This window comes from Streptomyces cyaneofuscatus, from assembly GCF_042718795.1.
Taxonomy (GTDB): Bacteria; Actinomycetota; Actinomycetes; order Streptomycetales; family Streptomycetaceae; genus Streptomyces; species Streptomyces cyaneofuscatus_A.
Window position 1 is genome coordinate 170,124 of the sequence record NZ_JBHXOX010000010.1, and the last position, 106,472, is coordinate 276,595.

General features: G+C 66.5%; 105 protein-coding genes and 11 pseudogenes (1 of these 116 only partly in view). 37 read left to right on the forward strand and 79 right to left on the reverse strand.

What is annotated here, in order from left to right; genetic code table 11:
- Window positions 1–635, reverse strand: the beginning of a protein-coding gene (locus ACFWRT_RS13930) for a DEAD/DEAH box helicase (protein WP_381121286.1). Its footprint begins 1,816 nt before the window's first position; only the first 635 of its 2,451 coding nucleotides appear in the window; the start codon lies at window positions 633–635; its stop codon lies beyond the left edge, outside the window.
- A 425-nt stretch (window positions 636–1,060) separates the two neighbouring features.
- Between ACFWRT_RS13930 and ACFWRT_RS13935 the strand changes: the two genes are divergently transcribed.
- The 4 genes from ACFWRT_RS13935 (at window position 1,061) to ACFWRT_RS13950 (ending at window position 3,675) form a co-directional block, all read left to right on the forward strand.
- On the forward strand, window positions 1,061–1,477 hold the full coding sequence (locus tag ACFWRT_RS13935; RefSeq protein WP_380949132.1) for a hypothetical protein: 417 nt from the start codon (window positions 1,061–1,063) through the stop codon (window positions 1,475–1,477).
- A gap of 78 nt (window positions 1,478–1,555) precedes the next feature.
- Entirely contained in the window at window positions 1,556–1,693 is a 138-nt protein-coding gene (locus ACFWRT_RS13940) for a hypothetical protein (protein WP_380949131.1), read from the forward strand.
- 402 nt (window positions 1,694–2,095) lie between these two features.
- Window positions 2,096–3,316 (forward strand): DUF6283 family protein, encoded by a 1,221-nt coding sequence (locus ACFWRT_RS13945; RefSeq protein ID WP_380949130.1) that lies wholly within the window; start codon window positions 2,096–2,098, stop codon window positions 3,314–3,316.
- Window positions 3,313–3,675, forward strand: a complete 363-nt coding sequence (locus tag ACFWRT_RS13950) for a hypothetical protein (RefSeq protein WP_380949129.1) — start codon at window positions 3,313–3,315, stop codon at window positions 3,673–3,675. The genes ACFWRT_RS13945 and ACFWRT_RS13950 overlap by 4 nt, the downstream gene beginning before the upstream one ends.
- Window positions 3,676–4,359: 684 nt before the next feature.
- On the opposite strand, the gene ACFWRT_RS13955 is transcribed toward ACFWRT_RS13950, so the two are convergent.
- From ACFWRT_RS13955 to ACFWRT_RS14015, 13 genes are all read right to left on the reverse strand, one after another.
- Window positions 4,360–4,797 carry an SsgA family sporulation/cell division regulator gene (locus ACFWRT_RS13955; RefSeq protein WP_381121288.1) on the reverse strand — a complete coding sequence of 146 codons (438 nt, stop codon included), beginning with the start codon at window positions 4,795–4,797 and terminating at the stop codon, window positions 4,360–4,362.
- A gap of 145 nt (window positions 4,798–4,942) precedes the next feature.
- Entirely contained in the window at window positions 4,943–5,317 is a 375-nt protein-coding gene (locus ACFWRT_RS13960; protein ID WP_380949127.1) for a SufD family Fe-S cluster assembly protein, read from the reverse strand.
- A gap of 18 nt (window positions 5,318–5,335) precedes the next feature.
- Window positions 5,336–5,599, reverse strand: a complete 264-nt coding sequence (locus ACFWRT_RS13965; RefSeq protein ID WP_380949126.1) for a hypothetical protein — start codon at window positions 5,597–5,599, stop codon at window positions 5,336–5,338.
- 625 nt (window positions 5,600–6,224) lie between these two features.
- Window positions 6,225–8,045, reverse strand: a complete 1,821-nt coding sequence (locus ACFWRT_RS13970; RefSeq protein ID WP_380949125.1) for an SNF2-related protein — start codon at window positions 8,043–8,045, stop codon at window positions 6,225–6,227.
- 862 nt (window positions 8,046–8,907) lie between these two features.
- Complete coding sequence (locus ACFWRT_RS13975) at window positions 8,908–9,774, reverse strand: hypothetical protein (RefSeq protein WP_380949124.1); 867 nt, start codon at window positions 9,772–9,774, stop codon at window positions 8,908–8,910.
- Between the two features lie 487 nt (window positions 9,775–10,261).
- The gene (locus ACFWRT_RS13980) at window positions 10,262–11,158 is read right to left on the reverse strand and encodes a hypothetical protein (protein ID WP_380949123.1); all 897 of its coding nucleotides are present in this window, start codon (window positions 11,156–11,158) and stop codon (window positions 10,262–10,264) included.
- Window positions 11,159–11,534: 376 nt separating this feature from the next.
- On the reverse strand, window positions 11,535–11,849 hold the full coding sequence (locus ACFWRT_RS13985) for a VRR-NUC domain-containing protein (RefSeq protein WP_380949122.1): 315 nt from the start codon (window positions 11,847–11,849) through the stop codon (window positions 11,535–11,537).
- Window positions 11,846–12,343 (reverse strand): hypothetical protein, encoded by a 498-nt coding sequence (locus ACFWRT_RS13990; RefSeq protein WP_380949121.1) that lies wholly within the window; start codon window positions 12,341–12,343, stop codon window positions 11,846–11,848. The genes ACFWRT_RS13985 and ACFWRT_RS13990 overlap by 4 nt, the downstream gene beginning before the upstream one ends.
- Before the next feature lie 178 nt (window positions 12,344–12,521).
- Window positions 12,522–15,695, reverse strand: a complete 3,174-nt coding sequence (locus tag ACFWRT_RS13995; protein ID WP_380949120.1) for a hypothetical protein — start codon at window positions 15,693–15,695, stop codon at window positions 12,522–12,524.
- A gap of 287 nt (window positions 15,696–15,982) precedes the next feature.
- The gene (locus ACFWRT_RS14000; RefSeq protein WP_380949119.1) at window positions 15,983–17,824 is read right to left on the reverse strand and encodes a DNA primase family protein; all 1,842 of its coding nucleotides are present in this window, start codon (window positions 17,822–17,824) and stop codon (window positions 15,983–15,985) included.
- A 1,230-nt stretch (window positions 17,825–19,054) separates the two neighbouring features.
- Complete coding sequence (locus ACFWRT_RS14005; RefSeq protein ID WP_380949118.1) at window positions 19,055–19,468, reverse strand: hypothetical protein; 414 nt, start codon at window positions 19,466–19,468, stop codon at window positions 19,055–19,057.
- A 143-nt stretch (window positions 19,469–19,611) separates the two neighbouring features.
- Window positions 19,612–20,409, reverse strand: a complete 798-nt coding sequence (locus tag ACFWRT_RS14010; RefSeq protein ID WP_380949117.1) for a CPBP family intramembrane glutamic endopeptidase — start codon at window positions 20,407–20,409, stop codon at window positions 19,612–19,614.
- A 25-nt stretch (window positions 20,410–20,434) separates the two neighbouring features.
- Window positions 20,435–22,288 (reverse strand): DHH family phosphoesterase, encoded by a 1,854-nt coding sequence (locus ACFWRT_RS14015; protein WP_380949116.1) that lies wholly within the window; start codon window positions 22,286–22,288, stop codon window positions 20,435–20,437.
- A 205-nt stretch (window positions 22,289–22,493) separates the two neighbouring features.
- On the opposite strand from ACFWRT_RS14015, the gene ACFWRT_RS14020 reads away from it, so the two are divergent.
- Entirely contained in the window at window positions 22,494–22,829 is a 336-nt protein-coding gene (locus ACFWRT_RS14020; RefSeq protein ID WP_380949115.1) for a histone-like nucleoid-structuring protein Lsr2, read from the forward strand.
- Window positions 22,830–22,916: 87 nt separating this feature from the next.
- Here the strand turns inward: ACFWRT_RS14020 and ACFWRT_RS14025 are convergent, their stop codons facing one another.
- Both ACFWRT_RS14025 and ACFWRT_RS14030 read right to left on the reverse strand, forming a co-directional pair.
- On the reverse strand, window positions 22,917–23,423 hold the full coding sequence (locus ACFWRT_RS14025) for an SLOG family protein (protein ID WP_380949114.1): 507 nt from the start codon (window positions 23,421–23,423) through the stop codon (window positions 22,917–22,919).
- Window positions 23,424–23,534: 111 nt separating this feature from the next.
- Complete coding sequence (locus tag ACFWRT_RS14030) at window positions 23,535–23,840, reverse strand: hypothetical protein (RefSeq protein ID WP_380949113.1); 306 nt, start codon at window positions 23,838–23,840, stop codon at window positions 23,535–23,537.
- 1,067 nt (window positions 23,841–24,907) lie between these two features.
- On the opposite strand from ACFWRT_RS14030, the gene ACFWRT_RS14035 reads away from it, so the two are divergent.
- The 8 genes and pseudogenes from ACFWRT_RS14035 to ACFWRT_RS14065 all read left to right on the forward strand — a co-directional run bounded on the left by ACFWRT_RS14035 (window position 24,908) and on the right by ACFWRT_RS14065 (window position 34,830).
- Complete coding sequence (locus ACFWRT_RS14035) at window positions 24,908–25,195, forward strand: hypothetical protein (RefSeq protein WP_380949112.1); 288 nt, start codon at window positions 24,908–24,910, stop codon at window positions 25,193–25,195.
- A gap of 798 nt (window positions 25,196–25,993) precedes the next feature.
- Entirely contained in the window at window positions 25,994–26,458 is a 465-nt protein-coding gene (locus ACFWRT_RS14040) for a hypothetical protein (RefSeq protein ID WP_380949111.1), read from the forward strand.
- A 58-nt stretch (window positions 26,459–26,516) separates the two neighbouring features.
- Window positions 26,517–27,815 carry a hypothetical protein gene (locus ACFWRT_RS14045; RefSeq protein ID WP_380949110.1) on the forward strand — a complete coding sequence of 433 codons (1,299 nt, stop codon included), beginning with the start codon at window positions 26,517–26,519 and terminating at the stop codon, window positions 27,813–27,815.
- A 202-nt stretch (window positions 27,816–28,017) separates the two neighbouring features.
- Window positions 28,018–28,455: pseudogene (locus tag ACFWRT_RS37630) on the forward strand (Mom family adenine methylcarbamoylation protein); the annotation flags it as partial.
- Between the two features lie 351 nt (window positions 28,456–28,806).
- Window positions 28,807–29,808: a DUF6884 domain-containing protein gene (locus tag ACFWRT_RS14050; protein ID WP_380949109.1), complete on the forward strand. Its 1,002-nt coding sequence runs from the start codon at window positions 28,807–28,809 to the stop codon at window positions 29,806–29,808.
- Window positions 29,805–30,587 carry an N-6 DNA methylase gene (locus ACFWRT_RS14055; RefSeq protein ID WP_380949108.1) on the forward strand — a complete coding sequence of 261 codons (783 nt, stop codon included), beginning with the start codon at window positions 29,805–29,807 and terminating at the stop codon, window positions 30,585–30,587. Before ACFWRT_RS14050 ends, ACFWRT_RS14055 begins: the two co-directional genes overlap by 4 nt.
- Window positions 30,588–30,769: 182 nt before the next feature.
- Window positions 30,770–32,518, forward strand: a complete 1,749-nt coding sequence (locus tag ACFWRT_RS14060; RefSeq protein WP_380949107.1) for a hypothetical protein — start codon at window positions 30,770–30,772, stop codon at window positions 32,516–32,518.
- An 80-nt stretch (window positions 32,519–32,598) separates the two neighbouring features.
- Window positions 32,599–34,830 carry a hypothetical protein gene (locus ACFWRT_RS14065; RefSeq protein WP_380949106.1) on the forward strand — a complete coding sequence of 744 codons (2,232 nt, stop codon included), beginning with the start codon at window positions 32,599–32,601 and terminating at the stop codon, window positions 34,828–34,830.
- A 354-nt stretch (window positions 34,831–35,184) separates the two neighbouring features.
- On the opposite strand, the gene ACFWRT_RS14070 is transcribed toward ACFWRT_RS14065, so the two are convergent.
- The 51 genes and pseudogenes from ACFWRT_RS14070 to ACFWRT_RS14315 form a co-directional block, all read right to left on the reverse strand.
- Window positions 35,185–35,421, reverse strand: a complete 237-nt coding sequence (locus ACFWRT_RS14070) for a hypothetical protein (RefSeq protein WP_380949105.1) — start codon at window positions 35,419–35,421, stop codon at window positions 35,185–35,187.
- Window positions 35,422–35,707: 286 nt separating this feature from the next.
- Window positions 35,708–35,941, reverse strand: coding sequence for a hypothetical protein (locus tag ACFWRT_RS14075; protein WP_380949104.1), 234 nt, complete (start codon window positions 35,939–35,941; stop codon window positions 35,708–35,710).
- A gap of 25 nt (window positions 35,942–35,966) precedes the next feature.
- On the reverse strand, window positions 35,967–36,191 hold the full coding sequence (locus ACFWRT_RS14080) for a hypothetical protein (protein WP_380949103.1): 225 nt from the start codon (window positions 36,189–36,191) through the stop codon (window positions 35,967–35,969).
- 26 nt (window positions 36,192–36,217) lie between these two features.
- Window positions 36,218–36,430, reverse strand: coding sequence for a hypothetical protein (locus ACFWRT_RS14085; protein ID WP_380949102.1), 213 nt, complete (start codon window positions 36,428–36,430; stop codon window positions 36,218–36,220).
- Window positions 36,430–36,576 (reverse strand): annotated as a pseudogene (locus ACFWRT_RS37635) (zinc finger domain-containing protein); the annotation flags it as partial. The gene ACFWRT_RS14085 and the pseudogene ACFWRT_RS37635, both read right to left, overlap by 1 nt.
- A 118-nt stretch (window positions 36,577–36,694) precedes the next feature.
- Window positions 36,695–36,979, reverse strand: coding sequence for a hypothetical protein (locus ACFWRT_RS14090; protein WP_380949101.1), 285 nt, complete (start codon window positions 36,977–36,979; stop codon window positions 36,695–36,697).
- Window positions 36,976–37,185: a hypothetical protein gene (locus ACFWRT_RS14095; protein WP_380949100.1), complete on the reverse strand. Its 210-nt coding sequence runs from the start codon at window positions 37,183–37,185 to the stop codon at window positions 36,976–36,978. The genes ACFWRT_RS14090 and ACFWRT_RS14095 overlap by 4 nt, the downstream gene beginning before the upstream one ends.
- A complete protein-coding gene (locus tag ACFWRT_RS14100) occupies window positions 37,182–37,625 on the reverse strand; it encodes a hypothetical protein (protein WP_380949099.1) in 444 nt (147 codons plus the stop codon). The genes ACFWRT_RS14095 and ACFWRT_RS14100 overlap by 4 nt, the downstream gene beginning before the upstream one ends.
- Window positions 37,622–38,320 carry a hypothetical protein gene (locus ACFWRT_RS14105; protein ID WP_380949098.1) on the reverse strand — a complete coding sequence of 233 codons (699 nt, stop codon included), beginning with the start codon at window positions 38,318–38,320 and terminating at the stop codon, window positions 37,622–37,624. Before ACFWRT_RS14105 ends, ACFWRT_RS14100 begins: the two co-directional genes overlap by 4 nt.
- A gap of 315 nt (window positions 38,321–38,635) precedes the next feature.
- Window positions 38,636–39,199 carry a hypothetical protein gene (locus tag ACFWRT_RS14110; protein WP_380949097.1) on the reverse strand — a complete coding sequence of 188 codons (564 nt, stop codon included), beginning with the start codon at window positions 39,197–39,199 and terminating at the stop codon, window positions 38,636–38,638.
- Window positions 39,196–39,978, reverse strand: a complete 783-nt coding sequence (locus ACFWRT_RS14115) for a hypothetical protein (protein ID WP_381121290.1) — start codon at window positions 39,976–39,978, stop codon at window positions 39,196–39,198. The genes ACFWRT_RS14110 and ACFWRT_RS14115 overlap by 4 nt, the downstream gene beginning before the upstream one ends.
- Window positions 39,979–40,141: 163 nt before the next feature.
- Window positions 40,142–40,666 carry a hypothetical protein gene (locus tag ACFWRT_RS14120; RefSeq protein WP_380949095.1) on the reverse strand — a complete coding sequence of 175 codons (525 nt, stop codon included), beginning with the start codon at window positions 40,664–40,666 and terminating at the stop codon, window positions 40,142–40,144.
- A 262-nt stretch (window positions 40,667–40,928) separates the two neighbouring features.
- On the reverse strand, window positions 40,929–42,608 hold the full coding sequence (locus tag ACFWRT_RS14125; protein WP_380949094.1) for a PcfJ domain-containing protein: 1,680 nt from the start codon (window positions 42,606–42,608) through the stop codon (window positions 40,929–40,931).
- A 283-nt stretch (window positions 42,609–42,891) separates the two neighbouring features.
- Entirely contained in the window at window positions 42,892–43,422 is a 531-nt protein-coding gene (locus ACFWRT_RS14130) for a hypothetical protein (protein WP_380949093.1), read from the reverse strand.
- A gap of 40 nt (window positions 43,423–43,462) precedes the next feature.
- Entirely contained in the window at window positions 43,463–43,942 is a 480-nt protein-coding gene (locus tag ACFWRT_RS14135; protein ID WP_380949092.1) for a hypothetical protein, read from the reverse strand.
- A 668-nt stretch (window positions 43,943–44,610) separates the two neighbouring features.
- Entirely contained in the window at window positions 44,611–45,306 is a 696-nt protein-coding gene (locus ACFWRT_RS14140) for a hypothetical protein (RefSeq protein ID WP_380949091.1), read from the reverse strand.
- 157 nt (window positions 45,307–45,463) lie between these two features.
- Window positions 45,464–45,721, reverse strand: coding sequence for a hypothetical protein (locus ACFWRT_RS14145; RefSeq protein WP_380949090.1), 258 nt, complete (start codon window positions 45,719–45,721; stop codon window positions 45,464–45,466).
- 251 nt (window positions 45,722–45,972) lie between these two features.
- A complete protein-coding gene (locus ACFWRT_RS14150; RefSeq protein ID WP_380949089.1) occupies window positions 45,973–46,737 on the reverse strand; it encodes a hypothetical protein in 765 nt (254 codons plus the stop codon).
- A gap of 211 nt (window positions 46,738–46,948) precedes the next feature.
- Window positions 46,949–47,176 (reverse strand): hypothetical protein, encoded by a 228-nt coding sequence (locus ACFWRT_RS14155; protein WP_380949088.1) that lies wholly within the window; start codon window positions 47,174–47,176, stop codon window positions 46,949–46,951.
- 106 nt (window positions 47,177–47,282) lie between these two features.
- Entirely contained in the window at window positions 47,283–47,468 is a 186-nt protein-coding gene (locus ACFWRT_RS14160) for a hypothetical protein (RefSeq protein ID WP_380949087.1), read from the reverse strand.
- 11 nt (window positions 47,469–47,479) lie between these two features.
- Window positions 47,480–47,650, reverse strand: a complete 171-nt coding sequence (locus ACFWRT_RS14165; RefSeq protein WP_380949086.1) for a hypothetical protein — start codon at window positions 47,648–47,650, stop codon at window positions 47,480–47,482.
- A complete protein-coding gene (locus tag ACFWRT_RS14170; protein WP_380949085.1) occupies window positions 47,647–48,045 on the reverse strand; it encodes a hypothetical protein in 399 nt (132 codons plus the stop codon). Before ACFWRT_RS14170 ends, ACFWRT_RS14165 begins: the two co-directional genes overlap by 4 nt.
- 134 nt (window positions 48,046–48,179) lie before the next feature.
- On the reverse strand, window positions 48,180–49,451 hold the full coding sequence (locus tag ACFWRT_RS14175; RefSeq protein ID WP_380949084.1) for an MFS transporter: 1,272 nt from the start codon (window positions 49,449–49,451) through the stop codon (window positions 48,180–48,182).
- A gap of 737 nt (window positions 49,452–50,188) precedes the next feature.
- Window positions 50,189–50,395, reverse strand: coding sequence for a hypothetical protein (locus tag ACFWRT_RS14180; RefSeq protein WP_380949083.1), 207 nt, complete (start codon window positions 50,393–50,395; stop codon window positions 50,189–50,191).
- A gap of 186 nt (window positions 50,396–50,581) precedes the next feature.
- A complete protein-coding gene (locus tag ACFWRT_RS14185; protein WP_380949082.1) occupies window positions 50,582–51,073 on the reverse strand; it encodes a single-stranded DNA-binding protein in 492 nt (163 codons plus the stop codon).
- Between the two features lie 687 nt (window positions 51,074–51,760).
- Window positions 51,761–52,078, reverse strand: a complete 318-nt coding sequence (locus ACFWRT_RS14190; RefSeq protein ID WP_380949081.1) for a hypothetical protein — start codon at window positions 52,076–52,078, stop codon at window positions 51,761–51,763.
- 190 nt (window positions 52,079–52,268) lie between these two features.
- On the reverse strand, window positions 52,269–52,526 hold the full coding sequence (locus ACFWRT_RS14195; protein ID WP_380949080.1) for a hypothetical protein: 258 nt from the start codon (window positions 52,524–52,526) through the stop codon (window positions 52,269–52,271).
- A 38-nt stretch (window positions 52,527–52,564) separates the two neighbouring features.
- Complete coding sequence (locus ACFWRT_RS14200) at window positions 52,565–53,185, reverse strand: hypothetical protein (RefSeq protein WP_380949079.1); 621 nt, start codon at window positions 53,183–53,185, stop codon at window positions 52,565–52,567.
- 151 nt (window positions 53,186–53,336) lie between these two features.
- A complete protein-coding gene (locus tag ACFWRT_RS14205; RefSeq protein ID WP_380949078.1) occupies window positions 53,337–53,594 on the reverse strand; it encodes a hypothetical protein in 258 nt (85 codons plus the stop codon).
- 426 nt (window positions 53,595–54,020) lie between these two features.
- The gene (locus tag ACFWRT_RS14210; RefSeq protein WP_380949077.1) at window positions 54,021–54,395 is read right to left on the reverse strand and encodes a hypothetical protein; all 375 of its coding nucleotides are present in this window, start codon (window positions 54,393–54,395) and stop codon (window positions 54,021–54,023) included.
- A gap of 60 nt (window positions 54,396–54,455) precedes the next feature.
- On the reverse strand, window positions 54,456–54,704 hold the full coding sequence (locus tag ACFWRT_RS14215; protein WP_380949076.1) for a hypothetical protein: 249 nt from the start codon (window positions 54,702–54,704) through the stop codon (window positions 54,456–54,458).
- Window positions 54,705–55,007: 303 nt separating this feature from the next.
- A complete protein-coding gene (locus ACFWRT_RS14220) occupies window positions 55,008–55,511 on the reverse strand; it encodes a hypothetical protein (protein WP_380949075.1) in 504 nt (167 codons plus the stop codon).
- Window positions 55,512–55,588: 77 nt separating this feature from the next.
- Entirely contained in the window at window positions 55,589–56,332 is a 744-nt protein-coding gene (locus tag ACFWRT_RS14225; protein WP_380949074.1) for a hypothetical protein, read from the reverse strand.
- On the reverse strand, window positions 56,329–57,039 hold the full coding sequence (locus tag ACFWRT_RS14230; RefSeq protein WP_380949073.1) for a GGDEF domain-containing protein: 711 nt from the start codon (window positions 57,037–57,039) through the stop codon (window positions 56,329–56,331). The genes ACFWRT_RS14225 and ACFWRT_RS14230 overlap by 4 nt, the downstream gene beginning before the upstream one ends.
- A gap of 92 nt (window positions 57,040–57,131) precedes the next feature.
- Entirely contained in the window at window positions 57,132–57,434 is a 303-nt protein-coding gene (locus ACFWRT_RS14235) for a hypothetical protein (RefSeq protein ID WP_380949072.1), read from the reverse strand.
- Window positions 57,435–57,690: 256 nt separating this feature from the next.
- On the reverse strand, window positions 57,691–58,002 hold the full coding sequence (locus ACFWRT_RS14240; protein ID WP_380949071.1) for a hypothetical protein: 312 nt from the start codon (window positions 58,000–58,002) through the stop codon (window positions 57,691–57,693).
- Between the two features lie 135 nt (window positions 58,003–58,137).
- Window positions 58,138–58,323 carry a hypothetical protein gene (locus tag ACFWRT_RS14245; protein WP_380949070.1) on the reverse strand — a complete coding sequence of 62 codons (186 nt, stop codon included), beginning with the start codon at window positions 58,321–58,323 and terminating at the stop codon, window positions 58,138–58,140.
- Between the two features lie 145 nt (window positions 58,324–58,468).
- A complete protein-coding gene (locus ACFWRT_RS14250) occupies window positions 58,469–58,642 on the reverse strand; it encodes a hypothetical protein (RefSeq protein WP_380949069.1) in 174 nt (57 codons plus the stop codon).
- A complete protein-coding gene (locus ACFWRT_RS14255) occupies window positions 58,639–58,998 on the reverse strand; it encodes a hypothetical protein (RefSeq protein ID WP_380949068.1) in 360 nt (119 codons plus the stop codon). The genes ACFWRT_RS14250 and ACFWRT_RS14255 overlap by 4 nt, the downstream gene beginning before the upstream one ends.
- 333 nt (window positions 58,999–59,331) lie before the next feature.
- The gene (locus tag ACFWRT_RS14260; RefSeq protein WP_380949067.1) at window positions 59,332–59,955 is read right to left on the reverse strand and encodes a hypothetical protein; all 624 of its coding nucleotides are present in this window, start codon (window positions 59,953–59,955) and stop codon (window positions 59,332–59,334) included.
- Window positions 59,952–60,383 (reverse strand): hypothetical protein, encoded by a 432-nt coding sequence (locus ACFWRT_RS14265; protein ID WP_380949066.1) that lies wholly within the window; start codon window positions 60,381–60,383, stop codon window positions 59,952–59,954. The genes ACFWRT_RS14260 and ACFWRT_RS14265 overlap by 4 nt, the downstream gene beginning before the upstream one ends.
- Before the next feature lie 3 nt (window positions 60,384–60,386).
- Window positions 60,387–60,620, reverse strand: coding sequence for a hypothetical protein (locus ACFWRT_RS14270; RefSeq protein WP_380949065.1), 234 nt, complete (start codon window positions 60,618–60,620; stop codon window positions 60,387–60,389).
- Between the two features lie 262 nt (window positions 60,621–60,882).
- Window positions 60,883–61,581: a hypothetical protein gene (locus tag ACFWRT_RS14275; protein WP_380949064.1), complete on the reverse strand. Its 699-nt coding sequence runs from the start codon at window positions 61,579–61,581 to the stop codon at window positions 60,883–60,885.
- A 14-nt stretch (window positions 61,582–61,595) separates the two neighbouring features.
- Entirely contained in the window at window positions 61,596–61,937 is a 342-nt protein-coding gene (locus tag ACFWRT_RS14280) for a hypothetical protein (protein WP_381121292.1), read from the reverse strand.
- A 166-nt stretch (window positions 61,938–62,103) separates the two neighbouring features.
- Entirely contained in the window at window positions 62,104–62,607 is a 504-nt protein-coding gene (locus ACFWRT_RS14285) for a hypothetical protein (RefSeq protein ID WP_380949062.1), read from the reverse strand.
- Window positions 62,607–62,870: a hypothetical protein gene (locus ACFWRT_RS14290; RefSeq protein WP_380949061.1), complete on the reverse strand. Its 264-nt coding sequence runs from the start codon at window positions 62,868–62,870 to the stop codon at window positions 62,607–62,609. Before ACFWRT_RS14290 ends, ACFWRT_RS14285 begins: the two co-directional genes overlap by 1 nt.
- A gap of 53 nt (window positions 62,871–62,923) precedes the next feature.
- A complete protein-coding gene (locus ACFWRT_RS14295) occupies window positions 62,924–63,364 on the reverse strand; it encodes a hypothetical protein (RefSeq protein ID WP_380949060.1) in 441 nt (146 codons plus the stop codon).
- Between the two features lie 87 nt (window positions 63,365–63,451).
- A protein-coding gene (locus ACFWRT_RS14300) for an IS5 family transposase (protein WP_380949368.1) occupies window positions 63,452–64,359 on the reverse strand; the annotation gives its coding sequence in 2 pieces (ribosomal slippage) (window positions 63,452–64,008 and window positions 64,008–64,359; 909 coding nt in all).
- A 147-nt stretch (window positions 64,360–64,506) separates the two neighbouring features.
- Window positions 64,507–65,016, reverse strand: coding sequence for a hypothetical protein (locus ACFWRT_RS14305; RefSeq protein WP_380949059.1), 510 nt, complete (start codon window positions 65,014–65,016; stop codon window positions 64,507–64,509).
- Window positions 65,017–65,075: 59 nt separating this feature from the next.
- Window positions 65,076–65,816: a hypothetical protein gene (locus ACFWRT_RS14310; protein WP_380949058.1), complete on the reverse strand. Its 741-nt coding sequence runs from the start codon at window positions 65,814–65,816 to the stop codon at window positions 65,076–65,078.
- Window positions 65,817–66,231: 415 nt separating this feature from the next.
- Entirely contained in the window at window positions 66,232–66,681 is a 450-nt protein-coding gene (locus ACFWRT_RS14315; protein WP_380949057.1) for a homing endonuclease associated repeat-containing protein, read from the reverse strand.
- A 950-nt stretch (window positions 66,682–67,631) separates the two neighbouring features.
- Between ACFWRT_RS14315 and ACFWRT_RS14320 the strand changes: the two genes are divergently transcribed.
- From ACFWRT_RS14320 to ACFWRT_RS14370, 11 genes are all read left to right on the forward strand, one after another.
- On the forward strand, window positions 67,632–68,039 hold the full coding sequence (locus ACFWRT_RS14320) for a hypothetical protein (RefSeq protein ID WP_380949056.1): 408 nt from the start codon (window positions 67,632–67,634) through the stop codon (window positions 68,037–68,039).
- Between the two features lie 50 nt (window positions 68,040–68,089).
- Window positions 68,090–69,196 carry a hypothetical protein gene (locus ACFWRT_RS14325; protein WP_380949055.1) on the forward strand — a complete coding sequence of 369 codons (1,107 nt, stop codon included), beginning with the start codon at window positions 68,090–68,092 and terminating at the stop codon, window positions 69,194–69,196.
- Window positions 69,197–69,309: 113 nt separating this feature from the next.
- The gene (locus ACFWRT_RS14330) at window positions 69,310–69,441 is read left to right on the forward strand and encodes a hypothetical protein (protein WP_380949054.1); all 132 of its coding nucleotides are present in this window, start codon (window positions 69,310–69,312) and stop codon (window positions 69,439–69,441) included.
- A gap of 147 nt (window positions 69,442–69,588) precedes the next feature.
- Window positions 69,589–70,194 carry a hypothetical protein gene (locus ACFWRT_RS14335; protein ID WP_380949053.1) on the forward strand — a complete coding sequence of 202 codons (606 nt, stop codon included), beginning with the start codon at window positions 69,589–69,591 and terminating at the stop codon, window positions 70,192–70,194.
- Window positions 70,195–70,357: 163 nt separating this feature from the next.
- Complete coding sequence (locus ACFWRT_RS14340; protein ID WP_380949052.1) at window positions 70,358–71,290, forward strand: DUF6884 domain-containing protein; 933 nt, start codon at window positions 70,358–70,360, stop codon at window positions 71,288–71,290.
- Window positions 71,244–72,458, forward strand: a complete 1,215-nt coding sequence (locus ACFWRT_RS14345; protein WP_380949051.1) for a recombinase family protein — start codon at window positions 71,244–71,246, stop codon at window positions 72,456–72,458. Before ACFWRT_RS14340 ends, ACFWRT_RS14345 begins: the two co-directional genes overlap by 47 nt.
- Window positions 72,455–72,970: a hypothetical protein gene (locus ACFWRT_RS14350; protein ID WP_380949050.1), complete on the forward strand. Its 516-nt coding sequence runs from the start codon at window positions 72,455–72,457 to the stop codon at window positions 72,968–72,970. Before ACFWRT_RS14345 ends, ACFWRT_RS14350 begins: the two co-directional genes overlap by 4 nt.
- A 510-nt stretch (window positions 72,971–73,480) precedes the next feature.
- Window positions 73,481–75,850 (forward strand): DNA topoisomerase, encoded by a 2,370-nt coding sequence (locus tag ACFWRT_RS14355; protein ID WP_380949049.1) that lies wholly within the window; start codon window positions 73,481–73,483, stop codon window positions 75,848–75,850.
- An 866-nt stretch (window positions 75,851–76,716) separates the two neighbouring features.
- Entirely contained in the window at window positions 76,717–77,616 is a 900-nt protein-coding gene (locus ACFWRT_RS14360) for a hypothetical protein (protein WP_380949048.1), read from the forward strand.
- Between the two features lie 45 nt (window positions 77,617–77,661).
- Complete coding sequence (locus ACFWRT_RS14365) at window positions 77,662–79,953, forward strand: hypothetical protein (RefSeq protein WP_381121294.1); 2,292 nt, start codon at window positions 77,662–77,664, stop codon at window positions 79,951–79,953.
- 44 nt (window positions 79,954–79,997) lie between these two features.
- A complete protein-coding gene (locus tag ACFWRT_RS14370) occupies window positions 79,998–83,408 on the forward strand; it encodes a hypothetical protein (protein ID WP_380949046.1) in 3,411 nt (1,136 codons plus the stop codon).
- 100 nt (window positions 83,409–83,508) lie between these two features.
- Here ACFWRT_RS14370 and ACFWRT_RS14375 read toward each other — a convergent pair whose 3' ends face one another.
- Window positions 83,509–83,955 (reverse strand): hypothetical protein, encoded by a 447-nt coding sequence (locus ACFWRT_RS14375; protein WP_380949045.1) that lies wholly within the window; start codon window positions 83,953–83,955, stop codon window positions 83,509–83,511.
- A gap of 65 nt (window positions 83,956–84,020) precedes the next feature.
- Complete coding sequence (locus tag ACFWRT_RS14380; RefSeq protein ID WP_380949044.1) at window positions 84,021–84,614, reverse strand: DNA-binding protein; 594 nt, start codon at window positions 84,612–84,614, stop codon at window positions 84,021–84,023.
- A gap of 280 nt (window positions 84,615–84,894) precedes the next feature.
- Here ACFWRT_RS14380 and ACFWRT_RS14385 point away from each other — a divergent pair, with 280 nt between their 5' ends.
- Window positions 84,895–85,083, forward strand: coding sequence for a hypothetical protein (locus ACFWRT_RS14385; protein ID WP_380949043.1), 189 nt, complete (start codon window positions 84,895–84,897; stop codon window positions 85,081–85,083).
- 114 nt (window positions 85,084–85,197) lie between these two features.
- On the opposite strand, the pseudogene ACFWRT_RS14390 reads toward ACFWRT_RS14385, so the two are convergent.
- Window positions 85,198–86,200, reverse strand: a pseudogene (locus tag ACFWRT_RS14390) (sensor histidine kinase); the annotation flags it as partial.
- A 586-nt stretch (window positions 86,201–86,786) separates the two neighbouring features.
- On the opposite strand from ACFWRT_RS14390, the gene ACFWRT_RS14395 reads away from it, so the two are divergent.
- Window positions 86,787–87,296: a hypothetical protein gene (locus ACFWRT_RS14395; protein ID WP_380949042.1), complete on the forward strand. Its 510-nt coding sequence runs from the start codon at window positions 86,787–86,789 to the stop codon at window positions 87,294–87,296.
- Window positions 87,297–87,441: 145 nt separating this feature from the next.
- Window positions 87,442–87,840, forward strand: coding sequence for a hypothetical protein (locus ACFWRT_RS14400; RefSeq protein ID WP_380949041.1), 399 nt, complete (start codon window positions 87,442–87,444; stop codon window positions 87,838–87,840).
- A 260-nt stretch (window positions 87,841–88,100) separates the two neighbouring features.
- Here the strand turns inward: ACFWRT_RS14400 and ACFWRT_RS14405 are convergent.
- Window positions 88,101–88,964: pseudogene (locus tag ACFWRT_RS14405) on the reverse strand (SigB/SigF/SigG family RNA polymerase sigma factor).
- 193 nt (window positions 88,965–89,157) lie between these two features.
- On the opposite strand from ACFWRT_RS14405, the pseudogene ACFWRT_RS14410 reads away from it, so the two are divergent.
- Window positions 89,158–89,620 (forward strand): annotated as a pseudogene (locus ACFWRT_RS14410) (ATP-binding protein).
- A gap of 1,121 nt (window positions 89,621–90,741) precedes the next feature.
- Here the strand turns inward: ACFWRT_RS14410 and ACFWRT_RS14415 are convergent.
- The 3 genes and pseudogenes from ACFWRT_RS14415 to ACFWRT_RS14425 form a co-directional block, all read right to left on the reverse strand.
- Window positions 90,742–91,499 (reverse strand): annotated as a pseudogene (locus tag ACFWRT_RS14415) (IS5 family transposase).
- A gap of 137 nt (window positions 91,500–91,636) precedes the next feature.
- Window positions 91,637–92,350 (reverse strand): GAF and ANTAR domain-containing protein, encoded by a 714-nt coding sequence (locus tag ACFWRT_RS14420; protein WP_380949040.1) that lies wholly within the window; start codon window positions 92,348–92,350, stop codon window positions 91,637–91,639.
- A 148-nt stretch (window positions 92,351–92,498) separates the two neighbouring features.
- Window positions 92,499–92,885: pseudogene (locus ACFWRT_RS14425) on the reverse strand (transposase); the annotation flags it as partial.
- Window positions 92,886–93,186: 301 nt separating this feature from the next.
- On the opposite strand from ACFWRT_RS14425, the gene ACFWRT_RS14430 reads away from it, so the two are divergent.
- Window positions 93,187–93,588, forward strand: a complete 402-nt coding sequence (locus ACFWRT_RS14430) for a hypothetical protein (RefSeq protein ID WP_030792961.1) — start codon at window positions 93,187–93,189, stop codon at window positions 93,586–93,588.
- A gap of 10 nt (window positions 93,589–93,598) precedes the next feature.
- On the opposite strand, the gene istB is transcribed toward ACFWRT_RS14430, so the two are convergent.
- Together istB and istA are read right to left on the reverse strand one after the other, a co-directional pair.
- Window positions 93,599–94,369, reverse strand: a complete 771-nt coding sequence (istB, locus tag ACFWRT_RS14435) for an IS21-like element helper ATPase IstB (protein WP_380949039.1) — start codon at window positions 94,367–94,369, stop codon at window positions 93,599–93,601.
- Window positions 94,366–95,790 carry an IS21 family transposase gene (gene istA / locus ACFWRT_RS14440; RefSeq protein WP_463288258.1) on the reverse strand — a complete coding sequence of 475 codons (1,425 nt, stop codon included), beginning with the start codon at window positions 95,788–95,790 and terminating at the stop codon, window positions 94,366–94,368. Before istA ends, istB begins: the two co-directional genes overlap by 4 nt.
- Window positions 95,791–95,992: 202 nt before the next feature.
- Between istA and ACFWRT_RS14445 the strand changes: the two genes are divergently transcribed.
- Together ACFWRT_RS14445 and ACFWRT_RS14450 are read left to right on the forward strand one after the other, a co-directional pair.
- A complete protein-coding gene (locus ACFWRT_RS14445; RefSeq protein ID WP_380949038.1) occupies window positions 95,993–96,415 on the forward strand; it encodes a hypothetical protein in 423 nt (140 codons plus the stop codon).
- 16 nt (window positions 96,416–96,431) lie between these two features.
- Complete coding sequence (locus ACFWRT_RS14450; protein ID WP_380949037.1) at window positions 96,432–97,280, forward strand: IS5 family transposase; 849 nt, start codon at window positions 96,432–96,434, stop codon at window positions 97,278–97,280.
- Window positions 97,281–97,361: 81 nt separating this feature from the next.
- Here ACFWRT_RS14450 and ACFWRT_RS14455 read toward each other — a convergent pair whose 3' ends face one another.
- Window positions 97,362–98,339, reverse strand: a complete 978-nt coding sequence (locus ACFWRT_RS14455) for a phosphotransferase family protein (RefSeq protein ID WP_380949036.1) — start codon at window positions 98,337–98,339, stop codon at window positions 97,362–97,364.
- A 253-nt stretch (window positions 98,340–98,592) separates the two neighbouring features.
- Here ACFWRT_RS14455 and ACFWRT_RS14460 point away from each other — a divergent pair.
- The 5 genes and pseudogenes from ACFWRT_RS14460 to ACFWRT_RS14480 form a co-directional block, all read left to right on the forward strand.
- Window positions 98,593–98,976, forward strand: a pseudogene (locus ACFWRT_RS14460) (transposase); the annotation flags it as partial.
- 590 nt (window positions 98,977–99,566) lie between these two features.
- Window positions 99,567–100,028 carry a RidA family protein gene (locus ACFWRT_RS14465; protein WP_380949035.1) on the forward strand — a complete coding sequence of 154 codons (462 nt, stop codon included), beginning with the start codon at window positions 99,567–99,569 and terminating at the stop codon, window positions 100,026–100,028.
- A 92-nt stretch (window positions 100,029–100,120) separates the two neighbouring features.
- Window positions 100,121–100,660: a hypothetical protein gene (locus ACFWRT_RS14470; protein WP_380949034.1), complete on the forward strand. Its 540-nt coding sequence runs from the start codon at window positions 100,121–100,123 to the stop codon at window positions 100,658–100,660.
- 423 nt (window positions 100,661–101,083) lie between these two features.
- Window positions 101,084–102,333 (forward strand): annotated as a pseudogene (locus tag ACFWRT_RS14475) (IS110 family RNA-guided transposase).
- Between the two features lie 252 nt (window positions 102,334–102,585).
- Window positions 102,586–103,655, forward strand: a pseudogene (locus ACFWRT_RS14480) (IS110 family RNA-guided transposase).
- 123 nt (window positions 103,656–103,778) lie between these two features.
- Here the strand turns inward: ACFWRT_RS14480 and ACFWRT_RS14485 are convergent.
- Together ACFWRT_RS14485 and ACFWRT_RS14490 are read right to left on the reverse strand one after the other, a co-directional pair.
- A complete protein-coding gene (locus tag ACFWRT_RS14485; RefSeq protein WP_380949033.1) occupies window positions 103,779–104,102 on the reverse strand; it encodes a hypothetical protein in 324 nt (107 codons plus the stop codon).
- Window positions 104,103–104,485: 383 nt separating this feature from the next.
- Window positions 104,486–105,135, reverse strand: a pseudogene (locus ACFWRT_RS14490) (IS630 family transposase); the annotation flags it as partial.
- A gap of 1,044 nt (window positions 105,136–106,179) precedes the next feature.
- Here ACFWRT_RS14490 and ACFWRT_RS14495 point away from each other — a divergent pair.
- The coding region (locus tag ACFWRT_RS14495; protein WP_381121301.1) for an alanine--tRNA ligase-related protein at window positions 106,180–106,472 on the forward strand (293 nt) is incomplete at its 3' end.

The window sequence follows — 106,472 nt, forward strand, 5'->3', positions numbered from 1 at the left end:
GTGTGGTGGGCCTCATCCAGCACGACGAGGTCGAGCGGCGGCAACGCGCGCAGTGCATACGCCGCAGCTATTCGCCCCACCGAATGGTAGGTCGAGATCAGAAGGCGCATTCGCGCGGACTGGCGCGGGGCAATGAAGTCGGCGATCCGTCCAGGCTCAACCGTGACCGGGGCAGCGGTGCCGCCTACGGCGGGGTCTGAGCAGACGATGAGGGCATCCAGCCTGTCGGGAAAATACGAGACCCACCCCCGGTAGATCTGTTCGGCAAGAGCGAGGGTGGGCACGGTCACCAGGACCATGCTCGCTGTGCGCGCCTTGGCCGTCTCGCATCCTACAAGGGACTTACCTGTCCCGCAGGCCATAACTACCAGTACCCGACCTTCCGGGATCTCAGAAATCGCCCGCAGAGCTTCTTCCTGATGTGGGTACGGGATCATTCGAGAATCACTCTGGCGGCGATTCACTGGCGCGGTGCGGTCATTCACGGCGGGCTCCGTCGGTGATGGGGATGGGGAAGTTAAGAAGGCCGATGATGTGTGAGGCCGGGCGCAAGGGCTGCACCGCCGCGAATTTCGAAGCAGGTGATCCTTCGGTTCCCGCTGGGGCAGGTTTCGGAGGCCTGTCGTGTCATCCATCGGAGTCCCCCTCGACGGCGCTGCCTTGGGGAAGAGGCTGGAGGCGCTCTGTTCCTACGTATCGATGGCCAGAGCCGTCGTCCGTCGTCGGGGCGCGCTCGCGGGATGCCGTCAGGGGTCTGGTTGGAGGCCGCTGCGCGCCCTGACTGACGCCTTGACGAGTCCCGCCGGTGTCTTGCTCGGGACTTCGGCGATCAGCGTCGATGTCACGTCCGGCCGGCGGCAGCAGGGAGTCTCCTCAGGGACACCACCGGAACCCGAGAATGTCCCCGCCGAGACTCCGGAACAGCAGTGGCGGAACAGGCCGATGCACGAACCCTCTGCATGTTCCGGAGCGCACCCGGGTCGGCTTTGCCGACCCACACCCAGGGGGCCAACGCTCTTAGAACAAACGGAGGATGGGCAGGCCGACACTTGCCTCCGTCGTGATCCTGATTCCGGATACGCTCCCCTTAGCCGGAATCAGACTGGGAACGGTCCTCAGCAGGCATCCGGCGGATGCAACAGCTTGGTCAAAGAGGCCCGGAGGCACAGGGGAGCGGATGAAGGGGAGGACCCAGCCGGAACGGGGACCGACGGAAGGCACGGTCACAGTCCAGAAGATGCTGTTCCCGGTGACGGTGACCGCCGTACGCCGGGAGATCGCCTTCGCCCGGTCGGACGGCGGTCCAACCGGCCGCGGCCTCAACATAGGCACCCTGGGTAGCAGGAAGAGCAGCCACGCCGGTCCGCTCCGGGCTCATCTCACGGCCGAGCGCGCCGTCTTCCGGGAGGAGATCGTCACGCGCGAGAGCCACATGTTCACCGCGTTCCACGGCAAGCGATCGGAGACCGGCCGATGATGCCGCAGCCCACACCCGACGCCCGGTCCTGCCGCCCGCCCGACTTACAGTCCTCTTCAGCGACCATGGAGGTACCGCGTGAACGCCCGCCCTCTGCCGCTCGGCGACGAGACCGCGCCGGCTGGGCCTGGGATGCGCTACCGACCACACCGGCCCGCCACCACCGCCGATCCGCTGTGCGAGGACTGCACGACGGCGTCCTGGGAGAGGTTCTGAGAAGCCCCGCACCGAACGACAGATCATCGCCCGCCGCCGGGAGTCGGACGGACCACAACTCGTTCACGCCCACGTCGGCAGGGTCGCCGAGGCTGCGCCTGCCAAACTACCTGCCACTGCCGTTGGCCAATACGCCCCAGGAGGCTGCGACATGACCCCGACCGTGCTCGCCGCCGCCGGATGCCCCCAAACGGAGTCTGCCCGGCCGTGGCCGTACACGGTGCGCCTGCCGTACGGCCGCCGTGACCACCGCGCCAGGCGGCGCCCTGACGGTGCCTTCGAGACGGTCTGCCTCGAGGGCGGCGTCTTCCCCGCCGGAGCCGGCCACCTCACCCGGGGCCTGTGTTACCGATCCTGCCGGGCCTGCATCCGTACCCTGGCCGCTATGCCCGGACGTGGCCAGTGAGCAAGCATCAGGACGACCACCCGGATGCCGAACCCGGCAGCGCCGCCCCGGCCCCACCCCTCTACAAGAGCGGCTCCGAGCTCGACCAGCAGGTCCGCGCCCGGCTCGCCGAACTCGGTGTGGCCTCGGGCGCCCAGATGGAGGAGGTCCTGCGCCAGCTCGCCGAAGCGAACACCGCCCTGGGCCTGGACCGTCAGGCGCCGCCGGAGGACGACTCCGTCCCCGGCCCCCGGGCCGCGCGGGTCGTACGGGAGCGGCCCGGCGATGACAATTGGCAGGTCGAGGCGCGGGCCTACCAGGGCGCTGCGGCCGCGCAACCCAGGCCGTGCGCGGGGGATAAGGTCTGCCCCTGGCGCCGGGACGCGCCCGCTGGGCAGTTCCCGCCCGCCGTCTTTGAGCACTCCGCGCCTGGTAACCGCACCGCCGGGCCGCGCGGCGGGTTCGGCTGTCACTCCAGCCCGGCCGATCGGTCGCTGCTGTGCGCCGGGTGGCTACTGGCCGGCGCCGACGGCAACAGCGAGATCCTGGAAAGGATGGACTCCGGGGTCCTGTCCCGTCCCAAGCTGCCAGCCGGCGTCAAGCTGTACGCCTCCTACGCCGAGATGGCCATCGCCAACGGCGTCGACCCGGACCTGTCGGCGCTCTACGCGGGGCCGGCCCCAGACGAGGACGGCGCCGACCTCGTCCCGCTGCGGCGCTTCATCGAGGACCACCATGCCCTGGAGGCCGCTGAGTGGGCCGAGGACCTGGAGCACGAGCTGAAGCGGTCGATGCCGCCAGGCGCCCTGCTGCTGCTCCTTGACTGCGACGGCACCGCCCTGGAGCTGAAGCTGCTGGGCGTCGAGGCTGACCACCGCGGCCAAAGCCACGCCACCCGAGTCCTGGCCCGGATCTGCGCCGAGGCCGACGCCCGCGAGCTGGCCGTGGTGTGCACGCCCACCCACAAGTACGGCGCGGCCGAGCACGCCTGGTGCCTGACCGGCGAAGGTCAAGTGGCCGACCCCGCACTGCCCGACGGGCACGCCGCCCTGTACTGGGGCCTGCCGCTGGCCGAAACGTTCCGCGCCGAGCACCGCCGCACCCGGGGCGACGACGCCGTCCTGACCTACGGCACCGACCCCTCCCGGGCCCAGCTGAACGAGGTGCTGCGCGCGGAACTGCCCGCCACCGCTCTATCGCCGCCCCACCCCGCCGCGCAGACCCTCCAGGAGACGTGAAGATGCTCGCGACCGCCGAACGCCACCACCCCGAGGGTGCCCTCGGGGTGGTGGAGATTATCTGGCACCGGCCGGCCGACCCCGAGGCATGCGACGGTGACTGCGACTACCACCTTCTCGTCTGCGGGGACCCGAGTATCAGCGTGCCGGGCGGCATCACCGAGGTACCCGAGAACCTCACCGAACCCGGACAGCGCTGGTGCACCGCCTGCCTGACCAGCCAGGGCCCCGCCGCGGCGACGGCCAGCCGCGTCCGCGCCGGTGCCCGCCCGGCCGCGCCGGGTCAGGTGTCGGTCGTCGTCTGCAAGGAGACGGCCGACGAGCCGCTCGCGGCAGGCGAGGGGAACCCCGCATCATGACCTCGACCGACCTCGGCACCGGGCGTTGTGCGCCGTCCGTACGTCACCATGGCCAGCCGGACATCCTCAGCCCGTCCCGTGCCCGGATCACGGCGTCGGCCGCCCGCAAGCTCATCAAGTCGGGTGATCAGAACTCCCGTGACGCCCGAACGGCTCGCTGGCCCACCTTTCTCAGGCGTCCAACAGCACGCAGACGGGGCACTCCGGGGCTCCGGTCGGCGCGAGTCGCTGCGCTGTGTACCCGCAGAGGCAGCCGTCGTACGTACCATCAGAGACATGCAGGTAATTGTCTCCATGCCCTCGGATTTGGTTCCGTGCTTGGACGACTTCCGGGGGCTCGATGAAATTAACGCTGGTGACTCCTGTCGGGGCGAGGTTTGCCGTGATGAAATCCTTGAGTTCCGCCGCGTTCTGAGCGCCGGCGGTAGCGTCACCCGGACCGGGCACTGTTGTCTTCCGTGTTCGCGGCTCAGGAGGCTTGCGAGACCCTCCGACCGTGAAATCTTCCATGGGATCGTTGCTCCTATTAGTGGTGCTTTGGCGCCTTCAATTTTCGTAGCAGATGCCGAGTTCGGAATATCACCTCGGCTGGAGTTAGCACCCATACAGGTCCGCGCCGACTTTGGGGCCTTCTGCAGTTCGCCTGACTCCATACTTCATTCCGCTCGGATCTGATGGGATTTGTCAGAGCTCGGACGAGAGACGTTCCAGAGCGGCATCTCGTAGATCAACGAAGCCAGGTGCTTGCGACTCGTATCCGTACGGAACAGCTTTGGCTGTCCGCTGAAGGAACTCAGCGACCGGCTGACGCGGCACTGTCATGGTCGAGCTATGTTCGTCTACCCTAAGACGGATGAGAATCGCAGATAAACTGTGATCAGGTCCGATCTGCACATCGCCCTCACCTACTAGGTGGAGAAGCCCGTCGCGCAGCAGATCTCGCCCTATGTACCAGGCAACTGGATCACCAACTGGGTCCAGCCAGAACCGGAAACGCACGGCATAGGGGTCCTGCTGCGAGTAGTGAAGGAACGCCGCAATGGAGACGTAGGCTTGCGACTGCGGCACGTGAAGCCTCATGGAGCATAGCGCCTCAACCGGACCATGCCTCGAATTTTGCATGAAGTGAACTCCTCAATAGTGATCCACATTGCGTTCTGACGCCGGAAAATCGCGCAGATATACACTTCTAGGCATTTAGCGATTAGCGATTAGCGATTAGCGGACTCTCGCTCAGAAGGCCCTGGGCCGCGAAGTGCTTGGGCTCTCAGAGCATGGGTTCCCGAGGGTTGAGTGCCATGTGACGGCGAAGGCTTTGCCCCGCACCGGCCAACGAATCGGTGATCCTCTCGGGAAACGTCACATAGACGTGGTCGAGGGACGTGGTTGCTTCGAACAAGGCCTTCACCGCTTGGTGGCGCGAGATACCCCTGCTCATCAGGTAGAACAGAGCGTCCTCATCGAGGACTGGCCGCCCGTCCAGGCTGTGGAGGGTTGCCTCGATGTCGCCTGCGAGCATCAGGGGGCGGCGCACAACGACGTACTCGTGCGGCCACAGATGCAGGTCGCCCCCGGGCGTCGTGATGACCGCCTGCTCCGGGTAGATCTTGACACCCTTCGAGACGTTGGCACCGGTGTTCACGGTGTGGGGACGGGCCCGTCACATGCTCAGCAGCGGGATCCGAAAGCGTGAGCGCAGCTCGGTGAAGGGTTCTTCCACCACGATGATCCAAGCGCCCTCCTCCGGGACGGCTTTGCCTTCCTGTTCGGGAAAGTACGTCGAGGGCTCGGTCCCACCAGATTCCGCGACGAGACTCTCGACATCGAGGACATCGGTACGGTTCTCCTCCTCACGCTCCCACCGCTCCGGAATGTCGCAGGAACGATCGGCTTCACCGGTGCTATCCGGCTTATGCATTCCCACGGTTGCCTCCGTAGCTGTTGTAAGTGGGTGATGGTTGGGGCCGGCATGTCGCCGCGCACGCGGACCCACCGGCCCGCGATCCCTTGCTCGTGATCACCATGCAAGGTCTGTCAGCGAGGGGGCGCCTCCCCTTCGAAGTCACTTCGCCATCGGGCCCAGATGATGAGCCCTCGTCCGGGAACGACCGGTGTCGCATCGGCCACGCCGTGCCACACCCCAGGGCAGCTGATGCGCCGCCCGCAGGCAGGACGGCCGGTTGCACCCCTGGAAGCACCACCGGACACGCGAAGGTCGCCAACGAGCCTTCTTCCCGCTTCGTCGGCGACCTTCGCGTGCCCCTTGCGGCGCAACCCGGGGTCTCATTGGCGGCCCGCGCAACGCATTGGGCATCCACGCCGCTGTCGTGGCCGGCCAAAGGCAGCGAGAGGCTTCGTCAGAAACTGCTCGCTACCTCGCCAGAGACCCCAGCGGGACATCAACGTGCCGGTAGGGGAAGGCTGGATCAGGATGGGACTGCCCGGTCTGGTACACCATCGGTTCGGCCCCCGGGTCGGCTACGCTGACCCAACCCTGGATGAGGTGTCTTCGCCGACTGAGTGGTCCACGTGCGCGCGGGGTGCATCTTTCAGACCCGCTCGGAGGCCCAGAGGCCGATGAGGTCCTCACGAATCTCTTCCTCCAGGGCACCGAGCAGTGCGTGCTCGGCGTTGAATTCCCCCGAGACGGCCTGGATAAGATCGTCCTGGACCTGCTGCTTGATAGCGAGCACCGAGGGCATCCGCTCATCCTGTGTGCTCTTGGCAATCAGCCGGTGGATGGTCACCGGCCTCGTCTGGCCCGTGCGGAAAAGTCGGCCGTTGGTCTGCAGGTAGTGCTCGAGCGAGAACGGCAGCGTGTACCAGATCATCGTCGAGCCGCCGTGCTGCAGGTTCAGGCCGTGCCCGGCGGCTGCAGGATGGAGCAGCATCACCGGGATCTGCTTGGCGTTCCATCTGCGGACCATGTCGCGCGAGCCGTCGAAGGCCTGCGCGTCGATGCCGGCCCTCCGGAGCCGCAAGAGCAGCTGCTCCTTGTCGGACTTGAAGTGATAGGCGATGAGCACGGGCTCGCCGCCGTTGTTCCGCACCAGGTACTCGGTCATCTCGATCTTCTTGTCGTGGATGACCTCGTAGCGACCCTTCGTGGTCGGGTCGTCAGGATCCGCGGTGTAGAGCGTGCCCGAGGCGAACTGCATCAGCTTGCTCGTCAGCACCGCCTGGTTCACAGCAACGATCGATTCGGTGCTCTGCGTCAGTTTCCCGTCGTCGTCAGTGCAGGTCTGCACGATGTCCAGGACCAGGTCGCGCTTGAAGTCCTTGTAGGCCTGGAGCAGGTCCGGTGGGAGGGTGACATTGACGTCCTGGATGCTGAGCGCCGGAAGTTGCAGGCTCGTGTTCTGGGCGCTCATTACCAGGTGGGAGATGGCCTGATGGATCTCGGCATCGGCGTTCGGCGTGGGGATCCACTTCGCAGGCGTCGTGGTGCCGGGCACCATCTTCGGCGTGAACCAGCGGTTGCGGAACGCGGTGATGTTCTCACCCAGCGTCCGGCCTTCGTCGAGTAGGTAGACCTGGCTCCACAAGTCGTGGAGACCGTTAGGGCTGGGCGTTCCTGTCAGCTCGATAAGCCGGTCTATGGCCGGCCGCACCGTCGCCAGGGCCAGGAAGCGCTGTGAGTCGTGCGACTTGAATCCCTGGGACTCGTCGATGATGACCGTCTGGAAGGGCCAGATGACGGTGCACTGACCGTTGATGTTCTGGACCGGCAGCTGGTCGACCAGACCGAAGCGGCACTGAGCGCAGCCTGCACCGGAACAGCTTCGGCAGTCATAGCCTTCCCACGTCGCCAGGGCCGACCTGAGCAACTCCTGAATCCAGGCACGGATCTTGGCCTTCGCGGGGCCCGAGTTGTTGGTGTTGCCAGCGACCAGAACACGGTACTCGTCGATCAGCTCGTCCCCGCCCAGTGGCCCCCGGGCCTGGAGCAGACCCAGGATCGCCGTCGCCTCCGGTGAGACGGTCGGGGCAGGCACTGCTCCCGGCACCGGCGTGATCAGCTTCGTCTCCTGGGACGGCTGAGTCAGCAACTCCTGGTTGATGAAGTACATCGTCGGCGGATCGGTGGCGACTTCCTGGAAGCGCTTCAGCCGCTTGGTCTTGGAGAGCTTCTTGTCGTTCTTGTCGACGATGAGCGACTTCGTCCGTATGGGGAACCCCCACTTCTCGATCTCGTCGATCCAGGTGGAGCGGGCGATCGCCACGGGCGCAATGACGAGGATGTGACCTACCGGGCGGATCGTCTGCAAGACGCTGAGGGTCGTGAGCGTCTTGCCGGCTCCGATGTCAAGCCACGCGCCGGCGAAGGGATGGTCAACGAGGAAGTCGTGGATCTGCTGCTGATGCGGCAACAGTGAGATCGGGGGTGCCGCGGTAGACGTATTCATGCTGCTTGTCCTCACTGTTCTTCCAATGGTGGTTGGCTCGTTCGCGTCGCGGAGCAGCTTCGACGGCGGCTCGGGAGGCGGCTCCCGCCCTGGATGCTCACGACCTCGGGCGGCACCTCGGCGGTGGCCGATGGCCGACCATCAACAGCCCGCCTGGAGTCCAGCGCGGGAGCGCTGACTTCGGGGGTAAGTGACAGCCGGGATTCAGCCACAGCTGTAGATCACACGAGACGCCCGGCACTCAGCATCTGAGAACGGACATCTCGTCGATATGAAGACCCATCCGTCGGTGCTCAAGGCGGACGAGCGCGACGCTGTACGGGTCGCGACCCAACGCGACGATCAGGTCGGCCGCCGTCGATCTCGGGATCATCCCCGAGACGCTGCAGAGCCGGGTGAGGACTGTCGGAGCCAGCCGTTCCTGGGGACGCCGGACACAAGCCGGCCCGACCGTCTGCCCGCTGGAGGCGGCGGACGCGGCTCTGCGGAAGAAGTCCGCGAGCAGGAGGAGAAACGCTAGAACCCGCGGACGGCGGCGAAATATCTCGTCGGGGAACCGCTGCCAGTGCGTCGCCGACCTCAGAGCCGCTGCGGCGTGATACGGCCGTGCCGCATCCTGGGAGTCAGCCGGTCGAGCTTCCGCTACCAGCACTGGACGGCCTCGGACCGGGCCGCCACACAGCCCCGACACGGGCGGAGCACCAGGACGCGGACGGCACTCATGGAGCTATGACGATCACCGCGGCTCGACGGGCTCAGCCTGTGGCGCCGGCGTCGCACCACCATTCCCGACCCGCCGGGAGAGCGGGGGCATGCGGCGTGCCGCTCACCCGTCGTACGTGAGATAGGCGTCCCAGGTTAGGCGGTCGCCCTCTCCTGAACCAGGCCTCGCGGCGAAGGCCGGGCTCCCCGCCAGGGTGAGGTTGCGTGCCACCACGGAAAGTTCTGACAGCACCATGGTGTGGTGGATGTCGCGTAGCGCTGCCGCGAGGACATCCTCACCGTCGCGGGGAGCCGTCCATTGGTTGCTCGTGGTGACCGCGCTCGCCGGCGGGGTGACCTGGATTGCTGTGGCTCCCATGCACAGAGCTTGGCGGGGCATGATCGCCACGTCTTCCCTGTGCACAGGGCTGTGCGCCGGCATCAGGGGGACATCCGGGACCTGACCGGCCTCGGCGTGGGCCGGACCGGTATAGGCGAGCCACAGGACGACCGCTCCGTTCCCGTCGGGCCCCCGGTCTTCATCGCGCGGCCAGTGCTGGTCTCGCCGGTGCGGGGGGTACACCTGGACCGAGCGATAGGTGTACCACTCATCAAGTTCGTGGATGGCCAGCGTGGCGAGGGCGTAGTGAGCCATGGCCAGGGCGAGGGACAAGATCTCATCGTCGCTGGCTCCTCTGGCGCAGGCGGCGATGAGCTGGTCGTCTTCCCAGTAGGTAAAGCCGCGGAACAGCTGTGGCGGGCCCTGAGGGTCGTACACATCCGGCATCAGGAAGCTGACCCGGGGGGTGAAGGCAGAGGCGTGGCTGCTGGCCTCGGTCCAGGTCAGGGTGACGCCGCGGTGCTCGTAGCGGATCGCGCTGAGGAGCCGTGCAAGGTGCTGGCCGTGGACAACTACCGCGTCTTTGCGGCAGGACCTGCACATCGACTCCTCGCAGGTGAGCCCGGACTGGCCGCACAGGCAGCGTTCCATTTCCCGGATCATGGGCGGGAGGTAGGGGACGAGGATCGGCAGGGTCGGGCCCGCGAGTGGTATGGCACCGCGTGTGGCTGTTCTGAGCTGGGGCATCGGCTTCTTCCTGCGTCTGATTCAGCTCCAGCGCGCGGGCCGTACGGCGGCCCGTCGACAGCTTGCGCCGCGCGAAGGCATGAACGTTAGGTCCGGCTTGAGTGCACTGTGGTGGGCGGCAGGGCCAGCTCTGCAACCGGGCTGTCGGTGAAGGTTGTCTGGTCAGTGTGCTGCGCCAGAAATCCTAAGGGTTGGTTCTGCTCTGCCTTCTGGACGGTGGTTCCGACCTTGGTGAGGTAGTCGGTACCTGTCGTATCGAAGAGTCCCCAGTCATCTATGGGAACCGCCGCTAAAAGGAGGGGCCCAGTGACGATCCGCTCAGCCGGGTCAAGGGATCCGTCGGCGGTGGCGAGGAGCCGCGGTGCAGGGGCTAGCGGGCGCGCTGCGGCGGCTACTTTCCCTCCGTGACGACGTAGTCGCCCTCGATCTGCTGGGCGACCCTGATGGCGTTGGCGATCCACCAGCGGTGCTGGCTGACCTGCATGGTCTGGTCGGTGGGGATGTTGTGCTGGTCGGCGATGGTCCACAGGGTCTGGTCGCCCGCACAGTCGATGTCGTTGTGGACGTGATCGGGGTCGGCGTTCTCGCAGTTCCAGCCGACAAGGACGGCCCAGAGGAAGGCGTCCAACTTGCCGGCGGCCCAGTCACGGGAGTCAACGGTGATACGGCTGCGAAGGTTTTCGAGGGCGGTCTTCGCTCCGAGGAGGGCCGGCACCGTGAGGCTGTAACCCACGGAGCAGGCGCGGGCCAGGCTGCGGAGCTCGGGCACGTCGGCTTCGGCGTCCCAGAGGCGGTCGTACAGCTCTGCGAGGGACTCCTCGGTGTGCTCGCCCAGGGGGAGTCGGTGTTCGGGGTCGGTGACAGGCGGGGCGGCCGGCAGCGCACCGTTTTCGGTGAGAAGGTGCTGCTCCCATAGGGCCGCGACGAGACGGTGCCAGCGTTGCGGAACCGGCGACCAGCCACACGGGCAGGCCACGGACCAGCGGCCGGAGGGCAGTTCGAGGCGACGTGGCCAGTGGTCGGTGACAAGATCCTTGTGGTCGGGGCAGATGTGGCCGCCGGCAGGAAAGATGCTGCCCGAGCCGAGCGTGCACCAGCCTTCCCCTGACCACTCAGCGCGAATGCGCGAGCCAGCCATCGTCGCCATGGCGTCGAATTGGCGCAGACACCCAGGCACCAGACAGGTGCGCAACACGGGGGCGTTCGTGAGGGAGTCGATGTGGACGTACAGGGCTTCGAGCTGGTCTTCGGTCAGCTCGGCGAGCGGGATGTGCTCTTCACGGATCACGTCAGATCTCCTCCGTGGTGAGGTAAAGGTGGCCGGTGCTGGCCGGACAGAATCGGTCGAGGCGGATGCGGGTCAGCCGTGCAGCCGGCCGATCGACCGTGATCAGGGCGAACGGATTCTCAAGAGACCGGACGCACGGTGGCGTACGTGGTATCCATCTCGGGTCCTGCCGGATCTGCCCGGAGGTCGAAGCGGGGTTGGCGTCAATCATCTGGTTCCTCCGGAGCGCGTGGCCTGGGCGTTAGGGTTTCGGGCACGGTGGCAGCAGGCATCGGAGCAGTAGCGCGCGGGGCGTCCGGGGCCGGCGCGGCCGTGGGAAAGGAACATCGACGCGGCGGGGCATTGCTGCTATGGGCCTCGATCAGCCACCTCTGGATCATGGTGCTGATACCTGCTCATAGGATGGGGGCTCGATGAGGTGCGCGATGAACGTATCGACGCTCGGTTTGTCGTCGACGACGTGAACCTCGGCGCCGTGGCGACGCAGCTTGGCGTGCGTCCGCTGTTGCAGCTTCCGCAACTGACCGCCAGGCCGTTTGACTTCGACGAATACGGTGCCGCGGGGGGCGACGACGATCCGGTCGGGCACTCCCCCGCGGGCCGGTGAGACGAACTTCAGACAGAGAAAACCGTGTGCGCGGCATTGGGCCAGGAGGTAGCCCTCAATGTCCCGTTCGCGCGAGGACGTCATCGGCTCTCACTCCTCTCGTCCGAAGAGGCCGTGGGCGCGCCGTACTTCAGCTCGCCTTGCTCGACGAGTCGCCAGCCCGTGGAGTTTCTGTGCATTCGGGAGACACTGAGGGTGGAGTGTTTCGTGCCGTAGTAGTCACGGACTTGGGCCTCCCCGTCCGCAATGGACTCGATGACGACGTGGCAGTTGCTCTGCCGGGTGTCGAGGTAGATCTGGCTTTGGCGGACCGGGATGCCTTCGCAGGTCGTGTTCTTCTCCTGCCCGGCCTGGGCGGCGTCGTCCTGGACGGAGGTGTTAGTCGGCACGGCGTCGGACACGATCTCGTACTTCTTCAGGAATGAGCCGTATTCGGTGATCGTTCGGCGTTGTGCTTGATGATGGACGGAACGCCGGAATTGGGAGGGCGAATCTACGTAAAGGATCCTGGTCAGAACTCCGTCACTTCTGCGCCGCCAGCGCTGATGGGGCTGTACTGATCCGGTCGCGGCACTCACAATTCGTCGCCACCTTCAGCGGTGAGGACGGGGCCTGTGGTCTGGAACATGGTGTCTCTCGATTCTGTTGCCATGGCGAGCCAGACTCGCCGGCATCTCGCATGCGGCTCGGACACCGAGCGGCGTCGTGTCGGCACGACCCGGCACCCTGCGCTCCGATGGCGGTGCGGGGAGCCGATCAGACGGCGTTCTTCCAGTTCTTGGTGAACGTCTCGTTGAGCATCTGGGTATAGGTGTCGAGGTCGATCGCCCCGATGAGCTGCTCGACCCGGGAGACCGGCAGCGTACGGAGGTCGTCGTTGACGACGACCACCGACCAGCACGGGTCGATGCCGTTGATCCGGCGGATCACGACGTCCTGGTCATCGGGCAGCAGCATGAGGCCGTCGGACGTGCTAGCCTCGCTGCGGTTCTTCGCCCACCCGTGGTGGCGCAGGATCCCCAGCGCGATCGGATCACGCCGCACCCCGGCGCTGCCGGACTCGCGGCGATTGTTCTGGCTGGCCGGGCTCACCTTCCACGCACCGGCGTTGTGCAGGCTCACGGCACCATCGGTGCCGTCGTGGACGATGAAGACCCGATTGACCATCTGCAGGGCCCGCGGGTTCACCAGATGCGCATCGACGTCCTCGTTGTCGTCGCGATCGGGCCCGCCGCCGACCGGGTCGGCGGCGAACGGATAGGTGATTGATCCACGCGAAGCGGCGAGGACGTTCTGGAACAGCAGCAGCGTCCGCACGGGATCGACCGGATCGATCGCCTCCTCGATCATTTTCCGGCCCAGCGCGGGGTCGAACGGCTCGGCGAGAGCCTCCTCTCCCCTGCTGGCGACGGTCTGCAGGTAGCGGGCCAGGGCGAAGTCGATCACGGCCGGGTGAGCCAGCGACTTCGTCGGGGTGGGACCGGCGTGGCAGGCCAACGTCCCGCCGGAGGCGGTGATGATGGGGCTGTCGGCGACGTTCCGGTCCTCACTGGGCGGCTCCAGCTCGAGTCGGTTGTTCGAGTCCTTGCTGATAAGGAACATCAGCTCCGGTTCGATGTCGATGCCGATGGCGGCCTGCTGCTCGGCGAGCACCCGATTGTTGGTGGCCTCGTCGAAGCCGTTCTCGCCGCCGACGACGGAGTAGAGGCCGTCGGTGTTGGTCGAGATGATCCGTGCGCCGGACAATGTCTGGGCCTGCCCGATCCGCCAGCTGAACAGCTGGCCGATGATCCGCATCGAGACGGTGCGGTTGTTCATCCTGATCGGGGTCCGGTGCGCGGCGTCAGCGGCCCCCGAGGCCGAATTGAGGATCAACTTCGTGCCGTTGCGCAAGGTCGCAAGCCGGGCCCTCTCCTCGGCGGGGATCCCCGGCTTCTTCATCTCGAAGCCCAGGCGCTCCTTCTCGAAGAAGATCGTCGTGTAACGGTCCTCGCCCAGCTCGGGATTGTAGAACGCCCGCATGTTGCGCAGCAGGTTCGGGTAGTAGCTCGTGAAGTCCTCGTGGATGACGAGACCCGCCGAGGTCCGTGCGAACTTCGGGTGCAGTTTGGTGGACCTGTCGCTCTTCTCAGTGAACAGCTCGGGCGCCCTCCTCGCCGGCTCATCGCGGTATTCAGCCTTGACCGCCGAGGTGACGGCCAGGACGACCTTGCCGTCGAGCACTGTCCCGTCGGCCAGGCGTACGTGCATCGCCTCGGTGCCCGGGCGCTGAGTGGCCAGCAGCCGGGCCGGATCCTGTACTTGGGCCTGCGCACGCACGAGCTGCTCAGCCTGGTCCGGGCGCTCCTTCTTCGGCTTGCGGTACTTCACCTTCTCCGGGTCCGAGCCCAGCAGCACGAGCCTCTTGTCGACGATCGTGCCGTCGGGCAGCGCGAGCAGGTTGTGCTGGCGCTTGGCCTCGACGACGAAATCCTTCGCGTCCGGGTAGAAGAGCTTGGCGAGGCCGATCATGGCTGCCTGTTCTCGGTGCTCGAAGCTGTCGGCGTCGAAAACTGTCATGTCCGCTTCCGCGCCGTGTATACCTCCGGTGCTGAACGTCGCGAAGCACGACGACGGCGAGGCGTCACGGTGGAAGTAGGCCACGTTGTTCGGCGTCTTCGGCAGCTCGCGCAGGGATGTGGCCGGGAGGTCGAACAGGTCGCGGTACTCCTCGGAGTCGTTGAAGTTCTGACCCTCGATCGAGCGGTAGTAGTTAACGACCTGCATGAACTGGCGATGCGCCTTCGTCTGTGCCGGCGTCGCGGCCGGGTCCTTGGCAGGGTCAGGCGCCACGTTCTCCTCGAAGAAGCGCACGCACTCGTCGAGCACGTTGACCTGGGAGACGCCTCGCTCGTCGGCAACCTCCTTGGCCGGGTAGAGGAAGGACACCGTCTCGATGTCGTTCAGTGAGGTGTACGGCGCGAGGATGCGGCCGACGAACTTCGCGGAAGACGAGTCGATGGTGAGGCGGTCCCGGCGCACCGAGCCGTTCTTGGTGTAGACGGTCTCGGAGTACTGCGCCAGGAGGCCGGCCTTGAGGTCGAAGTTGCTGGCGTAGGCCGGGTGCTGGAAGAGCTGGGCCAGTCCCAGGCAGTCGGAGACGTTGTAGGCCAGCAGCTCGTAGAGATCCTCGACCGAGGTGATCGAGGTGTCGTGGCTGAGCTTTTCGGACTCCTTGATCTGCCGGCCGAGCATCCCGAGCAGGCGCTTGAGGCTCACCTTGGTCTGCAGTTCGTTAAGCCGGGCGACGTCCAGGTGCCGGCCAGAGTGCATCATGGCGCGGCGGATCTTGGCGGCCGGGCCGTCCCAGCCGAGGTAGCCGGGCATGTAGGCGATGTGTTCGTTGAACAGTTCGTCGTTGTGCTCGCGCATCTCGCGCGCGGTGGTCGGCTGGACAAGACGACCGGAGTGCGGAGCGGGGAAGGACTCCATCAAGTACAGCGCGAGCATGGTCATGTCGTAGTTGAGTGAGTTGTACCCGGCCAGGAACGGATGCTTCAGCGGGTCGTACTCGGGATCCGTGTCGCAGATCGGGCGAAGGTTCGCCGGATAGGACGAGACGTCGCTCCGGTCGTTGACCTGGTCGGCGTTCGAGAGGCCCATCAGCTCGGCGAGACGGAGGTTGCCCCGCTCGCCGCGCAGGTTCCACAGCTGGACGCTCACCGCGGGCAGGCCCGGGTTGGAGCGCACCACGGCCTCATAGAGCGCCTGCGGGTCCACGGCGTCGGAGACCGCCTGGACGTCGGTGAGGAAGAAGATCTCCAGGTCGTCGACAGCTCTGTCGGGCTGCGGAGTGTAGGCGCACAGGGTGAAGACGTCCGACAGGGACTCGATGTCGTAGAAGGTGAAGCGTGCCTTCGAGACCGTGACGGGTGTTCGCTGTCTCGTCATGGTGGAGATCTCCTTTCGTCGGTCCGACCATCACGGCCGGTGTCTGGGGAGGAGTCGCGCGGCCTCAGAGGAAGTCGTGAGAAGCGCGTCGGAACGGTGCACCCATGCGCCAGGGCCTTCTCTACGAGGTCTGTCGTGATCCGCGAGCGGGACGGTGAGATTGGTGATCCGCTGATCGCGCGCGACATCGGCCATCGCCGTAATTCAGTGGCCCCGACCGGAAGTGAGTTCGGGTACAGCCTGGGGGAGTTCGCCGAGTGCACCACCGATCCTGCCCATGGGGTGCATCAGTCCTGTTCCTCAGCGGTGTCGTCGGACGGGGCGGATGGGCCCGTCTGCCGGAGCAGTCCGCGGTAGTTGACCTTCAGCATCGTCTGGGACTTCTTCTTCGGGTCGCTGCCGGTGTAGCTCGGGTGCATCCACTTCTTCAGCTCGTACTCGGCGATGAGTACCTCGGGGGTGTGCATCATCTGGCCGGGCCGGATCTTTCGGTTCTTGTCCGGGCAGTGCCACAGCGCGTCCGGCCGGACGATGGCCACGAGGTCGGTGATGAACTGCTTGTTGCTCACCGGTGAGCCCGACGGTGAGACGTCGGCGAACCACGCCTTGTACAGGTCGTAGAGGAACGTGAACGGTGCCAGGTCCCAGACCAGCCGATCGCGGAACTCTTTCCAGAAGTCGCGCACGGGGTCGTTGGCTTCCTTGTATTCGGCCAGGACCGCCTTGGTCCCCACTGGTTCGGAGAGCTCGTAGTAGTTCCCCGGGGAGGACGCGCCGGCCCTGTTGATCACGTACCAGAAGATGTACTCCAGAACCTCAGGGCGCTGAAGGTAGTCGTCCCTGATGTACGTCTTCTCGGCCCCGGTGAAGCTCTTGGTGAAGGGGACGAAGAGCTGCCGACGGTAGAACGAATCGGACTTGTCCTTCACACGCGGGAACTCGTTGAGGCATTGGATCATGAACCCGAAGAACTGAAAGGCGATCGGTACCCGGTGCTTGCGGTTGATCATGATGACGTCGTTGGTCACGATCGCCTTGAGGTTGGCCGCCTTGTCGACGAAGGTGCCGACGTCGTTCTCGTCGACGATGATCGCGTTGGCGCGCACCAGCGGTTCGAGCGCGAAGTCCTTGCCGAAGTCCGAGAGCGGGATCGAGGCATGCGCGCCGCCTCCGAGGAGGTTGCGCATGAGCGCGCAGAGCGTGCCCTTACCATTGTTGCCCTCCACCGAGTAGAACCAGGCGGTCTTGCGCCAGCGCACATGGGGTCGGATGATCGCGCCGATTACCTCCCAGATCAGGTCAGCGAGGCCTTCGTCACCGGGCTGGTCGAAGAGTTCCTCGATCCAGGCGACGACTTCCCAATCCCCCTCTTCGGGGTGCGTGATGACCTGCTGTGGAGCGTCCCTCACGTAGTCGACGTCGTTCTTTGTCAGCAGAACGATGCAGGGGTCGAAGGGGTGTACCTGCTTGGGCTCGAAGTGGAAGTTCTTGCCGAAGATCGTGACGTCCACCGGCTCGGTGCCGTAGAAGACGATGCCGTTGCGCGCAGCGATGAAGTCGCGGTTCGTGCTCTGGTGCCGACGCGGGCTGTCTTCGCGCAGGACGGCCAGGACCTCGTCGAACTCCTTGAGGCGCAGCTGGGTGTTGTACATGCGCGCCGTGGTGCGGATGTCGTCCTCACTGGTGGTGTACGTCCCACGTGCGCCCCCCGTGGGCTGGTACATCGCCAGCAGGTCGTACTCACGGTCGGTGTTCTTGGCGTTGGGTGCGATGCGGATGACATGGTGCAGACGGACGAGGATCTGCGCGATCTGCCAGTACGTCAGGTATCCAGGCAGGCGGTATTTCTCGGCGGCCACGGCCGCTTTGGAGTTCTCGGCCTTGATGACGCTGCCCATGATTGCCAGCAGCTCCTTCTCCAGCACGCGAGGCGTTGGAGGATCGGTCGGGTCGATCTGGTCGAGGTAGGCGGCGGTGGCGTAGGTGACGATCTCGTTCTGTGGAGCCATGTCGTCGCGGTTCGAGAAGTACCTCATGACGCTGGCCAGGACGTCGGCGACAGGGTTGGTGCGCGGTCCGGCGTTGGAACCGGCAGCAAGTACGGAAGTAGCGGCGTCAGGAGGCGTCATGTTGCTGCTTTCTCGATCATGATCGAGTTCCTGCCGGCGATGCGTGGGAAGCCGATTGGACTCGCAATCGAATGGAACGTGATCTTGACACTACGTCATCCATCCATCCTTTCACAACGATTGAGGCTTTAGTCGATAGGACAGTCAACTGTCTCTCCGGATAGTGCTCAATGGGTGAAGGAAGAGCCACCGCCGGCCACGTCGTGGGGCATGCGCCCGGCGCAGTCGCTGGCTTCTTGCACTCGACCGGGAACCCGCGGGCGGCGTAAGACGCCCGGCCTGCGGTCGGGTTCGGGGGAGTTCTTCTGACCGGCCGAGCTGGCTGCCGCCAGAGCATCAACTGCGCGCTCCCCAGGGGATCCGGGGACTCGCATACCGCAGCAGGTAACGGAGCCGGCGTACCACTTCACGTGGTACGCCGGCTTCCCCAGGTCAGAGCAGTAACTCGGGGAGCTTAAGAGCAGGGTGTACCACATGGCATTTTCTACGTGGTACAGGTGTTTGCCCAGGTCAGGTAGTGTTTATGCACCCCTAGTACCACCTGTACCAGGAAATTGAGACCAGATACACGCACAGGGGGATCGAGAGCAGACTGGTGCGCTGGGACTGGAGTCGTCCGGATCACTTCTTGGCTCGGCCCTTATGTAAACGGCAAAAAAACGTGGTACGCGTGGTACACAGGCGAGGAAACGTGGACTGACCAGGCAAAACGTCGTACCACGGTGGTGCTCTCACGTGGTGCACCCAATCTCAAATGAGCCTCGCGGTACAGGTGTTTGCCGAGGTCGGACGCGACCCTCGGGGCTGTACCACGCCTCGTGGTACAGCTGGCAGCTCGATGGCCCTTCCTGCGACCAGATCGAGGCGCACGTTCGCACCAAACCGCCGTGCGGTCCTTGGGCTGCGTGGCCGATCCTCGGTGGGGCCGGAAGCCGCATGGAACTTCCTCGACGTCCCGAGGTCCGCTGAAGGCTCCTGACGGACCCTCCGGTCGCGAGTCAGAAATGTGTCCGGGGCGTTGGTTCACGAGGCTCCACTCGACGCAGAATGGCGTTCGACTGGCATTCACTGCTCATTGCGAGTAAGCCAAGACAGCTGCTATCGTCGACGCCAGGTGATCGATGTTGCACTGGAACGCCAGAACAGAGAGGCCGGCGAGCATCCCCGTGGGAAGGGAGCTCGCCGGCCTCTTTGCATGTGCTGATACGTGCGGGACGTGGATGGCGCGCATCACCTAGGCGTGACCGTGCTCCAGCCTTGCCGGCATCCCGCACTGGGGGACTCAAAACCGCGGCTACGGCATCGCTCGTCGGACTCGACGACGTAGAGGATCTCGTAGGAGATGGTGGTGTTGAGGTTGAGCAGGTTTTTGCTCTGGCACCTCTGCATCGTGATCTTGTAGAAGCCACGAACGGCCTCGGCCCGATCGAAGAACCGGCGGAGCCTCGCGCACACGCGCTCATGGGCCAGATCGGGCGTGATGCCCATGTCGGAGACGACGAAGACGTGGGTGTGACCGCGTTCGAAGGTGGGATTCTCACCGGTGTCAAGGTCCAGACGGATCTTGGCACGGCTGATGTCGAGCATGTCGGGACGGACGAGCTGTCCTCGCGAGTCGTACGCGCAGGTGCTGACGATAGCCATGATGCGATCCTCTCCTCTCCCGATGAGTATGGCTGAATAGCTACTTTCGTCACACCCCCGGTGGCCGGATCACCCCGGTCACCCCAAGCATCCCCTCGTCCGGAGGGCTACATCGCCTTCCAGGCGGGTCCTGAGTACCCCGCTCACGGCATCGCAGACTCACCGACCGCGCTGTGGACTGCGCCTGGCCGAGTCCTATCGGCGACCCGCCGGTAGAGCCTCCGGACACAACCGGCGAAGGCCAGAGACAGGAGCACTGCGGAGGCGGGGTTCGCTAGAGCATGTAGTGCCTCTGCCGGAACAAGGGCGACAGCGAGGTTGAAGCTCAAATGCAGCAGCACGCAGGGCCACAGCGTACGTGTGCGCTCGTAGAGCAGGGCCAAAAGCACCGCCAGTGGGAGGGTCGAGGCGAACTGCACGGCGTTGCCATGCAGCAGGCCGAACACCACGGCGGTGACCAGCGTGGAGGCGAGGATGTTCACCCGCCTGCGCAGCAACGGGTAGATCAGCCCTCGGAACAGGGCCTCCTCGCCTGCGGGGGCGGCGACCAGGGTGAGCAGCAGTGTCGCGAGGGCTCCAGCCGCGCGCCTGGTCTGGGCCGAGGCGTCGAAACCGTCAGACCCGGTCGCGACGTGGATCCACAATGCCAGCGACTGACCGGCGAGGAAGGCCAGGGCCGCGCAGCCGAGGACGGTCCACCCGAAGCGTGGGATCTCCGACCTCGGCCGCGGGGCCGGCGCATGCGCGAGCCACCGTGGCCGCCGGATCCTCACCGAGCCGACCAGGACAACAACGAGCATGCCCAGGACAGAGGTCGCGACGACCGGCTCTCCGATGAGGAGGACTGCGAGGGTGCCGAGACCGAGGTAGACCGCGACGACAGCCAAGGGCACAACGGCGCACCATCCGACGCCGAGCAGACGCGCAGGGATCGCTGGCATCGTCACGGTCTCCTCTTCTACGGGTTCAAGCAGCCGTGGTGATCTGCTCGTTGATGACGGCCTGGACGCGAGTGTCGCCTCGGAAGGTGTTCAGCTGCAGCGTCGCCGTGAAACGCAGCGTGCCGAGTTCTGTGCGGCTGGCGCGCTGTACGAAGCTTCGGATCACGTCGAACTTTTCCTCGGCTGCGTTCCACCACAGGCAGGACAGGCCGGACCGGGTGACCAGGCGCAGGTGCTGTGCTTCGGATCCGATCCGGTCCACGCGTAGGCCCAGGGGCTCGATCGCGATCTCGACGACCGGCGCGGTGAAGCCGTGCCCGAAGGGCTTGAGTCCTTCGGTCCGGCGCACCAGCTCGAACAACGGCTGCAGGTCATCGAGGCCGATGTCGCAGTCGGCATCCGGGCCGAGCACGAGATCGCCGTTCGGACCATCGGTACTGACGGCGAGCCGCGCGTCCTGAGTGGCCTCCTGCAGCACGGCGACAAGATCATTCAGCTTGTCGGCTTTCGCTACGCGTACGCCGCAGGCCTGCTGGTGTCCGATGGCACTGAGTCCCTCGTGCGGCTCCAGGCTGGTGATGATGTCGAACCATCCCGGCGCGCGGCCGGAGCCGCTGACGAAGTCGTCGGGGCCGGCGGGCCGGTTGAGAACCACGACCGGGGAGCCGTTGAGCTTCATCATCCGGTTGGCCAGCAATCCGTACATGCCCGGATGGGCGTCCGAGAAGTACACCCACGGGGCCAAGGGCTGGTCCCCGGTGGAGAGTTCTTCCATGTGCTTGGTCACCAGCTGCTTGCGCAGCTCGTTGCTCTCGATTATCCGGCGGGCGGCCTTGAACTTGACGTCGACGTCGGCAGCCGTGAACACCGCGAAACACGGCTCGAGCGAGTCACCCGTGCGCCGGGGGCTGTTCATCGCCGGGGCGAGGTAGAAGCCGAAGAAGCCCTCGTCGAGATCGTCGACGTCGCGGATCTTGCCGGCCTGAGCGAAAACCTTGAGCATGACCGCGAAGCCCTCGAAGGCCCGGAGGTAGACCGGGTGGTGCGGGTCGGCGCGCAGCAGCTGCATCAGGATCGACTGTTCGACGTCGATGGCATCGGGGTCGGCGTCGAACCCACCCCAGGGATTGGGGATTGTCTTCGGAGCGGCGACACGCAGCAGGCGGGCAATCGAGATCGCATCGCGCACCAGCTGGCGGTTCTCGTACAGCATGGGCATGACGTCGGAGACGGTGCCGAGGCCGGCGAACAGACGCAGCAGATGGATCTCCCAGAGCTTCTGGGGTCGATGCACGCGGGCGTAGGCCTCGATCACCTGGTAGAGCACATGGGCACCGCAGATCCCGGTGTGGGCGTAGGTCTCGTCGATCCGGCAGGGGTCGACGGTGACATCCGCGGTCGAGCCCGGCGCGAGCTCCTCGTGGTGATCGGTCACCAGCGTCGTCCAGCCCAGGGCGCGCGCGGCGGCGATGCCGCTGTGGGAGTTCACTCCCCCGTCGCAGGTGAGCAAGACCCGGGTGCGGGGCCACTTCGCCTGAATCTCGGCGATGTCCTCGGGTGTGAGCTCGTGGCCGCGGCGATAGTCGGGCAGGTGCAGCTCGACATCGAAGCCGAGCTCGGACAGGCCTGCGTAGCCGAGGACGCCGGAGGAGATTCCGTCCATGTCGAAGTCGGGGGCGATGGTGATCTTCTTGCCCGTGGTCCCGGCGTCATGAAGAGCCTCGACCATCTCGGCCAGGTCCAGGAGCTCGTCGTGCTCGGTGGACTCGATCTTCTTCAGGTACTGATCTGACCACCCCCTGCGCTGGCGCAGCAGCTCGAAGAGGTCGGTGTCCTCGTCGGTGAGCGAATGGTCGTCGACGGTTTCGAGCACGGACATGGCGGACCTTTCGATCTGAGTTGATGGTCGGCGGGGAACGGAGTGCACGCCACCGCTGACGATGCTGTGATTTTAGCAGTAATAAGAGCCATTCATGCTCGTTTAGCAGTATCTTAGAGGCTCATCCGGGCCCAGACCGCCTCCTTATCCCGAATAGCCGCGACAGACTTTTCAAGGACCTTACGAGTCAGCTACTCTCACCGCTATGGCCATTCGAAGCATTGTCGAGTCAGATATCAGTGGTAAGCCAGATGCGGCTACGGCGACATTCGGCTTCGGTGACACTTGGTACGAAATCGATCTCACCCCTGAGGAGCGGAAGAAGCTCGAGGAGGCGCTGAAGCCGTACCTGAAGGCCGGCCGGAAGGCCGGGAAAGCGGCGCCGGTGACGAAGGTCGTGCCCGAGACGACGCCTGAGGAGCGCGACGAGATCCGTGCGTGGGGCAAGAAGAACGGCTACGAGTTCGCGGAGCGGGGACGCATCCCCAAGAAGATCATGAAGGCCTTCGACGAGGCACATGGCATCGATCGGAGCAAGTAGCGCTGCGCTGCTGTTCACCTCCTGGCCAACTCCTCCTATCCCTCCTTGAAGGGCCCAGCAGCACCACTGCAGGGCCCTTCGTGTGTCTCAGGCCGGAGGCAGCGACGGATGGAACACGTCGGCTGTCTCGATCCCTGCGGCTCGCGCGCGAGACCTGCAATGGATGGTTCCGTGCGAAAAGTGCCCCGGCCTATGCGGCATGAGCTGCTCGTGGCGCCGCTTCGGGCACCCGGGCTTCCGGCAGAGGTCGAGAAAGGCCGTGCACAGCACCTGCGCACCGGCGTCGCGGTACACCTGAGCTGTGTCGACCATCTCCTGGTTGCGCTGGAAGCCGGCCCCCCTGTTCTGAGCCGTCCAGGCGGCGGGGAAGGTGCGGATCTGGAGGCCGGCGGCTCGCCACAGGCGCTCGGCCATGGCGTCGGCACCCTCGTGGCAATGCCCCGAGATGAGTAGTGGCCGGGTGACGTTCTTCGCTCCCCAGTCGAGCCAGGCATCGTTGAACGTCTTACGCATGCTCTTCTCGTCGCTCCAACTGCGGGAACCCGTGACGAGGATGACGTGCGAGAACGATGCCGGAATCAATTCAGCAATCATTTCGAGTCTCCTCTCCCTGCGACTCGGCGGTCTCCGCTGCTGGAGTCGAGAGCCAGCTGCCCGGCCCCTGACCGCTTGCCGGACGTTCGCGTCCCGGCGAGTGCCGCCGTTTCACACCTGCCTTCCGGCGTCGGCCTCGATGGTGACCGTGCCCTTCGCGGCGTGGAGTTCGACCCGAATCTGATTGTCCCCGGACGCCGGCATGAGGTGGACGGTGAATACTCCGTTGTCTGCGCGGGACACGTGCACGGTGACGGCGGTGCGGTCCTCGTCGTCGGTGAAGTCGACGTTGCCGATGCTCTCGGCATCGCCGGAGCGCATCGCCTCGGCTACCGCATCACTGTTCGGCTGCCACAACTTCGGCTCGCACCGGGCTCCGGTGTCGTAGGGCGAGAGTTCAGGCTCAGACTGCGTCATGGTGATGCCTCCTGGTGGACTCGGGTGCGGGTGACACTCATCGAGTGCGGACCCCAGTGGGATCCATGCGATCTCGTGTTCCGTCCAGCTCCCGTGCCAGCTCTGCTGGCTGACGATCCAGAAGGCTTCGCTGCGTGGTCTGCTCCCGGATGGATCACATGGCGAGGCGTCGCGCAGGGCGTCATTTCTCGCCCGAGCCAGGGACGTGGCACCTGATCCACCCCCGCTGCTGTCCGCATCCGCGCACCTGCAGTTGGGCAGGGGCGGGCTTCTCCCTTAAGCCGCGCGCTGGGCATCGCCGACGGGAGTGTTAGCGAGGAATGGGCCAGCGGTGAAGCGAGCGGTAGAACCCGTCGGCTATGCCGGCTAACACGTCCCCGGAGCGCAGAGGAGAGGCCGCGCGAAGCGCGGGTCCGCAGGACACGCGTTATCAGGTTCTCTTATGCCCTTTCACTCCCTCGTCGTCGTCATCGCTGCTCCACGGCTGGAGCGTTGGCGGAAGCCTGGAACATCAGGGGAAACGGTCCGTACCCTCTTGACCCGTACCCCTCCTCCTTTCTCGCGCAGCAGGGTACGGGTCCGGCTGTTTCGCCTGTTCATCGCACTTTCTGGGTGTACTGCTCTTTCGACGTCCGTGATTCGGCCGTACCCCATGCCCACCCGTCGTTGTGAGGCACGAGCGAGGCGGGGGTACGGGTCTGGTGCCGACGGGGCGCAGCACCGGTTCATCGCCCTGCTGCCGCAGGCAGCACAGCCCTCGCCGCGCAGCAGATCTGATTCTGAACCCGGGACGTGCCCCGACCTGAGCGGGACGGCCTGGCCGTACGCCAGGTGGCCTGAGTGCTCGCCCTGTTCCTGCGCGCCGCGGAACGCTCGCCAGATCGGGCGGGAGCGCGGTCGCGATGTGCGCCACTTTTTCAAGATCCATTGCCGGTGCGGGTCCACGCCGAGCCTGAAGAGTGAAGGTGTCGCTCAACTTGCCACTGGAGGACTTGATGATCCCGCCGAAGACGCTTCTGCCTACGCTCACGCAGGAGGAGGAGGAGGAGGAGACGTACGGGTAGCTCGTGGAGCTGATCACGGCCGTTTCGGAGCTCGACGATCAGGCTGCAGAAGGGCTTGCGAACAGTCTGCTGTTCCGGTTGGGGCTCTACGGCCCGACCCCTGAACGCGTGGATGATCGGTGTCCGGCGCTGTTCTTCGACGCCGACCCGGAAGATGGCGGCTGGGTGCAGTGCGACAAGACGCCGGGGCACATCCGGCGTGGCGACCCACTGCACGAGGGCCCGTGGAGCGGCCTCTGCTGGAGCGACGACCACCATCAGGCCGTGGCAGCTGACAACGAGGAGAGCTGACGTGGCGGCGGCCGGAACAGGCGGCTCCGGCCGCCGCACCAGCATCGCGCCCGACGGTTCACCGGCGGCTGTGCCGACCTCGCTCGGCCATCGTTTCGCGGCTGTGGAAACGGTCCGCCGACGGGCTTCAACAAGGGTCCCGGTCGGGCCTCTCGGCCTCTGAGTTGTTAGTGAAAAGGCGTCTCTCTTGCGCCTCGGAGGTGACTCATCGGTACACGCCGGGGACGCGACTGGGACACGCATAGGACATCGACTCGTGCCGCTGGGCCTCCTGGAGTCCCGTGCGCGTCCCTGCCACGTCTCGCGCGCGCTCCAACAGCGTCTCCTGGCATCGCACACAGTGCCCTGGGAGGACACATCTGCGCAGGGGCACTGGGTGGCGCCTTCGAGAAGGCAAGGCCGGGACACTGAAGGGACTTTACGCGTACTCCCATACGGCTCCCCCAGGACGGGGCAATGGCCCCAGGTGTCTCACAGGCGTCCCCTAGGAGCCGTCCTTGCGTCGCGCATGGAGCCCACAGAGGCATGGCGTTGGCGGCTTGAGCGCGACCGTTCCAAGTGAGGCACTTCGGTGTCCCGGAGGCGTCCTCGCGAGTACCCAATAGGGGCACCAATGACGCTTCACTCATGTATCGAATGAGACTTGCATGGGACTCGATAGGGACACTAGAGTGAGCTCGCATCGATTCGCATCCGAGTGGAGGCGTGAACGGCGGTGAGTCCCTATGGCAGATCAAGAGTCATCCAGCGAGCCACGGCTTGGAGCGCAGAAGCAAGTGACAGGGCGAGGTGAGTGTGATGGCCAGTCAGCCGGGTGAAGCTCGCAAGGTCCGCTGGACCGTGCCCGCTGCCGATACCTCGGTGATCGAGTGGCTCGATCAGCAGGAGAGCATCTCGCAATCGCTGCGACTGCTCATTCGGGAGTCCATTCAACGCGACGGGTACATCGACGTCTTCTACAAGCCCGTCGATCAGCTGCCCCGTCGCGGCCGGCCACCGCTGGAGACCACCGAGCAGCGCGAGGACGACGAAGCAGCAGGGGAGCTTCATCCGGCCGCCCGCCCGATTCAGCCTCAACCGCAGCCCGTGGTCACCGACCGCGCCGACTCCGTCGTCAGGAAGACAGCACCAGAGGCTCAGCCCGAGCCTGTTTCCTCGCCGGATGAGACGGCCGAGAAGCCTGCGGCCAACGTCCCCAATCCAGCGCCGGGGCCACCGGCGCAGGCATCCATCGACGAAATCATGGCGGCCACTCGGCGCTGAGTGACGCGGTGAATCTCACACTCCAGACAGACAACGCAGACACCGAGGGACCGAATTCATGAGCGCGAACACTACCGATGTCGTCACTCTCACCGGCGGCATCGATGTCGGCAACGGATACGTCAAGGGCGTTATTCAGAACACGAAGCTGGGCACCTTCGACGAGATCGACCTACCCAGCGCGGTCGTCTCGACCTCTCGCACCTCGCCGAAGGTGCCGCTCCCCGACGCGGATGCAGTATCCGTGCTGGCCAGCGACTTCTACAACCAGATCGACTGCTCGCTCACCACTCCCCTGGTGGCGGCGTCCGACCGCCGGATCTTCGGCCGCGCAGCACTATCTGTGCGTGGCTCGAAGTTCACCGAGTTCGAGGTGCTGGGCAAGCACTCCAAGGCCGATCAGGAGCTGAGCAAGGTCCTGGTGCTGGGTGTCTTCGCCGCGAAGGCCCTGCGCGATTACGTCCGCGAGAACGGCGCTCTGCCCGATCACGAGCTGCGCGTGCAGGTGCGCGCCGGCCTGGCGCTGCCGATCTCCGAGTTCGTCGCGCGCCGCCACGCCTACGCCGCCGAGTTCATCGGCCTGCTGGGCAGCGCCGACCCCGCGGTGCACCTGGTGACGATCAAGAACTTCAGCACCCCGGTCTCGGTGCGCCTGCAGTTTGTCGACGTCCAGGTGATGGCGGAGGGTGCCTCCGCGCAGTTCGCCATCACCGACAAGGGCGAGGAGCTGGCCCAGGCGCTCCTCGATGACCTGCGCACTCGCGACGCCTCCCTCGTGGAGGGTGTCTCCGCCTCCGATCTGGTGGCGGTCCAGCACACCATCGGTGTCGACGTCGGCGAAGGCACCGTGAACTTCCCGGTCTTCACCGACGGTCGGTTCAACCCCGAGGCGGCCGCCACGCTCGAAGAGGGCTACGGCACCGCGCTGATGAACGCCATGGAGCGCATGAACGAGTCCGACCCCACGCTGCAGTTCTCCTCCCGCAAGCAGCTGGCGGACTTTCTCCACGCGGAACCGTCCGTGCTGGTGAGGAACCGTCGCCAGCGGGCCGCCGGCTTCGTCGAGGACGAGGCCAGCTACCTGGTCGACGAGATCGTCTCCTCCTTCGGCGACGTCCTCTCGCAGGCCGGCGCAACGACGGAAGTCGTCTACGTCTACGGCGGCGGCTCGGGTCCGATCAAGCACCTGCTGCACCCGGCGCTGCTCAAGGCCGCGGGCGACGTGCCCGTCCTCTACCTCGACTCGAGCTATTCGCGGCACCTGAACCGCGAGGGCCTGTACATCGCGGCCCGCCACGTCGAGCAGCAGGGCCTCGCTGCGAAGACCGGGGGCAAGCGCACCAAGGAAGCGGTGTGATGAGCGGTGCACCGGAGACACCTCGAAGGACGCGCGGCCGGGATGCCCGTACGGGGGGTGGGGTGGTTTTGTCCTCGCCAAGCGAATCGAACTGCAGCAGCCAGGGGCCGATGCCTGGTGCCAGCGCTGGAACCACCGGCTGCCGACGTGGCGACGTACCCGGGACGGCGGATTCGATCCGGAGGCGCACCGTGTCGTCCGGATCCCGGAGGCTCCGGCGAAGCGCTTCACTGTCGCACATCACTACAGCGCGAGCTGGCCGGTCGTACGGCTCGCGTACGGTCTCCAGCGCGTCGACCAGCCTCCTGCGCCCGGTGAGCCCGAAGGCGGTCGGCTGGTCGGGGTGCTCGCCCTCGGGGTTCCGATGAACACCGCCGTCCTCAATGTGTTCCTGGACCTGGTCCCTCTCCAGGAATCGCTTGAGCTCTCGCGTATGTGTCTTCTTGACTCAGTGGCTTCGAACGGTGAATCGTGGGCCTGCGCGAGAGCATTTCAGGACGCTGCCGCCAGGGGAATCCGAGGGATCGTTGCGCACGCCGATCCCGTCCCGCGAGTGAAGATCTCGGCCGACGGCCCGTCGTACGTGATGCCGGGGCACATCGGCCATGTCTACGGCCACGGCCAGGGTTTCGCCTATCTCGGCCGCACCCGCGCCCGGCGCCTGGTTGTACTTCCTGACGCCACCGTGCTGAGCGACCGCGCAGCAGCCGAGGTCCGCCGAGACGAGACTGGCCACGCGGCAGTCGAACGGCGGCTCACCGCACTCGGAGCCACCGCCCGCCGAGCTGAGGAAGACGGCGCGCGATCGCTCGCTCGGGCACTCAAAGATGTCGGGGCATCGACGGCGTACCACGACGGCTGCCACAAGTACGCGCGGACCATCGGCCCGCGGCGCACGCGGGTTCTGCTGGCTGGGCCCCCTCTTCCAGCTCCGCGTCATGGGCCCCGTTGCCCCTCACCGTCTACCTCCGAAATACGAGGAAGTCACCAGATGAGTCACGGTCTCAGCCCTACCGGCGCGAAGATCCTCGACGCCAACGACGACGGCCTCGTGGCCGGACACCCCGCAGCACTCGCCAAGCTGATGTCCGACGGCTTGCTCGTCCCGTACACCGCTGACCGCGGTACCCACCGGATGACCAAGGACGGATGGGCGGCCCTCGACGCCTGGCGGAAAGAGAACATGGGCCGCAGTGCGCTGGCAGACGCTCCAAGCATCCTGCCGAAGCTCCCTGGCCGGCAGCACGAGGCGGTCCTGACCGCCGCGCGGCGCCCCGACCAGAGGGTCCCCGGCCAGGATGACCCGGCCCACCGCGCCGGGGAGGCGTGGTTCCGGGGCTCCACCCTGCGGAAGATCGCCGCGAGCGGCTACGCCACCATCCGGCCCGAGCCGCACGACAAGCGCGAGGTCACGTGGGAGGAGGCAGGCCGCCCTCTCTATCTCACGGAAGCCGGGCGACTCTACGCCCGGCAGCGCGGGAACATCGCTGTCCACCGACGGCGCGTCGTAGTCACCGTCTGCGAGGAGAAGAAGCTGCCCGCTCCAGGCCTCGACGAGTACGGCAATCCGCTTCCTGACCACCAGGCTGGAGACCTCTACATCGGCGACTACCACCAGTCCCTGCGCGCTGCCGCGGACGCCCTGACCGACTCCGCACTGATCTTCATCGCCTCTGTGCTTCACGGCCTCGTTCCGCTCGACCGGCCCCTGCGCCCCTACGAGGTCACACTCAAGGACGAGGAGGCCGTCGGGCCGGAGACAATCCTCTGGCAAGCGGCGGGCCTCGGCCTGGACGACGCAGATGTCATCTTCCTCGGCGGCCAGGACTATGCCGCACTGCTGCTGCCGGCCGTCCCGCACCTGCACGCGCCGTTGGCCGGCGGCATGGGCGAGCAGCACGGCCAGTGCGCGCGAGCACGCGACAACGCCGGTATACGCGAGGGCTGGTGGAAGAAGGCTGCCACCCTGCACGACGAGCACGCCGGTCGATGAACGTCTCCCAGGCCCAGAGCATGAGGGGCTACCGCGAGATCGTGAAGTTGCTGGCGGCGAATACCGGCGCGAAGCGAATGAGCGTTGTCTTCGACGACTTCGTCGAGATGGCGGCACTGGCTCCGCGCAATGCCGTGGACGTCCCCGGGAGCGAGTCCTGGGAAGCGCGCGAAAGGCACTACCTCCAGATCGCTGGCGGCTACACCAGAACAGAGCTGAACCGCTTCGCGCACGCCCTGGCGCTGGTGACCACAGAGATGCAGCGTGCGCCCTGCGACGTACTTGGCCGCCTCTACGAGGAGCTGGAGCTCGGCAACGAAAGGTTGGGGCAGTTCTACACGCCCTATGGCATCGCCCAGTTGGTGGCTCAGATGCAGATCGACATGGTGGTCGAGCAAGTCGAACGTAGGGGTTTCGCCGAAGTATATGAGCCCGCCTGCGGCGCCGGCGCGATCATGATCGCCCTGTCGCAGACGATGCTGGAGAGCGGCCTGAATCCGCAGACGCAGCTGCACGTGACGGCGGAGGACATAGCTCCTCAGGCGATGCACATGATCTACGTCCACCTCACGCTGCTGCACATACCCGCGGTCGTACGCCATTGCGATGTCCTGACGCTGGAGACCTTCGAGACATGGCCCACCCTTGCTCACCTCCTGGGCAATTGGAGTCAGAAGCGCAGGGTGGCCCGGGCAATCGAGGGATCACATCGACTGATCATCGCGTCGCCTCAGGAGACCACCGGAAAACCCGCTGACCTTGTGGAGGTAAAGCGATGACGATCACGCAAGGACAAGCCGATTCTTCTGACGCCGAGAGCGACGATGCTTCGGTGTGGCCCGGGAACGAGCCGGCAGCCGAGTTGTGCCCGGCGTGCCTGCGCAGGGAGGTCCGTTCTGGACGCTGCGGCGGATGTGCGGCAGCCATCGGTGCCGAAGCGGCGGCGGCCGCGCTGGAAGGTATGCCCAAGAACGCGGGCACCCTGGTACACGAAGCCGAACAGGTGGGCTGGGACGTCCGTACAGAACGCCGCTGGACCGGCCGCCTGTGGGTACGCGCCGCAGTGCTCTCCGGGCTCGTGATGGTGCGCGCGGGGGTGGAGGAGACCGAGCACGTGTGCGCATGGAACGAAGCGACGGGCAAGCTCGTGGCATCCGCTTCGACCGGCGGGTTCAAGGCCGTGCGCGAGGCCGTCAGGGACGTACGCGTCGTCTCGCGTGAGCAAGAGGCCACGGGCCGGACGGTGTGGGGGCGCGACGCCGCGGAGTGGGTCCGCCAGATGGACGAGGCCGCGGCGAAGGTGAGTGCTGCCCTGAGTGACGCTCGGGACGCGTTCAACGCCCTCGACGGCTCCACGCCGACGGGCGCGCGGGCGGTGAAGCTGGGCTCCGCCGCCTACGCGGAGGCCAAGACGGCGGAGCGGTCGGCCACCGACGCCGTGGAGGCGGCGCGGGCGTGGCTGGCCGAGACGAACGGCGAGGACGCGCGGGGGTGTGCGTCGTGGCGTCGGGCGATCGTGCTGGCCGGGCAGCACGCCAAGGAGGCCGGGGAGGCGATCGCGGACGCCGGGGCACGGGCGGAGCGGGAGGCGCTTGCCGCTCTCATCATCGAGGAGGCGCAGGAGCGGCTGAACGTCCAGGAGGTCCGTTGGCGCGGGCGGCTGGCCGAGTCGGGCGGCGAGGCGTCGGCGGCGGGGTACGGCGGACTCATCGGGATGTTCGAGGGCTCCTCGCGCGCCTGGTGTGCGTGGTTCGACGGCCACACCGACTACGACGGTGTCGCGCACGCCGGGCACGGCGATCCCTCGCTGTCGTTCGTGGCGCAGTACGACGCCTGGGCACACTCCAAGCGCTCCAGCCAGTCGGTGTATTACCCGGCGCGGTACACCTCCGCGGCACTGATCGCCGGTGACCGGGCCGATGCCGCCGCCGTGGCGTTCACGCTGGCCGTGGTCGACCGGATCGAGGGAAGCGGCGCTGAGAGGCTGCGGCAGGCGGCGGCCACTGTACGGAAGAACCCTGAAGGGTTCGGGACGAGCAACGAGCGCAAGCACCTGGCCAGCTGGGCGAGGTACCCGCACAGCAGCTTCGGGGAGCCGACCCGCGTGGCCGAACACGCGCACGCGGAGTGGGCCGCGCTGCAGAACGCGGTGGCTGCGTACAAGGGCGTCCAAGACTTCGAGCACGCTCTGCACTGGGACATGCACTACGCCGTCGAGCGCGACAACGCCCGGACGGATGCGGCTCGTTCCGGGCAGGCCGGGCTCGATGAGGCATGTGCGGACCGGGAGAAGTCCGGCCAGACAGCAGAGGCATGGGCGACGGCAGTGGAACGGCTGGCGGCGGCCCGCGTCCGTGTGCACGATGCGGTGGTCCTGGCCTCGGGTGACGTAGAACGGGCGCAGGAGTGCGGAGGCCGGGTCCGGGAAGGGGACGCACTGGCTGGGGACGTGTGGTCGGCCGTCCGCTCGTGCGTGGAGGCGTACGACGCTGTCGCTCGGGCGAAGCGGGACGCCGCCCACTACACCGAGTCAGCGCAGACGTACCGCGATGCGGGTGTGCTGGCTGACTATGTGGCCGAGTGCGCGCGTCTGGAGGATGCCGCCGTCCGCGCCGAGGCCGGCCGTGAGGAAACGTTGAACCTGTACGGCTGCGCGTTCGCGGACGCTGCGACAGCAGTGGAGAACCGGCATGAAGGCGGGCTCCGGTAGTGGCCACGTCAGGTTTGACGGGGCCAATCTCACAGCCCGCAAAGCTGTCACCATGCTCGCCGCACCCCGGCGGCACAGAGGTGGAGAACAGCGGCGCGGATCGGTGGCTCGATGTGAGCAACGCCCGAACCGAACTGCCGCGTATGGGCTGGTGTACAGGGTTGGCCGACGTGCTGGCTGCCACGTACTCGGGTGACCTGCACGCGGACACGTCCGGGATCGTCCGCCGCCGTGAGGGCCAGGGTCGCCGCGTTCGGGCCAACGTGGTCGAGCTCCTGGCATCCGGTGGCTACATTGCGGTACCCCGCGCCGGTCGACGTGGCCCGGTCACGATCACCCCGGACGGCGTCACCGCGCACCGTTGGTGCTCCGCCGCACCCGATCTGTTGCACGCGGATCATCGGGCCGCCTACTGGGCGCGGGTGCGTGCTCATCACTCCGGTCGGACCAGCAAGCAGTCGGCACGGGACCAGGCCCGGCACCTTGCTCCGCTGCCGTACGGGGAGGAGGAGAAGCGCCGGCGCGCCGCGCAGATGCGACAGATCGAGCAGTGGGCCAAGGAACTGCAGGCCACACGGGAGCGGCTTGCGGCGGATCAGGCGAAGGATGATGCGCAGGCCGAGCAGGACCGGGCGGCTGCGTGGGCGCGGATCCAGCAGGAGGCCGAGGAGCGGCAGGCGGAGGAGGATGAGCGCCGCGATGAAGGTCTCGTCATGTCTGAGCACGGCCCCCAGGAGATCGTCATGGGAGCGGGCCTGCGGCGGGTCACGGTGACGCGAGTCGGCTCGGGCCTCTGGAACGCGGTGGTCCGGGGAGCTGTCTACGAGGTGTCGAAGGAAGGAGGCGAGGCCTGGCCCTGGCTGGTCATCGCGCCGAACGACACGCGCATCGGCGTCTGTTCGGTGATCAATGACGCGCCGTACGCGGCCAGCGTCCGGGACATCGTCCGTACCCACGCCGACACCTTGGAGCGCGGCGAGACGTTTCCCGAGTGGCCGCCGTCCTGCGCCGCCGCTGAGCCCGAGGGAACCGGACCGGGTAGGTCGGCGGCGACCGGTGGCACATCTGGCGTAGGGCAACCCGCTAAGGAGCCGGAGCCGAACGGCCCCGAGGGCGCCGACCGCGCGGTGACCGCTGTTGGCCTTTCATCGCCCGTCGGCCCGCCCGCAGTCGGAAAGGCGTACAGCAGCGCCGCCCGCGCGCGGGCGGTCGCCCTGAACCTGGCCGGATCCAGGTGGGTGGCCGAGTGCGACCGGCATGGCCCCGTCTCCATGGGGCTGAGCAAGTTGGGTGACGCAGTGGCAGACATCGCCGCCGCCTACGTCTACGACATCGAGCAGGATGCGGCCGACGCCGCCCGCGCCCATCTGGACGCGCACGCCCGGGAAGACGCCGACGTGATGACCCCGGAGGACATCGACGCCGCCGAGGCCCTGAGCTTCTCCCGCGACCAGTGGCGGACGCTGGGGTGGATACGTGACGGCAAGGTGCGCGAGACCGCCGACGGTTTCAGTGTCTATGACATCAGCCCCGACCGCGCCGACGTCTCCAAGAGGATCAGGAAGACCCTGGTACCGCGCCTGTGGGCGGCCGGGTTTGTGAAGGTGTTCGCCGTCGCCCCTGGCGTCCGCGAGTTCGGTCTCACCGACGAGGGAGCACGAGCATTGCGTCTGTGGTCCACCGCACTGCGCATAAGCGCCGTTTCGGAACCGGAGAAGGACACTCGGCACGCGGCCGTGAAGAGCTCCCGTTATCGGTGGCTGTCCGCTGGGGAAACCTGGACCGGCGAGCAGGAGAAGGCGCAGGCCGCAGCGGATGCGGAGCAGGCCGCCAACGAGCAGGCCGCCGCGCTGCGGGCAGCAGGGGAGAAGGCGGCAGCCGAGCGCGCAGCCACCCCCACCGTCGACGAGCTGACCGTGTTGGAGGCGCTGAACGCTGACGGTTTGGACGCGGGGGCGGCCGCGGTGCTCTCGGCCGCCTACATCGGCCACGTGGTCATCCGTCACCGTCCCGGAGCCACCTCGGCACGTCTTGATGAGCCCACGGGCCGGGGCGACCGGCGTGTGACGCGCACCTACAACGTCAACGAAGTCGAGAAGCCGATCACGTCGGCAGCTGACGAAGCCGTGGGGGCGGTCGTCGCGAACCTCACCGACGCCGCGGCCGAGAAGTGGCATGCGCTGTGCACTTGGGTTGATACGCGCCGCAGGGTGCACCGGCTCGACCTGGCCGCCGCTATCGACGCCGGCGCGACGGTGCTCGTAGCGCTCGCCGAGCAGGAGACGGCCGAGGCAGCGCGTGTCGCGGAATGAGAGCTGATCGCTCCTGCCGCGGCGCCCTGATGCTTACGGGCCCCGGTGAGGGTGCCGAGCCGTGGGGTCTGTCCGGCTTGGATCATCGCGGGGCCCCTGGGTGGTGGTGGGCTTCTGCCGGTGGAGGCCAAGGCAGTCTGTGCACCACGCCTCGTGTTCCTTCTCCAGTCGGATCGGTACGTCCTGCATCGGGCCAGGCGCAACGATCCCCTCCTCCTCGCTGCATGCGATGGTGTGAAAGTTGCAGCCCCCGTCGCATCGGTGGCCGGCTGCGGGCTTGTGCCAGATGGTCTGGTCGGGGGTGCGGCCGTAGCCGGGGACACGTTCAGAGACGGCGAGCATGATGCTCCTCGGTCAGGCGGAAAGGTCGGCGCAGACGGCGCAGAACCGGAACTTGTCGGCGGCCCAATGGCCTTCGATCTGGGCGCGGGTCCGCAGAGTCATATACGGCTCGCAAGACTCGTCGCGCTCTGTGATCCGGCTGTGGGTGCGGATCCTGGGGTGGCAGCCGGCCTGCCTGTTCTCGTTAAAGCGGTGGAGGTCGTACGTGTCCTCCGTAGTTCCGGCCCACGCACGGGCATCGGCGGTCATCGTGGGGGCTCCTGGCGGTAGGCGGGTCGAGGAGGTCGGCGGCCTCGCGAACCACAGAAGCAACCGCTTGCTGTGCGGGAGTCGCGCCGAATGAGTCCGCCCAGGTTCGCTGCTGCCCCGCCAGTTGGTGGGTGTGCTCTTGGAGGAGGAGGTTGATGCGGTCGTTGGCGTGCGGTGTGCTGAGTCCGGCTTGGGTGAGGTAGGCGAGGATCGCGGCGCGGTGGCTCGCGGGGGTTCTCCTTCGGGTTGTGGGCCGCCGTACCGTACACAGCGGCCCCAGGGGCGGTCAGGTGGTGGGGGCGTTCATGAGGCTGTGCGCCTCACGCCAGGCTGCGATCTTGGCGGCACGTCGGTGGAGTTCAGCGGTCTGCTGGATCAGGCGGCTGATATCGCCGCCAACCACCGCAGAGTTCGGGTCGTCAGCAATACGGTTCATGAGATCGGCGGCGCTTCGTGTGTCGCTGGCGAAGATCTCCTCTTCCTGGGCGATCTGCCGGGCAAAGAAGTCTGAGGTCCGCATGGTCTACTCCTCGTCGTTGGGATGGTCAGGTGGTGGGGTAGGCGGTCGCGGCGTCCTGCCAGCTCCCGGCCTCCGTGTCCCATTTCTCGATGCGAATGCGGACCACCCGGCTCGAACCGTCAGCGATCCTGGCAATCTCGACGGCGGCCGCACGGTCCGCCTCGGGGCGGGAGCGGTGCTTGGTGTCCGTGACGGAGCCGTTTGTGGTGTACAGCAGTCGCCACGGGCGCGAGGGCTTCTTGGCGGGCATCGATGTACTCCTCGGCGTTGATGCGGTCAGAGGATTTCGTCGGCGGTGACGGTCTCGAACCACCGCCACTCGCCGTTCTCCCAGTACTCGATACGGGCTTGTTCGGCGGGGCTGTCACCGCCGAACACGGTGCGGACCAGGGTGTAGGCGTTGGCCTCGCCGGTGTGGTCGGAGGTGGCGTTCACGTCCGGCCCGGTGACGATGACCCGCCACGGCTTCCGAGGCTTCTTGGTGGGCATCAGCTCTCCTCGCTGGCCTTCTGGTCGATGGCGGCGAACAGGCGGGTGGAGTGGGCGAAGGTGACCGGCCGTACGGACGGTGCGACGCACCGTTGCCCGGCGGGCTGTTCACAGATGGGGCACTTGATGGTGGCGATGGCGCGGTGGCAACGGGGCCGTGGGAGGCGGCGGGGTCACGGCGTGGCCTCGCCGAACTGGATCAGCCGGGCCGGGCAGGGCCCGTTGCGGTCGGGGTCCACGCGCTCGATCGCGTCACCCCAGCCATCACGCCAGTCCAGCCTCTTCGAGGGCGTGGGCACCGATGGCCTGCTGGAAGCTCAAGTAGGTGTCCTCGGCCAAGTGCTGACGCAGGAACGCGTCGACCTCTGCGGGGGTGGCGCTGAACCGGGAGGGACGTGCGGCCACCAGCTCGGCGCGCGCCTCGGCCAGTGCAAGGTCAACGACCCGCTGGGCGATGGCCGCGTCACGGGCCCCGCCGTGGAGCAGCATGAACAGCAGCTCCTCACGGCGAGACGGGTCACGTTCCGGGGTCATCGGGGTGTCGGTCATCGGGTTACTCCCTTGTCGAGGTGGTTGAAGAACTTCCAGGTCACGTCCGCCCCGTCGGCGTCGAGGACGGCGATGTCCCAGGCGTCCCCGGTGACACCCATGCGCTGAACGGTGGGGGCCCGCAGGTACATGTCCACACAGGTGCCGTCGACCACGTGCTCACCGGACTCGTCGTCCCAACGCAGCGTGTACGGGTGTGAGGTCATCGGGGTCCTTCCGGAGACAGGGCGGGGGTGGGGCCGTCCCACCCGAGGTCGAAGCCGTCGTCGTAGTCGGCGAGGAGCGGCAGGTCTCGGTTCACGTAGGCCCGGCGGCGCTCGGCGGCACGCTGCTCGTCGATCTCGTGCTGGATCTCAGCGGACATCGGGGGCTCCTTCAGGGTGAGGCGGCGTGCAGGGCGCTTCCCTGCATTACGTTCGCTGTTCTTGACCTTCCAGCGGGCCACGCCGTGCTCCATGATCTTCTTGACCAGGTCCGTGGGACGCGCGAAGGCGGTGTCCACCGGGTCGGCGACGCAGGACAGGTGCCGGTTCTCCGCCGTCGCCTCGGCCCAGCGCTTGGCGGCATGCGCGACGGTGTAAGCGTCAGCGCGGGCGACCAGCTCGTCGAGCGGGACGGCCAAGCATTCTATGTCGGCGGCAGTCACGACGTCGCCTCGGCTGGGCACGGGTCGACGTGCGTGAGATTGATGGCCGCGCTGTGCCCGTCGACCCACACCACAGCGGTGTGGCCACCGAGGACTTCGGCCTTGCTGCGGGTGCGGGTGACGAGCCGCTCGGCCTTCGGGTCGTCCTCAGGGCGGCACCCGGGGTACGCGACAACTGGGGCGCCCACCGCGTACAAGGAGTTCCATCCGGCCGCGACCATGGCGAGCAGTTCCGGGCTGGAGGCCGGGCGGGGGCCGCTGTCCGCGTACGGGACCGACAGGTAACGGGGAACGGGCGCCTCATAGGAGTCGTCGCCCACGGCGAGGGCGGTCTGGTCTTCTGCGGGCCATGCCACCGGCAGACCCAGCGACTGCGCCAGTTGACGCCGCGCCTCCGCGTGACCCGTCCACCGGTAATAGTCGTGTTCGCCGCCCTCGACGAACGACCGCAGGTTGCTGACGTACCCTGCGCGCTCTGCGCAGAACTGGGCGGCCTTCTCGGCCAGCGACTCCAGCTCGGCGACGTTCGGCAGTACGAACTCGATCGCTCGGGCCTGCCACACGTGGACCGGCTCCCGGTAGTCATCACCGCGCGGGGTAATCGCGCCCGGGTCCGAGATCGCGAACGCGATCCGGCGGTTCAGCGGCAGGCTCATCAGCGGGTCGCCGAAGAGGACCACCTTGCGGGCAGCCATTCGGGCTCGGAGATCAGCGAGACGCTTCGTGCGCTCTTCTTGCGCCGAGTTCGTCTGGGGCACGGAGTCCGCCTTTCATCAGAAACAAATGGGGGTGCATCTCACGGGCGGTTTCCGGCACGACCCTTTCGAGCCCTCCGTCGACGACCAGGCCGAGCGACGCCGCGATCTGCCAGGCGAAGTACCGGCGAGCGTTGTGTGGATCGGTTCAGTGCACGGCGTGATCCGACGTGCAGACGTCGACCCGCGTCGTGTTCCGGTAGTCGTTCGTCTCGACCAGGTCCCCACAGGTCGCAGAGGCCACCAACTCGTAGCTCATTCCTTCGCCTCCTTACTGACCGACTGACCGGTCTTGGAGATTGCCACCGAGTTCGCGCGGACGGTGACCACCAACTCGTCCACGGGCAGCCGACGGGGATGGCACCGCCCTCCCGGCGGACTGTCGGTGCGACGGCAGAACGCGAAGCCGGTGTAATAGCCGACCGGTCCGTGTTCGCGGTCGATGTCTTCCAGCTCCTCGACCAGGTACTCACGACCTCGCCAGCGTATGAAGTCGCCGGCCGTCACGAAGTTCACGGTCCACATGTCGACGGCCAGACGCCGCAGGCCCGGGTCGCAGATGTGCTCGGGGTGGAGGTAGGTGCCTATGGCGGAGGGTGGACCGATCCGATTGACCAGTGAGTCGATCAACTTGGGGATCGCTTTCGCGCTGTCTTTCTGCAGAAGTTGGACCTCGACCATGACGACCCTGCCCGCCTTGATGTCGGCTTGGTCCTCCTCGACGAGGTCCGACGCCCTGTCGCGCTCGTCGTCCGGTCCCTCCGGCTCGCGCTGTTTGACAATGCGAAGGCTCAACACGGGCCAGCGGTGACGGGTCACCTCGTCACCCCCTGCTGCTCACGCCACTGTGCGTACAGCTCCGCGGCCGCGGCCGGAACCAGCCACGGGAAGCAATCGGCCCACTCCCGGTAGGTCTCGCCGTCGGACTTCGCGTACGGGGAGTCGCCGGCCGACCCGGTGATCAGCTCGGGGTTCTCGGTCAGCTCGGCGACGGTCTGCTGACCGATGCGCCCGTGGAACATGACCTGGTGTCCGAGGGCAGCTACTTCGTCGTCGTTGAAGCACGCCGGGCACAGCCGTACCCGCTGGCCGCTGACCTTGTGGACCATCATGACTTCAGCGCTCTTGTAGGAACCCGCCCCGCAGCGCAGGCATGTGAACCAGTCTCCGTTCGGGGCGTCCCGGTGAATTTCTCCCCACTCTCGGACTATCTCGAAATCGTCGAGAGCCAGGGTGACCTGGGTGAGGGGGCCCAGCCACCCGCTTTTGTGATGGTGGCCCAGTTCGACGTAGGCGGAGTGCGGCTTGACCGGTCGCCCTCGGTAGAAGCCACCGTTGGCCTTCCGGAACTGGGTGATCCTGCCGTAGTGATGCTCGGCTGTCTCACTTTTCGTCGTGACGACGACGCGCACCAGGTCGCCCACTCCGAACGGGCGCCGGTGTGCTTCCACGGCCTGGTGCCACTTCTCCTCGCTTTCGGCTATGTACCCGTATCCGGGGCCGAGGTCGCAGAAGGCGTCCCGCATGATCCCGGCGACATTGTAGGAGTTCGGGTTGCGACCCTCCCTTTCCAATGTCGCGATGATCGCTTCGCGCACGGTACGCCTGCTTCCGTATCTGCTCACAGGCAGCTCTCCTAAATCAGTTCGCACTTTCTCGCCGCATTTTTTGCATATGAGGCAAGAGCCTAGATACCGTCCGGAATGATGTTGGGCAGCACCAAATGGCCGCCGGATAACTCGGGAATTCCCTTTCTCTTGGTCACCACCAATGCCGGAACAGGTAGTTGCCGCGCGGCAGCTCGCCGCGGCGGATGAGGTCGCCGAGAACCAGTCTCAATGACGGAGAGAAGGCGCGATCGGCGAAGAACCGGTTCTCGAACACGGCGTTCTCGAGGTCTTGGGTCGGCGGCGGGTTGGCCTCGACGGTGGCTGGTGTGTTCTCGTCGGCGACGCGGATGCTCAGCCAGTAGTCCAGCTCAGTCATGCCGGTCTTGAGGACGCTCTCGCCGGTGCGGGAGTCCCGACCCAGATACATCTCGGCGTCGTCGAGGTCTCCGAGTGCCTGCCGGTAGTCTTCGCCGGATGCGAGCTCGTAGAGCTTCACGCTGTCATTGCCAATGTGCTCGTCGTCCTGCTGGCATCCGCGCAGCGAGCTGTACGGTTTACCGTAGACGCGCTCGGCGATGGCTTCGATTGGGATGTATCCGTTTTCGATGGTCGCATGATCGGCATGTGGCTCCAGCATGTAAATGCTACGGGGCGTGTACTCGAATGCATCGGGCATGACGGGAGCCTCCTATGGGCGGTTCAGTGGTGGTTGCAGGAAGGAGCGCATAGGACTCACCTGACCGACCGCAGGCGCAGGTTCGGCGGCAAATTGCTCACGACAGCACCGTCACGCCGGATAGCCCAGCGATCCATCTCATTGACAACCGATCGCTCCCACGTATGACAATTCGACGTACGCCCCCGGCATTTCCGGGCAGCAAGAGAAGGACCTCGGCCTGATGCGGGAACACCAGGCCGAGGTTTTGTAGAGAATGGGCTCAGTGATTCTTATGAGGCAGTCGCAGCCCGCCCATACCCAGAGCATCCGAGTGGAAGCTGACTTCCATGGCCCCTAGCCCGTCGACGACCTGCTGAGCGGCTTCGCCGAGCTCACGCACGGCGTCGCGGTTGTACTTCCCGAGAATCTGCTCCACGCCGTGCGACTGCGAGATCTGCAGGTTCAGACGCACGCGGCCGTCGGCTTCGCAGACCGCAGCGAACACATCCAGTTCCAGCTCGCCGGCGTATCCGCCGATGCAGTTGTTGAGCATCGCACCCCAGCGGGAGAGCGTCTCGGCATCTCGGGCGACGACGAGCTTCAGACCGGGGGCTGCTTCCCGACCATCCAACAGTGCGGCCGTCTGCAGTGCCCACGCATGGCGCTGGGTCTGCCTCGCGATCCGCTCGAGGCGTCGGGCTTCGTCGCGTTCGTAGCGCTCACGATCGTGGGCAGCCATCAGCTCGCGCCGACGGTCTTCGATCAGACGCACCGCCTGCGTGCGGAACGTCTCGTCCTTCCAGAGTTCCCAGTCGGCGACCTGTGCCGTTCCATCGGGAAGCAGCCGGACCTCCCGGTTGTAGTCCTCCATCTCGCGAAGGGCGCGGATCTCCTCGACCGTGACGCGCTGGGCCGCACGGCCCCGGGGGTTCTGCCAGCGCTCGATTGCGGGCAGGTCCCGGACCAGGTGTTCGAGGTCACGGGAGCCGCGGACCCGGCGCTGCCCGCGGGCAGCGATGATTCCTGGAAGGAGGTCGAGGTCACGGGTGACGGCCAGAGGGTGAGCCGTGCAATCTGCTGCATCGGCCAGCGTGCGGCGCGCCTGGTGCACGGGCTCCTTGAGAATCCGTCGCAGCACCTGCTGCGGAGTCCGGCGCAGGATCGAGCGAATGCCTCGCTGCTGCAGGTATGTGAGCGACCGTTGACGCATCTCCCTTCGGCCGTCGGTTGCTTTCGCGGTGCGCATGGCGTCGATAAGCCAGTCCACGGGCACCAGCCCGCGAAAGAGGGCGAACCAGTTCAGCGTGCTGATGTCCAGACGTTCCACCTCGCGGGCCAGCGGTCGGCGGTAGGCGCGCACGCCGAAGAGGTTCTTCGCGACCTGCGCAGGGTCGTGGGCATCGAGATAGGGCAGGTAGGCGGAGGCCGGCCGATCCGGCCGGCCGTCCTTGAGCAGCGGGAAGCGGTCGTTCCAGTTCGGCAGCTCGCCGATGTGCTCGCGGATCTCGCCGATCGCCCCGTCCACAGCGTCACCGACTCCCTCGGGCTCCGGCCCTTCCAGCCTGCGGGCCTGCGGGCTGCTGCGCATCCAGCTCCGCAGTGTCCAGGACAGTCCGCGGATCCAGGACTCGACCACGATTCCGGAGAATACGTGGCGGGTGGCGGACTTCCCGGTGCGGCGGTCGATGCCGCGAAGGACGACGAGGTCCTTCTTCGTACGGGCGATCGACGTGAGCTCCTCTGGGGTCCAGTAGTGGAATGCCTTGCCCGAGGCGCGCATCCGGTGCACACGCCTGTAGAGCGAGGCGGCGACGGACGTCCGGCCGTCAGGCAGAGCCCGCGCCAGGATCCTCAAGCTCATCCCGGAGATCGTGCCTTCGACTGCGGCGGCACCCTGCTCAGCAAGGGCGTCGTCGACATACTTGATGTAGAGCAGGGTGCGTTCGGTACGCTCGGGCATGGCAGTCTCCCCCAGGACGATGTGATGGCTTCGGCAGTGAGACTCCCGGCGCTGCCTTGCAGCGCACTGCCCGCGTCCTGTCCGGCTTTCTCCCTCAACTCGCATCCCCTGTGGCGCCGTTCAGGATCCCCTGCCAGTTCGAGGCCGTGCCGTTCGAAGGGTGGCCATGCTGGGGTCTACTTCCGGGATTGCTGCTGAGGTCGGAGCCACTGTGCCGGTCGGCGAGGGGCCGGCCCGCGCCCTGCCTCGTGTTGCTCGGGGCGCCGGTCGGGAGCTGTGGGTTCTAGAACGGAGGGCCGCTGTAGGGACGGACGACGTACAGGCGGCCGTCGTTGTGCACCGTCAGCCGCTCGCCGTCCTCCAGCGTGAATGCGTCGTGTCCGGCTGTGTGGCCGCAGCCGCGCGCCGTGCACACGTAGAGCTGCTGACCGTGGCTGGGCAGCCCGGGTGCGGCGATGTAGCCGCCGAAGCCGCACTGTGCACACACCTGAGGGACGAACTCCTCATCGCCGATGACCGTTTCGCCGGTGTGCCGCTCGGCCACCCGAGCGGCCCGCTCCTCACCACGTGCCACGCACTCCGGGTTCTCGCATGGCCGGTGTCCTATCAGGCCGTCTGTAGACGGGTGGAAGATCTCGATCAGGCCGTAGTCCTCGCACCATCCGCAGAAGGGCCCGGGGGCGTGCGGGGTTTCGCCGTCGGGACATCCGGTTTGGTTGGACAGGCCGTACCAGGCACCTGACCCGTCGACCTCGATCCACTCGATCTGTCGGGCACAGTGCAGACACGTGCCGGTATCTGTCCTGGCGCTCATACACGTACCTCTTCCGGAGGTTGGGCCGCGCGCTGGTCGGTTACCCCTCCGGGGCGTCCGATCGCGGGGTCAGCGGAGTTCGGCCGCGAGGTTGGTTGGTCACACGCCGCTGGTAGGTGTCCCACACGTGGTCGGTGTCCAGGCTGGGACCTTTGGTGTAGCCGGTGGGTGAGGAGATGTGTGCCCACGTGCCGTGGACGGTGGCGGCTTCCCGGTACTCAGTGTGGGTGGCCGGGTGAGAGGCCTTGGTGACCCACCGAGCGCCGGTCAGGGACGGATAGGCGCGCAGGTGGGCGGCGACGTCGGTTGCCATGGCGTCCGCCGCGGTGTGCGGGTCGGTGATCTCGGTCGGCGCCTCGGTGATGTTGCAGTGAACGTGGCGCGTGTTGAAGTTGTCGGTGATGACGGCGCTGATCCCGAACAGTCCGGCGATCGGCACGTCGTAGCTGGACGCCCAGCACCGGTCGGAGTAGGAGTGGGCGTCGATCCACACGCCCGGCTGACCGGGGGCGGTGGTCATCAGGGAAACGTTGGGCAGGGAACGCCACGGCTTGACCACCCGGAATGCGACGCCGTGCACCGCAAGCGCGGCCTCGAGGAGAGCGCCAGTCCTCTCCGCGTCGGCAGGGGCTGTCTTAGTCAGGTCGTGGGGCCAGGGGGTCATGGTGTGCCTCTCCAATTCGATGGGGCGGGAGTACCGAGTGCTTCCGGCCCGGCTCGTACGGGGCTACCGGTCTGCCGCCGGTGTGGTCGAGCCTGAGGTATCCGCGCTTGGACGCTCGCGTCGCGCGGCTGCGTGGCCGGGGTGAGCGCAGATCGCGATGTCGCGGCGTCAAGGGTGCTCTCCGTGCACATCTGCTCAGCCGTCTCGACCGTGCGAGCTCGGCATGGTCAGGTGATCCCGAGCCGTTGATGAAGGCTCCCGGGCGGGGGTGAAGCTCTCGCCGGTGTGACCAGGTGCGGAACGCAGGTGCAGCACATGTGCCGCGCCCGGCGGGTATCAGCGGATTCGAGAGACTGGCTCATGGCCGTACTTCTGGCGTGGAGGTGATCTTTCGAAGACGGGACCGGATCAGCTCCGCTGATCAGGCAGAAAGAGAGAGCCTCCTGTCGGCTGAGCATCATGCTCAGCCGACAGGAGGCTCTGCGGAATTCACTGGTCGGCGACCCGAAGGGAGCCCCGGCTGCCTACGGCTGGATGCCGCCGTCCGGCACGAGAATCGTGATCCGGTCTTGGCACAGCTGCTGGCCACCGTCGGAGAAGAGACCACTCAGGATGACTACGTCCGTGTCAGCCTGGGCAGGTCCGATCCGCAGCCGACCTCTAGCATGGGGGTCGCCGGTGTAGCTCGGCCTCGACGCATCGATGGGCTTGACCGTGCAGCGTTCCCGCTCGAGGCGTGGCGTCCGGTCTGCCTCATGTGGATCGATGGTCCGGACCGTGATGTCGTTGATGATCGTCGAGTGGTGCCAGAGGAACGACGGCTGAGCTCTGCGCTCCTCTGCCGATACGCTTCGGGGCACGACGATGAGGTCTTCGATGGTCGTGTAGTAGTAGGTGCCGTGCGAGGGAGTCGCCTTGTAGTAGGAACCGTCCGTGCGTTGGACGAGCTTCTGCACCGGATCCGCGACGTAGACGATCTTCGTGTTTGCCATCTCGGAGCGTTCCTGGTTCAACTGAGTGTGGTGGCTCCAGAGGACCAGGCCCGTGACCAGGGCGGTGACTACCGCGACGGCGATCGTCCAGTCACGCAGGCATGTGGGTCGACGTAAGGGAGTGTTGACCATGATGTTGGCCCTCTTTCGTTCGTGGCATGGGCAGCTGATCTCGACATCGCCGCGCACGCGCAGCCGTTTGGTGAAGGCGCCGACCCGGATGGTCAAGTGGCCCTGGTGCGGCTCGTAGAGCTCAGGGAGACGCGCACGCGCCCGGAGGCCCAGGTATGGAGCTCTTTCGGGGACAGGGACGCTGTTGGTCCAGACGAGGTGCCAGCTCAGCTCAACAGGAGCAACGTGGTCGCGGCTGCGCTCTTCGCGGCAATCAGGACTCTCCCCGCAGGAGCTCGGCCAGGGCCTGGGCGTAGTTGTTCTTCGCCTGCTCGACGACGGCCTGCTCCTGGAGCGAGTGGATCTTCTCTCCCGCCTGGATGCGTTCCTCGACCGCGTCCATGGTGACGATCGCCGCAGCGAGTTCGAGCCGGGCGTTTGCCAGGCGGCTTCTCAGCTTGGGGTGCTGGGAGGTCATCACGCCGAGTCGGTACGCGGCGGTGACCTTCTGATCATCGCTGATGATGGTCATGGTCGGACTCCTCCTCTGCTGTGAGGTGTTGAGGATCAGGAGCTGCGGAGTCGGTGGCGGCCTACGTACCGATCGAGGCAGCCCGTGCCTTAGTTCACTTCCTCGGCGTCGATGCCGGGCAGGCGCACTCTGAGCCGGGTCGCGTTGCGATGGCGACCCCGACTCCGCAGTCCTGAGGATTCAGGACGCCCGCCTCTTCGTCCTTCCCCAAAGGTCTCGAACACCATCTCCTACCCGTGAGCATCCAGGGATCAGGTTGCGGTCGCAGTGTCCGTCGTTCCACCGATGGCGGGGGCCTCGATCTCAAGTGCGCCGAGGACGGCGCTCAGGATCGTTCCCGTGTCGGCGCCCGGCTCGCCGGTGGCGCCTTCGATGGCGTTCCAAGCTCGATCTTGTTCGCCGGGCGTGAGAACGCGCAGCACGGGCCTGTTCCCGGGGAGCCCGGCAAGGGCGTCCCGTAGAGCAACTGTTCGCTCCGGCTCCAGTTCCAGCCAGTACGGACGCCGCTGGTCGTCGGACAGCAGCATGGTTGTCTTGTCGTCGTCACCGAACAAGACATCGTCCAGGCCCCACCGGAGCATCGTCGGATCGGTGGTGGCCGGCTCGGCGCTTCGGGCGTGCTCAGCGAACTTGGTGAACGCCTTGCGCAACTCGTGCAGCCGCCCCGTGAGGACGACGACCCGCACAGCAGCGGACTCCTCGTCGCCGCTCGCCTGCCGGACCACCTCGAACGTGGTCCAGGGGCTGCCCGGCAACACGGTCAGGGTGCTTCCGGTGTGGTTGGTGACGCGGAATTCTCGGCGGGCGCAGAGCGCGGCGTCCAGGTCGGCGGCCTGTTCGAGCGTGAGCCACATGCTGACGACGGCGCCGCCAAAGGCAAGGTTATCGGCCTCAACCCATACGTAAGGGCGCTGTTGGGCCGCGTCGGTCGTAGCGCGCAGGACCAGCCGGTGGTTCTGGCCGTCGGTGTAGAAGTAGGGGTACTCGGGCTGCTCGGGCATGCTGTGGTCAGGCATGGAAAGGGGTCTCCGTCAACTGCCACGGGATTGGAAAGCCTCGCGGCGGGGGAAGAGGTGGCTGCGACTAGGCGTCCTTGCACAGAAGACGACCACGGCGGCGGACGGGCTGGGACGTCGCCCACGTGCCGACCACCGCTGGCTCGTAGTACAGGCAGGCATCTTGACGACGGACACCTCATGGCCTGGCCGGGGCGTCGCGCTGGGCGGATTACTGCCTGGCAGTCTCCGCCGCAGCCGCGCGGGCGACGAGCAACGCATCCTTCACCGTGCTGGGTTCATCGCCGATCACCCGCGCGTAGTTCGCCGAGGACCGCAGCAGCTTCGCTACTGCCTGGACGAGTTCCGGGGTGATCTTCTGCGGGTCGAGTCGGAGAATGGCGTTGGCGCCATCGATCAACTCCTGCGCGACCTGCTCCTTTGGGGGCTTTCGCTCCATGGTCGAGGTCCTCTCTGCTCGGCGGTGGGATCGGGGTCGACGTAGACAAAGTTGCGCTGGTCGGGTGGCGTCGCAGGGGGCGCTACGGTCGTCCTCCGTGCGTGGGCTACGGCCCCTCGGTCTCGGTGGTCGGCGTCCAGAAGTTGCCGGTGCGCTGAACGAGGTAGACGTCCGGCCGTGCGACGCGGCTGTCTGTGATGCGGGCCTCGGCGGCCTGGCGGTTCAGCCTGCCGAGGGGCTCGATGTCATCGGGGCGGGACGGCGACGCGATGCCGTACTCGATGCGCTCCATCGTCGCGGTCCTTACTGCTCGGCACGGTCGTTGTCGATGACTTGCTGGGCTTCGGTCAGGGTCATGGCCAGTTCGTCGCCGGGCTGGGCGATCACGATCTGCGGATTCCTCTCGTTGGTCCAGTCGACGTCATAGCGACGGGGCTCGAAGGCGCCGTTCGGCTCGGTAGGTCCGTTGCTCATGGGGTAACCGTAGCGAGATCGATCTGGCGGCCTCGGGAGATCTGGGCGTCCGGGACTTCGATGCGGAAGCCACCGACCGGGTAGTCCGGGTGGTTGGAGAACACCACGGCACACAGCCAGGCGCCGGAATGGAGTTTGCGCGGCAGCGGCTCCTCGTCGACGCCTTCGGGCAGCGCGTCCTTCCGGAACTCGATCGGCACTACGACGACGCGGTAAGGCTGCTCAATGCGCTGCTGCTGCCAGGGCAGTTCGACGAGCAGGTCCTTGGGCCACTCGTCGATGGTTACGGGCAGAGTCGACAGGTAGTGGTTCAGTGAGCCTTCGGGGGCCTGGGCCAGACGGGCGCGCTCCTGCTCCTCGGTCTCGATGAAGCCTATGCGGCTGAGGAAACTCATGGTGGTCAATTCTCCTTGGTCAGAGCTTGGTCGGGACAGCCGAAGCGGACAAGAAATAGGCGAGCTCCCCAGTTCACGGCGCACGCTGTAGATGCGGGCGGCCTTGCATCGGCGGCCAAGGCAAGGCTTCGTCCCTAGCTGGCTGTGCTGGCAGTCCTGCTCGACTGCCGCGGACTGGGTGCGGTCGGTGTACGGAGGCTGGAGTGCAGGGGCCAGCACAAGACAGCCCCGAGCGCTCCGGTACCGCAGATGACCCACGTCGCGGTGATGCCCCCGCCGTGGCTGAGGGACCATGCAGCGAGGAGAGGCGCGGCGATGACGGCCAGCGCGAGGTTGCTGCCCCACAGGCCGGCGTACCGTCCGTGTGCTCCGGGCGGGGCAAGACGGCTGACGAGATCCCCTGCCGCGATGAAGAGGATGATCTCACCGGGTACCGCTGCGGCGGCGGCAAGGCAGTAGCCGTATGTGGAGTCGGCCAGACCTGCGAGGCCCATGCCGATGCCGAGGAGGAGGGAGCTGGCGGCGAGCAACCCGGTCATGGGGCCGCCTTGCGCAGCGCGTCCGCTGAGCCAAGGGGTCAAGAAGGGGGAGAGAAGGAGTACGGCGGCTGCGTTCGCCACCTGTGTCCACCCGTACGCGGTCGCGTCGAGGCCGTCCGAGCTCATCAGCATCGGCAGTGCCGTGAAGACACTGCCCGCGCAGGTGAGAGCGCAGAGGCTGGCCAGAGAGAGCAACCACAGGCGGCTGTCACGCAGGGCCTGGGAGTAGCTTGGACGGCTGCGGTCCGCGCCCTGGCCGGTCCTTCGGGGCGGGAGCAGAAACACTGCGGCAAACCCGAACAATGCGCAGGCGCAGGCATTGATCCAGAACAGCGTCGGCAGTCCGGCTGTGGCGGCGAGGTACCCACCCAGTGATCCAGTGAGCGCGGCTCCGATGTTGACGCAGAAGTGACGCCACCCGTTCACGAGTATCTGCTGCGCCTTGGTGGGAAAGGTGTCGTCGATGAGTGCCGTGATCACCGGTCGCGCTGCGTCATATACCACTCCGGTGAGGAATGTCGATACGAGCAGGGTCACTGGAGAGCGCACTTCAGCAAGCACCGGCAGGGCCACGGTAGCTGCTCCCATGGCGTAGCCGAGCGTCGCGCGTGGGCCGAACCGGTCGGACAGCCATCCGCATCCGACCTGACCTACGAGCCAACCGGCGCCGAAGCTGGCCACGATCCAGCCAGTCATATGGGCAGAGAAGCCGAGGTCGTTGGCGTGATAGGGCAGGAAAGGGTAGGCGAAACCGAAAGCGCGGATGGTGAAGGTTCCGATGAGTGCCGCCCAGATAATGGGCGGCCAGCGGTGGGCCTTCGTATCGGAGTCGGGGGCAATCTGCGGCGTAGCAACGAGAGAAGGCACTGGTGCTCCGTCTGTGGTCAGGTTCCCTCTGAGGGCGTGGTCGTGCCGAGGCTGAGATCAGGTCCGCGGCAGGCGGATGGGTTGCGTGAAGGCGTCGTCGTCGGCGGCTGTCGCGACACCGGTCTTGTCGGGCGCAAGCACCGGACTATGGGTGTGCCGACGACGCGCCGGCCGCGAAAGAGGCGATCCGAAGCGGCGCGATCGGTATGCAGGTCCCGCACGGGGACCGAGCCGCCGGGGCGCAGTGAGTGAAAGGCCTTCGGTGGATGTGCCGTCTCGACGAAGAGCACGGTTGCTTTTGAGATTGCCGTCGGAGGGAGGAACCCACCGGTCAGCGCACCTCGCTGTAGCCGCACTCGGAACACGTATGCATGACGTTCTTGGTCTTCTTGCTGACGCGATCACCGTGGGCGTTCGACTCCATGTCGATGGCGCAGTTCGGGCAGTTCACGGCTCGGCTCCTGACGACGAGGATGTCCTTCAACGCCAGATCCGGATCAGCTCCGCTGATTCCTTGTGCTTACTGCCTCACGGGAAGAGTGAAGCGGACCACGAACAAGAAAAGAACAGCACCCCGGTGCAGCTGCTGCCGGAGGCAGAGCGAGCACTGGGGTGCTGTTGAAGCCGGATCCGCGGAGATCTCCAGGGACATGCCGCAGGGATCAGCTGCGGCGCTGTGGAATCGAACCTGTTCCGCGGTCGGTCTGCACGGTGTGCCTACTGGCGCGCGGCGAGGATCAGTCGGCGCGCTGCGGATTCGAACCGCTCTGTGCAGAAGATTGCGGTGGGCCCATCGCGTCAACCGCCCGGCGGCTGTCCGGGCGGCACCTCAGGTAGCGCTGGTACAGCTTCTGATCAGCCAGGCGGCTTTCCTCGCTGTCGACCAGTGTGTTGCCCGCGAAGTCGAACAGCAGGGCTTCCTGGAGGACGTCGACGGCGCGCACGACTGGCCTCCAGACATGACGAAAATGTTGTTCAGCACCAGATCCGGATCAGCTCTGCTGATCCTCTTCGTGATGATATGAGACTCACCGAAACGAAGCTCCCCGGTGTCGGAGCCTGCTTCGCTCCGCCACCGGGGTCGCTGTGTTCGGCTTCTCGGCGCTCAACCGTGGGTGTGATGGCCCGGCTCAGCCGAACGGCAGCTGCTCGCGCACGGCGCTGGCGTGCACGACGGCCGGAGCGGCAGCGCCGACCGGGGTGGGGCCCTGGGCCTGTGCCTGCAGGGTGTGGTTCTGGGCTTCGGCGCTCTGTACGCGCTCGTGCAGGCGGGCCTGGGTCACAGAGCGCGGCTCGAGGAAGGAGATGTCCTCGGAGATCACCTTCAGGTCGAAGACCGGCTCGCCGTTCTTGGAGTAGCGGTCCATCCGGAGCGTGTAGCCGATGGCGACGAGGTCACCTCGGTGGATGTTCGCGTAGGGGCCCAGACCCTGGGCCTGTGCGCGGACGAACGCCTCGACGGGTACGGCGTCCGAGTCACGCTGGTTCTGAGCGTTGGTGAAGTTGCGGTCGACGTAGAGCGTGAAGAGGACCTTCTTGGATCCGTCCTTGTTCTCGAAGACCTTGGGGTCGTTCGCGAGGCGGCCGACGATGGTTCCGTTGTTGCGGGGGTTCGACGACATGAGTCCTTCTCTCGAATAGCAGTACTACGCCCGGTCGACGACGATCCGCGCGCAATTCGGGTGGGCTGAGATGTTCACTTATCTGTCATGCCACCATCCGGATCAGCTTCGCTGATCAGGTGATGTTCTCTTTCAACGCTTCTTCCGAATCAGCTGCGCTGATCGAATGCTTTGTCATTCCGAGTCCTGAATCGACTTCGCCGATCAGGCTCGTTTCTCGCTGCTTACTGGCCACTTCCCCGACCAGACCCCCGACGTGACGGCGGACGGCACTGTGTACCCGCCCGCTGCCACGTCTTGGGCGAAGGTCCGGAGTACAGGGATCAACGACTGCGTGCTCGGTCTCACCGGAACCAGAGCCGCACCTGCAGGGCAGCTCACGAGTTGGGGCGCACCTTGGTCTGACTCACAGACGACCTTCACGTGAACGGACTCGTGGCAAGGGTGGAGTCGGGCGCGTATACCCGGGGCAACTCGTCACCCGCACCCCGGAGCCCGGACGGCTCGTGTCGTCAGCATCATGGCGGGCGAGTGCACCGTGTAGCCGGTGCTGATTCGCAGGCGCGAGGGCCAGCGACGGCGGGCGAGGTAGCTTCTGGAGCACGAGACCTACTGCGGCGGCCAGTCCGAGGATGCCGGAACCGAGGAAGCACAAGTTCAGGAGCCCGAGGCACTCACCGTTGGGCCCTACAGCGTCACCTGCACTTCGTAGGCCGCTGAGCTGTAGGGCCCAACGGTGAGTGCGCGCACGGGCGTCACCAGACCTGCCTGTGCCAGGCGAGCCGTCAAGCCCGAATGTTCAGACCAGTCCTTGATGAAGATGTTCCCCGGCTCGGGCGTGAGTCCGTAGCCCTGCAGGCTGATCGAGATGGGCTCGGCGGGGCCCTTGGCGTTTTCGAGTTCCAGCACGCGGTTCTCGTCGTCGTGCACGAGCGCTCCGGTCAGCTCGATGCCGCCGAAGTCGACGGTGACGTCGTGCTTCACGGTGGTCGTGGACTCAGCCATGGTGGTCTCGCTCTTCTCGTGATGTGGATGGTGGACGCGTTGCTCGGCCGTCAGGCGCCAGAGACGCTCGGACTCACCACGGTCGTGCAGCTCCTGGATCGTGGTGTTGAGCTGCCGGTTGGTACGGGTTCAGATAATGCGGAACATGACGTGCTCCTGGTTTAGAAGGTGAACCGGCGCATCGGGGCGATCAGCGGAGCAGCGGGGCCGCGTCGTCGTCCTGGCCCTGGTCGTCGGGGCCGTCATGGGAGGCCAGTTCGGAGGTTGCCTCGAAGTCGATGCCATCGGCGCCGTGGTAGATGATCACGGCCCCGTTCTCGTCTGTCTCGCTGTGGGAGGGCAGGTCGAAGTCGTCGTTCTCGTCGCCGGTGCCGTAGGTGCGGCGGGCACAGTCGGGGGCAGTGCAGCGCCAGACCTCCTCACTCTCGACCTCGATCTGCTCCGTCACGGTCGAACAGTCCGGGCACAGCGGTGCAGTGGCGGACGTCACGGTTTTCCTGGGCGGCTCCCGTCGTCGGCGGGCAGTTCGTCGCCCAGGGCGGCGCCGCCGGTTCCGCCCGCGAGCCCGGTGCCCCGGCAGTGCCCGCAGTAGCCGGTGCCGTCGGAGTGGGCATTGCGGAAGGTGTCAGGCTCGCGGCGCGCGAGGGCGGTCACCCAGTCGAGCTGTCCGGGTTCGATGGGGACCCTGTGCTGCTCGCCGGTCGCCGGGTTGCTAACCGTGACGAGCACGGAGGCGGTGCCCTCGGGATCGGTCGGGTATCCGTCGGCCAGATCGGCGAGCGCCTGGGCGAAGTCTGCCGAGGCCGCGGCGGCCCTGGCACTCACTGCTTCGGTTTCTGTTCGCTGGGCGATCTCTTCATCGAGCAGGTATGCCTCGCCCCACGGGTTCGGCTCCACGACGGGGCGGCCGTGCTTGATATCGCGCAGCCGTTCGCGTCGGCGGTCCTGGACGTAGCCGCGGCAGTGCAGGGCGTCGTGCTCGGAGGTGGGCCAGTTGGAGGCGGTTGCACACCACCCGCAGTGCGACCTGCGGGACAGCCTGCGCCGGACGGCAAGAACGAGCAGAGTGGCGGCGCAGCCGAGCAGCGCGCCGATCGCGAGCATCACGTGGTGTCTCCGTTCGTCGTGGTGGTGTAGGCGGCAGAGCCCTCGGCCCTTGACCTGTCGCAGGCATCACGAAGCGATCGCGCCCATAGGCGAGAGGGAGATGCCGATGTCCCCTGCAGATCTACTTCCGGATCGACTGCGTCGATCCAGATCAATCACCGGCCAGTGCCCCCTCGCGATAGCGTTCGCTGATCCGGGCAACGGCTCCAGTTGGAGGTTCGTAGACCAGCGGCAGCTCGCTGATCGCAATGTCGAGGTCTTTGGCATCTGGCAACAGCGCAGGCCGCGGCGTCGCTGCTCTGTCGGCGGTGCTCAGGTAGAGCTCGATCGCGCGCTCGATGAGCCTGTTTCGGATCAGCACTCTGCTGATGCTGCGGTTGACCTCGTCGAGTCCCAGGTTGAGGACCACCGCACACTGGTCGGCTGTCTCGGGGCCCGACGCCGAACAGCTCCAGCGGCGTGGGGGCAGCCTGTTTGACCGGCAGAACGATCTGGGTATCCAGCTCGGCGATCTCGGCTTTCAGGGTCAGGTGGCGGCGAGGCGGCCCGCCGCACCTGCGCCGCCTCGCCCGCGCAGAGCCGACTCCTCGGTGGGCCAGTCGCCCGGCCGGACAGCACAATCGTCGCGGCGGCGTAGGCGTCGGTCGGGTCGGACTTGTCCAGCAACTGCTGCGTTCCGCGGTTCAGGCAGATCTGGCCCACGAGGGTGACACCAGCGGCAGCCAGCGCCCGGGCGAGCTGGGCACCGGTGCTCCCGACGACACCGGGCCGAGCCGGAGAAGCAGGCGGGATCAGCTCACCTTGCTGATCTGGATCAGGTGGGTGCGGATCGGGCTCATCGGCCGGCTCCCTTCATGGCGGCGCGGTACGTGGCGAGGGCCTTGGTGTGGCGCATCAGCTCCGCGACGATGCTTTCGACGATGTCGCGGACCTGATCGGTGCCGCCGAACGTGCTCCAAGGCTTCCATCTCTCGCGCTCGGTCGGAGTGGAGAGGTCGATGGTGTCGGAGGAGAAGACGTCCTTGCGGGCACCGGCGGCCTTCGCCTCGGGCCAGCGGTCGATGATGTAGTAGGCGTGCGAGCCCAGCAGAATGTGCCAGGCAACGATGTGGTGATACCCGTGGTTGACGGCCGGGTCCGCGAGGTGCTGCGTACCGTCGCGCCACTGGATCGAACCGCCGTAGCGGCTACGGAAGACGGGAACATTCATGTTCAGCTCTCCTGGGTGACTGGGTCGGGAGTGGTGAGCGGGATGTAGAGGCGGCGGCCGTCACGAGCACGCGATGGAGAATCCGGTCAGGTGCGCGGTGCGGTTCGGGTAGACCGGCTCGGCGCCCAGTGCCCGGACGCAGGCCCACTCATTGATCTCGTCCGCGGCGGTGTCGGCCTTCACGTAGACGTCGAAAATCACACCCAAGTGCTGCTTGGGCTTGGTCTCCCGCTTCGGGGCGGCACGGGCCGCGACGACAGAGTTCGGGTGCATCTCGTGCTCGACGACGGTGTGACGGGTCCTGCTCACTCCTCGGTGGTGTCGGCCGGGCTCTGAAAGGGCAACAGCCGTAGGAAACCGAGTGGGCAGACGCGCTCCCCGTCTGTCCGGTTCCGTCGGTGCCCAGGAGGGTCAGCAGGGTGTGAAGCGCTGGGCCGTGGGAGTGCTTGCTGTGCCCCTCGGCGTCGGGGCAGTTCGAGGAGAACTCGAACTCGCCCTCCTCCAGCCAGACCTCGGTGACGTGATCTCCACGCGTCCGGTGTGGAGATCACGTCGTTCTCGACGAGGTCGCCGGCGCGGACCGGACGGTGGTCCGAAGCTGTCGGGCTGCGGTCAGTTCTCCGGTCGTTGGGCGTGAGAGGCGAAGTAGCGGGTGAGCCAGTCCTCGACAGTCGAGCGCAGGTGCGTGTGCTCGGGCTGGTAGTAGTCCTTGAAGTCGCGGATCTTGGCGGCGAGCAGGCGGGAGACGTGGTGGTCACCGGCCACGACGGGAACGTTGTTCCAGTCGATCGCGGCGAGCTGAGCGAAGGCGGCGGTGCGGTCGTCGATCTGCTGTACGGCGGCGTAGTCGTTGCCGTCCGCGACTTCGAGGCGGGCGACGAGGTCCCGCGGATTGCCGTCCCCGTACGCGGCCCACCACTGGGAATTGTCGGCGGTGTAGCGATACGCGGCCCACTTCGTCTCTCTCTGGTTGCAGTCGACCATGTAGCCGAGCCCGCTGGTGGTCTCCTCGGGCTTAAGCATCCCGACGTTGTACTTGTAGCGACCGAGCAGCTCGGAGGCGCACTTGCGCCAGTTCACGCCGTCGATCGCGGGTGCCTGGGTCTTGCTGGTCACGGATATCCTCTCGTCGCTCATTGGCCGGGCGGCCGCCGCCACGCCCCCGAAGGAGTGGACGGAAGCAGTCCGGATGTTCACGTGGTGTCCTTCTCGACAGGTACGCGGGCGTCGTTGAAGCAGTAGGTGACGGCCGGTTCGCCGGGGTGGTAGTCGATCGTCTCGATCCGCCATGCGGCCGGGTCTTCCTCGATGCCCTCGATGAAGGCCCAGTTCGAGGTGGCTATGGCCTCGTTGTCGTTGGCAAGGTAGGAGTACTTGCCGCGGCTCGGGTCGTCGTTGATGTATGTGAACATCCACGATCCGCCGTCGGGGTACCGGTCGATGTCGAAGTTCGGGCCCTCGGTCACCAGGATGTCGAGGCCGTCACCCGTGTGTTCCATGAACATCGGCTGGTTCATGATCTCGTGGTACTCGACGGTGCCGTAGAGGTAGTGCCGCTGGATCAGGTAGAGCGCTCGCAGGAGTGATGCGGCGCGGGCGATGCATCGGTCGACCAGCATGATGCGGCAGTCTGCGCTGTCATAGATGCCCTTCGGCATCTCGATGACGGTGTACGTGCTCGGGTGCGCGCCTTCGATGCGGACCTCGCGCTTCGTCGCTTCCACGGACTTGCCGACGCGAACCCACTCGGTGACGGTGCCCACGACCCGGTCGGTCGTGCCCCTTCGGTTGAAGCGGTACTCGGTTATGAAGTCGTCGCCGGAGCGGTGGTGCATGTTCTCGTACTCGGTCTCGGATACCGGGTCGAGACCGAGCAGTGCCAGGCGCTTGTTCTGCTCGGCACGGATGTCGGCGACGGGGGACAGAGGATCGTTCACTCGGATGCCTCCTCGGTGGTGTGGGCGGCGGTGGTCACGGGGCACGTCTCGCCCCGACCGCCGGCGCCCGAACGACCGGCCCGACGCCCGTTGATGGACGGCGTGGTCGCGTGCGTGGCCGTGGCGAGGACCGCGCGACCCGAGTGCTTGCCCGCGTACAGCGCGGCGTCGGCCGCCCTCTGCAACGTGGTCAGGTCGCGGGTGCCAAGCAGGTCCGAGGCGGCGGCGCCGATCGACGCTGCGACATCGACCGCGCGGCCGTCGTCCAGGACGACCGGCGTGTGCAGCATCCGGACCAGCTGCTCCAAGCGTTGCTCGCGGTGGCCGGAGGTGAGCTCCAGGACGACGGCGAACTCGTCGCCTCCGAGGCGACCGACGGACGCGCGCGGGCCTGCCCACGTGGTGAGCCGGGCGCCGAACGAGGCGAGGACCGCATCACCCGCCGCGTGGCCCAGGGTGTCGTTCACGGCCTTGAAGTGGTCTGCGTCGACCATGACGACGGCTGCGGTGTCGCCGTGGCGGGCCAGGATGCGACGGGCACGGGCGGTGTAGGCGTCGCGACGCAGGAGCCCGGTGAGTGGGTCGTGCTTGAGTCGCTTGTGCAGGACGCCGGCGTGGACGGCCCATCCGGTCAGCGGCACGGCGGCGGCGGTGATCAGGAGGGTGTGCGGGCCGAAACGGCCCCGGGTGCGCAGGGCGGAGTGCATACTGAGGATCTCCCTCTCGTCTCGTACGGGTTGGGTGGGCCCGGGGCGGTCGACGTGGTTACCAGGCCGATGGCGGCCGTCCCGGGGCAGAGCTACAGTTCGAAGGGGTGGGGCTTGGTCCAGCGGTAGGGGTTCATCCAGGGGTAGGCAGTCGCGGCGGGCCAGTCGAGGTCCCAGCCGGGCCGGTATCCGCAGGCACCCCAGCCATCCGGCCGCCCGTGCGGGATCTCCAGTCCGGCCTCCGACGCGGCGCGTGCCGCGTCGTACACCTCATGCGCGATCCGTACGGCGGCACTAGGGGTGTCGGCCCGACCGGTGAAAATGTGTAGACCGCGTGTTTTCGGCGCCTCGGTGTTGCGCATCGGGACTTCCACCTCGAAATACGGCAGCTGCATGGCGAGCGTCTCCTCTTCTGTGTTGAGGGGCGACTGCGACCGCCCCGGCCCTGCGGGTGCAGGGGGTCCGAGCGGCACGGAGTGCGCTCAACTCAGGTGGGGTTCAGCCGGCCCTGTCGACGCGGCGAGGACAGCGCGGACGTCTACGACCAGGTCGATGAACTGGCGCCACCCCAACCGAAACGGCAAGGCTGGGGACAACAAAGGCGGCACACCAGAATTGGTGTGCCGCCAAGTCGTTGTCGTGTGCTTGGCTCTACCGCTCGTCTTCGTGGCAGAGCCCGTTGTCGATCAGGTACGTCTTGTCGGCCGTGAGCTGCCGGGCCCTCTCGACATAGCTGGAGCTGGCCCTAACCCGCGCCGCGGCTGCGTCCGTGATAATCCGCATTGCGGACTGCCACTCTTGCGCGCTGCCTTCTGCCTTCTTCGACTGCTGCAGTCGTTTGAGCAGGCGGTAGGACCGCACGAGATCCCGGGCCAAATCGCTTGGTGCGGGAAGCGGCATGTGGTGGAGGCTGCTCCACGGCGTGATGAGCAGCGCAGACGAGCGGACTGCGGCGATCTTCATCGGTCAGGGAGTCCTCTTGAAACATAAGACGTGCCCGTTCTGCTGGGCGAAGGCCTCGCCCGCCCTGGGCACGTACCCCTTGAAGAACTTCTCGTCGCCAGCACACATGCTTGATCGAGAAGCCTGTCGTATATCTCATGCAGGTGCTGCTCGATGCGCTTCCTCCAGGTTGTCCTCCGCCAGGTTCTCGTCCGAGGCGAGCAGTTCTTCGAACTGCTCGGGGTCCCAGCTCGCCGCCGCGCTGCCCCCCGGCGTCGACGCCTCTTTCTCTTGCGGTCCAGCGGCGTCTGACCCGTCCGTCTCGTCGTGCACCTCGTTCATCGTGGCCCTTTCACTTGAAGCGAGTGAAGGCCGCGTGCGACTTCTGGGCCTCGACCCGAACCTTGTGGGCGAGCTGCCTGTCGAACTGTACGTCCGTCAGTTTCCTCGTGGCGTCGACCGCAGACACGCCGACGTTCTCGTGGACTTACGCCAACATTGTGAACTGCTCGACGTCGGCCTCAACGTCCCAGCGGGCGCACTCGACGGCGACCTCCCACATCCGGATGCGGACCCACACCTTCTCTGTGTTCCGCGTGGATATCTTCTCGATGCCGACGATCCGCAGCATCTTCGCCAGGTACTCCTTCACGTCGCTCATCGGTGCCCCTCCTGCTCGACGATCGCGGCCAGCGTCAGGTCGGCCCACTGCTTCATGACGTTCTCCACTCCGAGCTTGGAGTTCGGGTAGCCCTCGCGCGGGTTCGGCATGTTCTCGCGGATCGTCATGCTGCCGATACGCGAGCCGTCGCTGAGTGTGAACCGGTGACCGTCGAACTCGGCGTACTCGCAGGCCTCGGTCGACTCGCAGTTGCAGACGCTCGTAATGCCGTCGGCGAAGATGTTGTTGGCCGCGAGGCTGCTCTCGTAGTACTTCGTGGCGAGTTTGATTCGGATCTCGCCGAACACCCATAGTGAGGCGTTGTGGTGATCGGCATACTCCTCGAGCAGGACCACGTCCGTCCTCCGTTCCGCGGTCTCACCCTGACCCAGTCCGCCTCGGGGCTTGCGGTACCACCAGATCACTTCGATCGTTCGAGACAAATTCATTCGGACTCCCACTTGTTCTTGATCCACTTGTCGGCCCGCTGGTCGAGCCACTCGATCACCCTGGTCCGTGGCCTGCTCCTGGTGCCGGAGAACCCGGGGGTACTCCTTGTCCTCAAGCGGCTTGCCGAGAAAGCGGGCTGTGGACGATGCACACCTTGCCGACCGTTGGCCGATGATTCCGCGCCCAGTCGTTACACGCGAGCAGTCGGTCAACGAGCTTCGCGAGTCCGGGCAGCACGCTTACACAGCCGGGGCAGGAAAGATGCGGTGTCGGCGGATACGCCGTCCGACAGGCCCCCAGGCCCCGGCCAGTTCCTGTACCGAATCCGAGGAGACCAGTCGGCGCGGCCGCCATGCCAGCACGTCGCGGAACGCGGCCTCCGGGGTCCACAGCTGCACGAAGTGCTCGCCGCGCGTCCACGTGGCGAAGGACAGGCTGCCCGAGGCGGTCACCAGGTTGTGGAAGTGCCACGTGACCGTGCGCTCGACCCTCCCCTCGGTGTTGTCGATCTCCTCGATCTGCGGCAGGTCCGGCTGCTGCTGTCGCCAGTACCTGCCACGGGCACGGGCCTGCTCCCGGATTTCGTCAGCCAGCTCGTGGCCGGCCGACGTCATCATGTACGTGCACGGCTTGACCTCCGGGTCGTCGGGCTCGGGCGAGACCTCGATCAGACCCCGCCGCGCAAGGTCCCACGCCGTGTCGTAGACCGGTTCCCAGGCGTTGCGGTGGGTTCGCTCCAGCGGCTTGCCGAGCCGCTGCGCCTCCAGGCCACCGTCGTGCGCGGCCACGAGGTGCAGGACCTGACGCTCCAGCCTCCGCTCGGGTGTCAGCTTCTCGAACCAGTCGAAGTGCGGTTCCGTCACTTGGGGTTCTCCTTGCCCTTGTCCGTTGGGGGGTGCCACTCGAACACACCGGGCTTGATGTACGTCTCGACCAGGGCACCGACCTTGATCTGCTCGATCTCGGCCCGCTCCTCGTCGGTGAACTCGCGATACCGCCAGTGCTCGTCCGAGAGCGGCAGCCGAGTCAGGTCGAAGTCCTGGACCTGGAGGCGCGAACCGCGCTCGCGGGCCGCGTCGACCTCCGCCGCGGGAGCGATGCGCCGCTCCGGGCAGTTCTCGCAGTACGCGCCCCACCGCTCCGTGTTGCCCTCGCGGGGGACGAACTCCAGGATGTGCGTGGCCTCGTTGTCGCAGAACGCGGCGCTGCACGTGACGAGGCTTCCGCGGCTGTTGAATCGCGGGCCCGACCCGGTCGACAGGCCACAGGGAAGCTTTACTCGGTTCTGCATGGCTCACCTGTTCCAGTTCTCGCCGTTGGTCAGGGCCTCGACGAACGTCGCGGTGGTGCGCTGCTGCATCACGGGCGCCTCCTCGTCTTCCTCCTCGGGCCCGGGCTCGGCGGGCCTCTGGAGCGCCAGCTCTTGCAGGAATCCGTGGCACGCCTTCGGCAGGTCGGCAATCCCCGCCTGCGCCTGCTGGTGCACGACTGGGCGCACTGCGGCGATGTAGGTGTTGTCCCTCTGCATTCTGTTCCTTCCAGTCGCGAGAAGGTCCCCGCACTCATGCACGGGGGCGCTGATAGTCCGGGGTGGATCCCGCGCCTTGGGCTCGACCGAAATCAGGTCCGCAGAGATGCGGCGCCGCTCGTCGATTGCGGCGGTCAGGTCTTCTAGCCGGTAGTCGCGACACGCGCACGGAAGCTGCCGCCGGAGACGCGGTACATCACACTTCCAGTGGAAAGCGAGAAGGGCCCGACGGAGAATCGTCGGGCCCTACCTGCCTGTGCTGCTACTCGCCGAACGGCTTCCACAGCGGCTTGTGGAACGGGGTGCGGTCGGCCTCCGTGCGGTACAGCTCCGCCTCACACGACTCGCACTTCGTCGTGTTGCTGTCAATGTACTTGGAGGACACCTTGCCATCGCACACCGGGCACACGTTGCCGGCGGCGCTGCGCCTACGGTCCTCCTCCAACATCGCCCGCGCCGCGTCCGCCTTCGGGTTCGTGATCGCCTCGCGGCACCCCAGGAGCCATGTCGCGGCCTCCTGCTTGGTGTACGCGCTGTGCGTGGCCTTCCGGTCCCATGTTTCGGTGTCGGCCTCGACCGCGAGGGCCGCCACCCAGAGCAGCGGCGAGTTCGGGAACCGCTTCTTCGCCCGGGCGTTGGTTGCGTTCCGGATGACCCCGAGGAAGTCCTTCCCCCACGACACCGACTGCCACACGCGGAACGTCGGGAACTTCTCGTCGGTCGTGATGTCCTCGAACTCGAACATCATGTCGTCTTCTCCGAGAAGCACGCGCTTGATCTTCTCGAACTGCTCCGGCGTGAGCAGAAGGTCGTCCGTCTGCTTGTGGTCGATCCGGAGCGACAGATGGCACCTCGCCTGCTGCCCCGATGGCTGGCGGGATACCAGCCGATCGTGCTCCAGCCTTTCAAGCTGGGCACGGTGGTAATTTCTGTTACTCATGCTGTCCTCTCGCCCTAACACCAGAAGCGGGTTGTCTACGCGCCCGGCTCGGGAGTCGAATCCGCGCCGACGCCATATCGGGCTGTTCGGACCGTGGCCGTCGTCCGCTCGAAGACCCTGCCGGCGGGCGTGATGACCTTGTCGAAGTCCTCGTAGGTCTCGAAGAGGGAGCGGATCGCATCGCTGAGGTTCGCGGTCTCGAAGGTGCCGCACCAGGACCGGTGACCCGGCTGATCCCTGAGGTACTGCTTGATCTCGACCTCGGGCGTGTCCGCGGTCGCCAGGTCGAGCCTGAGCAAGTCACAGTCTCCGATGTCGATCTCGCCGCCGAGCGTCCAGTTACTCGCCATCTCGTACCTTTCGTTGCCTATCTCCACGCCGTACACGTCATCCGACGCTGCGGGACCGGCCCGCTCCGCGGCCCACTCGTCGACCCAGCAAGGCCGTTCACCGCTGGACCAGCAACCGCAAGGGTTAGACGCTTCGTCCGCGAGGCCGCCGCGCCGAAAACCCAGCTCTCGGCCGTCATAGCGGCGCCCTTGCTCACGCCTGCACCTCCAGGTCGAGCCCGTTGCTCAGCCTGCATCCGGGGCAGGTGATCCGGTCGCTGTGTCGGCCGTACGCCGGGTAGGTCATGTGCCCCGCGCACCAGTTCCGGTCGCCCGTGGTCTCCAGCAGCTCGCCGCAGACCGTGGACTGCCACGTCTGTCCCGTGTCCCTGTCCTCGAAGCCCGTCGCCGAGACGATGTGCTTCGCGCCCTCGACCGGTTGCCAGAGCCTGGCTTCCTTGCGCACCCACTGGCTCGGGTCGGTCAGGTGGCAGGCCGCGAGCTGGTCGACGTATCCGGTGTGCTGCCAGACCCGCAGGCTCACCGACGCGTGCCCGTGCCGGCACCGGCGGTGGGCGGGGAGGTTGATCGCCGGGTCCTCGACCACCCAGTAGTTCGTCCACTGGCCCCGGTAGTTCATCGCGCCGGGGTCCTTCACCGCGACCCGGTCCCCGACCGTGAGCCCCGTGAGCAGCTCCGTCGCCAGCTCCAGCGTCATCAGAACTCTCCGATCATGTAGCGGCCGGCGAGGATCTGGACGTCGTCGGCCTTCGGGATCATGTAGGTGTCGCGAACCGCCCGCTCATAGCCGTAGTGGTGTGCTGGGGACCGCCCGGCCGCGAGCGCCCTCTGCTCGGTTCCGTACGACTGGAGCTGGGGTGGGAGTAGTCGGGGGCGGATCGCGGCTGCTAACGCCGATGGGGCGTAGGGGTCGATAGGGCGTCGCACTGCGACGGGCAGCACCGTCGTCGTTCGTGTCACGCGTGTGGGCAGCGTGATGCGGCTGCGATCCAGATATGCGCGGGGAGACGCCATTACGAGGTGCTCGTCGGCCGTCCGAACTCGCCGGCCAGGACCGCCATGACGAGGCCGAGCATCTCCACGACCTCTTCGGCGTGCCGACCGGCGGCCGCGTCGCGGGCCTTGGACTCGTTGCCGGACGGTGCTCCGTCGGTGTCCTTGTACGGTGCGAGCTCGGCTTCGTGACGGGCCAGCATGGCGGCATGCGAGTGGATCAGAGCGTGGATCACGGCCTGGCCGTCCCCTTCGGGGATGTCAGCGGCCTCGGTAAGGTTTTGGGCCTGCCACATGGCGGCGCAGTGCAGCCATCCGGTCAGGTTCTGGATACGCGCGCTGTACGCGCGGTCCCACCGGTCGAAGGGGACGGCCTGGGACTCGGTGAGCCGGGTGAGGACTTCGGCGACATCGGTGGGGGCCGCGTCGCGCGGGAGCAGAGCCAGGGGAGTTTTGAACACGGCGTTCCTTGTCATGGTGGGTACTGGCGGGTAAGACACCGCCGGAAGGGACAGGCAGCGTGGGGTGCCGGATGTCGGGGGGAGGGGCTAGGGCCTGTCTGACAAATGATCTTGTCCGGGTTCGCGGAGCCAGAGGATGAGTGCTGCGAGGTGGAGTCCGGCCCGGTAGCGGGCGGCGAGTTTGTCGAAGCGGGTCGCTACGGCCCGGAACTGCTTGAGCCGGTTGAAGCAGCGTTCGACGACGTTGCGGGCCTTGTAGAGCTCGCGGTCGAAGGCCGGTGGTCTGCCGCCGGCCCGGCCGCGTCGCATCCGGTTGGCCTTCTGGTCAGCTCTTTCCGGGATCACCGCCCGGATGCCCCGGCGCCGCAGCGTCTGACGGATCGCCCGTGACGAATACGCTTTGTCGGCGATGACCGCGTCGGGTCTGCGACGCGGCCGCCCGACGCCGGCCCGGGGCACTCGCACAATGTCCAGGACCGCGCCGAGAACGGTGGAGTCGTTGACGTTGCCGGGTGTGACGAGGACGGCCAGGGGCAGGCCCCTGCCGTCGCAGGCGAGATGGACCTTGGTGGTCAGCCCGCCGCGGGACCGGCCGAGCGCCTGACCAGCCGCTGGGCGTTCCGGATCTTCCAGTTCGTCCCCCGGTGCTGCCCCTTTTTGCGGGCGCCGGCGGCGTGCTGGTGGGCCCGGTTGATCGTGGAGTCGACCGAGACCGTCCATTCCACGGCCCCGACGGAGTCGTCGCGGACCTGGACCTCCTCGAGCAGGCGAGCCCAGGTTCCGTCCGCCTCCCAGCGGGCGAACCGTTCGTAGACCGTCTGCCATGGCCCGTAGCGTTCCGGCAGGTCACGCCACGGAGCCCCTGTCCGCAACCGCCACAACACCCCGTTGATCACCTGCCGATGATCCCGCCACGGACGACCCCGCCCGTCGACACCCGGCAACAGCGGCGCTATCCGCTCCCACGCCGCATCCGTCAGCTCACCACGACCCATCACAAGATCAATTATCAGACAGGTCCTAGCCCGGGAGGCCGGTCACGCACAGGTTGGAGACACTGGGCAGCTCGGACAAGTCCACTGGAACTGCGGGATCTTGGGGAGGCGGCGGATGACGACGCTCCCTTGCTGGCTGAGTTCGTGTTACGCCCAGTCGTTCGCTCTCAGTTCGGTGCCGATCTTGACCGTGTAGGACGACCAACGCACCACCGTGTCCTGGTCGCCGACGATGTTGTAGAGGATCTGCTTGTGGCGGTCGCCGTCGGGATACTCGTGGTACTCCTCGGCGTACTCGCGGGCCAGGTCGATGGTCGGGAACGCGATCTCGACCGGCTCCCCGTGCCAGAAATGCGTGGTCAGGGTGCCCTTGATCGGCATGATCCGGAATCGCTCACCCTCCGGCGGCATCTCCCCCTCGTACATCCATCCATCCGTTGTCCCCCCTCCGCGCGCCTTGCCCTGGTCATCGGCGTTGGCTTCCTCACGCGTCTTGTATGTGGTGATCGTCGCCTTACGCCGCTCGCTACGGAGGTGGTTGCACGAGTCCGACCAGCCCGGGGTGCGGATGTGGTGCGGCTTCGGTCTCGGCGTGTAACCCGGCTCCGTCTTTTCGCAGCACGGCTCCAGAATGCAGACGGTGAATACGCCCGCCATGAATACCCTTCCCTGAAACAGGGCGCGGACCGAATGCCCGCGCGCAAGGATTGCGGAAGTCAGTCGTCCAGCTTCGTGCGCGTGTCCCGCATCACGAAGTCACCCGCAATGGCATCTTCGATTCGCTCCCAGACCGGCCCCCACAACTCCACGATTTCCGGCCGGCTGTCCTTGGCGGGCTCCTTGCGGTGGTAGTCCCGCGACCAGACCGTGTTGTCGAGCACGAACCCGCCGGCCTCCGGACGGACAAACTCGAACCACCAGCGCGGGGAGAACCCGTTGTGGAGCTGCACCCCGTTGCGCATCCACACCTTCGTCACGACGGCGGCGCCGAGCCCGTCCTCATAGAGCGCACTGATCCGGTCCCCGGCCGCCGCAGGCGGCTTCTGCCCCTTCTTCGCGTCCCGGACCATCATGTACGCCACGTCCACGTCCATGTCGTGCAAACTCGAGCGGCGCGGCCGAAACCCGTGTCTCTTCAGCCACAACATCAACCGCGCCTCGCTGGAGCCGAACTCGTTCGTGGGCCGCACCGCCATCCGCCATCCGATCGCGTCGGCGTACTGCGTCAGCGTCAACAGCGCGTGATCCCCGAACCGCTCCCCACGCCGGCCCTCCTGTACCTGCAGCACGTCCAGGGCCAGGATCTTCGACAGGTGCTGGACAGTGCCACGTATCTCGATGCTCACGCCGTAGAAGTTCGAGAACTCCTTGACCAGCTGCTGGAATCCCTGCAGCACGCCGTAGAAGTTCGAGAACTCCTTGGCCAGCTGCTGGAATCCCTGCTCGGTGTAGTCCATGCTTACCCTCCGATTTCAATGCCTCTTGCGTAGGCGCCTCTTGAGAGATGCCGTCACGAATCCGGCACGACGGCCGTAGGCGTTACTCTTTCGTGTTCGGTCAGGGCCGCCCCAGTGCGTCACTTGCCGATGAACAGGTCTTTGCCTCTCACCTTGTTCCGAGCGGGGCATCGATCATCTATTCATCGAGCTGACGCACGCATGCTGCGTAGATCCCAGAACGCGCCTGCAACCGGTCGGCCACTGGGTTTCCCCGTCCGGCGTGAGACGGTTGTCAACCCGAGGCGGATCTCTCTCTTCTACGATTCGAGGTAGTGATATCGGTCGAAGAAACCCCGGAGCCGGCTCCGCCGGCTCGGGCTTACTCACGGTGTGCCGCGGGCGGCGTGAACGGCATCGCAGATCCCTATGGGCTTCAGTTGCAGGCCAGTTCCGTGGCTCGTGACCAACTGCCCATCCGGAAGCGGATGGTGGTGGCCGGAGGAACACCAAACTCCGGATTCGCCGGATCCGTGCGCCACGCCTCGTAGGCAACCAGCGTCGTGGATCCCGTCACCAGCTGACACCGACGGATCGCGGCGATGAGCTGCTCCTGGGTCCACTTCGTCGTCGCATCCTGCAACTGTTCGGGCTGTGTGACCGTGTCGAGGCCGGCAAGCTCCAGCGAGCGGTTCCAGCTGCCGAAGCGCCGCTCATAGAGCGACGCAGACGGGTCTGCGTCCCTGCGGCGCTGCTCGAACATGCGACGTCCCAGAGTGCTTTCCCCTTGCGCCAAGCGGATGAGTGCGCGGAGAAGCTGCTGGTCGGTGTAGATGACCGGACCTGGCTTCATGGGCGCAGGGACGTACGCAGCATGCATGGTCATGGTCGTTGCTCTCCTTCTGGAAGCAGGCGCGTGTCAGAGCGTGTGCACCTGCACGAGCTGCTGGTCGCGGGTCGTGGACACGGGCATCGGGCTGAAGGCCCGCGGGAACCCGTGGCCGACACGCGCGAGGTGTCACAGAGCCCCCGGATCAACTCCGTTGATCCCCGGGCACCGAACAGACCCGCAGGTCGGCGCCCGAGTGCCGCCCTGCACGTCCTCTATCCCGTGGCATTCTGACTCATCACGGACTGTCATTCAATAGGCACTCGAATAAGATGCTCTCGAAAATCAGCCGATCCAGCCGGAATGGTCGGCAACAGGAGGGCGAGGTGACCATCAATGAAGGTCCGGAGGACGAGGAAGGGCGGGCTCCCCACCGCGGCGTTGACTGCGGCTGCGGGCGTCGTGCTCGGTGGGTGTTCCGGTAGCAACGGCGGAACAGCGCAAGAGACACAGCCGTCGCCTGTGTTGAGTCCGACCACGAGTACTGCCAAGGTCACCGACAGGGCCCTCGGCGGCGCCATGGACGGGCTCGCCTTCTTCCAGGGCGCCGGGAGTTCCAGCAAGGACGGGGAGGGCCCGTCCGGCCGGCGAGTACGGAAGGAGGGGCTGGCTTACATCGTCAAGGCCGACAGCAACGACACGGGCCCGGCTCCCGAGCGAGAGCCCGTCAAACAGAGGAAGGACCCCGTGCGACATGTCGCACGGGGTCCTTCCTCTTCACGCCATCACGCGAAGGCGAATGTGGACCACAGCAGGTGACACTGCCCGCGGGAAGAGAATCGGGCAGGGCCACCTGCTGCGGCGATGCGCCGCCAGGGGGGGTTGGCTGAGCGCGAGTGCGACTCTACTCATGTTCAAGAGGGAACGCAAAGGGTTCTGGCATCTTGTTGAGTAGTGACGATAAGATGCCTCAAAGATCAGTCAAGCAAGGCAAGGAGAAGCCGCGCATGACCTCCCCACCGGATCTGAAGAAGACAGCGCCGCCCGTGCCCGAAACGAAGCGGAAGCCGCCGGGCGGGACGCGGAGCAGCGGCGGCGGCCGTCAGGGCATGTTCGTCCGGCTGGGCTCGGACGACAAGCAACGAGCGGCGTACTGGGCCGACAAGCGTGGGTTCTCCTCGGTGAACGAGTACGTGGTCGAGGCGGTGGTCGAGAAGATCCGGCGCGAGAACCTCGACTATGACCTGCCGACCCTGGAGATCGCGCGGCTCAACGAGCTCGTCGACCAAGTCGCGGCGCTGGCGAAGAACTCGGCGAACCTCGAACGCGTCGTCACCACGGGCTTCGACTCACTGATCGGGCTCACCCGTGGCGACAACTACCTCTTGGACGACGAGGACGGCGAGCTCGTGTGAGCCGGGATTTTACAGAGATCCTGGGGGCGACCACTCCTACCGACGAGGTGATGGAGGTGGACACGTCCTTCCTTGAGGCCTACAGGCGTGGCGGGAGCGAGGAACTCCAACGTGTCCAGGCCCAGGCAGCACAGCCTGAGGCGGAACCGCCGGATCCGACGATGCCGCTCGACACGGCTGGCGATGTCGAGTCTCGACTCGATGTTGCAGGTCCGCAGGCCGCTCTCGACGTGGAAGCCGAAGCGGATCGCCCGGACCTGGAGCCGGGCAACGAGTCCAACGCCGGCGACTCGGAACAGGTCGGTGGGTCCAGTCAGCGCGGCGGTGCCGGCGGCGGACAGGACGCCGATGGCGGAGTGCTCCCAGGCGGTACGTCGGCGGGCCTTGCGGCTGATGCCGTCCGGCCTTCTGGGGCACAGCCGGACATCGAGGAAGCGGCTACAGCCGGCGCCGCTGCTCACTACGTTGCCGCACCGGATGCCCCCGGACAGGAAACGCCCGGATCGCTGCAGCTGACCGACCACCAGGACGCCGTGCAGAGCGCGACCTCGAGGGGAGGATCGGGCAGTTCAGCCGAGACCGCCACTCTCCCCCAGTCGGGCTTCCGGCTCGCCGGCGTGCAAAGGCAGCCGCACATCAAAGCGCTGCCCGACCGCATCGTGAACGCGCTGCGGGAGCACCTGCGAGCAGCCGCAGTCCGTGAGCTGGGCGTGAGCGACAGCGCTGCTCGGGAGTTCAACCGGCGGCTGAGCCAGGGCACGCTGGTGACGGCGTTCCTGCTGGCGCAGCTCGACCTGCACCTTGATGCCGATCCCGCCACCGAGCGGGCCATCGAGCTGTTCCGTTCCCGAGATCCGCTGCTGGGCAGCCTGGTGACACGGCTGATGAGCATCGAGGCGGCAGAACGTGAGCGGGACAGGTTGCTGCGCAAGCTGCGCGACGAACTGGACGAGGTGCGCCAGACCAGCGCGGTGGTTGAGCAGGCGCTGGCGTACTCCATCGCCGACCGCACGGAGAACTTCCTGCGGGGCTCGCACAACCTCCACGACGCACCGATCACGCACAAGGAGGCGATCTACCTCCGGGACAAGCTCCGGGAAGAGACCAGCAAGCAATCGAAGCTCGAACGTGAGCGTGAGGGGCGGCCGATTCGATGACCGCGACGAGCAAGGCAACGCTCCTCACCGTCCGGCTCATGCGTGAGTCCGCCGAGCTTGACCCACGGGCTGCCCGACGTCATCGCCCGGGGCTTGTCCCGCCGCCCGCGACCTTGACCCGCGCGCCGGAGGACTTCGCCGCGCACATCGCCCGCGAGCTCATCGGCCTCCCCTCGGTGTGCGAGACGGACGTCGTGGTGACCGCGAGGTACGTCGCAGGCCACGGCCCCGTCCGCCGCACCTGAACGTGGGAGGACCGGCACCCCGGCCACCGCACGATCTGCCCCGGTTCACCGCCCGGCCGATAACCCGGCCGGGCTCCGACAGAGGACTTACCAGCGCTTCGATCGCCACGCATCGCTTGGCCTTCCAGACCTCGAAGGAAGACGTTCATGACACACCTCTCACCGACCGGCGCGCGAATCCTCGACGCCAACAACAACGGCATGGTCCACGGGCACCCGGCGGCGCTCGCCAAGCTCGAAGGCGACTGCCTGGTCGTCCCGCACAGCGACGAAGGCGGTGCCCACTGGATGACCGAGGCGGGATGGGCCGCCCTGGAGGCATGGCGCCAGGCGCACCCCGTGCGCAGCACGGGCCCGGAGCAGGTCCGTGAGGACGCCGCCCAGTGGGCGCCGGTCGGGCGCGCCACCGTACGGGCGACCCGGGCGGTGGGGCACGGAACGGTCCAGGCGACGCGGGCAGTGGGCAGCGGAACCGTGCAGGCGTCGCAGCGGGCCGCGACCGCGTGGAAGGTCCACAACCCGCCGGCCGCCGTACGCAACGCGACGCGCAACGCCGCGGCTTCCGCGCTCATCGTCGCCTCGCCGCCCCCGCGGGCGACCGCGCCGCGTCGCGGTCCGGGCGGCGGGAGCGTCGCGGTGACCCGGCAGGCGGACCCCGCCGACGACGCGCGGCGCCGGGTGTTCGACGCCCTGATGCAGGCGCAGCGGACGTCCTGGCAGAACCAGCCGACGTGGGGCGGTGATCCGGAGTGAACGCGTGGCGGAAGGCGGGCTGCGCGGTGGTGGTGCTGCTCTTCCTCGCATCGTGCGCGGTGCCGGTCCTCGCGGTGAAGAACGCCGCCTCGGTGCTCGGAGCGTCCGCCGACAGCGGCGGGGGCGAGGACCTGGGGGAGCGGCGGCCGGGATTCCCGACCGGATGCTGGCCGCGTACAAGGGTGTGCCGACGATCCCGCCGAAACTCCCCGTCAAGCAGCACGAGGCGATCATCACGGCCGCGCAGCGTCCCGACCAGCTCGTCGCCGGGCGGGACGACAAGCCGTACTGGAGGGGCGAGCCGTGGTTCAACGGCCGCACCCTCAACGGCTTCCGCCAGGCCGGGCACGCCGCCCCGTACCCGCAACCGTGGCACGCCGGGCTCATCGAGCGGGGCGAGAGCGTCGGCGGCCCGCTGCACCTGACGCCGGCCGGGCGTACCTACGCCCGGGTACGCGGCAACGTCACCGTGAACCGCCGCAAGGTGGTGATCATCTCGTCTGGCGACGAGAAGAAGCCGATCCCCGAAGGGCAGCGGCACGGTTGGCCCGCCGGAGAGCTGTACATCAGCAAGTACCACCGATCTCTCCGGCGCGCGGCCGACGCCCTGACTCATCACGACCTGATCTTCATACTGTCCGCGTTCCACGGGCTTGTTCCGCTCGACCGCGACCTGCACCCCTACGACGTGACACTCAACGATGAGAGGGCCGTCACCGAGAAGACGATGGCCGGGCACACGGGCGCCGCCGGACTCTTCGACCCGGACGTGATCTTTCTCGGCGGCAAGGACTACGCCGACCTGATCTGCCCGTCCGTTCCCCACCTGCTCGCTCCGCTGAGCGGCGGCATGGGAGCACCGCGGGCAGTGCAGGCAGGCCCGAGAGGACTCCGCCGTACGCAACACGTGGTGGAGGGAGGCAGCCGCCCTCCACGGCGAGCACGCCGCCCGCTGACCGATTGCCCTGGGGTTTCGGCCCCGGGGCACCCGTGGCAACCAACTCACCAGCCTGGTGCACCCCAGCACCGGGCCCCAGACCGGGAAGATCATGAATTCGCTGTTCGGCCCCCCCATCGACCTCACCGACATGTCTAACTTCGCCCGAGCGGAGACGCGCCTGCGCCGGGCGGTCTTCTGCGGCCGGGTCTCCACCAAGGACCAGCAGAACCCGTCCTCGTCCATACCCCGGCAGGTGTCCTTGGCCTCCCAGCGCCTGGAGGACGGCGAGGAGTTCGCTGGGCACTTCTGGGATGTGGAGTCCGGGATGCTTCCCCCGGAAGCCCGCGGCCTCGGCCCGCAGGCGATGTACGACGCGCTTCACGTCAAGACTCCGAGGGACGGCGGTCTCCAAGACCTCCTTGACCATGCCGAACGGCTGGGCGTCACCCACGTCCTGGCGGAGCGCTCCGACCGGGTCGCGCGGGCCATGCTGACCAGCCTGACCGTAGAGCACGAACTCCAGAAGATCGGGGTGGAGGTGGTGTACGCCAACGAGCCGGTGGGCGGTACCGAGTCCGGTCGGCTGCGCACCCGCCGCTACAGCCAGGTCGAGGCGGAGGTCTACCGGACGGTCATGTTGGAGATGTCCATGGGCGGACAGGTCCAGCACGCCATCAACGGGTGGAACCATGGCATCCCGCCTTACCCCTACATTGCGATCATCGACGAGGATGCGCCACCGCCGGCTCGCGGCCGGTTTGGCGAAGGGCGCCTGAAGAAGAAGCTGACCGCACACCCGGACAAGCGGCGCTTCGAGGCGTCCGGGGAGCTGTGCCGACTGCGGCGGGAAGAGCACCTGAAGGCGGCGGACATCATCGCGATCCTGTCGGCGGACCCGGATAGGTACCCGATCGAGGGCCGGTGGACGCACAACCGTGTTGAGGGGCTGATCGCGAACCCCAAGCTCACCGGCTACCAGGTGTACAACAGGAAGGCGTCGAGGACCGGCCGGCCAGGCGTCTCCCGGTGGAACCCGATCTCGCAGTGGGTATGGTCGCCGCGCCCCGTACACGAAGCCGTGGTGAGCCTGGAGCAATGGAAAGCCGCCCAGGAGGTAACCGCCGCACTCCGCGCAGACACGGCAGCGGGGCCGCTGATGCGCCTCCAGGCCGCAGCCAGCCGGCGGGGGCTCGCGTTCTCCGTGGTCGAGGAGACCGGGAGCTACACCCGATACCAGATCGGCGGTCAGTCGATCGTCCTTCCCGACCCCGTCCCCGACGCGATTGCGCAGCAGGTCATCGAAGACCTGGAGAACGCGTCATGAGCGAGGTCATCAAGTGCCGTACCACCAGGCGGGGCCGGACCTGGGTGGCGCACGCCGCCGAGCACGGCGTATACGGCAGCGGAACTTCGCTGCGGCTGGCTCGCGCCAGCGTCGAGGAAGGTCTCGCGCTCGCTGGCCTGACCGGCGAGGTGGAGCTCGTCCCGGTGACGCCGGAGCTGGAGAGGCTGCGCGCTGCCGATAACGCCCGCACGGCCGCCTTGATCGAGGCGGTGAAGGCCCTGGCCCTTCGGAGGGCAACTCTGCGGGACATCGCTGAGGCCACCAGCGAGCCGATGGCGTACGTGAAGCGGCTGCTCGCCGGAGGCGCGACCGCTCCCGGCGCACAAGCGGCAGCGGCGTCGGAGGAATGCAGCTGTGTCCTTACCTGCGCTGAGGACCCCAAGACGTCCTGCTCCCTGTCCGGGCAGCGCCACGTTCACCCGGCCATCTCGGATCGACCTGGCGCATATGGTCCGTGCCCTGAGCACCGCGACGCCCCAGGCGACCACTGAGCGGTTCGATCACGCCGGGGGGCTCACTGCCGCCCGGCACGCTGGTGCGGCTGCGGCGCCGAGCGGGCTCGCCGGGTGTGGCTGCACCGAGACACTTAGATCAGCCACGGTTCCTCCGCCGACAGCTCCGCCACCGCCTGGCTCGCACTTGCCGCCACCTCGACGGGGACGCGGAGCTGGTCAATTCGCGCTGGCCGGCAACGTCCCGCTCGACGCCGCTCGGGGTGAACGCCGTGCCGTCGTAGTCGCCGATGCCGACATGGCCAACGCCCGCGACTGCACGCATGTGGTCGAGATGGTCCGCGACGGTGGCCTGGGGGCGGATGGGCGGGCTCGAAGTCCCCAAGGATGCGCAACGCCACCGGGGTGATGTCGAGATGGGGCAGGCCGCGCTCGATGCATCGCCTAGCCCCATCAGGTTCACTTTTCCCCACCTATCAGTCTCAGTCGAATGCTCTTTTCGAGTAGAATCGCACTCGATTGCGAGTCGATAGCGAGAAGGAGTCAAACATGGCCGTGATCCTGGTCGCGGAAAAGCCGAGCGCAGCGAGGAACATGGCCAGCGCCCTCGGCGGGACGACGGGCAGCTACAGGGGCACGATCTACGAGGTGGCGAGCCTGCGGGGCCATCTCTACGAGTTCACCCAGCCGCACGCGATGGTGGACTCCTCACTCGCGGACGCCTATCAGAAGTGGGACCTGAGCAATCTGCCGTGGGATCTCGATGACCTGACGTGGAAGCGCGAGCCGCAGAAGAACGTCGCGGACGTCATCAAGACGCTGCGCAGCGCGCTCGTCCGCGGCGACGAAATCGTCATCGCCACGGACCTGGATCCGTCCGGCGAGGGCGACCTGCTCTTCTGGGAGGCGATCGACGAACTCGGCTTCCACGGCAAGAAGTACAGCCGCATGGAGTTCACCGATGAGTCGAAGGCATCCATTCAGAAGGCCTTCGAGCAGCGCCGGCCCGTAAAGTCCATGCGGGACGAGGGCGACTACCGCAAGGCGATGTACCGCTCGCAGTGGGACTTCCTCTCCATGCAGTTCACCCGCATCGCCACGGCGATGGGCCGCCAGTCCGGCCAGGACCTCGTGCTGCGCCAGGGCCGGTTGAAGTCGGCGATGGTCTCTCTCGTCGGCGATCAGCAGAAGGCCTACGACGCGTACGTCAAGAGGCCGTTCTTCCAAAACCGCTTCCGCGACGAGAACGACGTCATGTACACGAACCCGGACGAGCCGCGGTGCGACCAGAAGGGCCAGGTGCCGCAGCAGTACAGACCTTCTGCTGTCGTCCTGGACAGCAAGGCGGACAAGAAGACCGCGCCGCCGAAGCTGCTCGACCTGGCCTCCCTGTCTTCGATGCTCGTTGGCAAGGGTGTCAAGGCAAACCTGACGCTCTCGACCTACCAGAAGATGTACGAGAACCAAGTTGTGTCGTACCCGCGGACCGAGGACAAGACGGTCACGCCTGAGCAGTTCAAGGACCTCGCGCCCTTGGTCGACAAGATCGCCGCGGTGGTCGGAGTCGACGCCGGGCTTCTGACGCGCCGCCAGCCTCGTTCCACGCATGTGAAGCCACAGGGTGCACACGGCGCGAACCGTCCTGGTCCGAAGGTGCCCTCGTCGCTGGACGAGGTCGAGCGCAAGTACGGCAAGGCCGGGCGGCTCATCTACGAGATGCTCGCGAAGAACTACCTGGCCGTGCTCGCTGAGGACTACCTCTACGAGCAGCAGAGGGGCCATGTGGCGAAGTACCCGGACTTCGTCGGTATCGCCAATGTGCCCAGGAGCCCCGGCTGGAGGGCGGTGTTCGATCCGGACGCGGGAGATGACTCCACCGACGACAAGCACGTGTCCAGCAGGGGCCTGGGCCAGAACGCGGAGCCGTTCATCTTCGAGGGCGCGAACAAGCGTCCGGAGCACCCGACGATGAGGTGGCTCATGAAGCAGTTGGGGAAGCGTGACGTGGGCACGGGCGCGACCCGCACTTCGACGTACTCGGAGGTCACCAACGACAAGGCGAAGTATCCGCTGCTGACCGAGAAGGGCCGGAAGCTCAGGCTGGCGCGGGCCGGCGAGATGAGTTGGAGGCTGCTGCCTGGTACGCACATCGGCGATCTCGGGCTCACCGAGAAGGTATACGCCGACATGCGCGACATCGCCGCCGGGACGGCGACCGCCGAGGAGCGCCTGGCCGTCGTTGCCGACTGGGTGCGCGAGGACATGGCCACAATGGCGAAGAACGCTACGTCCATGCGCGCCGAGCTGGGCCTGAAGAAGCAGGTCGGCCCCGCCCGCGCCGAGGGCGTGTGGCAGGCAGCTCCGGGTGGCCCGAAGAAGGTCACCTTCAAGAAGATCTGGTCGGGTCACGAGTTCGGTGATGACGAGGTGGCGAAGCTGCTCGCGGGTGAGACGATCTCGTTCGTGGCGACGTCGAAGGCGAACAAGTCCTTCACGGCCACTGGTGCGCTCGGCGTCGGCGACTTCAGGGGCCGCAAGTTTGTCGGCTTCCAGTTGGAGGTGCTGGACAAGCCGACGAGGTGGTCTGGCCGGACGTTCACGCCGGCGGAGGTCACCGTCCTTCTGGCGGGCCAGTCGCTGGAGATCGACGACTTCGTCAGCGCGCAGACGGGCAAGACCTTTGGATGCAAAGTCAGCTGGGACGCGAAGGCGAAGAAGATCACCCCTGATTTCGGCGGGGACGAGCCGCCTCGGTCCTGGTGCCAGGTGACCTTCACCGATACGCAGCGCAAGGACCTGGCGGCCGGCAAGACCATCCAGGGAACGGGCTTCGTCTCGGCCAGGGGAAGGACCTTCGACGCCCTCATCTCCTGGAAGAACGAGGGCGGCAAGAAGAAGATCGTCCCGTCGTTCGGTTGATGCCGGACGGACACTGCCGAGTAGCAGCGGGCCCCGGACCTCGGGACCCGCTGCTGCCCTTTCACGACAGCGGCGTCGAGCGACCGTTCTTGCGCGACACAGTGGTGGCACTGGCATCGAGAGGCTGCACCTCGTCGGTGCAACTGGGCGACTTCGGGGTGGTCTGGCGCAGCACACGCAGCGCGTTCCGGGCTCTGGAAGCGTTGAACAAGTAGCTCCCTTTGCCCGGCGAGCTCGTGCACGTCGACACGTAGCGCAACGGCTACGGGGCCTCTGGAGTGGACTTCACTGACGCTCCTCCGCCGCTCCGGCCTCATGCGCGCCGAGCCACCCCGTCGGAGGCCTGGCAGAGCCCGCGAGTATCGACTGGTGCCTACGGACGACGACGAGGACGGCGCCCGCCTCTCCCTCTCTGGGACGGCATCACATCAACACGTTCGGTTCTCTTGCTACGCCCATGAGCCCCATCGCCCACTGCACCTCCTTCCCAGCGAGACGCACTCTTCCCGGAACGCCTGCGAGCACTCAGCCCGCACACGATGCCGACCCGTCACAAGATCCTCGACCGCGCCAGCTCAACCGAGGCGCTGGCCGTACTCGATCTGGGCAAGGACCGCGCTGGGAGGTGGTAGCGATGGGCTGAGCGCCCCTGCTCCCGTGGCGCGACTGATCCGCTAGAGACTCAGACGGCATCCGATGACTCGCACCCACTAGTCCGAGTCGCCACGTACCATCACTCAAGAGCCTTTAACTATCCATTCGAATGACCTATCTTGGATAGGATCCAATTCACACACCTCACATATGAGGGCTTTTGGATAGACCGATCAATGACTGTGATGGCTGCAGGGGGAGACGAGAGACTCATGGCGAAACCGTCCTACAAGGTTCCGAGCTCACTGAACAGGAGCTTCCTCGACCACGAGATCACGCTGAGCAAGGGAGGTTGGGCGGCGAAGCCCTCCCCGATCAAGCAGTTGCTCTTCTTCGGCGGTGGCATCCTCGCCCTGCTGTGGTGCAGCACGTCGACATTCGTCGCGAGCTCGGGCCCAGTCGCCATCACGTTCTTCGTCCTCTGGGGACTGACGGCGATTGCCTATTTCGGTGGACTGATGAGGACGAAGGACCTGCGCATCATGCGGGTGCCGGCCTTCCTGGCGTATCTGCCCCGCAGGGCCCGCCACGTCCTCACCCGTCGTAGCTCGAACCCCACAGACTTCTACTCGATCGTGGGCATAGACGGGATCGACGAGGACGGGCTGATCCACTTTCCCGACGGCGGTGAAGGTCGGGTCTACCTGGTCGTCGGCTCGGCGAGCTATCTGCTCTTCGACGAGGACCGCATCGGGATCCTCGACCGGGTCGACTCCTTCTGGCGCAAGGTCGAGACGACCTGCGAGCACACCTTCATCACGACGAAGGAGCCGCAGCGGATCTACCACCAGGTGGCGAACCTGGAGCGGCGTAACCAGGCCCTGCAGGTCCGTGACCCCGATCTGATCGAGCTGCAGAACGAGCAGTACGACATCCTCACGCAGCACGTGGGAGGGAGATTTCCCTCGATCCACCAGTACCTGCTGCTAAAGGGCAAGAACAACGACGCACTGCGCAAGGGGCACCAAGTCCTCCAGGCCGAGGTCGCCGGCTCCTCTTTCATGATCAAGGAAGCCGTGATGCTCAACCGCGAGGAGGCCGAGCCGATGCTGCGGGTCTTCTACCAAGGCATCGACGACGACCTGCTCACTCTCAAGGCGTCGCTGAACTGATCATCGCCAGGCCGACCGACACGACCAGGAGCGAACGAGGACACCATGGCGCTGATGACGAAAGTCCGGGCACAGCTCGGCATCCCGGGGAAGAAGCCTGACGACACGAATGAGACCGCGGCGCTTGGCGGCGATGATCCGCGCGCGAACAGCACTGCTCGGGCTGAGGACATACAGGACACAGCGGCAGCTGACGGCGCGGCCCACGAGGCCACCGCGCCGAAGAAGAACTGGTGGCAGCGCCGCCGGGAAGTGAGGCACCTCCACGGCACGTTCGACGCCTATGCGCATCTGCTCGCGCTGAAGCCGAAGGAGCGGTACCTCTTTCGCTCCGACTACTTCGAGGTCGACGGCTCGGTGGCTTGCATCCTGGCGTACTTCCACGACGACGCCGCGCACGACAACTTCGCCGCCTTCTGGGGCATCGATCGGATCCCGGATGGCCTGGACGATCGGGTCACCGCGGTCGTGCTTGAGCAGGTCAAGCGGATGGACAACAAGTGGATCGACGCGTTCACGAAGCAGTCGGAGAAGCTGGAACGGCTCGATGCCAACGAGCAGGAGGAGACGGGCACGACATCCTCCAAGCGCAAGGCCGCGAAGATCTCCGGTGACCTCGGTGTCACGATCGGAGAGCTCCAGGACGGCGCGAGCTACCTCTCCGTGCACAACCGGCTCTTTCTCAAAGCCCCCGACCTGGCGACGTTGGACGACACGATCGACCGCGTCACGCGCTTGTACATCGACCGCTTCGGCACGCTGAAGGCTGCGCCCTACGCCGGCGAGCAGCGCCAGGAGCTCTCGGGCCTGTGGAAGAGCAACGAGAAGAAGAGGGGTAAGGGATTCCACTTCACCTCGACCGAGCTGGCCGGCTCGTACTCGCTGGTGACCAACGGGCTCAACGACTGGGGCGGTGAGTACGTCGGCTACATGGTCGGCGACGTCAACAACAGCGCCGTGCTCATGGATGTCAACGCCTACGACCAGCACGTGGTCGTCGCCGACGCCACGCTCAGCGAGTACCTCGATCGCCAGCGGGTGGCCAACATGTGGTGCTCGAAGATCTCGCAGGCCGCGCTGCTGAACAACGGCCAAGTCGTCCACCTCGTTCTTGACGGAGCGAACCTCGACAAGCTCGGTCCGGTGTTCGAGCACATCACCTCACGCGTGGACCTGAACCAGGGCGATGTGAACATGTTCGAGATGTTCGGCGAGGAGGAGGACGAACTGGCGGTCTTCTCCGCCCAGATGGAGAAGCTGAAGCTGATGTTCGAGCAGCTCTACGAGACCACCGATGGCGCCGTCGGCTCGATCATCCGCAGTGCCCTCGAAGACACCGCCACGGACTTCTACATCGAGCAGGGTATGTGGCGGCACAACGCCAAGGAGCAGCGGCACCGTCTGCGTGTGGTGAACATCCCGCACACCCAGGTGCCACGTCTTCAGATGTTCGTCTCCTACCTGGCAACCGCGCACAAGGCGCTGCTGAACTCCGCCAAGACCGACGCGGATCAGCTGCGGGCGTACAACGTGCTCAGGGGCATCGCCAACGCGATGCTGAGCACGAACGGCGACCTTTTCAACAACCACACGGCCTCGGCGGTGGACGGGGTCCGGGACTCCCGGCGCGTGATCTACGACTTCTCACGGCTCATGCGCCGTGGCAAGGGCGTGGCCATGGCGCAGCTGGTAAACATCGTCGGCTTCGCCGTCGGCAAGCTGGGGCTCGGCGGCACGGTGATCATCCACGGTGCCGAACACATCGACGGCCGGGTGAAGAAGTACGTCAAGGACCAGTTCGACCACTTGCACGAGCGTGGCGGCCGAGTGGTCTACAGCTACAACGACGTCGACAGGATGCTGGCCGACAGCAGCTTCAACAGATTCGACGCTGCGGATTACACGCTCTTCGGCCCGATGCGCGACGCAACGGTGACGGAGTACCAGAAGCAGCTGCACCAGCGGATCCCGCCGGACCTCGCCCAGCTCATCACGACCAAGGGCGAGAACCTCACGTACTTGCGCCGGGGCGTCTCCAACGTGGTCTTCCACCTGGATCTGGCACTGGGGATCAACCCCTACCGCGAGGCCCAGCGCAGGCAGGTCCGTCGGGAGGCGGCCAGGGCCGAAGAAGCAGTGCGGATGGACGCGATCATGCGCGACAAACCGGCACCGGGCGCGAACCTCACCAGCATCCGGAAGCGCAGCGACGGTGAGGCTGACGCAGGCCGGGGCGACGCGAGCCAGCGCAACGACGGCAAGAGCCTGCGGCCGCCCGAACGCAACGCAGGGCCACCAGCGAAACGGCCCGGGCCGAAGAAGCTGGAGAAGGCATGAGCGAGGCCAGCTCTGATACGAGGGCGAGGAGCAGAGGAGAGACGATGAACGGGATTACCGCGGTGGCGAGGCAGCCCGCCTGCGCCGGCCACGGCGGTCGTGCAGTCCGCCCGGGGCAGCTCGCACGCGGACTCGCCCGGGCGCTCCTGGCGGCGCTTCTCGTGCCGATCTTCTTGATGACGGCCTCTTCGTCGGCGTCCGCCGACGAGAAGGAACGCGACAACTACAGCCTCTACCAGCTGGCCTCGAACGCGAGCTCGTACTTCAGCGAGAAGAACTCTCCGCAGAACGACCAGGGCATGCACGAAAACTGGAAGCCGGTCACGTCCAGCCCGGCCGCGGGCGGTTCCATACTCGGCTACGCCGACCCGGACTTCAGCCTGGGCAACATCGTGGGCTGGTTCTTCGCCGAGGTGTCGGGCTCCTCGCAGACCGTCACCTACGAGACCCTGGCTGCGAAGGACGACAAGGGCGACACGAAGTACTCGGGCATGCTCGATTACGCGCACTTCGGGGCGGCCAACAACGACCTTGGCCTGGACACAATGTCGTCGGGCATCGGCGGCCAGATCGTGAGTGTGATCGGGGGGTCGATCATCTGGATCCTCTACGCCCTGGCCCTGGCGGTTGGCACGCTGTTCTACGTCATCATCCAGTTCCTGAAGCTCATCAACCCCTTCATGTGGTTCTACAGCGCGGTCGCGGCGGTCAATCCGACTCTTGCCGAGGGTATGACCGGAGGTGATACCACAGGCGGCGCGCTCTCGGGTCTGCAGCACTGGATCAGCGGCTGGTACGGCCTGCTCGTCGACATCTCGTGGCAGGCGCTCGTGCCGATCTTCATCAGCTTCCTGCTCATCGGCCTGGTCCTGTTCAAGAAGATGGACCGGGGCTCCGCCATCAAGAAGCTCGTCGTACGCGTCGTCTTCATCGGTGTCGGCCTGCCGCTCGTCGGGTCGATGTACTCCAGTGTGCTCGGAAAGTTCGACGACTCCGTTCTTGGTCAGCACGCCGGCCCGACGCGCGTCGTGCTGAGCACCTATGTCGACTTCGAGGCGTGGATGATGAACGACCGTCTGGGGATCCCGGACCAAGCCACCATCTCCTGGAAGGGCGACCAGGCGAGCCCGAACGCGATGATGTCGGTGCGCACGAGTGCACTGGCGATCAACAAGCAGGCGCATGGGGCGACGTTCAACGGCATCAGCATCGGAACAAAGGCCAACGATGCCGAGTCGGCGTGGAAGGACGGTACGGTGTCCGTCACCGGCGGCAGTTCCGCGGACGACTTCAAGGCCGTGTTCTCGACCTTCGGGATCATCGGCAAGTACATCGCCAGCAGCGAGATGGCCGCCTCCGACTTCGAGTCGGGGATTAAGAGCTCGATCACGCAGCTGGACGAGAGCTCGGATGCCAAGAAGAGCTGGTTTGTCGACAAAAGCAGCTACGGCGACGTAGAGGAATTTGGTGAGGAGAAGGGGCCGAAGCCGGTCGACCACCCGGTGATCTCGACCGACGGCACGGGCCTGACCTCCTCCAGTCCAGGAAGGGGCTCGACGGTCTTCACGACGACGGGCACGAAGGGCGGCTGCGGCTTCACGGTGAGCAAGACGCCCTCCTCATGCAACCTGTCCCCGCTGACGGCGTACAACTACCTCAACACCGGGTTCAGCCCCAGTTCGCTGACCATGTACTCGTCGAACAACGCCACCAGCGGGTTCACGCGCGAGAACCACATGGCCGTCAGCCAGGTAGGTACGGGGCCGGCGAAGTTCATGTACTGGAGCAACGCGGTCACGGTCCTGGGCTCCATCGTCCTGCTGGGCTTCTGGTACGCCATAGGCATACTGGCCGGCTCGGTCAAGCGGATCTTCGGCTTGGTGGCCGCCGTACCATTCGCAACGCTGGGCGCCCTGCAGGCGATCGCCAAAGTGATCATCTACTCCACCGCGCTGATCCTGGAAGTCCTTGTCACGCTGTTCATCTACCAGTTCGCCTCGGAGTTCCTGATCTCGGTTCCGGGCATCATAGCTGGACCCGTGTCGAGCTTTATGAGCCCGGACGGATTGTTGGGTAGCCCTGCGCTCGGCGGGATCATCGTGGTGATTCTGACTCTCATCTCTTCGCTACTGATCACGGGCATCACCTTCGCCCTGCTACGGGCGCGCAAAACCGTGCTGCAGGCGTTGGACGAGGTGGTCACCAAGCTCGTCGACAAGTTCCTTGAGACAAACAACACGCCGAAGCCGGACAAGGGTGGACTGGTACCAGCACTGGCCACGGGGGCAGGAGCCGGGGCGGGTATGGCCATGGGGAACAAGCTCGCCAACGGGTTCAACAGCAAGACCAGCGGCCCAGCCGCCCCGAACACAGGCAAACCAGCAGGCAAGACGGCATCGACGAACGCCGGCGGCACGAACGGTGGCACCACGGCGCTGACTGCCGGTCCGCAACACCTGGCACTCGGGGGCGGCGGCCAGCACAGCCCTGCGCTGGGTGGTGGTCCCGCTGGTGGTGCCCCCAATGTCGGCGCCGGCGTCAAGGCTCTGCCGGGCGGCAGTGGTTCTACCGGTGCTCAGGACGACGGCACCGACGACAAAGGTGGTCCGCTGCAGCTGTCGAGTAGTCGAGCGGGCAGCTCGCGGACGGACAAGAAGACGGCGCTGGGTCTGAGCCACCAGGGCGGCCTGTCGAACCTCGGGTACACGTCGAGCGGCAACAAGGCCATTCCCAGTGAGGTTCTGGCCCCGTCCAGGGGTCCGTCGAGCCCTCGCGGTGGCGCCCAGGGCCAGACCGGTGCCGATAGCATCGGCCCTGCTCCGGCCAACGAAAATCGTAAGGTTGTCACCGGTCAGATGGGCGCGACGCAGTTCGGCACGGGTTCCCAAGGTGCGCAAAGCCAGCAGGTCAGCGGCCAGCCAGCTGCACCGAAGCGCTTCAGCGGCAACGCTGTGCCCGCCCCGGCTCCTGCCTCAGGGCAGCTGACAGCGCCGAGCACGCGTCCGGCGCACATCGCTCAGAGCACCCCTGCCCCGAGGCAGCCGGGAGCTGGCACGTCGGCTCCCCGTCCCGTGGCCGCTCCTTCGCCACGGCAGACGCCGCCTCCGCCTCCGCGAGCAGAGGCCAGCCCGGCCCCAAACAAAACTCCGGTTACGCGTGGTGAACGGAGTCCGGCTCAGACACCGGCATCACGACCGGCGGGCTCGACCGGCGTGTGGATCCCGACATCGGACGGGACCGGAGTGTGGAGACCAACGCCGCACACGCCGCCCCCTTCGGCGAAGGCACAGGAGCCCACGGTTCCAGCACCGGCTCCGGCGACGCAACAAGCTCCGGCTCCCCGCCCCCGTCCTCGCCCGGAGACCGATCCGGCCCCTCGAAGCGTGGAGACACCGGAACGGCAGCACCCGGCCGGTGGAATTCGCCGGCGCCGACGCGAGGAGCCGCAGGACTGATCGCCCGGATGAGGGCGAACGTGGAGAACTGACAGAACCCGCGGACGTGACGTCCGCGGGTTCTGTGCTGCTTGGCCCACCGAGCGAGGCGCCGACAACCCTACTTCCCGCACGTGGCCTTGAAGCCGTCCAACAGAGCCTTGCCAGCATCAGAGCTGTCACGTACGTACGCACTACCGCTGATGCTGATCGAGGTGTCGCTGGTTGAGACGGGCTCGCTGCCGGTCCGCTCGTTGCGGCTGTCCTCTCCGGCGACCGTCCACGCGATCTGGGACCGATCCGCGTTGAACTCGCCGGTGCTGGTCACGTCCGGCTTCTCGTAGACACCCTCGCAGGTGTACTCATGATGCGAGACGGTGTTGCCCTTGACGACCAGCTGGCCGAGATCCGATGTGCCGTTGACGTCCTTGACGAAGTAGGCACCGTCGAGATTGCTGGCGCTGTCATTGCTCCCGCTGCAGGCGGTGAGTATGAGCGAGCCGGCCAGGGCCGCGATGGATACGGCAATCCTGGTGCGCGCCCCGCGTGCTGTCCTGGTGGTGTTCATGGTCTTCCCCCTTCGTTCGTTCTGCGTAGTCGCTTGGGGTCAGTTTCGCGGCGCCTGGCCGGTTGTCAGACGTCATCTCGAAGGCTGTCGAGGCGATGCTCTGTCAGCGCCAACGCGACCTCGACCTGGTTGAGCGCGTGTTCGCCGTCCTGAATCCGCCACTCCAGACGCTGCACGGGAGGGGCATCCACTTCTTGGACTGCCAGGTCGCCGAGCCCGCGCAGTTCTGCGTACGCACCCTGCAGCTGCTCTTCGTGGTGTGCTGCTCGGACCCGGAGACAGGCAAGTCGCTCTTTCCACCAGCTCACCCGTGACTGCCGGTCGAGCGTGGTCCTCCCCTCGAGCCAGGCACGTAGCTCAGTCTGGTCGACGTCACTGAGGATCCCCGTAGCGAGAGGCCCCTCCGGTTCCGGCATGTCGATGGGGATGTGCGACAGCAGCACCACGGGGGTTGTGTCGAGCACAAAGGCAATCGCGACAAGGTCGTCGACGGTCACAGGGCGAGCGCATCGCTCCATCTCCGCGAGGGCGTCGGCCGGGATCGGGTGACCGAGCATCGAGAGCACGTAGGCGAGTTCGTCGATGGTCAACTCGCGCAACTGACGATAGTGGGTGATTGCGTCGGACACAGCGAGGGATGTGGGAAACGGCGACGGCATGCACCGATCGTAAATGAGCACGAAATGCCCAAGGACCGACGTCGACAGCAGCCACCGCGACAACGAGGAACACCGGGCAAGCTTCGCCCGGATAATGGCCGACGCCGCGCCGAACGGGGAGGCTGGCCACCGCTGCCCGCGCCCGGCCTCCCCGCCTGGCGCGGCGTCGGCCCCGCCTCTGGCGCCGGCGGTGGGCATCCGCCCACCGCCACCGAACCGCACCGGCCCGGCCCGGCCCGGCCGCTGAGAGGACCCGTACGATGCCCGCAATGATCGAATCATGAATGAGACAGCACAGATGACCGGCGGCCCTGTGGAGGGGCAGCACATCGAGCTTCACCCCGTCCAGGACCAGAGCCGTGAGTGCGGCGTCCTGGTCGGTAGGAGCACCCGCCCCGACACCTCCGCCTACCTACGCGACGAGCTCGGCCAGTGGATCTGGCAGGGCAAGCCCTGGCCCACCGACTGAAACGCGCCTGGTCCGCTCTCTCCTGCTGCCGTTTGACCAGGTCAGAAGTGAAACGCGGGGTGGGAGCTCCGGGCCCACCGCCCCCGTGCCGCCCGTCAGAGCCCGCCACCGCCCGGCGGGCCCTCCGGGCCGAACGTCAGCCGGAACAGCGCCCCGCCGCCGGGCCATCGCCAGGCCGAGGCCCGAGCCGGGCAGGGCGCGCGCCGCCTCGGCCCGGTAGAAGCGGTCGAAGACGTACGGGAGGTCCTTGGCGGGGATCCCCGGGCCGTAGTCCCGGACGGTCAGCTCCAGCTCGCCGCCGCTCCCCGGTCCGCCGCTGCCCTCGCCCCCACTTCCGTACGCGCTCAGCGCCACCTCCACCGGGGTGCCCGGCGGGCTGAACTTGGCCGCGTTGTCCAGCAGGCGCGCCAGCCGCGCTGGAACCCCCGGCCGGACCGCCCGCGCCGTACCCGGCCCCACCTCCAGCAGAAAGGGGGTCCGCGGCCAGTGCATCCGGGCAGTGGCGACCGCGTGCTCCGCCACCGCCGCGATCCGCACCTCCTCCAGTAGCGGCAGCGGCTCCTCGTCCCGGGCCAGCTCGATCAGGTCGTTCACCAGCCCGGTCACCTCCCGCCTCCCCCCGCCCCAGCGCCCCCGACGCCCGCTTACGCTGCTCGGGCGTTAGCCGGTCGCCGCGGGTCAGCAGCTCCGCGTTGGTACGCAGCGCGGTCAGCGGGGTCCGCAGCTCGTGCGAGGCGTCCGCGACCAGCCGGCGCTGGGAGCTCACCGACTGCTCCAGCTCCCCGAGCACCGTGTTGAAGCTGGCCGCCAGCCGGGTCACCTCGTCCTGCCGGCCGGGCGGCCCCGGCGGCCGCTCGATGCGGTGGCGCGGGTCCCACGTCGCCGCGATACGCTCGGCGGTCGAGGTCAGCCGGGCCATCGGGGCCAGGCCCGTGCGCGAGACGGCGTACCCGAGCAGCCCCGCCAGCAGCACCCCCGCCCCGCCGACCGCCGCGAGCAGCACGGCCGCCTGCCGCACACCTTTCTCCACCGGGTCCGCCCGCAGCGCCACCTGGAGCGCCCGCTCGTCCCCGAACGGGGTCGTCAGCATCCGCAGCGGCTGCCCGAAGCGGCTAACGACCTCTGAAGCTCTCTCAGGGTGGTACTGGTTGCGTGAGTGGTCCCCAGTCCGGGCTTTTTCGGGATGTTTCGGATGCGATCGAGCCCTCCTCCCAGGGGCGGGCGGCGGGGCTAAGCCCCAGGCAGGACGGTGCGCGCACATGCGTGCCGATGTGGTGGGGCTGGCAGTGATCGCCACCCGCTGCCCCATGGTCTACGGCAACCCTTAAACACGGAGGTTCGCAGTTGGCGCGGACTGCGGCCCCTCCGCCACCGGGGTGGTCCCCGCCCGATGGCCGCTCTCCAGCGAGGCCCGTAGTAAGGATCCGGGCGCACATGCCCGCCTCTTGCCGCCGGTGAGGGGCAGACGTGAACCGGAAGGCGATCATGCCGATTCCTCACGAAGCCACTCCCAGCCCGGCCCCGCACGTCGGGCAGGAAAGGACGAGCCTGGGGCGATACCAGCGGTCGACCCGCCGGGTGACTCCGTCGAAACCCTCGACGCATGGGTCAGAGCCCAGGCTCATTCCGAGGCCCGAACACAGGCCGAAGACACGGAACAGACCCAGTCCGAAACCCACGCCGAGGCGGAGCGCCACACCGGCGTGACCCCGAAGTCCGTCGACCCCGTCGATGGGCTTGTGCATACCGCGGCCACCGCCCGGTCCCTGGACGAGGTCCTCGAACTGGTCAAGCTTCTGGAGCAGGCCCCTGAGGGCGACGAGGCTGCCGGTGAGACCGTACGCACCGCCGCCGTCGAACGCCCTGTGGACGACGTCGCCGAACTCGTGGCTCGGCTCTCCGAGCCCCCGCAGCCCGCCGACCGCGCCGACCAGGCCATCCACGCCGCGGCCGCACTCCGCCCGATCAGCGACATCAGCCACCTGATGGCCCTGCTCCACCGCCCACCCCACGACCAGCACGCCGGAGAAGAAGCCGTACACGCCGCCGCCACCGGCCTGACGGTCGAGGAACTGGCCGAACTTATCAGCCGGCTGCAAGCCGACCGAACGCTCACGGCACCCGCAACGCAGCACGAGCACCCGCACGTGCCCCCAGCGGAGAGCATGGCGTCGGGGGCCGACAGCAGAACGCCGGGGGGGCACCGTGCATGAGTCTGAGCCGCAACACACCGCACATCAGTGGGCTGCGGCGCCCGGACACGGCCCCGTGCATTCCTCCCGCCCGGCCCGCAGCCCCTCCCCGCCGCCGCAGACCCCGGACATTCGGCCCAGCCGAATGCCTTCCCCCTGGCTCCGTATGGTGACCGCGGCCTCGCTGATCCTCTGCGGCGCGGCCCACTTCCCGCTCCACCCCTCCGAGCTCACGACGACCGGCCTGGCCCTGTCCGCCGGCACGGCCACCCTCTGTCTCCTCCTGGCGCTGGGCATGCTGCTGCGCAACGCGGTGCCCGCGATGGCCCTGGGGATCCTGTTCACGGGGCTGCTGGCCGCAGTACACGTGATCATCCCCGAAACCTCCTCAGCCACCCTGGCCCCCGCCCTCCACACCGGCGGAGTCCTCGCCACCCTCTCCGCTGTACTGGCCGCACTGGTCTGCCTGCTCGCCCTCTGCGTCACCCTCACCCTCGCCCGCAACCGAACATCGGACCAAGTGATCGCGCGCATGAACACCCGCGCGCAACGCGACAGAGTGTGACCCTCGCCCGTGTGTGAAGAGCACAACACTTGCCGCCGCCGGCCCGGACGGTCGGCGGCGGTAACCGTATCCGTCGCTCCACCTCCCCGCCCTGGGTACCTGTCCTGGAACGGGCAGCCACCTATCGGACAACGGGCCTGTGTCGCGGCTGGGGTGAACGGCCAACTTAAAGGGACTGCGCGGTACTTCAAACCGCAGTGGTGTCATAGCTCAACGAGAGGGAGGGCGGGTGCGCATAGCTCTGGGGCTCTGTCTCGTTGTCAGTGCTGGGTGAGCATGTCCTTGCGGAGCTGGGTGAGGATGCGGTTCAGAAGCCGGGAGACATGCATCTGGGAGACCCCGAGGCGGTCGCCGATCTGCGGCTGGGTCATGTCCTGCCCGAAGCGCATCGCCACAATCTCGCGGTCCCGGTCTACCGAGTTCTTCCAGGAGCAGGGCCAGGGCGTGGAGGTCCTCGACCAGCTCCATACCGGGGTCGACGTCGCCCTTGATATCCCCGTAGGTGATGGTTTCGGCGCTGTTCTGTTCGGTGCCGATGGGCAGGTCGAGGGAGCCGGCGGTGTAGCCGTTGGAGGCGATGAGCCCGTCGATGACCTCTTCCTCGGTGAGGTCCAGATGCGTTGCGAGTTCGGCGACGGTGGGGTCACGGCCGAGCCGGCCGGAGAGCTCTTCCATGGTCTTGGCCAGGGAAACCCGGAGCTCCTGGAGGCGGCGCGGGACGTGGACGGCCCAGGTCGAGTCACGGAAGAACTGTTTGATCTCGCCAGCGATGTAAGGGATCGCGAAGGAGGTGAACTCAACTTCGCGGCTGAGCTCGAACCTGTCGATCGCCTTGATCAGGCCGATCGTGCCGACCTGGACGATGTCCTCCATCTCGCCGTTGCCGCGCTTGTGGAACCGCTTCGCCGCGAAATGCACGAGGGACAGGTTCATCTCGATCAGGGTGTTGTGAGCGTGCTGGTACTCGCGCGTGCCCGAACCTGCAACTACCCAAAGAACAGGGCCCCCAGAGCACGGGATTCCTTCGGAGCCACCTTCCTCGGATCCTCGATCCACGGAAGGTCCGCAGCGTCGGCGTCGAGGGCGATGGCGGAGAAAATCGGGGCTTCCGTGGGTATCGACATGACGCTGTCCTCTCCGAATGCCGTCAGCCCCCCGGTGCACGGGAGCGCCTACCCTGCCGGTGGCTCACCACACGTCTGGAGCAACGGCATCAGCCCCACAGCCTTGGGTCCCTGTCTGAGAACGGGTATGGACGGGTAAGCGAATGAACCTCAGGTTCGTATTAACGGGGGAACTTTCATGGAGCGGATCACTATGACCGCGCAGGAGCGGCCAGAATCAGCCGCGGACAAGCACGCGGTGCGGGGCAGTGCCGCCTACGACATGACATCCCAGTGAAATCTCCCGCGCGCGGGCGTTCGCCAGAGACTTCCCGGAAGACCGCCCAGTCACAGCGCGGTCTGACCGTTTCCGCCCGGGCCGTGGAGATCGCGCAACTGTACGTGAGCGAACTGGCCACCAACGTCTGCAAGTACGCGCCCGGCCCGTGCCTGCTGGACGTCGAAGCCAGCGGCACCCTGCTGAACATCGCCATGTGGGACTCCGGCCCTGTCCTGCCTGCCGCTTCTCCCGCGATCCCACCCGGATCGGCCAGCACGGCCTCGAACTCGTCCTCATGGTCTGCCACAGCTTCACCGTCCACCGCGAACCCGTCGGCAAACGCGTCCATGTCCAGATCCCCCTCCACGACCACCCCACCGATCCGAACACTTGGTAGAACACCGACGCGCCTTACTCAATCCGCCGGAACACCGGAAAGTCGGTCGCTGCGGGCAGCTCGTCGGCCACCTGGACCTGAGCCAGGACCGGGAGCTCTGGCGCGGGCGGGGCGCCCGGCACGCCGATCCGCTGGCGGGAGGTGAAGCCCGGTCGCTTCACGTTTGGGTAAAGGTGGTGGAGCAGCTCTGGCAGGTGAAGGTGCGCGAGCGATCCGTGAACGGCACGGGGACATGGCGGGCGCAGCGTGGTGTGCGGGCTGAGCCGCAGGCGGGGCAGATCCGTGGTGTGAAGGTGTTGCCGCATCCCAGGCAGCCCCAGTTGGTGCATCCGTCCACGGGCAGGTTCTCGGGGCTTCCGCACCACGTGCAGAACGTGTCCAAGGGCCCCGGGAGACAGCACCATCACAACAGACTATGCGTCCCCAGCAGCCCGGCGGCCTCCTGGCCGAGTGGGCCGGGGGACGGCGGGTGCGCCAGAGGACCACGGCCTTGGCGGCCGCCGCGCGCCCCTCTCCGCGACCGCGTGCAGAAGCCCGCCGGCCCACGCGGGCCGGTCGTATCGGTGGGATGCCCGCGGTCTTGTTACTCGCGACTGCGGGGGGCTAAAAGATTCCCGGGCCGTGCGCCTTCGGCTGCTGCCTATACTTCCGGGAGTCGGGTACAGGGTGGCGAGGTCCCGGGGCGGCCACCCTGATGCGCTCCAGTTGGGTATCCCATCCCCAGCAGGACGCCCGCCCCGGGACCCTCGACCCCACGCCAAAGCGGTGACCGGCCACAGGGAAACCCAGTGTTCACGATCACTGGCCCAGCGCTTTGGCTCAGAACGGGCGGGAAGCCGTGGATGGGGGTAGAACCGGAGGCAGGGTCGGGGCGGGCCGCGGCGAAGCCCGCAGGGTCACCTCCGGCGGTAGGACCGCCGCGGCCCCCTCCAGCCCGCCCGTCACACACGGGCAGAAGGGGCACCGATTCCCCGCCCCGTTCCATGCGAGGTGTCCGCGGCGGGGAATCGGTGGCCATAGGACCTGGTGCGACGGCGTACGAAGGTGACGCGCTGGTTGCGCATGTGTCGTTCGTGCAGTGCGGGGAGCCCCACTCTGCAGGCCGGGGCGGCGACGTTTCCCTAGGGGGTGACTTGCCGATCATGTGTCGAGCCAGATGAGTGTGCTGGCGAGGTGAGGTCGGCGAGGTAGCGGTCGGGGCGTTTGTCATAGCGGGTGGCGATGCCGCGCCACTGTTTGATGCAGTGGAAGCAGCGTTCGACGACGTTGCGCCGCCGGTAGATGGCCCGGTCGAATCCGCAGGGCCGTTCTCGGCGTCGTCTGCGGCCGGCGAGCTGGTTGGTGCGATCGGGGATCGTGGCTTGATCCCGCGCTGTCGCAGATAGGCCCGGAAGGTGCGGTCGGAGTAGCCCTTGTCCGCGACGACGTGATCGGGCCGGGTCCGGGGTCGTCCCGGCCCTGGTCCGGTCACGCGGATGCGGCCGATGACGGCTTTGGCCTGGGTGCAGTCGTTGCGGTTGCCGCCGGTGAGCAGGAAGGCCAGCGGTCTGCCCGCGCCGTCGCAGGCCAGGTGGACTTTGCTGGTCAGCCCGCCGCGGGAGCTTCCCAGTCCGCGTTCTTCGAGCCCCGTTTGGCGGCAGTTTGCTGGTGGGCCCGCACGGTTGTGGAGTCAATCGCGACCAGCCAGTCCACCTCCGCCCGGCCCTGAGCAGCGGCCAGGAGACGGTCGAAGGTGACGTCGGCCGCCCAGCGGGCGAACCGTCCGTGCACGGTCTGCCAGGGACCGAACCGCTCAGGCAGGTCCCTCCAGGGCAGCCCGGTACGAAACTTGAACACGATGCCCTCAAGCACCTGGCGGTGATCCCGCCAATGGCCCCATCACCGCCCAGGCACCGTCAGAAATCTCCCCATCCCTCACGGCCAGACCAACGATCCGATAATCGGAAAGACACCCCCTAGGGGGCTGGTCCGGCCGAGGCTCCCCCGGTTCGGCGACGTGCCGGAGGAGCCCTCACGTCACTGACGGCTCGGTTGCTCCGGGCGGGGCAGGGCACCAAGTTCGACGACCTCGCGGGCGACTTCCCGCAGCTTGACGTTGCGGTCCTGCGAGTGCCTGCGCAGCATGTTGAAGGCGGTGTCCTCGGCGATGTGGTGGCCCGCCATGAGGATGCCCATGGCCTCACCGATCACATGCCGGGTCGCGACGGACTCGGTCATCTGCGCATGGCTGCGGGCGCTCGACAAGGCCACCGCCGCGTGTGAGGCCAGGACCCACGCGGCGGTCTCGCTGGTCTCGGTGAAGCGCCCGGGGAGGCGCGAGTAGAGGTTGAGTGCGCCGAGGTTCTCGTTCTCGGTGAAAAGCAGGAAGCCCATCATGCTGCCGATCCCGAGCTCACGCGCCGAGGGCGCGTAGGCGGGCCAGCGCTGCTGCAGGACCGTCATGTTCTCGATCCGGTAGACCCGCTCCCCGTCCCGGAGGCGGGCCGCGTCGAAACATGGACCCTCCTGCAGCCGCTCCTGGAGCCGGTCGCTCGCATCGACCATCGGCTCGGTCGCCGCGAGCGTCCGCACCCGGCCACCGTCCATGAGGAGAATTCCCGCCGCGTCGCAACCGTGGACCAGCTCGGTCGCCGACCGCACGATCCGCTCCAACGTCCCTACCACGGAGTCCTGCTCCAGCAAGTCGTGCGCCATCGTCGCCATCTGCCGGGCAAAACGCTCCCAGTCCATACCCTCTCCCAGTCCCCCGCCCCGGTGAACAACGTCCGGCGCTCGCCACCATTCGACCAGTCGGTCATATGCCCCCGCCCGCCAACACTAAAGGTCGTCCCGCAAGTGATCTCGGACGTGCTCCTCATCGGTCGCTGGCATAGATCCGCTATCCGGTCAGGGTGAGGTTGTGGAGGCGGGCGATGCCGAGCATGGCGTGGTGGACGCCGTCGCCTTTGAGGCGGCAGTCGCGGAGGATCCTCCAGGTCTTCATGCGGGCAAAGGTGTGCTCGACTCGGGCGCGGACTTTGCGGTGGTAGGTGTTGTGGGCTTCCTTTCAGGCCGGTAGCTCGGTCTGGCCGGGTTCTCGGCGGTGCGGGATGATCAGACCGGTTACGCGGGAGCCACCGTCGGCGATGACGTTGGTGTTGCCGACCAGGTTCTTGGCTCCGGACAGTTCCCATGCCTTGCAGTCGTTGCGGTTGCCGGGCAGGGGTCGGCCGACGGAGACGACAAAGGGTGAGTCGGCGTTTATGACGACCTGGTGGTTGGTCGCGAGACACCCGACGCCGTCGCCACCACCACCAAGGCCCTCGCGGCCAACGCCACCCACTTGACCCGCCTTCTCACCAGCAGCCACTACCCGGCAGCCTGATGGCCAGCCCGTGATATCAGCGCGCAGCGAAGCACCTCTTCATCTGGCGGGAAGCCCAGGACTCCCCTGCTGAGAAGCGGAATTCTTGTTCTGGGTCTCTCTCTGTCGGCGTACTCGCCTATGTGCAGAGCCGCGTACGGATGAACGTGCAGAGCAAGGAGACCTGTGACGCGCGGGCATCGTGGTTCGAGATGATGGAGCGGTGTCTCTTCGCTATTTCAATCAGACTGGCTGGACTGCGATCTTCAATGGCACCGACACCGAGGTCGGCCGCATGGTGCGTGTGGAGGGCTGGGACCAGGCGACCGGGACGGCCCTGGTCGTCGATCCCAAGCGTGGTGCCCTGCGTGCGGTGACTGACTACGAGGACTTCTCCCACTTGGAGCGAGCCGACCAAGTCGTGGCCGCGGTGCCTGGCGGAGGGTGGCGGGTGCACTGGAAGGACGAGGGCCCGGGTGGAACGCCGCTGACGGAACAGGTGCTGGCCTGGCTCATCACGTCGCAGGGGCGGGCGACGGCCATCACGGTCGATGCCCAGGGGCATGTCGAGGATGCCGATGGCGCCGACGCCTTCATCCCGCCGGGCCAGGACCTGGGGTCCTGATCGCAGCTGGTCAGGCCACGTCGTTCTCTCGCTCGATGGCCTGGAGGCGGTTCTTCAGCCGGTAGCTGGGGCCGTTGAGGGAGATCACTTCGCAGTGGTGGAGGAGCCGGTCGAGGATCGCGGTGGCCAGGACCTCGTCGCCGAACACTTGGCCCCATTCGCTGAAGGTCTTGTTCGAGGTCAGGATGATCGAGCCCTTCTCGTAGCGCTTGGAGATGACCTGGAAGACCAGATTCGCTTCCGCTCGTTCAAGGGGCTGGTAGCCGACCTCGTCGACCACGAGGACGCCGGGCCGCAGGTAGGTGCCGAGCTTGTTCGTCAGGCGCCCGGTGGTCTCGGCGGCTTTGAGGTTGCGGACCATGTCGTCGAGGCTGGTGAAGTAGATCGAGTAGCCGGCCCGGCAGGCCGCGACCGCCAGGGCGACGGCGATGTGTGTCTTTCCGACCCCGGGCGGCCCGAGCAGGGCGGCGTTCGCCTTGCCCTCGACGAAGGAGAGGGTGGCGAGGTCCTTGACCTTCCGCGGATCGAGCTCGGGCTGGAAGGAGAAGTCGTACTCGTCGAGCGTCTTGTGGTGCGGCAGCTTCGAGAGCCGCAGGCCCTGGCGAAAGCGGCGGTCGTCGCGGACAGCCAGTTCCTCGGACAGGACCAGGTCGAGGAAGTCGAGGTAGCCCATCTTCCCCTCGTCGGCCCGACGGGTGTACTCCCTGATGGTTTCGGCGAGGTGGGGCAGGCCGAGCTTGCCGGCCGTGTTGCGGATGCGGGTGGAGACCAGCTCGCTCAAGACGTTTCCCTCGTGCTCGGGTGGGTGGTGAAGGGGCGGGTGCCGGTCAGCTCGTCATAGACCGACAGCGGACGGCGTCCGACCTCGATATGGGTGGCCGCGGCCCGGTTCAGCAGAGCCCGCAAAGGCCCTGATTCCTCGCCCCGAGGACGCTCACGACGGGGCTGCGGCAGGACATCTCCGGTGATGATCCGGCGTCCCTTGCCCGTGGGCAGGCCGTCCCAGTGGGCTTCCTCGACGACACGGACCCCGCGGCCGATCGCCCGCGGGTGGGTCGCCAGCAGTGTCTCGCCGCTGGAGTCGGCCATGGTGGAATGCAGCATGATCTGCGACTTCGTGGCCCGGATCTCCACCAGCTGCCGGGGGCGGACCCTGCGGGCGGGCACCGAGTAGAGGTTGCCGCCGAAGGCGACCAGGCAGTCCTTACCGACCGGCCGCAGATGCCGCTCGGCAACCAGATACGGAGTCTCCGGCAGAGGCCGGAGAGCCACGTGATCACGTGCCGCCCGTTCCCCGATGATCTGCTGGTGAGTCCGGTGAGCCTGGGCCCGTCGCTGCGGGACCCAGGTAATGAAGGCGGCGTCCATCTCCTCGACGGAGGAGAACGACCGGCCGGACAGGACGTGGTCGCGGACGATCAGAACCTGGCGCTCGACACGTCCCTTGCCTGTGGGCCGGTAGGCGGCCAGGACGTCGATGTCGAAGTCGTAATGGCCGGAGAACCCGACCGCTTCCGGGTGCAGCGGAACCGCCTCGCCCGGGGCGACGTGGCGGCGGACGACGGTCTTCGTGCGGTCGTAGACGATCGTCATCGGCACCCCGCCGAAGTGCGCGAACGCGCGGCGGTGGCAGTCGAAGAACGTCTGCAGGTCCTGGCTGGTGGTGAAGCAGCAGAACGGGTCGCGTGAGTACGACAGCGTCATGTGGAAGGAGTAGACCTTCGGGATTCCCATGTGGGCGAGGATCTTGCCCTCGTCGCCCCAGTCCACCTGGGCCTGGGCGCCGGGGATCACCTCGAAACGGCGGTGCATGCCCGCCAGTTCATTGGGCGTGATGCCGAGTTCCTCGGCGATCCGGGGCCGGGCTTCCTGGACGTAGAGCTTGGTCCGCTGGTAGTTGCCGGTGAACCCGTACTCCGCCGCAAGGCGCTCGTGGATCACTGCGGCCTTCATCAGGATCTCGGCCCTCAGCATCGAGTCGACCAGCGGAGCGAACTCGTCGATCACCCTCGCCTTCGACCGACCGTTCGGCGACCGGCGCGGAGGTGCGGCGGGTCCGTCGGCTGCCAGGTATTTGCTGACCGTCCGCCAGTTCAGGCCCGTTTCCTTGGCGACCTCGGTCAGGCTCATCGCTCCGGACTCGACCAGACCACGAAAACGCCGTAGTTCCAGCCAGCGCTGCGGATCCAGGACCACGGCCACCCCATCTCTGCGACCTCGACCAACAGGCAGCAGAGTGCCGAATCCTCAACCTCAGCGCATCAGGAACCCTGCACGTTCATCCGTACGCGGTCCTGCACGTTCACGTGTACGCCGACACTCTCCGCAGGACCACGGCGAGACGTGGCACCCCCTTAGACATCGCGACCGCATCCGGCCCAGCCTCCTCAAGGGCGAGTGACTCGTGTCCCGCCCCCAGGGCGCTGGTCAGGCCCGGCCGTTGTCCCAGCACTACGGCGACCTGGTCCGCGTCTCGCTCATGGAAGCCAGACCATCAGGACTCCAGACCAAGCAGCTGGTGGCTGCCACCCGTCTCTCTCCGTCTCAGGTTGCCCGGGGAGTGCGCCACCTGCGCGATGTCGGGGCCTCAGAGCATCTGACCCCGATCATCTGGCGCCGCAAGGACGGCTATCTCTTCTCCGAAGAGCCGGCCGACTGGATCGAATACGAGAAGAAGCAGTTCCGTCTCGTCCTGGGACGCCTCACCCGGTTGATCACGGGGACGCTCGACCCGCACCTCATGCGTCATCCCGATGACGAGTGGGCTCAGCTTGCTTCTGCCCAGCTCACCGGTGTCCGCGCCACTCTCGCCCAGCTCTCCAAGTGACCTCGGACCTCATCCCATGCCAGCTTCAACGGCCCACCGTCGCCGCTATCCCTCCGACACCACGGTCGCGGAGTGGGCACTGATCGAACCGCTGCTTCCCCTGCCGGCCTGCCAGACCAAGACCGGCGGCCGGCCGGAGAAGTGGCATCGGCGCGACATCGTCGACGCCATCCGCTACCTCGTCGACAACGGAGTCAAGTGGCGGGCGCTGCCCTCGGATTATCCGCCCTGGCAGACCGTCTACTACCACTTCGCCGCCTGGCATCGCCGCGGCGTCGTCAGCTTTCTCCGTGATCAACTGAGGCGGCAGGTCCGCACTGGCCAGGGGCGATGCCCCTGGCCAGTGACGTTGATCATCGACTCGCAGTCGGTCAAGGGCGCCGAGACCGTCTCCAAGGCCACCCGCGGTTTCGATGCGGGGAAGAAGGTCAACGGACGCAAGAGACACATCGCCGTCGACACCCTCGGACTCCCCGTGATGATCACGGTGACGCCCGCCGACACCACCGACCGGGACGCCGCCCGCGAACTCCTCTGGCGCCTTAGGGTCATGCAACCGCAGATCACGCAGGTCTGGGCCGACTCCGCCTACGGCGGCCAGCTCATCAACTGGTCCGGCAGCTTCCTCAACATGACCCTCAAAACGGTCTCCCGACCGCGCGGCGCGAAAGGCTTCGTCGTCCTGCCCCGACGCTGGAAAGTCGAACGGACCCTCGGCTGGATCATGAAGGCCAGACGCAACGTCCGCGACTACGAACGACTCCCACAGCACTCAGAAGCACACCTGACCTGGGCACTCATCACACTCATGACCCGCCGCATCACCCGCAAAGGCCCCCACGCCAACTGGTTGAAGAAAGCCTGACCGAACGGCCCTCACCCCGCCTAGGGCCTCAGCAGTCCTCATTCTGAGCTTCATCTCGACCGCGCAAAGCAGACCGCGGAGTCATGTGAGCAGGGGCGCAAGATAGCCGCCCTCGGAATCGAGGAGGTCGGCAAGCAGACGGCTCGGGCGCCAGTCCTCGCGACGTTCCTCGGTCGAGTCGAGGGCGAGCCAGATGTCAAGATCGCGGAGCTGGTCGAGAACCGCCGCTCCGTGGATCAGGGCTGGGCCATGAACTGGATCCATGTGACGACCAGCGATCTCCACCGCGACGGCGCCCGCCTGCGAATCGACGTGGTGGCCTTCCTCGGATACGCGGGCTTCGCACACCAGCCGGCACAGGTCGATCTCGACCGGGCCGAGCACGGCGAACTCGAAGTCCAGCAGGGAGACGACCTCACCGTCCCACAGGGCGTTCATCAGAGCGAGGTCCCCATGGTTGACGCTCTGCCCGACCAAAGGTGCCGCCCGGAAGTAGCCCTCGATGACGCTGTGGAGCCGCGACTTTTGAACGCTGGAAAGTGCCAGTGCGGCTTCGGCGCGTCCGGCCGCCGCCGCGGCATCGCCGAACGTCGCCGGAACAAAGCCCCCATGTGCTGCGACGTGCGTCCTGAGAGATGGGCTCGCGTCGTGCACGATCAGGGCTCGATCCCACAACTGACGGATCGCCTGTCGTTGCTCCGCAGGGGCCAGCGTCGGCCACACCTCGTGCAGGTTCTGGCCGCGCATCTCCGCGGTCACGATCCATCCATGGCCCTCAACGGTCCCCTCTCCGAGGACCTCCGGGTGCCCGACCTCTCGCGGCAGAGCCCTCACAAGCGCAGCCTCGCGGGCCATGTCGATGGGTGTATGCGTGATCCGCACGGCGATGCCACCGCCGACCCACGTCGCGTTCGAGTACCCGTTGGCTCGTCGCATCCGCGCGAGGTCACCGCCGTACTGGGCTGCAACCTGGGCGGCCAAACCCCGGACGAGGTCTACGCGCGACGGGTCACGATGTTGGTCGAGCGGATGAACATCCGCACTGGGCTCTTGCATCATCCGAGCACTTTGCCACAAACATCCGGGTGCTGATCCAGTGGATAAGCGACGTCACGCTACCGCCGGCTTCGTCCTCGCCAGCGGCACCCCCGCACCCCGGGCAATACCGCCGCGCCACCCCACCCGAGCCCACACAACCAGCATCGAGGCACTCAAGCCGTAGGACCGGATTCCAATCAGGCACTTACGACTGGCCCGTCCAACCCACGCAACAGCGTAGGACCACCTGATCTGAGACGGAGGCGGTACCCCGCTCAAGGTCATCACGACCGCGGCCAAAGTCAACGACGTCACCCAGACCCTCGCCCCGGTCGACGGCATCCCACCCGTCGCAGGCCGCCCCGGCTGGCCCCGCCGACGACCAGAAGCCCTGCTCGGCGACAAAGGCTACGACTCAAGCCCCAACCGCGACGAGATCCGTCGCCGACGAATCCTGCCCGTCATCTCCCGCAAGGGATCACCCAACATCAAGGGCATCGGCAAGCTCCGCTACGTCGTCGAGCAGACCTTCGCCCGACGCCACCACTTCAAACGCCTCGCTGTGCGCTGGGAACCCCGCACCGAACTCCACGACGCCTTCGTCTCCCTCGCTTGCAGCCTCATCTGCTACAGACGCCTCAAGAGGACCCGACCATGATCGTGTTACGAGCTCTAAGCGCGTTCACATTACGCCGACAGTACCGGTCCGGCACTGGCCGTGGCTTCGGCGCCCATTCCGGCCACGGCAGCAGCGGTTCGATCAGTCCCACAAGTTGTCGTCCAGGATCCACGGCCGAGTAGTCACACGATCACGAACGGCCGAATCGTCAGGATCGGTCGCTCCCATTAGGACGATTCAACAAGATCGAGTAACGAAGATCACAGCGTTGTGGCTCAGTAGTGCCCTCGATCTTCATCCCAGAGGCACCTCCCTTGCTGTCAGAAAAAGGAAGCATAGCTACAAAAATCGAACGCTTCCGAGCGTGAGGGCGCCGTACTCTGCTTTTTCCGGTCACGTGTCTCCGCGAGTATAGGCAAGTACGCTGACGTGTGGGACGCTTGTATTCGCACCACCCCCGGCCGCAAGCTCGCCATATAGATCATTAAGTTGAAGGATCGGCATGGCGAGGGTCAGCTGATCGATCCGCCCATCGAACGGAGTCGCACATGTGCGTTCTTCAGGCCAAGAAGCAGAAACCCATCAACGAGGAAGAGGAAGCGCCCGCACAGGATTAGCGGTAGCACGCCATGGGCGGACATGAAGAGCGCCTCGCCGACCTGGGGATCATTCTGCCTCCGCCCTTGGCAGCCGGTGAGAACTTTGTTCCAGTCAGAATTTGTGACGGTATGGCCTATGTCTCCGGACATGGTGCCGCCCTCGATGATCATGCTCTGTGTCTGGGAGTTGTGCCTGATCAGGTAGACGTCGAGAGGGCTAGGTGGGCTGCACGGCAAACGGCGATGGCCCTGCTCTCCACGCTCCATGACTGTTTGGGAAGCCTGGACGCGATCGATTACCTTGTTTCGATTCGCGGGTACATTGCCACCGCCCAAGGCTTCACTCAGCATCCAACGATTCTCGACGGAGCATCAGAACTATTCCTGCAGATTTTCGGCCCTCATGGAGTACACGCACGCTGCGCGATCGGAGTGGCAAGTTTGCCCTTCGGGCTTACTGTCGAAATCGAGCTCACAGCACGCTTGGCTTAGAGTGCTTGGTGCGTCGCCAAGACGCGAGCCTGTGCTCCTTAGTTTCATCGAAAGATACACCCAACAGGAATATCTAAATAAGGAGCCCGCCCATGCACTTCACGCGACAAGCGAACCGGCAATTGACGCTGGCCTCTCTTCTGGCTGCTCTGGCTCTCTCGAGTGCGCCCCTCGCATCCGCTTCTACACCCACTGTCATGACCTGCACGGGCTACGGCACGCAGACCCACACGCCTGGCCTTACCCTCGTCACGCAGCCAACCTCGATCACCGGTTCGTCGCTCATCGGCCCTTGTCTAGGCAGCGACTTGGTGGACAGTGGTACGACTTCCGGGACCGCAACCGCGCAGGCCAGTTGCCTGATCGGCCTCACCAGCACTACCACTTCGACCATCACTTGGAAGAAGAATGGCGAGGTCGTCGGGACGAGCAAGTTCACGGCCCAGAACGTCACAACCCGAACGCTGGGACAGACTATTGCCGTCTCTGACGGAACAATCACCGAGGGTCTGTTCAACGGAGCACACGCGCGACGCGTCATCACCTTCGTCACCTTCGACCTCGCGGGATGTGTTGGCACCGGCATCAGCTCTATTGCCGGCCCCCTCGAACTAGTCGTCACCGGCATCTGAACCCCCTGAAACCGCAGACTTCAGAGGGGGGCGTCTTGTCCTTTGACCAGATGAATCGACAGCGCTGAGTTGTTTGCAACGCTCCTGCTACGCGACTGAGTTGAGCGGCCGCTGCTTGGTGAGGGGTGTTGCGACGGCAGCGCGGCCTCGGTGTGATCATGTGCGATGTCGAGACGCTATGGATCATGCCGAGGCCGCGTAGGCGTGTCTGCCGCACGACGCTGTTCGCGTCGAGTCCCTGACCGCGTAGTCGCGGTTCCGGACCTACTTCTACGACTGCCTGACCGCCCGCGCGGACGCGTTGTTCGAGCTGACGAACGCGGTGTTGTGCACGGATGGGCCGGTGCGGTCGCTGGTCGATCTTGCGCTGGCCCCGAGCACCGCCGGGGTCACGGTGCTCTCTGCGCCGGTCTAACCGTGCCCGTGAAGGTGGTCTGCGGTATCGACTGGGCCAGCGACCACCACGACGTCGCGGTGGTCGACGGTGACGGCAAGCTCCTCGGGCGGGCCCGGATCGTAGATGACGCGGCGGGCCTGCAGCAGCTGCTCGACCTCCTGGCCGAACACGGCGATGGCCCCGGTGAGCGGATACCGGTGGCGATCGAGACCTCCCGCGGCCTGCTGGTCGCCGCTCTGCCCGCGACCGGCCGGCTCGTCTACGCCGTCAACCCGATGGCCGCCGCCCGCTACCGCGAGCGCCCAGCGTCTCGCCCAAGAAGTCCGACCACCTCGACGCGATGGTGCTGGCCAACATCCTGCGTACGGACGCCGACGCCCATCGCACGCTGCCGACGGACAGCGAGCTCGCCCAGGCCATCGCCGTCCTGGCCCGCGCCCAGCAGGATGCCGTCTGGGACCGCACCCAGGCCGGCAACAAGCTCCGCTCACACCTGCGCGAGCACTTCCCCGGCTACCTCGCCGCCGTCCAACCGGTCACCAGCGGCTTCAACTCGCCGCTGGCCCGCACCCTGCTGGGCGCCGCACCCACCCCTGGCCAGGCCGCCCGCCTCACCCGCACCCAGATGAAGGCCGTGCTCAAGCGCACCGACCGCCAACGCGGCATCGACGCCGAGGTCGAACGCGTGCACGCCGCCCTTCGCATCCCGCAGATGCGCCAGCTCCCGCAGGTCGAGAGCGCAATGGGCCGCAAGGCCCTGGCCCTCCTAGGCAAGTTCGAGGCCGCTTGCAACGCCGCTGACGATCCGGCCGAGGCATCGGTCGAGCTGTTCGAGCAGCACCCCGATGCCGCCGTCATCACCAGCTTCCTCGGTCTCGACGCGCTCAGCGGCGCCCGGGTGCTCGCCGAGACCGGGGAAGCTGGTGATGACCGCTCCCGTTTCGCCGATGCCAGGGCCCTCAAAGGCATACGCCGGATCAGCACCGGTCACCCGCTCCTCCGGCAAGAGCCACGCGATCATGGTCCGCCGGGTCAAGAATCAGCGGCTCGCCGCGGTCGGCTACGTCTGGGCCTTCGCCTCCCTTACCGCCTCGCCCGGCGCCAGGGCCCACTAGGACGGCCGACGTAATGCCGGCGACCGCCACAGCTCTGCCCAGAAAACCTCTACAACCGGCTCCTAGGCTGCCTCCAACACTGCCTCACCACCGGCAGGCCCTACAGCGAGAACACCGCCTTCCCCGCTCCGCCAAAGCTCGAACTGGCCATCGCGGCTTGACCCGCTATCCCCATCGGATGTCTTTTTCGTGGCTCCGCAACGGGGCCTCCGGCCTTCGGGTCGGGTATGACTTCCCCCTCCTGTTGGTGATGATCCGGGGGGTGGTGTCACCGGTCCCGGAGGCATCGACGGACCGCTGATGAGGGGTTGAGCACCGGTCTCACCCGGGCCGGTTGAGCTCTCCGTAACGTCGGTGTGGCAGCTCGGTGCCGAGGCAAGGCCGGACGAAAGCGTGACCGGAGGGGCCTGCGCGTGACCGACACCGGCGACATCGACGTCTTCCTCGGCCTGGACGTCGGCAAGGGCGAACACCACGCCACCGCCGTCACCCCGGCCGGGAGGAAGACGTTCGACAAGCGGCTGCCCAACACCGAACCCAAGCTCCGCGAGCTGTTCGCGAAACTCCAGGCCAGGCACGGACGGGTCTGGTTGTGGTCGACCAGCTAGCCTTGATCGGCGCCCTGCCGCTGGCCGTTGCGACGGACATGGGCTGCCCGGTCGCCTACCTGCCAGGGCTGACGATGCGGCGGATCGCCGACCTCTACCCGGGCGAGGCCAAGACCGGTGCGAGAGACGCATTCATCATCGCGGATGCGGCCCGGGCGATGCCGCACACGCTGTGGGCGATCGATGGGGAAGACGAGACGATCGCCGAGCTGGAGATGATCGTCGGGTTCGACGACGACCTGGCCGGCGAGGCCACCCGCGTCGCCAACCGGCTGCACGGCCTGCTGACCCAGATCCATCCGTCGCTGGAACGGGTCCTGGGACCGGGACTGCAGCACCCTGCCGTCCTGGCCCTGCTGGAACAGTTCGGGTCACCGGCCCGGATCCGCAAGGCGGGCCGTTGGCGGCTGGTCACGCTGCTGCGGCCGAGAGTTCCGAGGATGGCCGAGCTGCTGGTCGAGGAGATCTTCGCCGCGCTGGACGAGCAGACCGTCACCGTTCCGGGGACCGACGCGGCCGCGTTGATCGTCCCGAGCCTGGCCGGATCACTCGCCGCTGTCCTTGACCAGCGGAAACGGCTGGCCGAGCGGATCGAGGAACTCCTGGATGGCCACCCTCTTTCCAAGGTCCTGACGTCCATGCCGGGGATCGGCGTCAAGACCGGAGCCAGCATCCTGATCGAGGTCGGCGACGGCAGCACCTTCCCGACCGCCAGCCACCTCGCCGCATACGCCGGACTCACCCCCGCGACCCGCAGTTCCGGGTCGTCGATCCGCGGTGAACAGCCCTCCCGGAGAGGAAACAAGCAGCTCAAGCGGGCCTTCTTCCTCTTCGCGTTCGCCGCCTTGGCCGACCCTGGATTTCGGGCCTACTAGGACAAGAAGATCGCCCAAGGGAAGCACCACACCCAGGCACTGCTCTGCCTCGCCAGACGACGGGCAGACGTCCTGTTCGCGATGCTCCGCGACGGAACCTTCTACGAGCCTCAACCCGCCAGGTCAGCCTGAACCGCCGAGAACCTGGCGGGCCTCAGCCCGCACCCGATCGAACTCCTCTGCGGAGATCTCGGCTGCCTCGGGCTGATCCTGCCAGCCGTCCATCGGACCTTCAGCAAGGACCACGAACTGCCCTTCATAGCTGAGCATGGCGGCGAGATCGGCATGATCACGCAAGTGCAGCACCTCTTCCAGAGAGGCCGCCGTCACCGGACGTGAGTCCTGCCTACGGACCTCAACCTGCCGCGCTGCCCAACCCTCACCATCGGCCTCGAAATACAGCCACAGATCTTCGTCCTCGTAGTAGGTGCGGAACCAGGTCGTCATGCCGCCATCCTGGCTCAGCACCTTGACCAAACAGATAGGGGCACCCCCCCGGAGAGGGGGGCTCTTCGGGGCGCGGTCCACGAATAGCTACCCATGGAAGTTGCTGTCGGCTCGCCGCAAACCTGGCACAGCATGTGCGGTACCGATACTGACCTTGAATGAGTGATCTCGGGGAACAAAGGGTGTGATGGTGCCCCGACCTGCTCCGCAGATGGTTGCTGCGCCAAGATGAGCGCATGACCGAGAGCGAAGCGGAACTGCTGGCGTTGTTACGCGAGCTCGATGATCCGGAGTGGCTGGAGCGGCCGCGGTACTACGGCCGTGGCGAGACCGCAGTCCACTCCGGTGTTCTGAAGGCCCGGCTCGAAGTGGACTTCGCAGCTCGGCTTGTAGCAGGTCATCCCCGCCATGGAGACTCGACCCGATCCCCGCCCGCGCACGCGGACGACCGGAGTGCTGCCCCTGCGGCCCCAGGTCCCGGCACGCGGCGGCGTCATCGACTGGCCGGCCTCGTCTTCGAAGACCACCCAACCGCCGTTCGCCGCCGCGGTGCTCTTACCCGCGGCCACACCTCTCGTTTCCACAACTCCACCGCGTCGTCGTCAAGCTCGATCGCACGCCGGGTCGGCTGCTGCCAGGACCAGCCATAGCGCCGCAACAGTCGCCACGTGCCCTCCACGGTGTACGAGACGTGGAACAGCCTGCCGATCACCGTCTGCACGCGGGGCAGCGTCCACCGCTGGTCGGCCCACCCGTGTGCCAGCGGACCGCGCTCCAACTCCCGCTCCAACCTGGCCATCTGCGCGTCAGATAGTCGGGGTCGACCAGGTGACCCCTTGGAGGCCACGCCGGCGTAGCCGCCCTCGCGCCACTGGCGTCGCCAACGTTCCACCGACCGTTCCGAGACCCGCAGCATGGCAGCGATCTCTCGGGTCTTCCCGCCAGTCTCGAAGCACGTCACGGCCTGACGCCGGACCCGCTCCCGCGCGGCTCTCTCGACGTCGGTCAAGCCGCAGCCCTGATCATATCTCACCGAACGAGGACTACCGAGGTCACCTTCACGCTGTCCGGCGAACAGCCCGACATCACCCGCTCAAGTTCAGTAGACATTGACAGGTCGGCGCCCTGCGGGGGCCGATGTTAGGCGTACCTCTGAGGTGGAACGGCTGAAAAATTCCGTGCGGCAAGAGGTAAAGGAGGGTGCAGGTGTGGCTATGATCGAAGTCACCGCTTCCTGAAAGGTTACATGTTTTTGTGCCCTTTTTCCTGCCGCCACGTTTTCTGCTGAGAGTAAGGACGCGCATCACCTGATGCTAATATCCACCTCCATGCTGTTGCTCAAGGCTGGTATTTTTGTACGCCCGCGTAGGGCATGCCGCATTTGGATCAATTAGCGCGCCGGTGGGATTTCCGACTGATCGGAGCGGTACTGTCTGGAAAACGGATGCCCCATGCCGAGGTGGCACACTGCGCGACTTGCACTGCGCCGTGGCGATAATCGAGCTGCGAGTGCCGCAGATGAGTCTCCGCACAGACAACGGCGCATTTATCGTGGCAATCGCGGACCTGATGGTTTATCCCGGGGCCGAACAGACCCGCTCGACGTGCCCGTCCGGCCTCTCAGCGTCACAGAAATACACCTTCTTCAGTCCGATCTGCACTCGGGCTTTCCGGGGCGCCTGGTGATATCGGACATGTATGTTTCTGCCCGATGGCTGCGCCGTACGCGAATAGCGTGCGTGTTTATGCGGACGCCCTCAGGCGGCCTGTCTGGAATGAGGGTGCCCGGTGCGTCGGTGCTCGTCTGAACTGGCTTGCCATGGATGTGCGCCGGCCGGCCCCTTTGGGGCCGAAGACATAGACGTCGACGGCGGCGCGGTCCGCTGTGGGGTGATTGAATAACCGATTCCCGACACCAGCCTTTCGGCCGCTGGCATCACGGGCAATTTTCTCTTTCAAGATCTGCCCGAATGACGACCGTCATTCACTCCCGGCGCTGCAGGCTACGACTCACGCGGAATCCTTGGCTCCGCCACCCCACGCCCTCTGTCAACAACCCAGAATGGAGTACTACCTCGTGCGTACCGCCGACATCCGCAGCCGCTTCCTCGGCTTCTTCGCCACCCGGGGCCACACGATCGTCCCCAGCGCGCCCTTGCCGACCCCCGACCCCACCCTGCTGTTCGTCAACGCGGGCATGGTGCCGTTCAAGCCGTACTTCACCGGTGAGGCGCCGGCCCTGTGGGAGCGGGCCACCAGCGTGCAGAAATGCGTGCGGACCCTCGACATCGAGGAGGTCGGCCGCACCACCCGGCACGGCTCGTTCTTCCAGATGAACGGCAACTTCTCCTTCGGCGACTACTTCAAGGA

Excerpts from the sequence above, each read along its gene's own strand:
- ACFWRT_RS13955 (WP_381121288.1), bottom strand. The coding sequence starts at position 4,797 with ATGCAAAATTCGAGGCATGGTCCGGTTGAGGCGCTATGCTCCATGAGG.
- ACFWRT_RS13975 (WP_380949124.1), bottom strand. The coding sequence starts at position 9,774 with ATGGAACGCTGCCTGTGCGGCCAGTCCGGGCTCACCTGCGAGGAGTCG.
- ACFWRT_RS13985 (WP_380949122.1), bottom strand. The coding sequence starts at position 11,849 with ATGACGTCCTCGCGCGAACGGGACATTGAGGGCTACCTCCTGGCCCAA.
- ACFWRT_RS13995 (WP_380949120.1), bottom strand. The coding sequence starts at position 15,695 with ATGACGAGACAGCGAACACCCGTCACGGTCTCGAAGGCACGCTTCACC.
- ACFWRT_RS14000 (WP_380949119.1), bottom strand. The coding sequence starts at position 17,824 with ATGACGCCTCCTGACGCCGCTACTTCCGTACTTGCTGCCGGTTCCAAC.
- ACFWRT_RS14005 (WP_380949118.1), bottom strand. The coding sequence starts at position 19,468 with ATGGCTATCGTCAGCACCTGCGCGTACGACTCGCGAGGACAGCTCGTC.
- ACFWRT_RS14010 (WP_380949117.1), bottom strand. The coding sequence starts at position 20,409 with ATGCCAGCGATCCCTGCGCGTCTGCTCGGCGTCGGATGGTGCGCCGTT.
- ACFWRT_RS14015 (WP_380949116.1), bottom strand. The coding sequence starts at position 22,288 with ATGTCCGTGCTCGAAACCGTCGACGACCATTCGCTCACCGACGAGGAC.
- ACFWRT_RS14020 (WP_380949115.1), top strand. The coding sequence starts at position 22,494 with ATGGCCATTCGAAGCATTGTCGAGTCAGATATCAGTGGTAAGCCAGAT.
- ACFWRT_RS14025 (WP_380949114.1), bottom strand. The coding sequence starts at position 23,423 with ATGATTGCTGAATTGATTCCGGCATCGTTCTCGCACGTCATCCTCGTC.
- ACFWRT_RS14030 (WP_380949113.1), bottom strand. The coding sequence starts at position 23,840 with ATGACGCAGTCTGAGCCTGAACTCTCGCCCTACGACACCGGAGCCCGG.
- ACFWRT_RS14040 (WP_380949111.1), top strand. The coding sequence starts at position 25,994 with ATGGCCAGTCAGCCGGGTGAAGCTCGCAAGGTCCGCTGGACCGTGCCC.
- ACFWRT_RS14045 (WP_380949110.1), top strand. The coding sequence starts at position 26,517 with ATGAGCGCGAACACTACCGATGTCGTCACTCTCACCGGCGGCATCGAT.
- ACFWRT_RS14050 (WP_380949109.1), top strand. The coding sequence starts at position 28,807 with ATGAGTCACGGTCTCAGCCCTACCGGCGCGAAGATCCTCGACGCCAAC.
- ACFWRT_RS14055 (WP_380949108.1), top strand. The coding sequence starts at position 29,805 with ATGAACGTCTCCCAGGCCCAGAGCATGAGGGGCTACCGCGAGATCGTG.
- ACFWRT_RS14060 (WP_380949107.1), top strand. The coding sequence starts at position 30,770 with ATGCCCAAGAACGCGGGCACCCTGGTACACGAAGCCGAACAGGTGGGC.
- ACFWRT_RS14070 (WP_380949105.1), bottom strand. The coding sequence starts at position 35,421 with ATGACCGCCGATGCCCGTGCGTGGGCCGGAACTACGGAGGACACGTAC.
- ACFWRT_RS14075 (WP_380949104.1), bottom strand. The coding sequence starts at position 35,941 with ATGCGGACCTCAGACTTCTTTGCCCGGCAGATCGCCCAGGAAGAGGAG.
- ACFWRT_RS14080 (WP_380949103.1), bottom strand. The coding sequence starts at position 36,191 with ATGCCCGCCAAGAAGCCCTCGCGCCCGTGGCGACTGCTGTACACCACA.
- ACFWRT_RS14085 (WP_380949102.1), bottom strand. The coding sequence starts at position 36,430 with ATGCCCACCAAGAAGCCTCGGAAGCCGTGGCGGGTCATCGTCACCGGG.
- ACFWRT_RS14090 (WP_380949101.1), bottom strand. The coding sequence starts at position 36,979 with ATGACCGACACCCCGATGACCCCGGAACGTGACCCGTCTCGCCGTGAG.
- ACFWRT_RS14095 (WP_380949100.1), bottom strand. The coding sequence starts at position 37,185 with ATGACCTCACACCCGTACACGCTGCGTTGGGACGACGAGTCCGGTGAG.
- ACFWRT_RS14105 (WP_380949098.1), bottom strand. The coding sequence starts at position 38,320 with ATGGCTGCCCGCAAGGTGGTCCTCTTCGGCGACCCGCTGATGAGCCTG.
- ACFWRT_RS14120 (WP_380949095.1), bottom strand. The coding sequence starts at position 40,666 with ATGCCCGATGCATTCGAGTACACGCCCCGTAGCATTTACATGCTGGAG.
- ACFWRT_RS14125 (WP_380949094.1), bottom strand. The coding sequence starts at position 42,608 with ATGCCCGAGCGTACCGAACGCACCCTGCTCTACATCAAGTATGTCGAC.
- ACFWRT_RS14130 (WP_380949093.1), bottom strand. The coding sequence starts at position 43,422 with ATGAGCGCCAGGACAGATACCGGCACGTGTCTGCACTGTGCCCGACAG.
- ACFWRT_RS14135 (WP_380949092.1), bottom strand. The coding sequence starts at position 43,942 with ATGACCACCGCCCCCGGTCAGCCGGGCGTGTGGATCGACGCCCACTCC.
- ACFWRT_RS14145 (WP_380949090.1), bottom strand. The coding sequence starts at position 45,721 with ATGACCATCATCAGCGATGATCAGAAGGTCACCGCCGCGTACCGACTC.
- ACFWRT_RS14150 (WP_380949089.1), bottom strand. The coding sequence starts at position 46,737 with ATGCCTGACCACAGCATGCCCGAGCAGCCCGAGTACCCCTACTTCTAC.
- ACFWRT_RS14155 (WP_380949088.1), bottom strand. The coding sequence starts at position 47,176 with ATGGAGCGAAAGCCCCCAAAGGAGCAGGTCGCGCAGGAGTTGATCGAT.
- ACFWRT_RS14160 (WP_380949087.1), bottom strand. The coding sequence starts at position 47,468 with ATGGAGCGCATCGAGTACGGCATCGCGTCGCCGTCCCGCCCCGATGAC.
- ACFWRT_RS14165 (WP_380949086.1), bottom strand. The coding sequence starts at position 47,650 with ATGAGCAACGGACCTACCGAGCCGAACGGCGCCTTCGAGCCCCGTCGC.
- ACFWRT_RS14170 (WP_380949085.1), bottom strand. The coding sequence starts at position 48,045 with ATGAGTTTCCTCAGCCGCATAGGCTTCATCGAGACCGAGGAGCAGGAG.
- ACFWRT_RS14185 (WP_380949082.1), bottom strand. The coding sequence starts at position 51,073 with ATGTCGTCGAACCCCCGCAACAACGGAACCATCGTCGGCCGCCTCGCG.
- ACFWRT_RS14190 (WP_380949081.1), bottom strand. The coding sequence starts at position 52,078 with ATGGCTGAGTCCACGACCACCGTGAAGCACGACGTCACCGTCGACTTC.
- ACFWRT_RS14210 (WP_380949077.1), bottom strand. The coding sequence starts at position 54,395 with ATGAATGTTCCCGTCTTCCGTAGCCGCTACGGCGGTTCGATCCAGTGG.
- ACFWRT_RS14230 (WP_380949073.1), bottom strand. The coding sequence starts at position 57,039 with ATGCACTCCGCCCTGCGCACCCGGGGCCGTTTCGGCCCGCACACCCTC.
- ACFWRT_RS14235 (WP_380949072.1), bottom strand. The coding sequence starts at position 57,434 with ATGCAGCTGCCGTATTTCGAGGTGGAAGTCCCGATGCGCAACACCGAG.
- ACFWRT_RS14240 (WP_380949071.1), bottom strand. The coding sequence starts at position 58,002 with ATGAAGATCGCCGCAGTCCGCTCGTCTGCGCTGCTCATCACGCCGTGG.
- ACFWRT_RS14245 (WP_380949070.1), bottom strand. The coding sequence starts at position 58,323 with ATGAACGAGGTGCACGACGAGACGGACGGGTCAGACGCCGCTGGACCG.
- ACFWRT_RS14250 (WP_380949069.1), bottom strand. The coding sequence starts at position 58,642 with ATGAGCGACGTGAAGGAGTACCTGGCGAAGATGCTGCGGATCGTCGGC.
- ACFWRT_RS14265 (WP_380949066.1), bottom strand. The coding sequence starts at position 60,383 with ATGCAGAACCGAGTAAAGCTTCCCTGTGGCCTGTCGACCGGGTCGGGC.
- ACFWRT_RS14270 (WP_380949065.1), bottom strand. The coding sequence starts at position 60,620 with ATGCAGAGGGACAACACCTACATCGCCGCAGTGCGCCCAGTCGTGCAC.
- ACFWRT_RS14285 (WP_380949062.1), bottom strand. The coding sequence starts at position 62,607 with ATGACGCTGGAGCTGGCGACGGAGCTGCTCACGGGGCTCACGGTCGGG.
- ACFWRT_RS14305 (WP_380949059.1), bottom strand. The coding sequence starts at position 65,016 with ATGGCGGGCGTATTCACCGTCTGCATTCTGGAGCCGTGCTGCGAAAAG.
- ACFWRT_RS14310 (WP_380949058.1), bottom strand. The coding sequence starts at position 65,816 with ATGGACTACACCGAGCAGGGATTCCAGCAGCTGGCCAAGGAGTTCTCG.
- ACFWRT_RS14315 (WP_380949057.1), bottom strand. The coding sequence starts at position 66,681 with ATGACCATGCATGCTGCGTACGTCCCTGCGCCCATGAAGCCAGGTCCG.
- ACFWRT_RS14320 (WP_380949056.1), top strand. The coding sequence starts at position 67,632 with ATGACCTCCCCACCGGATCTGAAGAAGACAGCGCCGCCCGTGCCCGAA.
- ACFWRT_RS14325 (WP_380949055.1), top strand. The coding sequence starts at position 68,090 with ATGGAGGTGGACACGTCCTTCCTTGAGGCCTACAGGCGTGGCGGGAGC.
- ACFWRT_RS14335 (WP_380949053.1), top strand. The coding sequence starts at position 69,589 with ATGACACACCTCTCACCGACCGGCGCGCGAATCCTCGACGCCAACAAC.
- ACFWRT_RS14340 (WP_380949052.1), top strand. The coding sequence starts at position 70,358 with ATGCTGGCCGCGTACAAGGGTGTGCCGACGATCCCGCCGAAACTCCCC.
- ACFWRT_RS14345 (WP_380949051.1), top strand. The coding sequence starts at position 71,244 with ATGAATTCGCTGTTCGGCCCCCCCATCGACCTCACCGACATGTCTAAC.
- ACFWRT_RS14350 (WP_380949050.1), top strand. The coding sequence starts at position 72,455 with ATGAGCGAGGTCATCAAGTGCCGTACCACCAGGCGGGGCCGGACCTGG.
- ACFWRT_RS14355 (WP_380949049.1), top strand. The coding sequence starts at position 73,481 with ATGGCCGTGATCCTGGTCGCGGAAAAGCCGAGCGCAGCGAGGAACATG.
- ACFWRT_RS14360 (WP_380949048.1), top strand. The coding sequence starts at position 76,717 with ATGGCGAAACCGTCCTACAAGGTTCCGAGCTCACTGAACAGGAGCTTC.
- ACFWRT_RS14365 (WP_381121294.1), top strand. The coding sequence starts at position 77,662 with ATGGCGCTGATGACGAAAGTCCGGGCACAGCTCGGCATCCCGGGGAAG.
- ACFWRT_RS14370 (WP_380949046.1), top strand. The coding sequence starts at position 79,998 with ATGAACGGGATTACCGCGGTGGCGAGGCAGCCCGCCTGCGCCGGCCAC.
- ACFWRT_RS14375 (WP_380949045.1), bottom strand. The coding sequence starts at position 83,955 with ATGAACACCACCAGGACAGCACGCGGGGCGCGCACCAGGATTGCCGTA.
- ACFWRT_RS14380 (WP_380949044.1), bottom strand. The coding sequence starts at position 84,614 with ATGCCGTCGCCGTTTCCCACATCCCTCGCTGTGTCCGACGCAATCACC.
- ACFWRT_RS14385 (WP_380949043.1), top strand. The coding sequence starts at position 84,895 with ATGAATGAGACAGCACAGATGACCGGCGGCCCTGTGGAGGGGCAGCAC.
- ACFWRT_RS14400 (WP_380949041.1), top strand. The coding sequence starts at position 87,442 with ATGGTGACCGCGGCCTCGCTGATCCTCTGCGGCGCGGCCCACTTCCCG.
- ACFWRT_RS14420 (WP_380949040.1), bottom strand. The coding sequence starts at position 92,350 with ATGGACTGGGAGCGTTTTGCCCGGCAGATGGCGACGATGGCGCACGAC.
- ACFWRT_RS14450 (WP_380949037.1), top strand. The coding sequence starts at position 96,432 with ATGCCAGCTTCAACGGCCCACCGTCGCCGCTATCCCTCCGACACCACG.
- ACFWRT_RS14455 (WP_380949036.1), bottom strand. The coding sequence starts at position 98,339 with ATGATGCAAGAGCCCAGTGCGGATGTTCATCCGCTCGACCAACATCGT.
- ACFWRT_RS14465 (WP_380949035.1), top strand. The coding sequence starts at position 99,567 with ATGGGCGGACATGAAGAGCGCCTCGCCGACCTGGGGATCATTCTGCCT.
- ACFWRT_RS14470 (WP_380949034.1), top strand. The coding sequence starts at position 100,121 with ATGCACTTCACGCGACAAGCGAACCGGCAATTGACGCTGGCCTCTCTT.
- ACFWRT_RS14485 (WP_380949033.1), bottom strand. The coding sequence starts at position 104,102 with ATGACGACCTGGTTCCGCACCTACTACGAGGACGAAGATCTGTGGCTG.